The sequence below is a fragment of the Thioclava sp. JE_KL1 genome, assembly GCF_009296265.1.
Classification (GTDB): Bacteria; Pseudomonadota; Alphaproteobacteria; order Rhodobacterales; family Rhodobacteraceae; genus Thioclava.
The window spans coordinates 55900-167386 of the sequence record NZ_WBJS01000005.1 but is presented as its reverse complement, the minus strand read 5'-3'; the positions used below and the strand labels follow the sequence as shown (position 1 = coordinate 167386).

Annotated in this window: 113 protein-coding genes and 2 tRNA genes (2 of these 115 running past the window's edge); 51 read left to right on the top strand and 64 right to left on the bottom strand. The window is 62.9% G+C overall.

All coding sequences use genetic code 11. The annotated features are described in order from the left end of the window. The 3 genes in view from F8R15_RS10820 to F8R15_RS10810 are tightly spaced (each overlapping or abutting the next) and all read right to left on the bottom strand, a layout consistent with a single transcriptional unit that may run on beyond the window. Positions 1 to 1104, bottom strand: the 5' portion of a protein-coding gene (locus F8R15_RS10820) for a cyclopropane-fatty-acyl-phospholipid synthase family protein (protein ID WP_152844759.1). It extends 60 nt beyond the left edge of the window; the window shows 1104 of its 1164 coding nt (coding positions 1–1104); it begins with the start codon at positions 1102 to 1104; the stop codon falls past the left edge of the window. Continuing rightward, positions 1104 to 1856, bottom strand: a complete 753-nt coding sequence (locus F8R15_RS10815; protein WP_152844577.1) for a DUF1365 domain-containing protein — start codon at positions 1854 to 1856, stop codon at positions 1104 to 1106. Before F8R15_RS10815 ends, F8R15_RS10820 begins: the two co-directional genes overlap by 1 nt. Next, positions 1853 to 3163 carry an NAD(P)/FAD-dependent oxidoreductase gene (locus tag F8R15_RS10810; protein ID WP_152844576.1) on the bottom strand — a complete coding sequence of 437 codons (1311 nt, stop codon included), beginning with the start codon at positions 3161 to 3163 and terminating at the stop codon, positions 1853 to 1855. Before F8R15_RS10810 ends, F8R15_RS10815 begins: the two co-directional genes overlap by 4 nt. Positions 3164 to 3353: 190 nt before the next feature. Between F8R15_RS10810 and F8R15_RS10805 the strand changes: the two genes are divergently transcribed. Together F8R15_RS10805 and F8R15_RS10800 are read left to right on the top strand one after the other, a co-directional pair. Then, positions 3354 to 3941, top strand: coding sequence for a sigma-70 family RNA polymerase sigma factor (locus F8R15_RS10805; protein ID WP_253732528.1), 588 nt, complete (start codon positions 3354 to 3356; stop codon positions 3939 to 3941). Then, a complete protein-coding gene (locus tag F8R15_RS10800) occupies positions 3938 to 4576 on the top strand; it encodes a ChrR family anti-sigma-E factor (RefSeq protein WP_152844574.1) in 639 nt (212 codons plus the stop codon). Before F8R15_RS10805 ends, F8R15_RS10800 begins: the two co-directional genes overlap by 4 nt. A gap of 4 nt (positions 4577 to 4580) precedes the next feature. Here the strand turns inward: F8R15_RS10800 and F8R15_RS10795 are convergent, their stop codons facing one another. The 8 genes from F8R15_RS10795 to leuB all read right to left on the bottom strand — a co-directional run bounded on the left by F8R15_RS10795 (position 4581) and on the right by leuB (position 11236). After that, the gene (locus F8R15_RS10795; RefSeq protein WP_152844573.1) at positions 4581 to 5489 is read right to left on the bottom strand and encodes a glycosyltransferase; all 909 of its coding nucleotides are present in this window, start codon (positions 5487 to 5489) and stop codon (positions 4581 to 4583) included. A gap of 6 nt (positions 5490 to 5495) precedes the next feature. Next, on the bottom strand, positions 5496 to 6365 hold the full coding sequence (rfbA, locus tag F8R15_RS10790; RefSeq protein WP_152844572.1) for a glucose-1-phosphate thymidylyltransferase RfbA: 870 nt from the start codon (positions 6363 to 6365) through the stop codon (positions 5496 to 5498). After that, entirely contained in the window at positions 6362 to 7207 is an 846-nt protein-coding gene (gene rfbD / locus F8R15_RS10785) for a dTDP-4-dehydrorhamnose reductase (RefSeq protein WP_152844571.1), read from the bottom strand. The genes rfbA and rfbD overlap by 4 nt, the downstream gene beginning before the upstream one ends. Beyond that, positions 7204 to 8241, bottom strand: a complete 1038-nt coding sequence (gene rfbB / locus F8R15_RS10780; protein ID WP_152844570.1) for a dTDP-glucose 4,6-dehydratase — start codon at positions 8239 to 8241, stop codon at positions 7204 to 7206. Before rfbB ends, rfbD begins: the two co-directional genes overlap by 4 nt. Then, positions 8238 to 8810, bottom strand: a complete 573-nt coding sequence (gene rfbC / locus F8R15_RS10775) for a dTDP-4-dehydrorhamnose 3,5-epimerase (RefSeq protein WP_152844569.1) — start codon at positions 8808 to 8810, stop codon at positions 8238 to 8240. The genes rfbB and rfbC overlap by 4 nt, the downstream gene beginning before the upstream one ends. Before the next feature lie 99 nt (positions 8811 to 8909). Beyond that, positions 8910 to 8986 (bottom strand) — tRNA-Pro (locus tag F8R15_RS10770). A gap of 52 nt (positions 8987 to 9038) precedes the next feature. After that, positions 9039 to 10016, bottom strand: a complete 978-nt coding sequence (locus F8R15_RS10765; RefSeq protein WP_078570625.1) for a DMT family transporter — start codon at positions 10014 to 10016, stop codon at positions 9039 to 9041. A gap of 116 nt (positions 10017 to 10132) precedes the next feature. Next, the gene (gene leuB, locus F8R15_RS10760) at positions 10133 to 11236 is read right to left on the bottom strand and encodes a 3-isopropylmalate dehydrogenase (protein WP_078541515.1); all 1104 of its coding nucleotides are present in this window, start codon (positions 11234 to 11236) and stop codon (positions 10133 to 10135) included. 327 nt (positions 11237 to 11563) lie between these two features. Here leuB and F8R15_RS10755 point away from each other — a divergent pair, with 327 nt between their 5' ends. Further along, positions 11564 to 12373, top strand: coding sequence for an epimerase (locus F8R15_RS10755; protein ID WP_253732526.1), 810 nt, complete (start codon positions 11564 to 11566; stop codon positions 12371 to 12373). Here the strand turns inward: F8R15_RS10755 and F8R15_RS10750 are convergent. The 5 genes from F8R15_RS10750 to leuC all read right to left on the bottom strand — a co-directional run bounded on the left by F8R15_RS10750 (position 12337) and on the right by leuC (position 17148). After that, on the bottom strand, positions 12337 to 13359 hold the full coding sequence (locus F8R15_RS10750) for an endonuclease/exonuclease/phosphatase family protein (RefSeq protein ID WP_253732524.1): 1023 nt from the start codon (positions 13357 to 13359) through the stop codon (positions 12337 to 12339). The genes F8R15_RS10755 and F8R15_RS10750 overlap by 37 nt on opposite strands. Before the next feature lie 11 nt (positions 13360 to 13370). After that, on the bottom strand, positions 13371 to 14198 hold the full coding sequence (locus F8R15_RS10745; RefSeq protein ID WP_143594777.1) for a hypothetical protein: 828 nt from the start codon (positions 14196 to 14198) through the stop codon (positions 13371 to 13373). Positions 14199 to 14470: 272 nt separating this feature from the next. After that, on the bottom strand, positions 14471 to 14983 hold the full coding sequence (locus F8R15_RS10740) for an HdeD family acid-resistance protein (protein ID WP_078522647.1): 513 nt from the start codon (positions 14981 to 14983) through the stop codon (positions 14471 to 14473). A 125-nt stretch (positions 14984 to 15108) separates the two neighbouring features. Then, positions 15109 to 15714 carry a 3-isopropylmalate dehydratase small subunit gene (leuD, locus tag F8R15_RS10735; RefSeq protein ID WP_078522648.1) on the bottom strand — a complete coding sequence of 202 codons (606 nt, stop codon included), beginning with the start codon at positions 15712 to 15714 and terminating at the stop codon, positions 15109 to 15111. A gap of 12 nt (positions 15715 to 15726) precedes the next feature. Further along, positions 15727 to 17148, bottom strand: coding sequence for a 3-isopropylmalate dehydratase large subunit (gene leuC, locus F8R15_RS10730; protein ID WP_078541511.1), 1422 nt, complete (start codon positions 17146 to 17148; stop codon positions 15727 to 15729). A gap of 266 nt (positions 17149 to 17414) precedes the next feature. Between leuC and F8R15_RS10725 the strand changes: the two genes are divergently transcribed. The 8 genes from F8R15_RS10725 (at position 17415) to F8R15_RS10690 (ending at position 25229) form a co-directional block, all read left to right on the top strand. Next, a complete protein-coding gene (locus tag F8R15_RS10725; RefSeq protein WP_152844567.1) occupies positions 17415 to 18770 on the top strand; it encodes a mechanosensitive ion channel family protein in 1356 nt (451 codons plus the stop codon). Positions 18771 to 18902: 132 nt separating this feature from the next. After that, complete coding sequence (gene rsfS, locus F8R15_RS10720; RefSeq protein WP_075776745.1) at positions 18903 to 19265, top strand: ribosome silencing factor; 363 nt, start codon at positions 18903 to 18905, stop codon at positions 19263 to 19265. 10 nt (positions 19266 to 19275) lie between these two features. Further along, the gene (gene rlmH / locus F8R15_RS10715) at positions 19276 to 19743 is read left to right on the top strand and encodes a 23S rRNA (pseudouridine(1915)-N(3))-methyltransferase RlmH (protein ID WP_078522651.1); all 468 of its coding nucleotides are present in this window, start codon (positions 19276 to 19278) and stop codon (positions 19741 to 19743) included. A gap of 97 nt (positions 19744 to 19840) precedes the next feature. Next, the gene (locus F8R15_RS10710; protein ID WP_152844566.1) at positions 19841 to 20560 is read left to right on the top strand and encodes a class I SAM-dependent methyltransferase; all 720 of its coding nucleotides are present in this window, start codon (positions 19841 to 19843) and stop codon (positions 20558 to 20560) included. Between the two features lie 70 nt (positions 20561 to 20630). Beyond that, positions 20631 to 22154: a 2,3-bisphosphoglycerate-independent phosphoglycerate mutase gene (gene gpmI / locus F8R15_RS10705; protein ID WP_078570617.1), complete on the top strand. Its 1524-nt coding sequence runs from the start codon at positions 20631 to 20633 to the stop codon at positions 22152 to 22154. Continuing rightward, complete coding sequence (locus F8R15_RS10700) at positions 22151 to 23296, top strand: murein hydrolase activator EnvC (protein WP_078541506.1); 1146 nt, start codon at positions 22151 to 22153, stop codon at positions 23294 to 23296. Before gpmI ends, F8R15_RS10700 begins: the two co-directional genes overlap by 4 nt. A 2-nt stretch (positions 23297 to 23298) precedes the next feature. After that, a complete protein-coding gene (locus F8R15_RS10695; RefSeq protein WP_152844565.1) occupies positions 23299 to 24714 on the top strand; it encodes a S41 family peptidase in 1416 nt (471 codons plus the stop codon). Positions 24715 to 24743: 29 nt separating this feature from the next. After that, entirely contained in the window at positions 24744 to 25229 is a 486-nt protein-coding gene (locus F8R15_RS10690; protein ID WP_078605871.1) for an RNA pyrophosphohydrolase, read from the top strand. 4 nt (positions 25230 to 25233) lie between these two features. Here the strand turns inward: F8R15_RS10690 and nadC are convergent, their stop codons facing one another. The 7 genes from nadC to F8R15_RS10655 all read right to left on the bottom strand — a co-directional run bounded on the left by nadC (position 25234) and on the right by F8R15_RS10655 (position 31538). Further along, on the bottom strand, positions 25234 to 26070 hold the full coding sequence (gene nadC / locus F8R15_RS10685) for a carboxylating nicotinate-nucleotide diphosphorylase (protein ID WP_152844564.1): 837 nt from the start codon (positions 26068 to 26070) through the stop codon (positions 25234 to 25236). Between the two features lies 1 nt (position 26071). Then, complete coding sequence (locus tag F8R15_RS10680; RefSeq protein WP_368731036.1) at positions 26072 to 27622, bottom strand: L-aspartate oxidase; 1551 nt, start codon at positions 27620 to 27622, stop codon at positions 26072 to 26074. Continuing rightward, entirely contained in the window at positions 27619 to 28671 is a 1053-nt protein-coding gene (nadA, locus tag F8R15_RS10675; RefSeq protein ID WP_152844563.1) for a quinolinate synthase NadA, read from the bottom strand. Before nadA ends, F8R15_RS10680 begins: the two co-directional genes overlap by 4 nt. A gap of 102 nt (positions 28672 to 28773) precedes the next feature. Continuing rightward, positions 28774 to 29472: a DNA polymerase III subunit epsilon gene (dnaQ, locus tag F8R15_RS10670; RefSeq protein ID WP_078541749.1), complete on the bottom strand. Its 699-nt coding sequence runs from the start codon at positions 29470 to 29472 to the stop codon at positions 28774 to 28776. Continuing rightward, entirely contained in the window at positions 29465 to 30064 is a 600-nt protein-coding gene (coaE, locus tag F8R15_RS10665) for a dephospho-CoA kinase (RefSeq protein ID WP_152844562.1), read from the bottom strand. The genes dnaQ and coaE overlap by 8 nt, the downstream gene beginning before the upstream one ends. Then, positions 30061 to 30900 (bottom strand): shikimate dehydrogenase, encoded by an 840-nt coding sequence (locus F8R15_RS10660; protein WP_152844561.1) that lies wholly within the window; start codon positions 30898 to 30900, stop codon positions 30061 to 30063. Before F8R15_RS10660 ends, coaE begins: the two co-directional genes overlap by 4 nt. Beyond that, positions 30897 to 31538, bottom strand: a complete 642-nt coding sequence (locus F8R15_RS10655) for a nucleoside triphosphate pyrophosphatase (RefSeq protein WP_253732521.1) — start codon at positions 31536 to 31538, stop codon at positions 30897 to 30899. Before F8R15_RS10655 ends, F8R15_RS10660 begins: the two co-directional genes overlap by 4 nt. Before the next feature lie 356 nt (positions 31539 to 31894). On the opposite strand from F8R15_RS10655, the gene F8R15_RS10650 reads away from it, so the two are divergent. The 7 genes from F8R15_RS10650 to F8R15_RS10620 all read left to right on the top strand — a co-directional run bounded on the left by F8R15_RS10650 (position 31895) and on the right by F8R15_RS10620 (position 39273). Further along, a complete protein-coding gene (locus F8R15_RS10650; RefSeq protein ID WP_078541497.1) occupies positions 31895 to 32359 on the top strand; it encodes a CopD family protein in 465 nt (154 codons plus the stop codon). Between the two features lie 134 nt (positions 32360 to 32493). Continuing rightward, positions 32494 to 33765 carry a transcription termination factor Rho gene (rho, locus tag F8R15_RS10645; RefSeq protein WP_078522665.1) on the top strand — a complete coding sequence of 424 codons (1272 nt, stop codon included), beginning with the start codon at positions 32494 to 32496 and terminating at the stop codon, positions 33763 to 33765. Between the two features lie 34 nt (positions 33766 to 33799). Further along, a complete protein-coding gene (gene mnmE, locus F8R15_RS10640) occupies positions 33800 to 35083 on the top strand; it encodes a tRNA uridine-5-carboxymethylaminomethyl(34) synthesis GTPase MnmE (RefSeq protein WP_152844560.1) in 1284 nt (427 codons plus the stop codon). A 12-nt stretch (positions 35084 to 35095) separates the two neighbouring features. Beyond that, the gene (gene mnmG / locus F8R15_RS10635) at positions 35096 to 36958 is read left to right on the top strand and encodes a tRNA uridine-5-carboxymethylaminomethyl(34) synthesis enzyme MnmG (protein ID WP_368731035.1); all 1863 of its coding nucleotides are present in this window, start codon (positions 35096 to 35098) and stop codon (positions 36956 to 36958) included. Further along, positions 36955 to 37584 (top strand): 16S rRNA (guanine(527)-N(7))-methyltransferase RsmG, encoded by a 630-nt coding sequence (gene rsmG / locus F8R15_RS10630; protein WP_152844559.1) that lies wholly within the window; start codon positions 36955 to 36957, stop codon positions 37582 to 37584. Before mnmG ends, rsmG begins: the two co-directional genes overlap by 4 nt. Beyond that, complete coding sequence (locus tag F8R15_RS10625; RefSeq protein ID WP_368731034.1) at positions 37577 to 38389, top strand: ParA family protein; 813 nt, start codon at positions 37577 to 37579, stop codon at positions 38387 to 38389. The genes rsmG and F8R15_RS10625 overlap by 8 nt, the downstream gene beginning before the upstream one ends. A 2-nt stretch (positions 38390 to 38391) precedes the next feature. Beyond that, positions 38392 to 39273 carry a ParB/RepB/Spo0J family partition protein gene (locus F8R15_RS10620; protein WP_152844558.1) on the top strand — a complete coding sequence of 294 codons (882 nt, stop codon included), beginning with the start codon at positions 38392 to 38394 and terminating at the stop codon, positions 39271 to 39273. Here F8R15_RS10620 and F8R15_RS10615 read toward each other — a convergent pair whose 3' ends face one another. The 4 genes from F8R15_RS10615 to rph are packed head-to-tail and all read right to left on the bottom strand — an operon-like array spanning position 39274 to position 42102. Further along, complete coding sequence (locus tag F8R15_RS10615; RefSeq protein WP_078551026.1) at positions 39274 to 39627, bottom strand: YbaN family protein; 354 nt, start codon at positions 39625 to 39627, stop codon at positions 39274 to 39276. Beyond that, complete coding sequence (gene hemW / locus F8R15_RS10610) at positions 39627 to 40784, bottom strand: radical SAM family heme chaperone HemW (RefSeq protein ID WP_152844557.1); 1158 nt, start codon at positions 40782 to 40784, stop codon at positions 39627 to 39629. The genes F8R15_RS10615 and hemW overlap by 1 nt, the downstream gene beginning before the upstream one ends. Next, positions 40781 to 41392: an RdgB/HAM1 family non-canonical purine NTP pyrophosphatase gene (gene rdgB / locus F8R15_RS10605; RefSeq protein ID WP_078551028.1), complete on the bottom strand. Its 612-nt coding sequence runs from the start codon at positions 41390 to 41392 to the stop codon at positions 40781 to 40783. Before rdgB ends, hemW begins: the two co-directional genes overlap by 4 nt. Then, a complete protein-coding gene (gene rph, locus F8R15_RS10600) occupies positions 41389 to 42102 on the bottom strand; it encodes a ribonuclease PH (protein WP_152844556.1) in 714 nt (237 codons plus the stop codon). Before rph ends, rdgB begins: the two co-directional genes overlap by 4 nt. A gap of 118 nt (positions 42103 to 42220) precedes the next feature. Between rph and hrcA the strand changes: the two genes are divergently transcribed. Together hrcA and F8R15_RS10590 are read left to right on the top strand one after the other, a co-directional pair. Next, positions 42221 to 43282: a heat-inducible transcriptional repressor HrcA gene (gene hrcA / locus F8R15_RS10595; protein WP_078551030.1), complete on the top strand. Its 1062-nt coding sequence runs from the start codon at positions 42221 to 42223 to the stop codon at positions 43280 to 43282. 5 nt (positions 43283 to 43287) lie between these two features. Continuing rightward, on the top strand, positions 43288 to 43836 hold the full coding sequence (locus tag F8R15_RS10590) for a nucleotide exchange factor GrpE (protein WP_078522675.1): 549 nt from the start codon (positions 43288 to 43290) through the stop codon (positions 43834 to 43836). A 58-nt stretch (positions 43837 to 43894) separates the two neighbouring features. On the opposite strand, the gene mutS is transcribed toward F8R15_RS10590, so the two are convergent. Continuing rightward, a complete protein-coding gene (gene mutS / locus F8R15_RS10585) occupies positions 43895 to 46540 on the bottom strand; it encodes a DNA mismatch repair protein MutS (protein WP_152844555.1) in 2646 nt (881 codons plus the stop codon). A gap of 119 nt (positions 46541 to 46659) precedes the next feature. On the opposite strand from mutS, the gene F8R15_RS10580 reads away from it, so the two are divergent. Next, the gene (locus tag F8R15_RS10580) at positions 46660 to 48927 is read left to right on the top strand and encodes an NADP-dependent malic enzyme (protein ID WP_078602424.1); all 2268 of its coding nucleotides are present in this window, start codon (positions 46660 to 46662) and stop codon (positions 48925 to 48927) included. A gap of 39 nt (positions 48928 to 48966) precedes the next feature. Here the strand turns inward: F8R15_RS10580 and phoB are convergent, their stop codons facing one another. From phoB to tsaD, 11 genes are all read right to left on the bottom strand, one after another. Next, positions 48967 to 49659 carry a phosphate regulon transcriptional regulator PhoB gene (phoB, locus tag F8R15_RS10575; RefSeq protein WP_078522678.1) on the bottom strand — a complete coding sequence of 231 codons (693 nt, stop codon included), beginning with the start codon at positions 49657 to 49659 and terminating at the stop codon, positions 48967 to 48969. Between the two features lie 14 nt (positions 49660 to 49673). Continuing rightward, the gene (gene phoU, locus F8R15_RS10570) at positions 49674 to 50363 is read right to left on the bottom strand and encodes a phosphate signaling complex protein PhoU (protein ID WP_152844554.1); all 690 of its coding nucleotides are present in this window, start codon (positions 50361 to 50363) and stop codon (positions 49674 to 49676) included. Positions 50364 to 50377: 14 nt separating this feature from the next. Beyond that, positions 50378 to 51175 (bottom strand): phosphate ABC transporter ATP-binding protein PstB, encoded by a 798-nt coding sequence (gene pstB, locus F8R15_RS10565; RefSeq protein WP_078522679.1) that lies wholly within the window; start codon positions 51173 to 51175, stop codon positions 50378 to 50380. A 15-nt stretch (positions 51176 to 51190) separates the two neighbouring features. Continuing rightward, positions 51191 to 52543 (bottom strand): phosphate ABC transporter permease PstA, encoded by a 1353-nt coding sequence (gene pstA / locus F8R15_RS10560; protein WP_152844553.1) that lies wholly within the window; start codon positions 52541 to 52543, stop codon positions 51191 to 51193. After that, positions 52540 to 54021 (bottom strand): phosphate ABC transporter permease subunit PstC, encoded by a 1482-nt coding sequence (gene pstC, locus F8R15_RS10555; protein WP_152844552.1) that lies wholly within the window; start codon positions 54019 to 54021, stop codon positions 52540 to 52542. The genes pstA and pstC overlap by 4 nt, the downstream gene beginning before the upstream one ends. Positions 54022 to 54102: 81 nt before the next feature. Then, entirely contained in the window at positions 54103 to 55143 is a 1041-nt protein-coding gene (locus tag F8R15_RS10550) for a PstS family phosphate ABC transporter substrate-binding protein (RefSeq protein WP_083079467.1), read from the bottom strand. Between the two features lie 131 nt (positions 55144 to 55274). Then, entirely contained in the window at positions 55275 to 55958 is a 684-nt protein-coding gene (locus F8R15_RS10545; protein WP_152844551.1) for a sirohydrochlorin chelatase, read from the bottom strand. Between the two features lie 249 nt (positions 55959 to 56207). Then, the gene (locus tag F8R15_RS10540) at positions 56208 to 56630 is read right to left on the bottom strand and encodes an EVE domain-containing protein (RefSeq protein ID WP_078522684.1); all 423 of its coding nucleotides are present in this window, start codon (positions 56628 to 56630) and stop codon (positions 56208 to 56210) included. Next, on the bottom strand, positions 56630 to 56899 hold the full coding sequence (locus tag F8R15_RS10535) for a YciI family protein (protein WP_152844550.1): 270 nt from the start codon (positions 56897 to 56899) through the stop codon (positions 56630 to 56632). Before F8R15_RS10535 ends, F8R15_RS10540 begins: the two co-directional genes overlap by 1 nt. 1 nt (position 56900) lies before the next feature. Continuing rightward, positions 56901 to 57857, bottom strand: coding sequence for an NAD(P)H-dependent glycerol-3-phosphate dehydrogenase (locus F8R15_RS10530; protein ID WP_152844549.1), 957 nt, complete (start codon positions 57855 to 57857; stop codon positions 56901 to 56903). Beyond that, positions 57854 to 58948 (bottom strand): tRNA (adenosine(37)-N6)-threonylcarbamoyltransferase complex transferase subunit TsaD, encoded by a 1095-nt coding sequence (tsaD, locus tag F8R15_RS10525; protein ID WP_152844548.1) that lies wholly within the window; start codon positions 58946 to 58948, stop codon positions 57854 to 57856. The genes F8R15_RS10530 and tsaD overlap by 4 nt, the downstream gene beginning before the upstream one ends. A 73-nt stretch (positions 58949 to 59021) precedes the next feature. On the opposite strand from tsaD, the gene F8R15_RS10520 reads away from it, so the two are divergent. After that, entirely contained in the window at positions 59022 to 59747 is a 726-nt protein-coding gene (locus F8R15_RS10520) for a uroporphyrinogen-III synthase (protein WP_152844547.1), read from the top strand. Between the two features lie 61 nt (positions 59748 to 59808). On the opposite strand, the gene F8R15_RS10515 is transcribed toward F8R15_RS10520, so the two are convergent. After that, the gene (locus F8R15_RS10515; RefSeq protein WP_152844546.1) at positions 59809 to 60468 is read right to left on the bottom strand and encodes a hypothetical protein; all 660 of its coding nucleotides are present in this window, start codon (positions 60466 to 60468) and stop codon (positions 59809 to 59811) included. Between F8R15_RS10515 and F8R15_RS10510 the strand changes: the two genes are divergently transcribed. From F8R15_RS10510 to F8R15_RS10500, 3 genes are all read left to right on the top strand, one after another. Next, positions 60431 to 61318, top strand: coding sequence for a COG4223 family protein (locus tag F8R15_RS10510; RefSeq protein ID WP_152844545.1), 888 nt, complete (start codon positions 60431 to 60433; stop codon positions 61316 to 61318). The two genes, F8R15_RS10515 and F8R15_RS10510, sit on opposite strands and share 38 nt — an antisense overlap. 10 nt (positions 61319 to 61328) lie before the next feature. Continuing rightward, positions 61329 to 62846, top strand: coding sequence for a heme biosynthesis protein HemY (locus tag F8R15_RS10505; RefSeq protein WP_078541476.1), 1518 nt, complete (start codon positions 61329 to 61331; stop codon positions 62844 to 62846). Between the two features lie 52 nt (positions 62847 to 62898). Next, a tRNA-Thr gene (locus F8R15_RS10500) sits at positions 62899 to 62974 on the top strand. A gap of 82 nt (positions 62975 to 63056) precedes the next feature. Here the strand turns inward: F8R15_RS10500 and F8R15_RS10495 are convergent. The 5 genes from F8R15_RS10495 to F8R15_RS10475 form a co-directional block, all read right to left on the bottom strand. Then, positions 63057 to 64154 carry a flagellar basal body P-ring protein FlgI gene (locus F8R15_RS10495; protein WP_152844544.1) on the bottom strand — a complete coding sequence of 366 codons (1098 nt, stop codon included), beginning with the start codon at positions 64152 to 64154 and terminating at the stop codon, positions 63057 to 63059. After that, positions 64154 to 65155, bottom strand: coding sequence for a flagellar biosynthesis protein FlgL (locus tag F8R15_RS10490; RefSeq protein ID WP_152844543.1), 1002 nt, complete (start codon positions 65153 to 65155; stop codon positions 64154 to 64156). Before F8R15_RS10490 ends, F8R15_RS10495 begins: the two co-directional genes overlap by 1 nt. Position 65156: 1 nt before the next feature. Then, a complete protein-coding gene (gene flgK / locus F8R15_RS10485) occupies positions 65157 to 66611 on the bottom strand; it encodes a flagellar hook-associated protein FlgK (protein WP_152844542.1) in 1455 nt (484 codons plus the stop codon). Positions 66612 to 66641: 30 nt separating this feature from the next. Further along, complete coding sequence (locus F8R15_RS10480) at positions 66642 to 67976, bottom strand: flagellar hook protein FlgE (protein WP_078605845.1); 1335 nt, start codon at positions 67974 to 67976, stop codon at positions 66642 to 66644. A 119-nt stretch (positions 67977 to 68095) separates the two neighbouring features. Then, entirely contained in the window at positions 68096 to 68944 is an 849-nt protein-coding gene (locus tag F8R15_RS10475; protein WP_078570586.1) for a flagellar motor protein MotB, read from the bottom strand. Between the two features lie 144 nt (positions 68945 to 69088). Between F8R15_RS10475 and F8R15_RS10470 the strand changes: the two genes are divergently transcribed. From F8R15_RS10470 to F8R15_RS10455, 4 genes are read left to right on the top strand one after another with little or no spacing between them, the layout of a single operon-like run. Then, positions 69089 to 69703, top strand: coding sequence for a paraquat-inducible protein A (locus F8R15_RS10470; protein ID WP_244176662.1), 615 nt, complete (start codon positions 69089 to 69091; stop codon positions 69701 to 69703). Further along, the gene (locus F8R15_RS10465) at positions 69700 to 70314 is read left to right on the top strand and encodes a paraquat-inducible protein A (RefSeq protein ID WP_244176661.1); all 615 of its coding nucleotides are present in this window, start codon (positions 69700 to 69702) and stop codon (positions 70312 to 70314) included. Before F8R15_RS10470 ends, F8R15_RS10465 begins: the two co-directional genes overlap by 4 nt. Beyond that, positions 70311 to 72335 (top strand): MlaD family protein, encoded by a 2025-nt coding sequence (locus tag F8R15_RS10460; protein ID WP_078551049.1) that lies wholly within the window; start codon positions 70311 to 70313, stop codon positions 72333 to 72335. Before F8R15_RS10465 ends, F8R15_RS10460 begins: the two co-directional genes overlap by 4 nt. A gap of 12 nt (positions 72336 to 72347) precedes the next feature. After that, complete coding sequence (locus F8R15_RS10455) at positions 72348 to 72911, top strand: membrane integrity-associated transporter subunit PqiC (protein WP_168173847.1); 564 nt, start codon at positions 72348 to 72350, stop codon at positions 72909 to 72911. A gap of 16 nt (positions 72912 to 72927) precedes the next feature. Here F8R15_RS10455 and F8R15_RS10450 read toward each other — a convergent pair whose 3' ends face one another. The 5 genes from F8R15_RS10450 to F8R15_RS10430 form a co-directional block, all read right to left on the bottom strand. After that, positions 72928 to 73461 (bottom strand): flavin reductase family protein, encoded by a 534-nt coding sequence (locus F8R15_RS10450; protein WP_078541747.1) that lies wholly within the window; start codon positions 73459 to 73461, stop codon positions 72928 to 72930. 80 nt (positions 73462 to 73541) lie between these two features. Beyond that, positions 73542 to 74009 carry a DoxX family protein gene (locus F8R15_RS10445; RefSeq protein WP_152844540.1) on the bottom strand — a complete coding sequence of 156 codons (468 nt, stop codon included), beginning with the start codon at positions 74007 to 74009 and terminating at the stop codon, positions 73542 to 73544. Then, positions 74006 to 74779, bottom strand: coding sequence for a DNA-binding domain-containing protein (locus F8R15_RS10440; protein ID WP_152844539.1), 774 nt, complete (start codon positions 74777 to 74779; stop codon positions 74006 to 74008). Before F8R15_RS10440 ends, F8R15_RS10445 begins: the two co-directional genes overlap by 4 nt. Then, positions 74763 to 75605, bottom strand: coding sequence for a DUF692 family multinuclear iron-containing protein (locus F8R15_RS10435; protein WP_152844538.1), 843 nt, complete (start codon positions 75603 to 75605; stop codon positions 74763 to 74765). Before F8R15_RS10435 ends, F8R15_RS10440 begins: the two co-directional genes overlap by 17 nt. Before the next feature lie 55 nt (positions 75606 to 75660). Next, on the bottom strand, positions 75661 to 75933 hold the full coding sequence (locus tag F8R15_RS10430; RefSeq protein WP_078522705.1) for a DUF2282 domain-containing protein: 273 nt from the start codon (positions 75931 to 75933) through the stop codon (positions 75661 to 75663). 127 nt (positions 75934 to 76060) lie between these two features. On the opposite strand from F8R15_RS10430, the gene F8R15_RS10425 reads away from it, so the two are divergent. Together F8R15_RS10425 and F8R15_RS10420 are read left to right on the top strand one after the other, a co-directional pair. After that, a complete protein-coding gene (locus tag F8R15_RS10425; protein WP_253732518.1) occupies positions 76061 to 76636 on the top strand; it encodes a sigma-70 family RNA polymerase sigma factor in 576 nt (191 codons plus the stop codon). After that, on the top strand, positions 76633 to 77262 hold the full coding sequence (locus F8R15_RS10420; RefSeq protein WP_152844537.1) for an NrsF family protein: 630 nt from the start codon (positions 76633 to 76635) through the stop codon (positions 77260 to 77262). Before F8R15_RS10425 ends, F8R15_RS10420 begins: the two co-directional genes overlap by 4 nt. A gap of 3 nt (positions 77263 to 77265) precedes the next feature. Here F8R15_RS10420 and F8R15_RS10415 read toward each other — a convergent pair whose 3' ends face one another. From F8R15_RS10415 to F8R15_RS10405, 3 genes are all read right to left on the bottom strand, one after another. Beyond that, positions 77266 to 78051: a 3'(2'),5'-bisphosphate nucleotidase CysQ gene (locus F8R15_RS10415; protein ID WP_152844536.1), complete on the bottom strand. Its 786-nt coding sequence runs from the start codon at positions 78049 to 78051 to the stop codon at positions 77266 to 77268. Continuing rightward, positions 78038 to 79387, bottom strand: coding sequence for a TldD/PmbA family protein (locus F8R15_RS10410; RefSeq protein ID WP_152844535.1), 1350 nt, complete (start codon positions 79385 to 79387; stop codon positions 78038 to 78040). The genes F8R15_RS10415 and F8R15_RS10410 overlap by 14 nt, the downstream gene beginning before the upstream one ends. 69 nt (positions 79388 to 79456) lie before the next feature. Then, complete coding sequence (locus F8R15_RS10405; protein ID WP_172976208.1) at positions 79457 to 80947, bottom strand: DUF2125 domain-containing protein; 1491 nt, start codon at positions 80945 to 80947, stop codon at positions 79457 to 79459. A 118-nt stretch (positions 80948 to 81065) separates the two neighbouring features. Here F8R15_RS10405 and F8R15_RS10400 point away from each other — a divergent pair, with 118 nt between their 5' ends. Beyond that, positions 81066 to 81683 (top strand): enoyl-CoA hydratase/isomerase family protein, encoded by a 618-nt coding sequence (locus tag F8R15_RS10400; protein WP_152844533.1) that lies wholly within the window; start codon positions 81066 to 81068, stop codon positions 81681 to 81683. Between the two features lie 60 nt (positions 81684 to 81743). Here the strand turns inward: F8R15_RS10400 and F8R15_RS10395 are convergent, their stop codons facing one another. From F8R15_RS10395 to F8R15_RS10380, 4 genes are all read right to left on the bottom strand, one after another. Beyond that, positions 81744 to 82085 (bottom strand): DUF2853 family protein, encoded by a 342-nt coding sequence (locus tag F8R15_RS10395; RefSeq protein ID WP_078522711.1) that lies wholly within the window; start codon positions 82083 to 82085, stop codon positions 81744 to 81746. Positions 82086 to 82185: 100 nt separating this feature from the next. Next, positions 82186 to 82530, bottom strand: a complete 345-nt coding sequence (locus tag F8R15_RS10390) for a TraR/DksA family transcriptional regulator (RefSeq protein WP_152844532.1) — start codon at positions 82528 to 82530, stop codon at positions 82186 to 82188. A gap of 99 nt (positions 82531 to 82629) precedes the next feature. Then, on the bottom strand, positions 82630 to 84021 hold the full coding sequence (ahcY, locus tag F8R15_RS10385) for an adenosylhomocysteinase (RefSeq protein WP_152844531.1): 1392 nt from the start codon (positions 84019 to 84021) through the stop codon (positions 82630 to 82632). 73 nt (positions 84022 to 84094) lie between these two features. Next, positions 84095 to 84604 (bottom strand): hypothetical protein, encoded by a 510-nt coding sequence (locus F8R15_RS10380; protein WP_152844530.1) that lies wholly within the window; start codon positions 84602 to 84604, stop codon positions 84095 to 84097. Between the two features lie 130 nt (positions 84605 to 84734). Here F8R15_RS10380 and F8R15_RS10375 point away from each other — a divergent pair, with 130 nt between their 5' ends. After that, complete coding sequence (locus tag F8R15_RS10375) at positions 84735 to 85691, top strand: glycosyltransferase family 8 protein (RefSeq protein WP_152844529.1); 957 nt, start codon at positions 84735 to 84737, stop codon at positions 85689 to 85691. Then, positions 85688 to 86272 (top strand): hypothetical protein, encoded by a 585-nt coding sequence (locus F8R15_RS10370; protein ID WP_078541454.1) that lies wholly within the window; start codon positions 85688 to 85690, stop codon positions 86270 to 86272. The genes F8R15_RS10375 and F8R15_RS10370 overlap by 4 nt, the downstream gene beginning before the upstream one ends. 55 nt (positions 86273 to 86327) lie before the next feature. On the opposite strand, the gene F8R15_RS10365 is transcribed toward F8R15_RS10370, so the two are convergent. The 3 genes from F8R15_RS10365 to F8R15_RS10355 all read right to left on the bottom strand — a co-directional run bounded on the left by F8R15_RS10365 (position 86328) and on the right by F8R15_RS10355 (position 87989). Then, a complete protein-coding gene (locus F8R15_RS10365; protein ID WP_078541453.1) occupies positions 86328 to 86636 on the bottom strand; it encodes an H-NS family nucleoid-associated regulatory protein in 309 nt (102 codons plus the stop codon). A gap of 71 nt (positions 86637 to 86707) precedes the next feature. Next, positions 86708 to 87262 carry an ActR/PrrA/RegA family redox response regulator transcription factor gene (locus F8R15_RS10360; RefSeq protein WP_078522717.1) on the bottom strand — a complete coding sequence of 185 codons (555 nt, stop codon included), beginning with the start codon at positions 87260 to 87262 and terminating at the stop codon, positions 86708 to 86710. Positions 87263 to 87326: 64 nt separating this feature from the next. After that, complete coding sequence (locus F8R15_RS10355) at positions 87327 to 87989, bottom strand: SCO family protein (protein WP_078522718.1); 663 nt, start codon at positions 87987 to 87989, stop codon at positions 87327 to 87329. A gap of 105 nt (positions 87990 to 88094) precedes the next feature. Between F8R15_RS10355 and regB the strand changes: the two genes are divergently transcribed. From regB to trxA, 8 genes are all read left to right on the top strand, one after another. Next, a complete protein-coding gene (gene regB / locus F8R15_RS10350) occupies positions 88095 to 89477 on the top strand; it encodes a sensor histidine kinase RegB (RefSeq protein WP_152844528.1) in 1383 nt (460 codons plus the stop codon). A 100-nt stretch (positions 89478 to 89577) separates the two neighbouring features. Further along, positions 89578 to 91182, top strand: coding sequence for a PAS-domain containing protein (locus F8R15_RS10345; RefSeq protein ID WP_152844527.1), 1605 nt, complete (start codon positions 89578 to 89580; stop codon positions 91180 to 91182). A 40-nt stretch (positions 91183 to 91222) separates the two neighbouring features. Next, positions 91223 to 91717, top strand: coding sequence for a tRNA (adenosine(37)-N6)-threonylcarbamoyltransferase complex ATPase subunit type 1 TsaE (tsaE, locus tag F8R15_RS10340; protein WP_152844526.1), 495 nt, complete (start codon positions 91223 to 91225; stop codon positions 91715 to 91717). Then, a complete protein-coding gene (locus F8R15_RS10335; protein WP_152844525.1) occupies positions 91710 to 92705 on the top strand; it encodes an aminoglycoside phosphotransferase family protein in 996 nt (331 codons plus the stop codon). The genes tsaE and F8R15_RS10335 overlap by 8 nt, the downstream gene beginning before the upstream one ends. Beyond that, on the top strand, positions 92681 to 93364 hold the full coding sequence (locus F8R15_RS10330) for a nucleotidyltransferase family protein (protein ID WP_083079406.1): 684 nt from the start codon (positions 92681 to 92683) through the stop codon (positions 93362 to 93364). Before F8R15_RS10335 ends, F8R15_RS10330 begins: the two co-directional genes overlap by 25 nt. After that, a complete protein-coding gene (addB, locus tag F8R15_RS10325) occupies positions 93357 to 96308 on the top strand; it encodes a double-strand break repair protein AddB (protein WP_152844524.1) in 2952 nt (983 codons plus the stop codon). The genes F8R15_RS10330 and addB overlap by 8 nt, the downstream gene beginning before the upstream one ends. Further along, positions 96305 to 99694, top strand: a complete 3390-nt coding sequence (gene addA / locus F8R15_RS10320) for a double-strand break repair helicase AddA (RefSeq protein WP_152844523.1) — start codon at positions 96305 to 96307, stop codon at positions 99692 to 99694. The genes addB and addA overlap by 4 nt, the downstream gene beginning before the upstream one ends. A gap of 55 nt (positions 99695 to 99749) precedes the next feature. Next, positions 99750 to 100070 carry a thioredoxin gene (gene trxA, locus F8R15_RS10315; protein WP_078522726.1) on the top strand — a complete coding sequence of 107 codons (321 nt, stop codon included), beginning with the start codon at positions 99750 to 99752 and terminating at the stop codon, positions 100068 to 100070. A 47-nt stretch (positions 100071 to 100117) separates the two neighbouring features. Here the strand turns inward: trxA and F8R15_RS10310 are convergent, their stop codons facing one another. Next, complete coding sequence (locus F8R15_RS10310; protein ID WP_152844522.1) at positions 100118 to 101023, bottom strand: hypothetical protein; 906 nt, start codon at positions 101021 to 101023, stop codon at positions 100118 to 100120. 93 nt (positions 101024 to 101116) lie between these two features. Here F8R15_RS10310 and hslV point away from each other — a divergent pair, with 93 nt between their 5' ends. From hslV to F8R15_RS10290, 4 genes are all read left to right on the top strand, one after another. Then, positions 101117 to 101674, top strand: a complete 558-nt coding sequence (gene hslV, locus F8R15_RS10305; protein ID WP_078522728.1) for an ATP-dependent protease subunit HslV — start codon at positions 101117 to 101119, stop codon at positions 101672 to 101674. Then, positions 101667 to 102728, top strand: coding sequence for a hypothetical protein (locus F8R15_RS10300; RefSeq protein WP_368731033.1), 1062 nt, complete (start codon positions 101667 to 101669; stop codon positions 102726 to 102728). The genes hslV and F8R15_RS10300 overlap by 8 nt, the downstream gene beginning before the upstream one ends. 3 nt (positions 102729 to 102731) lie before the next feature. Then, positions 102732 to 104039: an ATP-dependent protease ATPase subunit HslU gene (hslU, locus tag F8R15_RS10295; RefSeq protein ID WP_078602462.1), complete on the top strand. Its 1308-nt coding sequence runs from the start codon at positions 102732 to 102734 to the stop codon at positions 104037 to 104039. A gap of 61 nt (positions 104040 to 104100) precedes the next feature. Beyond that, positions 104101 to 105192 (top strand): alpha/beta hydrolase, encoded by a 1092-nt coding sequence (locus F8R15_RS10290; RefSeq protein WP_152844521.1) that lies wholly within the window; start codon positions 104101 to 104103, stop codon positions 105190 to 105192. Here F8R15_RS10290 and F8R15_RS10285 read toward each other — a convergent pair. From F8R15_RS10285 to F8R15_RS10275, 3 genes are read right to left on the bottom strand one after another with little or no spacing between them, the layout of a single operon-like run. After that, complete coding sequence (locus tag F8R15_RS10285) at positions 105189 to 105782, bottom strand: Smr/MutS family protein (RefSeq protein WP_152844520.1); 594 nt, start codon at positions 105780 to 105782, stop codon at positions 105189 to 105191. The two genes, F8R15_RS10290 and F8R15_RS10285, sit on opposite strands and share 4 nt — an antisense overlap. Then, positions 105779 to 106666, bottom strand: coding sequence for a murein transglycosylase A (locus tag F8R15_RS10280; protein WP_368731032.1), 888 nt, complete (start codon positions 106664 to 106666; stop codon positions 105779 to 105781). The genes F8R15_RS10285 and F8R15_RS10280 overlap by 4 nt, the downstream gene beginning before the upstream one ends. A 5-nt stretch (positions 106667 to 106671) precedes the next feature. After that, a complete protein-coding gene (locus F8R15_RS10275; protein WP_078522789.1) occupies positions 106672 to 107331 on the bottom strand; it encodes a Tim44/TimA family putative adaptor protein in 660 nt (219 codons plus the stop codon). Positions 107332 to 107449: 118 nt separating this feature from the next. Here F8R15_RS10275 and F8R15_RS10270 point away from each other — a divergent pair, with 118 nt between their 5' ends. The 5 genes from F8R15_RS10270 to F8R15_RS10250 all read left to right on the top strand — a co-directional run. Beyond that, positions 107450 to 107977, top strand: a complete 528-nt coding sequence (locus F8R15_RS10270; RefSeq protein WP_078541439.1) for an FxsA family protein — start codon at positions 107450 to 107452, stop codon at positions 107975 to 107977. A gap of 59 nt (positions 107978 to 108036) precedes the next feature. Then, the gene (gene secB / locus F8R15_RS10265) at positions 108037 to 108549 is read left to right on the top strand and encodes a protein-export chaperone SecB (protein WP_078522734.1); all 513 of its coding nucleotides are present in this window, start codon (positions 108037 to 108039) and stop codon (positions 108547 to 108549) included. 136 nt (positions 108550 to 108685) lie between these two features. Further along, on the top strand, positions 108686 to 109213 hold the full coding sequence (locus F8R15_RS10260) for an isopentenyl-diphosphate Delta-isomerase (protein ID WP_368731045.1): 528 nt from the start codon (positions 108686 to 108688) through the stop codon (positions 109211 to 109213). Positions 109214 to 109326: 113 nt separating this feature from the next. Continuing rightward, positions 109327 to 111120 carry an autotransporter assembly complex family protein gene (locus tag F8R15_RS10255; protein WP_152844518.1) on the top strand — a complete coding sequence of 598 codons (1794 nt, stop codon included), beginning with the start codon at positions 109327 to 109329 and terminating at the stop codon, positions 111118 to 111120. Then, a protein-coding gene (locus F8R15_RS10250) for a translocation/assembly module TamB domain-containing protein (protein WP_152844517.1) crosses the window boundary here: on the top strand, positions 111120 to 111487 show its 5' end (the start). 3544 nt of this gene lie beyond the right edge of the window; only the first 368 of its 3912 coding nucleotides appear in the window; it begins with the start codon at positions 111120 to 111122; its stop codon lies off the right edge, out of view. The genes F8R15_RS10255 and F8R15_RS10250 overlap by 1 nt, the downstream gene beginning before the upstream one ends.

The following is a 111487-nucleotide window of genomic DNA, read 5'->3' as shown; positions in this document are numbered from 1 at the left end:
CGCCGCGCAGGCTTCGAGATAATAGGACCAGTTGCGCAGGAACTCCGGCCCGAAGCCAAGTTCGCTGGCCCGCGCGCTGCGCTCTTTCAGACGGGTGGCCCATTGCCGGCAGGTTTCGGCATAATCCTGTCCGAAGGCGAAGCTTTCCTTCACCGCCAGCCCGGCCTTCGCCGCCTGATCGCGGATCACCCCATCGGACAGAAGCATCCCGCCCGGGAAAGTGTATTGCCGGATAAAATCGGAAGTCTCGCGATATTTCGGAAAGTAGGAATCAGATACTGTAATGGCCTGAATCATCGCAGAGCCGCCCTCCGCCAGGCGATCTTTCACGGTTTGGAAATAGTTCGGCCAATAGCGCTCTCCGACCGCTTCGATCATCTCGATGGAGACGATATGATCGAATTTGCCGGGCGTGTGGCGATAGTCCTGCAACCGGATATCCGCCCGCCCATCGAGCCGCGCATCGGCGTAGCCTTTCTGGCTGGGCGAGATCGTGATGCCGGTGACATGACGCCCCTGCTCGGCCGCGCGTTCGGCGAAATGCCCCCAGCCGCAGCCGATCTCCAGCACCTGCTCCCCGCCGCCCATCTGATCGAGAATGCGGTCGAGCTTGCGGTTCTGCGCCCTGTGCAGATCGCTATCCCCCGGCGCGAAAAGAGCGGAGGAATAGCTCATCCCCTCATCCAGCCAGAGCTGGTAAAATTCGTTGCCCACGTCGTAATGCGCCCGGATGTTGCGCGATGCACCGCGCAGCGAGTTGGCCCGCATCAGCCGGTCGATCAGGCGGAACTTCAGGTTCGACCAGAAGCCCGCATAGGCGTAACCGTCGACGACATCGAGGTTCTTCAGCGCGAGCGACAGAAGCGCCTCAATCGAAGACGTCTCCCACAGCCCCGCGATATAGGCCTCGCCCAGCCCGACATCGCCGCGCGACGCCATCGCCACCACGGCCTGCCAGTCGCGGATTTCCATGTCGGCTTGCGGCTCCCCGCGACCGAAACTGCGCACGGTGCCGTCAGGCAGGCGCAGATGCAGCGTCCCCTGCTCGATCTTCTCGCAGGTCGCGAGGAATTCGCTGCGGATCCGGTTGGTCAGGAAAGGCATCATTGGCTGATCTCCTCGCTGGGGGGTGTGGGCCGCGAAAAGTAGCGGGCGCCTTTGAGCTTGAGCCGCAGGGCCTGCCAGTAGATCAGGCCGAGCGTGCGGATCGGGGTGAGCGGACGACGCAGCGCCATACCGAGAAGCGCCGCCGAAGTCAGTTTGCGGCGTTGGGTCGCGAGGGTGGCCACGACACCCTCCTCGCCATTTCGGTGATCGATGCGGATGCGGATGTGCTCGGCTCCGAGGTCGAAGCGGAACCGATATTCCCCGGCGATGGTCTGGAACGGGGAGACGTAGAAGATTTTCGCCGCGTGAAGCTCGGTTTCTGCTGAAATAGGGTCGAAATTTGGGGTAGCGCAGAGATAGGAGTGCCGATCGCCGAACGTGTTGTTCACCTCTGCGATCACGGCGCGCAGATCGTCTTGCGCATCATAGGCCAGCCAGAAATTCACCGGGTTGAACCCGGCCCCGAGGATCTTCGGCTGGGTCAGAAGCCGCAGCTGCGCGATCTCTGGCGCACCGTGACGCGAGAGCTGCTTGCGGACCCATTCGGCCCCCGCGCCGCGGCCGGGCGCCCCGCCGTAATCCTTGTCATGCACCGTCGCGAGGTTGCGTCCGCGGCGCGAGAAAATCCGCGGCCACGGGCCCGGCGCGTCGGGATCGATCATCACGTAGTCGACGTGATAGCGGAACTGGTGGGAAATCGCGCCCCGCCGCGCATGAACCGTATGACCGGGGCAGAACTCGCCGCTCATGCGGGCACCTTTTCGAAGTCGACCTGCGGCTGCGCCCCGCGATTGAGCTCGCGCGCCACCCGAACCGCCGAAGCAAACCCATCCTCGTGGAAACCATGGCGGAGCCATGCGCCCGCGAACCACGTCCGATTCAGGCCCTGTATCGACTGGATTTCGCCTTGCGCCTGTATCGCTGCGCGATCGAAGACCGGGTGCCAGAAGACCTCGTGATCGTAGATCGTCTCCTCGGCAATCGGCGCGTCGGGGTTCAGCGTGACGAAAAGCGGATCGATCTCGGGGATGTTTTGCAGCTTGTTCATCCAATAGGTCACGCCAAGCCGCGTCTCATTCGCGCGGGTCTGCGCCTGATAGACCCAGCTGGACCAGCACGCGCGTCGACGCGGCATCTGCGCCGCGTCGCGATGCAGATAGACGTCGTTGGGCTGATAGCGGACCGCCGAAAGCGCGGCCTGTTCCTCCGGGGTCGGCTTGGCCAGCAGCTTGAGCGCCTGATCGGAATGGGTGGCAATGATGACCTGATCGAACTGATCCGGGAGAGCCTTTTCCGCTGAAATAGTGACTGAATTGCGCTGCCTCTCGATCGCGGTGACCGGGGTGCCGGTGCGGAATTCGACGCCGCGAAGACGCAGGGCGGCCTCCAGCCGCTTAACATATTCGATCGATCCACCCGAGACCGTCCACCATTGATGCTGACCGGTCGCCGACAACAATGCGTGGTTCTCGAAAAAGCGCAGAAGGCTTTTCGCGGGGAACGCGCCGATCTGATCGGCAGGCGTGGACCAGATCGCCCCGCAGATCGGTAGCAGGTAATAGCGCCGGAACCATTCGCCCAAGTTCAGCTCGTTCAGCAGACCATCGATCGTCACGTCATCGCTTTGAGCGACAGAGACGGCCTTCGCGTTGAACTTCGCGATATCCGCGACCATCCGCAGAAAGCCCGGCCGGGCGAGGTTCCGCTTTTGTGCAACGAGACTGTTCAGGTCGCGCAAAGCATATTCGATCCGGCCCTGATCGATCGTCACGCCAAAGCTCATGTCGGATTTCTCGACCGGCACATCGAGCTCGGAGAACAGGCGCGTTAGATGCGGATAATTCGCGTAATTGAACACGATAAACCCGGTATCGACCGGCTGATCGCCGTTGCGCCCCGCAGTGATCGTGCGCGAATGCCCCCCAAGCCGCGTCTCCGCCTCGTAGATGGTAACGCGATTATGCGGAGCGAGTTGCCACGCCGCCGCCAGACCGGAAATCCCGGATCCGATGATCGCGATGCGTTGCGCATGTGGATGCAGGGCATCAAATGACATTCGAATTCTCCCAAGCTCTTGAAGGCGTAACGGTGCATATTACCGTTTGGATCAGAAGTTTTTTCGCATCGCATGTGAACCGCTATCTCATAAGCTGCGTATCGGTCACATGCTGAGAGATGCGACCATCAACTTCGACACCACAGGGACCCCGCCAATCGCGGCGGGTCAGGCCTTTGCCGGGAAGAGAATGGACGACAGGAAATCAGCGAAACCGACGCCCGAGGCGGCTTGCGAGCAGACCGATTGGCTCGTAGCCGTCCGTGACAAGCGTGACAAACTGGCCTTCGCGCGGCTCTATGATCACTTCTCGCCGCGACTGAAGGGGATGCTGGTACGGTCCGGCATGACGCAGGCGGCGGCGGAGGATGTGGTTCAGGACGTGATGCTCACGATCTGGCGGAAGGCACATCTTTACGACGAGACGCGGGCACGCGCCTCGGCATGGATTTACCGGATTGCGCGCAATCGACAGATTGATGTGATCCGAAGACGGCCCCGGCCCGTTCCAGACGAGCTGATCGCCGAGGCCGAGACGCGGGAAACCCGCGAGGCCGATGCGGCAATCGAGCTGGAACAGGAAGCGGCGCAGCTGCGTCAAGCGATCGAGGCACTGCCGGAAGCGCAGCGCGAGATCATCGAGCGGGCCTATGTGGGCGAACTCACACAGGCAGAAATACGCGAGGCGACGGGTCTCGCCCTTGGGACGATTAAATCGCGGATCCGGCTGGCGCTGGAGAAGCTTAGACACGAGTTAAGGGATCTGAGAGAAGAATGACCGAGATTACGCATCATTTGCCCGATTGGTTGGTACGGTCCTACGCGACCGGCTCGCTCGGTCATGCGTTTTCGCTGGTCGTGGCGGCGCATGTGAGCCAGTGCGACGAGTGTCGCGCACGGCTCGAAGCAGAGGAACTGGCGGGCGGGCTGGTTCTGGATGACCTGAAAGGCATGGCTCCCAGCGACGATTTGCGGCGACGTGTGTTTGACGGGTTGGACGACGACGATGCGATCGTCGCTGAGCAACCTGCGCGCGCCGGGATTTATCCGGGCGCCGTGGTCGAAGCGATGGGCGCCGACAGTCCGCGCTGGCGGGCCTTGGGCGGCGGCATCAAGCAAGCGATCCTGAGCGAGGATAAAGAAGGGTCGGCGCGGCTTCTCTATATTCCGCCGGGGATGGCGGTGCCGGATCACACGCATGGCGGGCTGGAATTGACGCTCGTGCTGCAGGGGTCCTTCTCGGACGAGACCGGCCGCTTTGGCGTCGGCGATGTGGAAGTGGCGGATGACGATCTCGATCACACGCCGATCGCGGGGATGGAGGATGTCTGCATCTGCCTCGCCGCCACCGATGCGCCGCTGAAGTTCAAGGGTCTTCTGCCGCGCTTGCTGCAGCCGATCTTCCGGATTTAAGACCCTAAATTCGCCGAAACACGGCCCCGATCCAAAGGGCTAGCGTAGCCGCCCGGCTTTGGCGATAGAGCCTCAGCCGGGCGAATTCTTTCAGGCGGGCCGGAAAAGTCGCGGCGCGCGCGCTTACAAATCGATCGAAGGTCACCCGGCTCTCGGGCGTGAACCGATGTGCAGATGCAGTGAGCGCTGCACATTGATCGTCGATCCAGCACCGCCAATCGCCGGACAGCATGCGCCTGAGTCGATAGACCTTGGCGGGGATTGTGGTGTTCGCCCCCTCTGCGTTGCCCCCGTGTTGGCGGTAAAGCAGCGTGGGCTCCACATCATAGGTGACCCGCGCGCCACACCCGGTGAACAGCTGATAGAGCCACCAGTCGTGACGCGGCGCGACCCGCAATTCGCGCGCCGCCGAGATGGCCAGTTCGGCCCCGGCCGGGTTCAGGAGAATGGTGTTTCCCGCCGCGATATTCTGCACCAGTGCATTACGGAAAGACGGCGGGCGAGTGTGTCGGACGGAGAGATGCTGGTCTTCCAGATTAGCGTTGCAGACCCAAGTCCGGCTGCAATAAAGCGCAGCTTCCCCCTCGCCCAATGCGGCAATCCCGCGTGCAAGCCGATCCGGCAGCCAGACATCATCCTGATCACAAAAGGCGATGCAGTCCTGTTGAGCACTGTCGATCCGCCGCAGCAGTGACAGGAAATTCCCCCCCGCGCTGATCCGTGGACCTCTCACGATCTGCACGTCATGGCTGCGCGCGAATTCCGCCAAGATGTCTTGGGCGGCGTCGGTTCGGCTGTCATCCCCGACGATCAGCCGCCAATCCCGATGCGTTTGCGCCGCGAGGCTTTCCAGTTGATCGCGCAGTTCCGGCCCCGGATCGCGTGTCGCCATCAGGATCGTGACCCGCGCCACGGTCGCTTACTCGATCAGGCGCAGCAAGTATTCGCCATAGCTGTTCTTGCCGAATTTCTTCGCGCGGTCGGCGAGTGCTTCGGCACTGATCCAGCCCTTCTCGAAAGCGATCTCGTCAGGCGAGCCGCTTTGCAGCCCCTGCCGCTCTTCCAACGTGCGCACGAAATTCCCCGCATCGAGCAGGCTGCCATGCGTTCCGGTGTCGAGCCAGGCAAAGCCCCGGCCCATCTGCGTGACCGAGAGCGCGCCGTCATGCAGGTAGGTTTCCAAAAGCGAGGTGATCTCCAACTCGCCGCGGGCGGAAGGGGTAATCGTCTTGGCGCGGTCCGGCGCAGTCTCGTCGAGAAAATAGAGCCCCGTGACCGCGAATTGCGAGGGCGGCACTTCGGGCTTCTCGATGATCGCACGCACGGTGCCGCTGTCGTCGAAATCCACCACGCCGTAGCGTTCGGGATCGCGGACGCGGTAGCCGAAGACGGTGCCGCCGCCTGTGGTCGCATTCGCCGCTTTGAGGATCTCGCCGAGACCCGCGCCGAAGAAGATGTTGTCGCCCAGAACCATCGCCGAAGGGCTGCCCGCGAGGAACTCTTCGGCCAGAAGATAGGCCTGCGCCAGACCGTCGGGCGAGGGCTGCGTGATATAGGTGAGGCTCAGCCCCCATTGGCTGCCATCGCCGAGCGTGCGGATGAACTGCTCCTGATCATGCGGCGTCGTGATCACCGCGATCTCGCGAATGCCGGCCAGCATCAGCGTGGTCAGCGGATAGTAGATCATCGGCTTGTCATAGACCGGCAGAAGCTGCTTCGAGACACCCATCGTGATCGGATAGAGCCGCGTGCCCGAGCCGCCCGCCAGAATGATCCCCTTGCGCGTCATGTCGCCCCCAATTCGGTCAAAATCTCGTCCAATCCCGCTTTCCAATCGGGTCTATTCAGGCCGAACACGGCCAGATCGCTGCAGTCGAGCCGCGAATTGAGCGGCCGTTTCGCAGGCGTCGGATAATCGGCGGTGGGGATATCCTCCACGCTCACGTCCCGCCCGGCCCGCGCGAAGATCTCCCGCGCGAAGCCCGCCCAGCTTACATCGGGAGAGCCTGAGAAATGGTAAACGCCGCTCTTCTCGGGCGCGCGCTGCAACTGCGTCGCTATCGTCAGGCAGGCCTCGGCGATGGCCCTGGCAGGTGTCGGTCCACCGATCTGGTCGGCGACGATGCTCAGGTGATCGCGGCTTTCCGACAGGCGCAGCATCGTCTTCACGAAGTTCCCGCCATGCGCCGAGAAGACCCAACTGGTGCGCAGAATCGCGAAGGGGCCACCCGTGGCGCGGATCGCTTCTTCGCCTGCCAGCTTTGTGCGGCCATAGGCGCCCAGCGGACCGGTCGGATCGGTGGGCTTGAACGGCGCGTCGCCCGAGCCGTCGAAGACGTAATCGGTGGAGATGTGAATGAGCGGGACACCGAGGTCGCAGCAGGCCTTGGCCATCGCGGCGGGCGCGTCACCGTTAACGGTTTGAGCGAGCGCCTCTTCTTCTTCAGCTTTGTCGACTGCCGTATAGGCGGCGGCGTTGATCACGGCCTCAGGCTTGGCCTCCCGGATCGCTTTCGCTGCGGCGCCGGGATCACGCAAATCGACCCTATTCCGGCCTAAAAGCGCCGCATCGGGCGCGAGGCGCTGTAGTTCCTGCGCGACTTGGCCGGTCTGTCCGAAGACGAGGATCATGCCTTGCCCAACCTTTCGCCGACGCCGTGCCGCTCCAGCAGCGGGCGCCACCAAACCTTGTTCTCGAGATACCAGCGCACGGTGCGCTCGAGCCCCTCCTCCACCGTCACGCTCGGGCGCCAGCCCAGCTCCTCACGGATGCGGGTCGGGTCGATCGCGTAGCGCGCATCGTGGCCGGGGCGGTCGGTGACGAAGGTGATCAGATCGGCATAGGGCGCGTCGCCCGGACGCAGCTTGTCGAGAATGGTGCAGATCGTCTGGACCAGTTCGAGGTTCGACCGCTCGTTCTCGCCGCCGATATTGTAGCTGCGACCCAAGGCGCCTTTCTCCAGCACCAAGAGCAGCGCATCGGCGTGATCCTCGACATAGAGCCAGTCGCGCACGTTCGAGCCGTCGCCATAGATCGGCAACGGTTTGCCCGCGAGCGCGTTCAGGATCACGACCGGGATCAGCTTTTCCGGGAAGTGATAGGGGCCGTAATTGTTCGAGCAATTGGTGAGCACGACCGGCAGGCCGTAGGTCTCGTGCCAGGCGCGCACGAGATGGTCCGAGCCCGCTTTCGAGGCGGAATAGGGACTGTTTGGCGCGTAGGGCGTCTCTTCGGTGAACTGGCCCGTGGGGCCGAGCGTGCCATAGACCTCATCGGTCGATATGTGGTGGAAGCGGAAGCTCTCGGGGCGGCCTTCACCCTCCCAGTAGGCACGCGCCGCCTGCAGCATGTTGTAGGTGCCCATCACGTTCGTCTCGATGAAGGCACCGGGGCCATCGATCGAGCGGTCGACATGGCTTTCGGCGGCGAGATGCATCACCGCGTCGGGCTTGTGGCGGGCGAAGATCGCCGTCAGCGCCTCGGGGTCGCGAATATCGGCCTTCTCGAAGGCGTAAAGCGGGCTGTCGGCGACGGGAGCGACATTCTCAAGGCAGGCGGCATAGGTCAGCGCGTCGAGGTTCACCACCTCATGGCCGCGCGAGACGGCGAGACGGACGACCGCGGACCCGATGAACCCGGCACCGCCGGTGACGAGAATCTTCATGCTGCGCCCTCCCAGGTAAAGGGACTATTGAGCGCGGAAAACAGAGGTGCCTCGGCGTCCTTGCCGGACAAAACAGGCTCTATTCCTGCGGAAAGCGGCCAGTCGATGCTCAGATCCGGGTCGTCCCAGCGGATCGCGCCTTCGCATTCGGGCGCGTAGTAATCCGAGCATTTGTAGACGATCTCTGTCCCCGGCTCGAGCGTGACGAACCCATGCGCAAAGCCCGCCGGGATCAGAAGCTGCTTGCCGTTCTCGAAGCTCAGCTCGGTTCCGAACCACTGGCCGTAGGTCGGGCTCCCTTTGCGGATATCCACCGCGACATCCCAGAGACGCCCGCGCCCGCAGCGCACGAGCTTCGCCTGCGCGTGCGGCGGGGCCTGAAAATGCAGCCCGCGCACCGTGCCCACGGCCTCCGAGACCGAATGATTGTCCTGCACAAACTCGATATCGATCCCGGCCTCGGTAAATCGCTTCGCCGAATAGCTCTCGGAGAAAAATCCGCGGTGATCGCCGAATCGCTTCGGGGTGATCAGCAGAACGCCGCTGAGGGGTGTTGGTTCGACCTGCATTCGCCTCGCCTGTGTTGCTTCGGGAAAGTTGTGCCAAAGCACGGCCCGAAAGGCCAGCGACATCGCTGGAAGCCAAGAAATCAGGGGAAATCGGGAAAATGGTCGGAGCGAGAGGATTCGAACCTCCGACCCCCTGCTCCCGAAGCAGGTGCGCTACCAGGCTGCGCTACGCTCCGACCGTGGGCGGGGAATTAGCCGCTTGTGCAGGGTTTTGCAAGGGGGTCTGAGTCAGCTTCTTGAATTGCGTGCACGAAGGCCCAAAACGCGACCCAGAAGCGACGATCGCGGGGCGGTGACGGTTTCGGACCGGCCCCTTGTGCGCAGAACCGGCTGGTTCTCGGAGACACGCGTCTCGCGGATGACGATGTAGATGCCAGACAGGATCACCACGCCCGCGCCGACGAGCGTCGGAATGTCCACGCTCTCGTGGAAGATGATCCAGCCGTAGAAGACCGCCCAGAGGATCTGCGAATATTGCATCGGCGCGACGATGGCGGCCTCGCCCGCGCGATAGGCGAGGATTTGCAGGAAGGAGGCGGTCAGGCCGAAGATCGCGATCACCGCCATGAGGCCCAGATCGCCGATCTGCAGCGGCTGCCAGACGAAGGGCAGAAGGATCGCCATGACGATCACATTGCCCAGAAGCGGCGAAAGCAGCAGCACGACGGAGCGCTCCTCGGAGCCAATCTTGCGCACGATGACCGACGCCAGCGAACCGGTGACTGCTGCCGTCATCGCCGCGAAATGGCCGGGTGCGAGATCCGCCTGACCGGGGCGCACCACGATCACCACGCCGATCAGGCCGAGGATGACAGCGGCCCAGCGGTGAATACCGACCTTCTCGCCCAAGATCGGGATCGAGAAGACGGTAACCAAGAGCGGCATTGCGAAGAGGAGCGGATAGACTTGCGCGAGCGGCAGGGTCGAGAAGGCGTAGAACGCACAAAGCCCGGTGACGACGGTGGTAAAGACCCGCCCGGCGACCCAGCCGGGATGAACCGGGCGCAGGCTTCCCCCGCGCTTGTCGTTGAGCAGGATGACCGAGAGCAGCGGGAAAGACAGGAGCGCCGCGAAGAACACGATCTGAACCGGGGAATAGGTCTGGCCCAGATGTTTGATGATGACGTCATGCGTGGCGAAAATCGCCATCGAGGTCAGGCCGAGGGACGCACCGCGTGCGTTTGATTTTCCGCCGAAATCGGGCATGGGAGGCTCCCGGTGTTATCGCTCACATCTTGAGCGGATGTTTGGGAGTTGCAAGGCCGCGGCATGAAAAAGGCGCGAGCTCGCGCCCGCGCCTTTCACAAAACTTGTCTCGTGGATCAGAGCGAGGCGTCGAGCGCTTCGATGATCTTGTCGCCCATCTCGGAGGTCGAGACCGGGGTGCCGCCTTCGGGGCCCATCAGGTCCGCGGTGCGCACGCCATCGGCCAGCACTTTCTCGATCGCGGTTTCCAGACGGGTCGCCTCGTCGCCCTGATCGAAGCTGTAGCGCAGCGCCATTGCGAAGCTGAGGATACAGGCGATCGGATTGGCCTTGCCCTGCCCCGCAATGTCGGGGGCCGAGCCATGCACGGGCTCGTACATCGCTTTCGGGCGACCATTCGCCATCGGCGCGCCGAGGCTTGCCGAGGGCAGCATCCCGAGCGAACCGGTCAGCATCGCGGCGCAGTCGGACAGGATATCGCCGAACAGGTTGTCGGTGACGATCACGTCGAACTGCTTGGGCGCGCGCACCAGCTGCATCGCGCCGTTATCCGCATACATGTGGCTCAGTTCGACTTCCGGATATTCCTCGCCGACGCGGGTCACGACCTCGCGCCAGAGGATGCCCGACTCCATCACGTTGGCTTTCTCCATCGAGCAGAGCTTCTTGTTGCGCTTCATCGCCAGCTCGAACGCGGCGCGGGCGGCGCGCTCGATTTCGGACTCGGTGTAGCGCTGGGTATTGATGCCGACGCGCTCGTTGCCTTCTTCGAAGATGCCGCGCGGTTCGCCGAAATAAACGCCCGAGGTCAACTCGCGCACGATCATGATGTCGAGGCCTGCAACCACGTCTTTCTTCAGCGAGGAGAAATCGGCCAGCGCGTCGAAGCATTGCGCGGGGCGCAGGTTGGCAAACAGGTCCATTTCCTTGCGCAGACGCAGAAGACCGCGCTCGGGCTTCACCGAGAAGTCGAGCACGTCGTATTTCGGACCGCCCACGGCGCCGAGCAGAACCGCGTCCACTTCCTGCGCCTTCGCCATCGTCTCATCGGCCAGCGGAACGCCGTGCTTGTCATAGGCCGCACCGCCCACGAGGTCTTCGCTGACATCGAAGGCGAGATCGCGCTTGGCACCGTACCAGTCGATGACTTTGCGAACCTCGGCCATGACTTCGGGGCCGATCCCGTCGCCGGGCAGGATGAGGATGGAGGGGTTGGACATGAGGATAATCTCCCAAGAAAACAGGGTCTCGAAGGGCGTATCCCCTGCCCGCCCCTTGGTCAAGCGGCACAGGTCGCGAAACCGTGTCTGGACGATCGGCAAGCGGTTGCCGAGGCTTCGGCGGGCTTTTGCGGATCGAGTGGTTGGCGAGTGGCCCCCGCACGCGTATGAGCGCATGCTAGAGTTTAGAGCAGGCAGACGATACATGAGGGCGAAATGAATCGCAGGGTATTGATCCTGGGAATGGGCGGTTTGTTCGGATCTGCTGCGGCACGGTCCTTCAGGGCCGCTGGCTGGGACGTCGATCGCTATCGCCGGGGCACCGACATGGCTATCGCAGCGCGCGGCGCGCGGTGGATCGTGAATGCGATGAACCCGCCGAACTACCACGACTGGGCGAACCAGATCCCCCAGATCACCAAGCAGGTTCTAGCCGCGTCGCGCGACAGCGGAGCCTCGGTGATGGTGCCGGGCAATGTCTATGTCTACGGGCGCGAGCCGTCTCCGTGGAGTGCTTCGACCCCGCATCACGCCTGCACCCGCAAGGGCAAGATCCGCGCCGAGATGGAGGCGCGCTACCGCGCCCATGCCGAAGAGGGCCGTTCGGTCGTGATCCTGCGCGGCGGCGATTTCCTGAATGCCGAGTCGCCCGACACGCTGATGAACCGGGTGATGTTGAAGGATTTGCGCAAGGGCAAGATCACCGCGCTCGGCAAGCCGGATGCGCAGCGCGTCTATGCCGATCTCGAGGATATGACACGGATCGCCGTGCAACTGGCCGAAACCGAAGATCACACGCCCGGTCTGCTCGACCTCGGTTTTCCCGGCACGCGGTTCTCTGCGCGCGAACTGGCCGAGGAATTCTCGAGTCAGATGGGGCGCGACATCTCGATCAAGAAATTCCCATGGACGGCGCTGCTGCTTGCCTCACCCGCATGGGAGCTGGCGCGCGAGCTGCGCGAAATGCGCTATTTGTTCGACATGAGCCACGAGATCGACGGCACCGATTTCCACGCGCGCTTCCCGGAATTCACGCCGAAGACGCTGCAGCGCGTGGTGTTCGAACATCTCTATATCCGGGGCCTCAAGGTCGTACCAGATCAGGGCAACGCGATGTCGAGCCACACCATCTTGTGACGCGAGGCGGCTGCGGCCGCCGTCGCCAAGGGCGCGCCCGGCTTCGGCCAGACGACGCCCGCCCCTGTCACTTTCAGATCGGTCGACGGCAAAACATAGTCGAGCCGCAGATTGCCCGGCCCGTCGTAATCGGCGGTATCGAGGCCCGGATCGCCTTCATGCATGGGATCGGCGGCCAGCCTCGCGCCGTTACTGCGCGGCAGCGGGTCTTGCAGATGCGGGCCGTTCAGCAGCAGATCGAGCGCATCGCGCCGTCCCTCCCCGTCTTTCGGATCGAGATTGGCGTCGCCCAGCAGGATCACCGGCCCTTCGGGCGGCAGCGCTTCGAGCTCCCCATCCAGATACCGGAGCCAAAAGGCGCTTTCGTCACGATTGCGGCGTCCGTTGCGATCTTCCGGCCCATCGAAAACCGGCGGTGTCGCGGCGAAGGCCAGAAGATGCAGCGGCTCGCCCGAAGGCAGTTGGAGCGGCACATCCCAATGCGCGGTGGAGCTGAGACGTTGAACAGACAAAGCCTCCGGCGACAGCTCCGCCCCTGCGCTTTGCCCGTCGGGCAGGTCCTTCCACAGCATCTTGGAGAAATCGCGCACCCGGTCTGCCTCGATCGGGTAGCGCGACAGAAGCGCCAGACCGCCCTGCCCCGGAAACCGCCCGTAGCCTTGGGCATCGCGCGCTTCACCAAGTTTGCCGTTTCCGTCTAGGTCGGCCCCGCTCGGCCAGCCGCTATTGGGGCGCGGCGCGAAAAGATGCGGATAGGGCTGTGCGAAAGTCTCATTCAGCGCGGCCAGCGCCTGCCCGTCATGGTCCCAGTCGATCCCGGTCAGCAAAAGCACGTCCGGCGCGATCGCATCGACGATGCGAGTCACAGCCGCGACCTGCGCCGTGTCACTGCGGATATCTTTCAGCAAAAGCCCCGGACCCCGGCGGGACAGACCGGCATCCCATGTCGCCACGCGCAGGCTCTCTGCCGCGGCGGGCAGCGCCAAGAACGCCGCGATCAGGCCGGCAAGTAGTCGCTCGCCCCGGAAGCGAGACGCTTGTTTTCGATCATTTGCGCCACCCGCGCCAGCGCGATGCCGCGCATGAACAGGCTTGCGGGAAGGAAGGCCCATGCCGTCACCATCCAGATCATCGTGTGGGGCACTTCCAGCGTCACGATCACGAAACTGACCGAGACGAGTTTGAGCACCGCTGGAATAAGGAAGGGCAAAAGGAAGCCCAGCGCAATGTTGAACCAGGAATCTCGGCGCAGACGCTCGACCACGTCGCCGCCTGCGGTCGGGTCGAAAGTCGGCAGATTGACCCAGACGTTGAATTTCGTATGCGCCTGCGGCCAGCCCATGATCCGCATGACAATGACGAAATAACCAAGGGTCAGCAGCGAGATCAGATAGGCCATCCCCGCAGCGGTGCGCACCAGCGCGACCTGATGCAGTGAGGCATCCGCCGGCAGCGCGAGTTGCAGCAGGCGAACGGGGCTGTAAGGCACATCGATGGAGCCTGCGACGGTGGTGCCCAGAACCTCGATCAACCGGGTCAGGGTCGAAGCGTGATATTGCGACTGCACCGCCAGCGAGAGCAGCAGCACCGTCAGGAACAGCGACATGAAGCGGATGCGGTTGAAGGGCGGCGCATCGCGAAACTCGATCAGACCGGGATAAACGGAAGCATATTCGAAAAGGGTCAGCGCGAAACCGAACAGCGCCATAAGCGCCACGATCTGTGCGGTGTCACTGCTGGTATCGGGCAGAATGAGCGCGGGGGTGCAGATCACCACTGCGACGAGGATCGCGCGAACAAGCGCCCCTGAGAGACGTGAGAACACAGTTACCCTACCCTTCCCTGCGGTCGGATGCGGTACATTGCCGATCCTTTTACCCGCAAGACGCGTGCCGACTGTGGCGCGCTGCCTCAAACTTGCCATGATTTTGCCCAAGTTCCCGATCCAAGCAAATAGTGTTTTCAGACTCTGTGCCGCATTAAGGCATTTTCTTGGAAGACCTGGTGCGACATTGCATCAACAAAGGTGCAAAAATGTGGCAACCTAGGAGGCGAAACCATATTTTGTGGATCAAGGGCTTAGCGCCTCAAAAACCCTCAGGAGTCGCGATTGGCAAAGCCAAGTGCGGCAAGCCCGACACCATCCGCCAGCAACTGGATTCCTAGCAATAGTCCAAGGATTTGCGTCGCGATCTGATCGAACGCAGAGAAGATCAGCACGCCGATCAGGATCGAAACCGCGCCCGACAGGACCAGCATCCACCGCAGACGCGGTCCGGCAAGGCGCAGACCGATGAGCAAGCGCAGCGCGCCCATCAGCAGGAAGAGCACGCCGACCACCGCCGCGAGCGACACCGTGCCGGACATCGGATCCGCCATCAGCCAGACGCCTACGACGATGTTGAGAAGGGCGATCAGCGCGTGCCACGCCCGATGCGCCCCGTCGCGGTCGTTGAAAGCGAGCCACGCCTGCACGACCCCGGCGATCAGGAACAAGATGCCGACGAAGGTGGTCAGGGCCAGCGAGGTCGCGAAGGGATTCGTAATGGCCGCAACGCCGAGAACGATCAGCACGAGGCCGGTCACCAGAAACAGGGTCGAAACGCGCATCGCATCATCCTCTCGATCTACGTCAAATGATGAACCCTACCATGGGCGACGGGTTCCCGCGCCCCCTCTCATGTAAAAAGCCGCCCCGGTCGGAGCGGCTTTTCACTTCGCGATGGCATCTTGGGTTACACCCAGGGACGCGCCTGATGCATCTGCGTCTCGAACGTGTCGATGGCCGCGGCCTTCTCCAGCGTCAGGCCGATATCGTCGAGACCTTCGAGCAGGCAGTGCTTCTTGAACGCATCGACGTCGAACTTGATCGTCTCGCCTTCCGAAGTCGTGATCTCCTGGTTCTCGAGATCCACGGTCATCCGTGCGTTCGAGCCCTTCTCGGCATCCTTCATCAGCATGTCGACCTGCTCCTGCGGAAGCACGATCGGCAGCATCCCGTTCTTGAACGAGTTGTTGTAGAAGATGTCGGCGAAGGAAGTCGAAACGATCACCTTGATACCGAAATCGGCCAGCGCCCACGGGGCGTGCTCACGCGAGGAGCCGCAGCCGAAGTTGTCGCCGACCACGAGGATCTGCGCTTCGCGATATTGCGGCTTGTTAAGCACGAAGTCGGGGTTCTCGTTGCCCTGACGGTCATAGCGCATCTCGTCGAACGCATGCACGCCGAGCCCGGTGCGCTTGATGGTTTTTAGGAAGCCCTTGGGGATGATCATATCGGTGTCGATATTGACCAGCGGCATGGGGGCGGCGATCCCGGTAACTTTTTCGAACTTTTCCATTCTCGTCGCTCCTTACGCGTCTTCCAGTTCCATCAGCTTGCGCACATCGGTCAGATGACCGGTGACAGCAGCTGCGGCGGCCATGGCCGGGCTCATCAGATGGGTGCGGCCCTTGTAGCCCTGACGCCCTTCGAAGTTGCGGTTCGAGGTCGACGCGCAACGCTCACCCTCGGCCAGCTGGTCGGGGTTCATCGCGAGACACATCGAGCAGCCCGCCATGCGCCATTCGAAACCGGCATCGAGGAAGATCTTGTCCAGACCTTCTTCCTCCGCCTGCGCGCGCACGAGACCCGAGCCCGGCACGACCATCGCGCGGACGCCATCGGCCAGCTTGCGGCCTTTGACGACTTCGGCGGCGGCGCGCAGATCCTCGATCCGGCCGTTGGTGCACGACCCGATGAAGACCACGTCGATCTTGATGTCGGTCAGCTTGGTGCCAGCTTCGAGGCCCATGTAATCGAGCGCACGCTTGGCCGCTTCGACCTTGCCGCCTTTGAAGTCTTCCGGCGCCGGAACGGAGCCCGAGATCGGCAGCACGTCCTCGGGCGAGGTGCCCCAGGTCACGACGGGTTCGATCTCTTCGGCCTTGATGGTGACGACCTTGTCGAAATGCGCACCCTCATCGGTGTAGAGCTGCTTCCACCAATGCAGAGCCGCTTCCCATTGCGCGCCTTTCGGAGCATGGGCCCGGCCTTTGACATACTCGAACGTCTTCTCGTCCGGGGCGATCAGGCCCGCGCGTGCGCCGCCTTCGATCGCCATGTTGCAGACGGTCATGCGGCCTTCCATCGACAGATCGCGGATCGCTTCGCCGCAATATTCGATGACGTGGCCGGTGCCGCCGGCGGTGCCGGTCGCACCGATGACCGACAGCGTGATGTCCTTGGCGGTGACGCCTGGACGCAGCTTGCCGGTGATCTCGACCTTCATGTTCTTCGACTTCGACTGGATCAGCGTCTGGGTGGCCAGAACGTGCTCAACTTCCGAGGTGCCGATGCCATGGGCGAGCGCGCCGAACGCGCCATGCGTCGCGGTGTGGCTATCGCCGCAGACGACGGTCATGCCCGGCAGGGTCCAGCCCTGTTCGGGGCCGACGATGTGGACGATGCCCTGACGCACGTCGGAGACCGGGTAATAGTTCACCCCGAAATCCTTGGCGTTCTTGTCGAGCGCGTCGACCTGAATCCGGCTTTCCTCGTTCTCGATCCCCTTGGCGCGGTCGAGCGTGGTCGGCACGTTGTGATCCGGAACGGCGATGGTTTTCTCCGGCGCACGCACCTTGCGGCCCGCGATGCGCAGCCCTTCGAAGGCTTGCGGCGAGGTCACTTCGTGGACGAGGTGACGGTCGATATAGAGCAGGCTGGTGCCGTCTTCGTCTTCGGACACGACATGCGCGTCCCAGATCTTGTCATAGAGGGTCTTCGGAGCAGACATGGCTCTCACTTTCTTTGGATGGCTGGCCTAAAAACGGCCGTTTGTCAGACATGGGACAGCAGGCGCAGATATGCGCCCGCGGGCGCAGAGCATCAAAGTCGTGCCAGCACCGAGCGGCTTTCGCCGTAGAAGCGCTCGCGGAGGCGGGCGCGGTCATCCATGTCGAAAACGAGTGTCATGGGGCGCTAAATACGGCGAATCCGTCTCTGAGGCAATCGAAGAGTCCGTGTTTGGACTGATCGCAAAACCGGGCTAACGTCATTTTCATGGATTTCGCGAATGGAGACATCGTCAAGATATTGGCTTCGATCTGGGCGCAGATCGAAATCTTCCTCAATTCGATCGTGCTGCCCTCGCGGCTTTGGCAGTTCGGGATCATCGCGGCATGTTTCGCGCTGGCCCATCTCGGGCGGATCTGGCTTGCGCCGAAAGTCGACGACTGGGGGCGAAGGCGCGAGCTTTCGACCCGCCAGCTGCGCCTGCTGATCCTGTTCCGGCAACGCGTGCGCGGCTTCCTCTTCATTCTTCTCGCCTGGGCGTCGGTCTTCGTGCTCGAGGCGACCAAGGGATTCTATTCCTGGCGCTTCCTCGTGGTTCTGGTGGCAACGCTGGTCACGGCGTGGCTGGTCGTGGGCCTCGTCGCGCGACTGATCCGCAACGCGCTTCTGCGCCGCATCGTGCGTTGGGGCGCGTGGATCTGGGTGACGCTCTATTATCTCGGGCTGTGGGACGAGACCGTGCGGCTGTTGAACGGGACGGCGGTCGAATTCGGGGATTTCCGGATCACAGCCTACGGCGTTCTCAAGGCGCTGGTGCTGACGACGATCCTTCTGTCGGTCGCGCGGATCATCTCGGGGCAGACCTCGGTGCGGCTGCGCACCAACGAGGATATCAGCCCCTCGATGTCGGAGCTGGTCATCAAGGTGATGCAGGTTCTGCTCTATGGCGCGGCGCTGTTCATCGGGATCAAGGCGGTGGGCTTCGACCTGACCGGGCTTGCCGTTCTGTCCGGTGCGATCGGCGTGGGCCTCGGCTTCGGTCTGCAGAAGGTCGTGTCGAACCTCGTCTCGGGCGTGATCATCCTGCTCGATAAATCGATCAAACCCGGCGACGTGATCAGCCTTGGCGAGACCTTCGGCTGGATCAATTCGCTGGGCGCGCGCTATGTCTCTGTCGTTACGCGCGACGGCAAGGAATACCTGATCCCGAACGAGGACCTGATCACCGGGCAGGTGGTCAACTGGTCCCATTCCAACGAATTCGTGCGGATCGACCTGCCCTTCGGCACCTCCTATCACGATGACCCGCACGTGGTGCGCAAGCTGGCGGTGGAAGCCGCGCAATCGGTGACCCGCGTTTTGAAGAACCGTCCGACCGTGTGTCACGTGACCGGGTTCGGGGACAGTTCGGTCGACTATCTCCTGCGGTTCTGGATCACGGACCCCGTCGAAGGGCTGACGAACGTGCGCGGGCAGGTCTTTCTCGCACTGTGGGATACGTTCAAGGCGAACGGCATTTCGATCCCGTTCCCGCAGCGCGAAGTGCGTTTGCTCGAAGGTTCGCAACTGGACTTGCAACCCGGGCCGGAAACGCATAGCGAAAATTCGCCGCATGAAAATTGAAATTGAACCTTCGGGATGCTATTTTCGGAGGACGTCCAGCGCCGGGGCCATTTCGGTGCGTAACATCTGGAGGACCATGTCCTGTCTCATCTTTCCATCGTGCCGAGTGATGCCGGCACAAAGGCAGCGGCCATGAATACACGGGCCGTCAATGCCGAAGCGACGAGCGAAGAAATCCTCGCGCGCGTCATCTCTTCCCTCGAAGACGACAAGGCCGAAGACATCGTGACCATCGACCTGCGCGGTCGGTCCTCGATCGGTGACTACATGGTTGTCTGTTCCGGGCGCAGCACGCGTCAGGTCAGCGCCATCGCCGAGAACCTGACCGAGCGGCTGAAGCACGAGTTCGACCGGGCTTGCAAAGTTGAGGGGAAGGATCAGGGCGACTGGGTGCTGATCGACAGCTCCGACGTCATCGTTCACGTCTTCCGCCCGGAAGTGCGCGAGTTCTATCAGCTGGAAAAGATGTGGATGCCTGCGGGCGCCCCCGTCTGAGTTCGGCTGCATGAAGATCACGATCTGCGCGGTGGGCCGCTTGCGCAAGGGGCCCGAACGCGAGCTGATCGACGACTACCTGAAACGCTTCGAGAAATCCGGGCGCGCCTTCGGGCTCGGCCCGGCTTCCGTCGTTGAAGTCGAAGACAAGAAGGGTCTGGGGCAGGGCGCGGAGGCGGATCTGCTGAGCCGCGCAATCCCCGACGGATCGGTGATCGTCACGCTCGACGAACGCGGCAGCCTGATCTCATCGCCCGAATTTGCCACGAAGCTGCAAGGCTGGCGCGATCAGGCGCGCGATGTGGCTTTCGTGATCGGCGGCGCAGATGGGATCGATCCGTCCCTGCGCAGCCGCGCCGAGTTCTCGATCTCTTTTGGCAAGATGGTCTGGCCGCATATGCTGGCCCGCGTCATGCTGACCGAGCAGATCTACCGCGCCGGACAGATCATCGCCGGCACCCCCTATCACCGCGTCTGATCAGCACATCTTTAGATTGTGCAGTTTTCAATAGCTTGCGCCGCGTCTCCGCGACGTTACGCTGCGCTCGAAAACAATGCCCAGCAGGTCAGGCTCCATGAATACACTTCGCGACATGAATATTTCCGGCGCGTCCATTTCGCGCGAGGCGATGATGCTGATGGGCTTCCAGCGCACGCGCCAGATTTCCGGCACCGCGCGCAAGGCCTGGGAAGCCGGCGACAGGGGGCCCGCGCTGGAAGAAGTCGAGGCCCGCAACGAGGAGATTTTCCGGGGGGCGCTCGCCGAGGTCTTCACCGAGTATCTTCCGCTGCGAAAGGCGCTTGAGGAAACCGGTCGCCGCCCGACTCATGTGATCGACATCGGTTGCGGGCAGGGGCTCAACGACGCGCTGCTGGTCAAGGATTTCGACTGTGCCATAACCTTGATCGATATCGAGGAAACCCCGGAGCAATACCATTTCTGGAGCGATACCGGTGCGGGCTATGCCTCGCTCGACGCCGCGGCGGCGTTTCTACGCGACAATGGCGCCCATGCGGTCGAGACGCTCAACCCGGTCAAGCAGCCTGATGCTCTGGAGGGGGTCACGGGCGATCTCGTCACCAGCCTGATTTCCTGCGGTTTCCATTACCCGATCGGCGACTATCTCGACCTTATGATGCGGGTGATCCGGGATGGCGGCGCGGTCGTGCTGGACCTGCGTCGGCGCTACATGAACAAGCCAGACGCGGCGCTCTCGTCGCTGTTCGAGGCGACGCGACAGACCGAAATCCTCAGCTACGAGAAGAAAGCCCGGCGGATCATGTTCCAGGCCTGAGCCGCAAACGCCCCCGGTTGCCGCGACGGCTTGCGAGGCGTATGAGGGAGCAACAGATTAGGAGGCCGCCATGACCCGTCCGAAACCCGTCGTCCTGTGCATTCTCGATGGCTTTGGCGAGCGAAAGGAGCGCGAAGGAAACGCGCCCCTGCTGGCCGATACCCCGAACCTCGACCGCGTTCTGTGGAACAACCCGGCGAAATCGACGCTGGTGACCTTCGGCCCCGATGTCGGGCTGCCGAGCGGTCAGATGGGCAATTCCGAGGTCGGTCACACCAATATCGGCGCAGGTCGGGTGGTGGCGATGGATCTGGGCCAGATCGATCTGGCGATCGAGGATGGTTCTTTCTTCAAGAACGAGGCGATCCTCTCCTTCATCGACACGATGAAAGAGAGCGGCGGGCGCGCGCATCTGATGGGCGTCATCTCGGACGGTGGCGTGCATGGTCATATCGAACATACGCTCGCTGCGGCGAAGATGGTCTCAGAGGCGGGAGTGCCGGTGCTGATCCACGCGATCACCGACGGGCGCGATGTGGCACCCGATAGCGCGAAGTCCTTCGTCTCCGATCTCTGCGACCGACTGCCCGAAGGCTGCACGGTCGTCACGGTAGATGGCCGCTATTACGCGATGGACCGCGACAACCGCTGGGAGCGCGTGGGCCTTGCCTATGACGCGATGATCAACGGCAAAGGGCAGGGGGCCGACACCCCTGTCGCGGCCGTCGAAGCCAGCTACGACAAGAAGGAAATGGACGAGTTCATCAAGCCCACCGTGATCGGAGATTACGATGGTGCGAAGGATGGCGACGGCTTCTTCTGTCTCAATTTCCGCGCCGACCGAGCCCGTGAAATCCTGCGCGCGATCGGCGAGCCGGACTTCTCGGAATTCGAGACCGGCCCGCGTCCGAAATGGGCGGCGATGCTGGGGATGGTCGAGTATTCCGACAAGCATAACGCCTACATGAAGACCGCCTATCCGAAGCGCGAGATCGTCAATACGCTCGGCGAATGGATTTCGAAACAAGGACTTAGCCAGTTCCACCTGGCCGAGACCGAAAAATATCCACATGTGACCTTCTTCCTCAACGGCGGCAAGGAAGAGCCGTGGGAAGGCGAAGACCGCTACATGCCGAAATCGCCCAAGGTCGCGACCTATGACCTGCAGCCCGAGATGAGCGCACCGGAAGTCACCGACAAATTCGTCGAGGCGATCGAAACCGGCTACGACCTGATCATCGTGAACTACGCCAATCCCGATATGGTCGGCCATACCGGCTCGCTGGAAGCCGCGATCGCTGCGGTGGAAGAGATCGATCACGATATCGGCCGCGTCGTCGAGGCGCTGGAGGCTGCGGGCGGCGCGATGATCATCACCGCCGATCACGGCAATTGCGAAACCATGATCGATCCGGAAACCGGCGGACCGCATACCGCGCATACCACGAACCTCGTGCCGGTCTCACTGGTCGGCGGACCCGAGGGCGCCAAGCTGCGCGAAGGAAGGCTTGCGGATCTCGCGCCGACGCTGCTGGAGCTGATGCAGATCGAGCAGCCCGAGGAAATGACCGGAAAGAGCCTGATCGTATCGTGATCCGCGCCGCACTCGCAGCTCTTCTGATCTCGGCCGGGCCGCTTTGGGCGGAAGGATCGGGCGACGCCGCTCTCAAGGCCTCGGCCGATCTGCGCAAAGCGATCACCGCGCTCGATGCTGCGCAGTCGAAATCGGATCGCATCGCGGCGCTGACGAAAACGATCCACGCCTATGAGCAAGGGCTGAGCGCGCTACGCGACGGCTTGCGCCGGGCCGCGATCCGAGAGCGCGAGATCAAGCAGGGGTTCGACGCGAAACGCGAAGAGCTTGGCGGGCTACTGGCCGTGATGTCGACGATGCAGCAATCCGACGGGCCGCTTTTGCTGCTGCATCCCTCGGGCCCCGAAGGCTCGGCCCGCTCGGGGATGGTGCTGTCTTCGGTCGCGCCGGCCTTGCAGGAAGAGGCGCAGAAGCTGAGCGTCCACCTCGAGGAGATCGCGACCCTGCGCAAGCTGCAGGAAAACGCGCGCGAGACGCTGGAAGCTGGGATGGTTTCGGTGACCAAGGCGCGCACCGCGCTGTCCGAGGCGATCTCGGAACGCCGCGAAAAACTCCCGCAGCGCTATCTCGAAGAACCCGAGGAGCTGACCGCGCTGGTGCAAAGCGCCGACACGCTCGAAGGCTTCGCGACGGGCCTGAGCGACATGGAAAACGATATCGGCCCGCCGCGCGGCGATTTCGCGGGCGCGAAAGGCACGCTGAATCTGCCGGTGATCGGCTCGGTTCTGCGGAGCTTCAACGAGCCCGATGCGGCAGGGATCAAACGTCCCGGCCTCGTGATCGCAAGTGAGCCGGGCTCTCTGGTCACAACGCCCTGGGCTGCGACAATTCGCTACCGTGGTCCGTTGCTCGACTACGGAAATGTGATGGTTCTCGAACCCGCAGATGGATATCTTCTGGTTCTTGCGGGCCTCGGAACCGTCTATGGTGAGGTCGGAGACGTGCTGCCAAAGGGCACGCCCATTGGTTTGATGGGCGGAATTCAGCCGGGAGCGAAGGAATTCGGCAAGGAATTCGTGCAGGCGGCGACAGATGGCGCTGGTGCAGATCGCAGCGAGACGCTTTATTTGGAACTGAGAGAGGGCGGTAAGCCCGTGGACCCGACGCCGTGGTTCATCCAGACAAAAGACGACAAGGGTTGAGTATGAAAAAGTTCATGATGGCAGCGGTTGGCGGCACGCTCGCGGGGGCGCTTTTGTCCACGCAAGTCGCGGCGCCGCTGATGGCCGAAGAAACGAAACGCAACGAGACCGTCTACCAGCAGCTGGACCTGTTCGGCGACATTTTCGAGAAAATTCGCCAGGACTATGTTGAGCCGGTGGATAGCAAGAAGCTGATCGAAGCCGCAATCAACGGCATGCTCAGCTCGCTCGATCCGCATTCCAGCTACCTGCCGCCCTCCGACTACAGCGACATGCGCGTGCAGACGCGCGGCTCCTTCGGCGGTCTCGGCATCGAGGTCACGCAGGAAGACGGCTTCGTGAAGGTGGTTTCGCCGATGGACGGCACGCCTGCGGCCGAGGCTGGCATCAAGTCCGGCGATTTCATCACCGCGGTCGATGGCGAATCCCTGATGGGGATCCCGCTCGATCAGGCGGTGGACAAGATGCGCGGGCCGGTCGGCTCGGACATCACCGTCACCATTGTCCGCGAAGGCGAGCAGGATCCGTTCGACGTCACGCTGACCCGCGACACGATCAAGCTGACCGCCGTGAAGGGGCGCCATGACGGCGATACCGTCATCCTGCGCATCACCACGTTCAACGATCAGACCTTCCCGAACCTCGAATCCTCGATCAAGGAGCAGGTCAAGGAAGTCGGCGGCATGGATAAGGTCGATGGCTTCATCGTCGATCTGCGCAACAACCCCGGCGGTCTGCTGACGCAGGCGATCAAGACGGCGGATGCGTTCCTCGACAAGGGCGAGATCGTCTCCACCCGCGGTCGGAACCCGCAGGATAGCGAGCGTTTCAACGCGACCGCAGGCGATATGGCCGACGGGAAGCCGATCGTCGTGCTGATCAACGGTGGCTCGGCCTCGGCGTCGGAAATCGTGACCGGTGCGCTGCAGGATCATCACCGCGCGATCGTCGTCGGCACCAAGAGCTTCGGTAAAGGCTCGGTCCAGACGGTCATGCCGATCCAGGGCGAGGGCGCGATGCGTCTGACCACCGCGCGCTACTACACGCCGTCGGGTCGCTCGATCCAGTCGCTGGGCATCGCCCCCGACGTGGTCGTGCCGCAGCCCGATCAGCCGAAATCCGAGGATAAAGCGGCTGCCGAAGGCGACAACGCCCGCAAGATGACCTCCGAGGCCGATCTGAAGGGTGCGATCACCAACGACTCGATGACCGAGGACGAGAAGCAGCAAGCCGAGGACGAGCGCGCGAAAGCCGAAGAGGCCGCGAAGCGCCGGATGGAAGATTTCCAGATGTCCTACGCGATCGACCTGATCAAAGGCCTCTCGGCCATCGCCCCCGAGACGCAGGCTGACACCGCCTCGACGCAGAAGGCCGAAGCGCCGAGCGCCGATGGCAAATCCGACACGCAGCAGAATTGAGGGAAGGGGCCTTCGGGCCCCTTTTTCATATGACCCCCGAAGAGATCGTTAAGCTTCCTTACCGCCGTAATGTCGGCGTCGTGCTGATGAACCCCGCTGGCCTCGTGTTCGCGGGCCAGCGCATCGACAATCCCGGCCCGGCCTGGCAGATGCCGCAAGGCGGGATCGACAAGGGCGAGAAACCGAAAGAAGCAGCCCTACGCGAGCTGGAAGAAGAGACCGGGGTTAACCCCGATCTCGTCGAAATCGTCGCGAAAACCTCCGATTGGGTGCGCTACGACCTGCCGCACGATCTGGTGCCGAAGATCTGGAACGGGCGCTGGCGCGGGCAGGAGCAGAAATGGTTCCTGATGCGCTTCCTCGGCTCCGACGATCAGGTGCAGATCGAGACCGACCATCCTGAATTTTCGGTCTGGCAGTGGATGCCCTTCGACGAGCTGGTCGAAAATATCGTGCCCTTCAAACGCTCGGTCTATGAGGCCGTGCGCGCCGAATTCAGAGACTATCTCGGCTGAAACCTCAGAAATCGAGGCCCAGATCGAGCGTCCGGGCCGAATGGGTGAGCGCACCGGAGGAGATATAATCCACACCGGTCGCCGCCACTTCGGCGATCCGCTCGAGCGTCATGTTCCCCGAAGCTTCCAGAACCACGCGGCCCGCATTCAACGCCACGGCTGCGCGTAGCTCCGCGCTGTCCATATTGTCGAGCAGGATGACATCGGCCCCGCCGATCTTCAGCGCTTCTTCCATCTGGCGCAGCGTGTCGACTTCCAGCTCGATCCGCATCATATGGCTGCGCGCCGCTTTCGCCGCCTCCAACACCGCACGGACGCCACCAGCCGCCGCGATATGGTTATCCTTGATCAGGATCGCGTCCGACAGTCCGTAACGATGGTTAAAACCGCCACCATGGGTCACTGCGGCCTTCTCCAGAACACGCAGACCCGGCGTCGTTTTCCGCGTGCAGGTGATACGCGCCTTCGTGCCGTCGGTTTTCGCGACAAAGCCTGCGGTTTTCGTGGCAATTCCGCTGAGGCGCCCCGCGAAATTCAGCGCTACACGCTCCGCCATCAGGATCGAGGCGGCCGATCCGTCGACCGTCAGCAAAGTCTCACCCGCTTGGCAGGGTTTGCCGTCAGCGACCAGGATCGACACGCGCAGCGTGGGATCGACCAGCCGAAACGCCATCGCCGCGACCTGCATCCCCGAAACCACGCCGTCTTCCCGCGCTTTCAGCCGCGCGGAATAGGTTTTGCCCACCGGGATCACCGCATTGGTCGTCGCGTCGCCCATGGGCGAAAGGTCTTCGAGCAGCGCGGCGCGGACAATCGGTTCGATCAGCAAATCGGGCAGCATGTCAGTCCTCCAAGGCAGCGGCGCGAATCCTCAGCGCCTCCTCCAGCGTAATTTTCGTTCTTTCCGCGAGTTTCGGGTTCATCTCCGGGAAATCCGAGCGGAAATGCCCCCCGCGGCTTTCCTCGCGTGCAAGGGCCGCCGCAGCAATCAACGTGGCCGTCGCGGTCATGTTCCGCATCGTTTCCGTGCGGGCCTCCGCTTCGATCTGCGAAATGACCCGAAGCGCGGCTTTCAAACCGTCCGCATCGCGCACGACACCGACGCCGTCGGTCATGGCTTTTCGCAGCACCTGAACCGCTGGCTCATTCACCGGGACATCGCCTTGCGGGAAATCTGGGTTAACCGTTTCGACGTCGGGGATCTCCCCAAGCTCCGCGGCGATCCCGACAGCGCAAATTCGCGCGAAGACCAAGGCTTCCAGCAATCCGTTCGAAGCCAGACGGTTCGCCCCGTGAAGACCGGTCGACGACGCCTCGCCACAGACCCAAAGCCGATCGAGCGAGCTGCGCCCTTCGAGATCCGTATCGATCCCGCCCATGTGGTAATGCGCGGCGGGCGCGACAGGGATCACACCAGAAACAGGGTCTATTCCAGCCCTTTCGCAAGCTTCGGCGACAGCCGGGAAGCGCGTCAGAACCTCGGCCCCAAGGGCTGCGCGCGTATCCAGAGCGGGCTCTCGCCCGGCTTTGCGTTCCAGATACACGGCGCGCGCCACGATGTCGCGCGGCGCAAGCTCGGCATCGGGATGAACCGAAAGCATGAAGCGTTCGCCATCCGCGTTAACGAGTGTTGCGCCTTCACCGCGCAGCGCTTCGGTCGCAAGCGGGGCAGGGTCTTCGCCACTGGCGATCGCGGTCGGATGGAACTGCACGAATTCCGGATCTGCGATCCGCGCCCCGGCGCGTGCTGCCATCCCGATGACCTGCCCACGAATGCGCGGCGGGTTCGTCGTGACGGCAAACAGCCCGCCCGACCCGCCGCCCGCCAGCAGGATCGCCGGGCTTTTGATCAGCACGGGCCCCGAGGGCTCGAACGCGCGCTCGATCCACACGCCGGTGACGCGTCCGTCTTCCGTCTCCAGATGCGTCGCCAAAACGCCCACGAGAACCTGAACCGATGGCGTTTGCCGGACCGCAGCCACGAGGGTCTGCATGATCTCGCGCCCAGCCTGATCGCCCTTCACCCGAACGACGCGCGCGTGGCTATGCGCCGCCTCGCGCGACATCACGTAATCGCCCTCCGGATCGCGATCGAACGGCGTGCCGAGTTCGGTCAATGCAAGGATGTGCTGACGCGCTTCTTCGGTCACCAAATGCGCGATTTGTGGTGAAACAGTGCCTGCTCCGGCGATCATCGTGTCGCGCGCATGGGAGGCAGGCGTATCGCCAACCGACATCGCAGCCGCGACGCCGCCCTGGGCCCAGGCCGAGGACGCGCCTTCGCCCAGAGTTTCCGGCGAGATGATGAGAACGGGGCGGGGCGCGAGGCTGAGCGCCGCATAAAGCGCTCCCAGACCTGCGCCGACGATGATGATCCGTCGCGTTTCGATCACTTCGCGAGGGTCCGGGACAGCTCGATCATCCGCTCAACCGCGACGCGCGCCTTTTCGGCGACCTGCGGATCAACGATCACTTCCTCGGTCCCGGTATGCAGCGACCACAGGATTTTTTCGAGCGTGATCTTCTTCATGTAGGGGCACATGTTGCACGGACCCACAAAATCTACTTCCGGCAACGCGTCTGCGATGTTGGACGCCATCGAGCATTCGGTGACCAACATCGCCTCTTTCGGCTTGTTGGTTTCGACGTAGTTGATGATCCCCGAGGTCGAGCCCGAGAAATCCGACGCCGCGACGACATCGGGCGGGCATTCGGGGTGCGCGATGATCCTCGTGTCGGGATGCATCGAGCGGAAGTCATTGATATCCTTGGCAGTATACTGCTCGTGGACGATGCACGAGCCCTCCCACCAGACGACATTCTTCTCGGGAACCTCGTTCGCCACGTTTTGCGCCAGATACTGGTCCGGCGTCATGATGACCGCGTCGCTCTCCATCGCGCGCACGATTTGCGCAGCGTTGGACGAGGTGCAGCAGATATCGGATGCGGCTTTCACTTCGGCGGTCGTGTTAACGTAGCTTACCACGGGCGCGCCGGGATACTTGGCACGCATCTCCGCGATACCGTCGGCGGTGATCGACTCCGCCAGAGAACAACCGGCTTTCATGTCAGGGATCAGGACAGTCTTGGCGGGGTTCAGGATCTTCGACGTCTCGGCCATGAAATGCACGCCGCATTGGACGATCGTCCCGGCCTGAACCTTCGTGGCCTCGATGGCGAGCTGCAGACTGTCACCAACAACATCTGCTACGCCGTGATAGATTTCCGGCGTCATGTAGTTGTGCGCGAGAATGACCGCGTTTTTCTCTTTTTTCAGACGATTGATCGCGCGGATATAGGGCGCGTAGCGCGCGAAATCTGGCAAGGGAATAACGCGATCCATCTTTGCGTGGATGTCCCGCATTTCCTCTGCCAACTCAATGGATGGCGCGAGATCATAAGTCTCGGCCAGCGTGGCGCGCATTTCGGTCAGGTCCAGCATGGACGGTCCTCCCGCTCTCTCCCTAAGAAGCCCCCGATTTAAGGGAGGTTGACGCTCGGTTAAATGGAAAACTTGCGTATTATGTCAGAAAACCCGACGTTTTCAGTCGTAGCGGTTCCAGATCGCGGCTTCGCCGAGCTGGGCTACGAAGGCAGCATGCGCCTCGGCCTCCTCGGCAGTCAAGCGCGGGGGCAGAGGCTCGGGGCGAGGCTTGGGACGCCAGTCTTGATTGGCTCCGGCCTGACGTTTCTGTCCCGTTTCAACGGGTTGCAGCCCGAAGCCCGGCTGCCGACCACCGATCAGCTCGAGATAAACCTCGGCCAGAATTTCACTATCGAGCAACGCGCCATGCAGCGTCCGCGATGAGTTGTCGATGCTGAAGCGGCGGCACAGCGCATCGAGCGTCGCGGGCGAGCCCGGAAATCTCCGCCGCGCCATTGCCAGCGTATCGAGCGCGCGATCATCCGGGATCAGCGGCATCCCGGCCCATCCAAGCTCGGCATTCAGGAATTTCATGTCGAACTTGGCATTGTGGATCACGAGGACCGAGTCCGTGCCGATAAAATTCAGAAAATCGAGGCCGATCTGGGCGAATTTGGGTTTGTCCGACAGGAATTCGTCGCCCAGCCCGTGCACCTGAAAGGCTTCCTGCGGCATCGACCGCTCAGGGTTAATGTACTGGTGATAGGTGTTGCCAGTCGGCATGTGGTTGAAGAGCTCAACCGCACCGATCTCGACGATCCGGTCGCCTTCTCCCGGCTCGAAACCCGTGGTTTCGGTATCGAGAACGATTTCACGCATCTTGCTCACCCCTGATCTTCGTAATCAGGTTTCGCACATCTTGGCGGGTCTGCTCAAGATCGAGGGTTTCGATCACGAAGGTAGCGCGACGTCGTTTTTCCGCATCCGGCATCTGGCGCGACAGAATGAAATCAAGCTGCGCCTCGGTCATGTCTGGCCGTTCAAGAACACGCGCGCGCTGAACCTCTGCCGGGGCGGTGACCACGAGCGTTGCATCGCAGGCAGCGTCAGCCCCGGTCTCAAACAAAAGCGGGATATCGAGAAGGATCAGATCCGCCTCCGGATGCGCGGCGATGAAGTCGCTTCGCCACGCCGTGGTGAGCGGATGAACGATCGATTCAAGGCGGGTTAGAGCCTTTTTATCGCTGGCGAGCAGCTTTTTCAGCTCGGCCCGGTCCACCGCTCCATCCTTGACCGCAGACGGGAAGGCCGCGGCAATCGGCGCAACGGCCGCACCACCCTTCGCGTAGAGATCGTGCACCGTCCGATCCGCATCCCACACGGGAATTCCCGCCTCGGCGAACATCGCAGCCGTCGTGGATTTTCCCATCCCGATGGAGCCGGTCAGCCCGAGCAGGAAAGGATTACTCATGCCCCGAGCACCGCGTTGCGGACAGTTTCTGTCACTTCCGGGCGCTGGCCGAACCAGCGCTCGAACCCGGGAACAGCTTGATGCAGAAGCATTCCGAGCCCGTCGACCACGGTGCATCCCACATCTTCAGCCTCGGCGAGGAATTTCGTCTTAAGAGGTGTGTAGACGAGATCGCAACAGGTCGCGCTTGGCCGCAACGCATCGAGCGGAACGCGGAATTCGGATTTGCCGACCATGCCGAGCGAGGTCGTGTTCACGACGGTCGCGGCATCTTCGAGCATATTGCCCGCCTGCACCCAATCGTAAACGACGAGACGCGCGCCGAATTCCTGCCGCAGCGCATCTGCGCGCGCGCGGGTGCGATTCGAGATACGAATTTCCGGCGCGCCACTTTCAAGAAGCGAGGCGACGATGGCGCGCGCAGCGCCGCCAGCGCCCAGAACTGCGGCCGGGCCAGACTTGGGATCCCAGCTCGGCGCATTTTGCCGCAGATTAGCGATGAACCCGTAACCATCTGTATTATCAGCGTAAATCTTTCCGTCTGGACGGAAGACCAAGGTGTTCGCGGCTCCGATCAGTGCCGCGCGATCGGAAATGACATCGGCAATCTCAAGCGCGCGAATCTTGTGTGGGATCGTCACATTGGTGCCGACAAACCCCGCTTTGGGCAGGCTCCGCAGCACGGTTTCCAGATCGTCTCTCGCCACATCCATCGGAATGTAGAACCCGTCGATCCCGTATTCGGCAAGCCAGGTCCGAAACAGGAGCGGCGAGCGCGAATGCGCGACCGGCGATCCGATGACGCCAGCGAGGGGAATACGCGGATGATCCGTCATGTCGTGAAGTCTCCTCGGGCGTGCAGCCAGTTCAGGAATTCGATCAGGGGAAGGCCCAGGACGGCAAAATAGTCGCCTTGGACGCGGGAGAAAAGGCGCACGCCTTCTTCCTCGAGTTTGTAGCTGCCGACCGACCAGCGGATGCTGTCCCAGTTGCGGGCGACGTAATCGTTAATGAACGGCTCCGACAGCGTGTGCATCGTGAGGCGCACTTCGCCGACATGCCGCCAAAGCGGCTCACCATCCCGGATCGCGACCATCGCGGAGAGAAGCTTGTGGGTCTGGCCGGAGAGGGCGCGTAGCTGCGATTTCGCGTCTTCCGGCGTCTCCGGTTTCGACAAAACCGCGCCTTTGAGCTCGAGAACCTGATCCGCGCCGATCACCAACTCCCCGGGGTGGCGCGCCGAGAGCTTCGCGGCCTTCATCTCGGCAAGCAGGTCCGCCACATCGCGCGGCTTCGCCTCTTCGGCCTCCAAACTCCGGCGGATCATGTCTTCATCGATGCGCGCGGGCTGCACGGTCACGGACAGGCCGGTGTTGCGCAGCAGCTGCGCGCGGATTTCTGAGGCGGAGGCGAGGAGGATGTTCATGAACTTGTGGATAAGCGGGCGCAGAAGTCTCGGGGTCGAATTGGGCATAACGCGGATCGGCAGATTACTCCACCGGATCGGCACGTTTCATGGCAGATTTCCGAAACTTGTCCACCTGTGGAATTCGGATTCGAGCCATTGGGGACATGCCGGGGATTTCACAATTTTCTCCCAAGAGTTATCCACAGGTTGACGTTGTGACTCTCTGAAAAAGAATCACGCGATATCAATATTTTACGAAACATGCTTCGGGAAAAAGATTAGTGCGCGCCTGATGTTTTCCGCCTGTGGAGAAAGTCTTGATAAAGTGTTAATCCACATCATCAACAGGCCCTACATCATCATCATCTTTTTCTTTAAAGAATCTTTTTTGAAGATGATGGCAGCTGTCAGCCGGAGGCGAGATGACCGATTTCCTGAGCACTTGGTATTTGTGGATTAAAGCACTGCATGTGATGGCGATCATCACCTGGATGGCGGCCCTGTTCTATTTGCCGCGACTTTACGTTTACCACGTCGAGGGGCTGAACAAGGCGGGCATGGAGCGCGATAGCGATCAGGAGCTTCTGTTCCGGCATCAGGAACGGCTTCTTCTCAAGGCCATCATGAACCCGGGGATGATCGCGAGCTGGCTCTTTGGACTGATGCTGGTCTTCACGCCGGGGATCGTCGATTGGTCGAGCATCTGGCCGTGGACGAAGGCTGCCGCCGTTCTCGGCATGACCTGGTTCCACATGTGGTGCGCGAAGGAACGCAAGGCGCTCGCAGAGGGCAGGGCGAACCGCAGCGGGCGTTACTACCGGATGATGAACGAGATCCCGACGATCTTCATGATCGTTATCGTCGCCTCGGTGATCGTGAAATTCTGACTTTCGTTGACTCAGTGACGATTTGCGCTTATCTGCGGGATCAAGCCACGGCCGTCCTGGTCGACCGGTTTTTCTGTTACATGACGAATTTATGCGTCCATCGTTGAGATGAGGCGCCAGCTGCAGGTAATCCGATGAGCGATGAACGCCTCAATCTCTCCGATTTGAAAGCTAAGAGCCCGAAGGAACTTCTGGCGCTGGCCGAAGAATGGGAGATCGAAAACGCCTCGACCATGCGCAAGGGCGAGATGATGTTCTCGATCCTGAAGGAGCATGCCGAGGATGACTGGGTCATCGGCGGCGATGGCGTGCTGGAAGTGCTGCAGGACGGCTTCGGCTTCCTGCGCTCGACCGAAGCGAACTATCTGCCGGGTCCCGACGATATCTACGTCTCGCCCGACATGATCCGCCAGCACAGCCTGCGCACCGGCGACACCGTCGAAGGCGTGATCCGCGCCCCCGGCGAGAACGAGCGGTATTTCGCGTTAACGAAGGTTGAGCGGATCAACTTCGAGGAGCCGGAGAAAGCGCGCCACAAGGTCGCTTTCGATAACCTCACGCCGCTCTATCCTGACGAGCGTCTGAAGATGGAAATCGAGGATCCGACGATCAAGGATCGCTCGGCCCGGATCATCGACCTCGTCGCGCCGATCGGTAAGGGTCAGCGTTCGCTGATCGTGGCGCCGCCGCGGACCGGTAAGACGGTGCTGCTGCAGAACATCGCGACCTCGATCGAGCAGAACCATCCGGAATGTTACCTGATCGTACTGCTGATCGACGAACGCCCGGAAGAAGTGACCGACATGCAGCGCTCGGTGAAGGGGGAGGTCGTGTCCTCGACTTTCGACGAACCGGCAACGCGTCACGTCGCGGTCTCCGATATGGTTATCGAAAAGGCCAAGCGCCTGGTCGAGCATAAGCGCGATGTCGTTATTTTGCTGGACTCGATCACCCGTCTGGGCCGCGCCTTCAACACCGTCGTTCCGAGCTCGGGCAAGGTGCTGACTGGTGGTGTCGACGCGAACGCGCTGCAGCGTCCGAAGCGCTTCTTCGGGGCTGCACGGAACATCGAAGAGGGCGGCTCGCTGACCATCATCGCGACTGCGCTGATCGATACCGGCTCGCGGATGGACGAGGTCATCTTCGAAGAATTCAAAGGCACCGGTAACTCGGAAATCGTGCTGGACCGCAAGGTCGCGGACAAGCGCGTCTTCCCGGCGATGGACATCCTCAAATCCGGTACACGGAAAGAAGAGTTGCTCGTCGATCAGAAGGATCTGCAGAAAACCTACCTTCTGCGCCGCATCCTGAACCCGATGGGCACGACCGATGCGATCGAGTTCCTGATTTCGAAGCTCAAGCAGACCAAGACGAACTCGGAATTCTTCGACTCGATGAACGGCTGAGGCCGTCCTATCTTCCGCTGGGAAGAGGATTGCTATGGACACGATCTATGCTCTGGCCACGGCCCGCGGAAAAGCGGGCGTGGCCGTCATTCGTATTTCAGGACCGCTGGCGTGGCAGGCGGCGCGGAACTTGGCAGGGACCCTGCCGGAGCCGCGCGTCGCCGGCCTGCGGCGGTTGCGGCTCGCGGGTGAGGAACTCGACGAGGCGGTGGTGCTGTGTTTCGAGCGCGGCGCCAGCTTCACCGGCGAAGAGGTCGCGGAGCTGCATATCCATGGCGCGATCGCGACGGTTTCTGCCGTGCTGCGCGCGCTAGGGCAGATCGACGGGTTGCGGCTTGCAGAACCTGGTGAATTCACCCGGCGCGCGTTGGAAAACGAACGGCTCGATCTGGCGCAGGTCGAAGGGCTTTCCGATCTGATCGAGGCGGAAACTGAGGCGCAGCGTAAGCAGGCATTGAAGGTTTTGTCAGGCGCAGTTGGGGCTCTGGTCGAGGATTGGCGCGCAAAGCTGATCCGGGCAGGGGCGCTGATCGAAGCCACGATCGACTTTGCGGATGAGGAAGTTCCGGTAGATGTTTCGCCCGAGGTACTGGAGCTGATCGACGCGGTCAGCTCCGGAATTCGTGATGAATTACGTCGTCTTGGTGCTGCGGAGCGTATTCGCGAAGGGTTTGAGGTCGCGATTGTCGGGCGGCCGAATGCCGGGAAATCAACCTTGCTTAACGCACTTGCAGGGCGCGAAGCGGCGATCACCTCCGAATTCGCAGGTACGACGCGCGACGTCATCGAGGTGCGGATGGAGATTGGCGGGCAGGCGGTGACCTTGCTCGATACCGCTGGGCTGCGCGAAACCGACGATGTCGTGGAAGCGATCGGGGTGGAACGGGCACTCGACCGCGCGCGACAATCCGATCTGCGTGTTTTCCTGCTCGACGGCGAGGAAGTCCCGCTGATCGCACCGGAGCCGGGCGATCTTGTGGTGCATGGCAAAGCCGATATCGCTGCGCATGATGGGTTGAACGTCTCCGGGAAAACGGGCGAAGGGCTTGGCGAATTGCTCGCTGCGATCGAAGAACGTCTGTCCGGGCTTGGCGAAGGCGCCGGCGTAATGACGCGCGAACGGCACAGGGTTGCGATGCAGCGCGCATTCGGGGCTTTGGAATCGGCGCGAGATGAGGTATTGCGCGGGTCCGACCGAAGCGAGCTGGCAGCGGAATCACTGCGCCAGGCGGCTTGGGCGCTCGAAGCGTTGCTCGGTCGGGTGGATGTCGAGAACCTGTTGGACGAAATTTTCTCGAGCTTCTGCATCGGAAAGTAAGGAGTGTTTCACGTGAAACATTACGACGTCATCGTGATCGGAGGCGGGCACGCCGGAACCGAGGCAGCCCACGCGGCGGCCCGGATGGGTGCGCAGGTGGCTTTGGTGACACTTCGCGCCGATGCGATCGGGGTGATGTCGTGCAACCCGGCGATCGGCGGGCTTGGTAAGGGCCATCTGGTCCGTGAGATCGACGCGCTGGACGGTGTGATGGGCCGTCTTGCCGACGCGGCCGGTATCCAGTTCCGCCTTCTTAACCGACGTAAAGGCCCCGCGGTGCAAGGTCCGCGGGCTCAGGCGGATCGCAAACTTTACCGGGAGGCAGCCCAGCGTATGACCGCGGCGCAGCCCAACCTCGAGGTGGTCGAGGGGGAGGTGACCGATCTTCGCGTCGAAGGCGGCCGGGTCACCGGCGTGGTGCTGGCCGACGGTGTGACGCTGAGCTGTCAGTCAGCGATCCTGACGTCTGGGACATTCCTTAACGGCGTGATCCATATCGGCGACCAGCAGCGTCCGGGCGGCCGCATCGGGGATCGGCCTTCGCGCGCATTGGCCGAGCGGCTTTACGCGATGGATCTGCCGATGGGGCGCCTTAAAACGGGCACGCCGCCGCGGCTGGATGGGAAGACGATTGCCTGGGACAAGCTGGAGAGCCAGCCCGGCGATGACGACCCGGTGATGTTTTCCTTCCTGAACCGGAGTCCCGAGGTCCGGCAGATTTCTTGCGGGATCACCCATACAAATGGGCGGACGCATGACATCATCCGGGGCAACCTTGACCGCTCCGCGATGTATGGCGGGCATATTTCCGGGGTTGGGCCCCGCTATTGCCCGTCGATCGAAGACAAGGTCGTGCGCTTCGCGGATAAGGAATCGCATCAGATTTTCCTCGAACCGGAAGGTCTGGATGACGACACGGTCTATCCCAACGGGATTTCCACCTCGCTGCCGGTGGATGTTCAGGAAGATTACGTCCATTCGATTTTCGGGTTGGAAGAGGCGAAGATCCTGCAGCCCGGTTACGCGATCGAATATGACTATGTCGATCCGCGCGCGCTGGACGCGACGCTGCAGTTACGTGCTGTGCCCGGCCTATATCTTGCGGGTCAGATCAACGGAACCACAGGATATGAGGAGGCCGCAGCTCAGGGTCTCGTCGCTGGCTTGAATGCAGCATCCTCTGCGAAGTCGGGCGCACCGGTGCATTTCAGCCGAACGTCGAGCTATATCGGCGTGATGATCGACGATCTGACCTCGCGCGGGGTAACCGAACCTTACCGCATGTTTACCTCGCGGGCCGAGTTCCGTCTGTCGCTGCGGGCCGATAATGCCGACCAGCGCCTGACGGGCATGGGGATCGAGATCGGCTGCGTCGGCGAGGCGCGCCGCGTTCTGTTCGAAGAGAAATCCGCAGATCTGACCGCAGGGCGGGCGTTGCTGCAGTCGATCTCGCTGACACCAAAGGAAGCCAAGGCGAAGGGCTTTAAGGTGAACGAGGACGGGACGCGGCGGACCGCTTTCGATTTGCTGTCTTTCCCCGATATCACGATGCCCGCGCTGCAAGAAGCGCTGCCGGAATTGCAGGATCTCTCCGATGAGACCGCGCGGCAGCTGTCGATCGATGCGCTCTATGCGAATTACGTTGCGCGTCAGGAGGTCGACGCGGCTTCCCTTAAGCGCGATGAGGGGTGGGAAATTCCCGAAGATTTCGATTTCGATTCGCTGCAGGGGCTCTCGAACGAGTTGAAGGGTAAACTTAAGTGCGCGATGCCAAAAACTTTGGGGCAGGCGGGACGAGTCGATGGCGTCACGCCCGCGGCACTTACGTTGATCTTGGCGCGTCTGCGGCAAACAAAGCGGGCACGCTCTGCATGACGACGCCTGAAGCTGAAGAGTTCGCTGAACGAGTCGATGTTTCACGTGAAACATTGGATAAGCTGTTTGCCTATGAGGCGCTGCTCAAGAAGTGGAATCCAGCGATTAACCTGGTCGCGAAGTCGACCTTGGAGGATATGTGGTCGCGCCACTTCCTCGATTCGGCCCAGATATTCGCAATGGCGCCAGAAAACGCGCGGATTTGGGCAGATTTCGGGGCAGGGGGCGGCTTTCCGGGTTTGGTGATTGCGATTCTGTCGGCGGAAAAGGCGCCAGAACGCCAAGTCATTCTCGTCGAATCGGATCTGCGAAAATCGGCCTTTCTCTCGACGGTCACACGGGAGCTGTCGCTCAATATCCGCGTTCTTGCTCAACGAATCGAAGAGATCGCCCCGCTGAAAGCCGATGTCGTCTCGGCCCGAGCCCTCGCGAATCTGCCGAAACTACTGGAATTCACCGCCCGGCACCTGAAACCCTCCGGCATCGCAATCTTCCCGAAGGGTGCGCGCTGGCAGGAAGAACTTGCGCAGGCGAAGGAAAGCTGGTCCTTTGACTACGAGGCGATCGAAAGTCTCAGCGATCCAAACAGTGTTGTCCTGAAAATCCACGGAGCCGAGCGTGTCTGATCCAATTCGCGCAAATGAACCGAAAATCATTGCGATTGCGAACCAGAAAGGCGGCGTGGGGAAGACGACGACGGCGATCAACCTTGCTGCAGGGCTGGTGGAGGCCGGGCGTAAGGTTCTTTTGATCGATCTCGATCCGCAGGGGAATGCGTCGACGGGCCTAGGAATTGAGCCCGATGATCGCGAGCTAACGACCTACGACCTGTTGATCGAAGACGCGCCGGTTTCCTCGGTTTTGCACAAGACCGAAATCGACGGTCTGTACCTCTGCCCGGCGACGACGGACCTGTCTTCGGCAGATATGGAGCTTGTCTCGACCGAAAAGCGCAGCTTCCTTCTGCATGACGCACTACGACATCCAGATGTTGATAGCTATGGCTTCGACTATATCTTGATCGATTGCCCGCCTTCGCTGAGTTTGCTGACAATCAACGCCATGGTTGCGTCGCATTCGGTTCTGGTGCCGCTGCAGGCGGAATTCTTCGCGCTCGAAGGGCTTTCTCAGCTGATGCTGACGATCCGGGAGATCCGACTGAGCGCGAATCGTAACCTGCGAATCGAGGGCGTCGTTCTCACGATGTATGACGTGCGGAACAATCTCTCGCAGCAGGTGGAGGCGGATGCGCGCGCAACTTTGGGCGAGCTGGTGTTCCGGACGATGATCCCCCGGAACGTGCGGGTGTCCGAGGCGCCATCTTACGCGATGCCGGTGCTCAGCTACGACAGCAGCTCGCGCGGGGCGTTGGCCTATCGGAATCTCGCCCGCGAATTGATGTCGCGGCATGAACTGGCAAAGGCGGTGTGAGAATGGCTAAGGAACGCGAAAAGCGTGGATTGGGGCGTGGTTTGTCGGCTTTGATGGCGGATGTTGATTTGAATCCGGCCGAGACGACGACGTCTCCGCGTCGCCCGGAGCAATATGTGCCGGTCGAGAAGATCGAGCCGAACCCCGATCAGCCGCGTCGCGATTTCGAGCCGGCAGCTTTGGAAGAACTGGCGTCATCGATCCGCGAGAAGGGTGTGATTCAGCCGCTTATCGTGCGCAAACACCCGACGAAGCCCGATCATTACGAGATCGTGGCCGGTGAACGCCGGTGGCGCGCGTCGCAGATGGCCAAGCTGCACCAGCTTCCGGTCATCATTCGCGAATTCAATGACACGGAAGTGCTGGAAGTCGCGATCATCGAGAATATTCAGCGCGCCGATCTCAACGCGCTCGAAGAGGCGCTTGCCTATAAGCAGTTGATGAGCCGCTTCGGGCATACGCAGGAAAAGTTGGCCGAGGCGCTGTCGAAAAGCCGTAGCCACATCGCGAATCTGATGCGTCTGCTTCAGCTGCCCGAAGAAGTTCAGGTTTATCTGCGCGAGGGGAAGCTGTCTGCCGGTCATGCGCGGGCGATGATCACCGCCGAAGATCCGGTCAGCCTGGCGAAACAGGCGGTTGCGAAGACGCTTTCGGTTCGCGACGTCGAGAAGTTGGCCAAGAAGCAGCAGGGCGGGGACGAGCGCAAAGCGCGCCCGAAACCGCAGAAAGACGCTGACACGCGGGCGCTCGAGGGCGATTTGTCCGCGACGATCGGGATGAAGGTTGCGATCGATCATACCAGCAGCGGCAGCGGCAAGATTACGATTGCTTACGACGATCTGGAGGAGCTCGACAAGCTTTGCCAGATGCTCAGCAACGGCTGATCAGCTATTCGGGCGCGTCCAGATGAAAATCAGGACGCCGAGCAGGGTGATCCCCTGAATTGCCAGGATTTCGACCGGTAACCGGAAGACCAAAGATAGGCCGAAAGCCGCGAAAACAGACACTGTTGCCGCGATTTTCGCGCGTTTCGCGATGGCACGCCGTTCCTGCCAGTCGATGATCTGGGGTCCGAAGCGCGGATGGGTGATGATCCAGTTGTGGAGGCGATCAGAGGACCGCGCGAAGCAAAACGTCGCCAGAAGCATCAATGGAACGGTCGGGACAAGCGGCAGAAACAGCCCGATGATCCCGATCCCGGCCGAGATGATGCCAAGCGTGAGCCAGAGGATGCGCATCAGGGGATGAGATCGCGAATAATGGCGTTCAAGACCGGGCGGCCTTGATCCGTCGCGCGCAGAAACCCCTTCTCTCTCTCAACCATGCCGATATCCTCAAGATGGCGCATTGTCGCCTCATCGAGCGGAGAACGCGAGATCTTGTTGAACCGTTCCATCTCGAGACCTTCGGACAGGCGCAGCGCGAACAAAAGATATTCGATTGCCTGCTCTTCGCGGGGCAGGGCGGCGCGTTCGTTCTCTCCGGCACCGGTTTTTTCCACCTGCGCGAGCCAGGCGCCGGGCTGTTTGAGCGTATCGGTGGCGTGGCGGACAACATTTTCGGTCAGGCGTCCATGTGCGCCAGGACCGATGCCGATGTAGTCGCCATACCGCCAATAAATCAGGTTATGGCGGCTCTCGGCGCCCGGGCGCGCGTGGTTCGAGATCTCATAGGCGGGCAGGCCGTGCTTCTCGCAGATTTCCTGCGTCGCGAAATACATCTCGGCGGAGATATCGTCCTCAGGAATACCGCGTAGCTTGCCCGCATCGTGCCGCGCGCCGAAAACCGTGCCCGGTTCGATGGTCAGCTGATAGAGCGAGAGGTGATCGACCGCCATTTCCAGCGCCTCGTCCAGCTCTGCTTTCCAGTCTTCGATCGTCTGGTGCTGGCGCGCGTAGATCAGATCGAAGCTCACGCGATCGAATTGTTGGCGCGCGATGTCGAAAGCTTTTTGGCCTTCTGCGACCGAGTGCATCCGGCCCAAACGACGGAGATCTTCGTCGTTCAGGGCCTGCATTCCCATCGAGACGCGGTTCACGCCTGCCTCGGAAAAGGCTCTAAACCGCCCGGATTCGACACTTGTGGGGTTCGCTTCGAGGGTGATCTCGAAATCGTTGCTAGTTTGCCAGTTTCTGCGGATGCGTTCGATGATCGCGGCGACGATCTCGGGATCCATCAGCGAGGGTGTGCCGCCGCCGAAGAAAACCGTGTTCAAAATCCGGCCTTCCGTCTGCGCCGCATAACGGTCGAGTTCGCTGAGATAGGCAGAGAGCCATCGTTTCTGGTCGATGGCGGTCGCGACATGGGAATTGAAGTCGCAATAGGGGCATTTGGCGGCACAGAACGGCCAGTGAAGGTAGAGGCCGAACCCTCCGTGCCGCCAATCCTCGGTCATTGTGCGTCGAAAATCGTCACGAACTTGCGGAAAGCATCCGCACGGTGCGAAATCTCGTTCTTTTGCGCGGGATCCATCTCCGCGAAGGTCAGCTCAAAGCCATCGGGCTGGAACATCGGGTCATAGCCATGCCCCAAAGCGCCGCGCATCGGCCAAACCAGCTGGCCTTCGACACGGCCGTCGAACACCTCGTCATGCCCGTCGGGCCAGGCCAGAACTAGGGTCGAGCGGAAGCGCGCGGTCCGCGGCAACTCCGCTTCGATCTCGTCGCAGGCCTTCCAGGTCTTTTCCATCGCCATGGTGAAGTCGCGCCCGTTCGGCGTGGTCGCCCAATCGGCCGTGTAAACGCCCGGCGCACCGTCGAGACAGTCGACTTCGATGCCGGAATCGTCCGCCAAGGCGGGCAGGCCGGTCGCTTTCGCCGCGGCATGGGCCTTGATCCGCGCATTGCCGACGAAAGTGCTCTCGGTTTCTTCCGGCTCGGGGAGGTTCATCTCCTTCGCGCCGACGACCTCGACGCCGAAAGGCGCGAGGATCGCTTTGATCTCCTCGAGCTTTCCGGCGTTATGGGTCGCAACCAGCAGCTTCTTTTCGGTGAAGCTTCTCATTCGACTGCGGCTTTCTGCATTTCGACAAGCTTCGCCGCGCCTTCCTCGGCCAGATCGAGAAGCCGATCCATCTGTTCGCGCGAGAAGGTCGCGCCTTCTGCCGACATCTGCACTTCGATCAGCTTACCAGCGCCAGTCATAATGAAATTCCCGTCAGTGCCCGCTTCGCTATCTTCGGCATAGTCGAGGTCGGCGACCGGCTGGCCCGCATAAATGCCGCAGGACAGGGCCGCGACATGATCGAGCAGCGGATCGGAAGTGCAGGCGCCCGATTTCAGCAGCTTGTTCGTGGCGAGACGCAGCGCGACCCAACCGCCGGTGATCGAGGCGCAGCGCGTGCCGCCATCGGCTTGGATCACATCGCAATCGACGACGATCTGACGTTCGCCAAGCGCCGAACGATCAACGCCAGCGCGCAGGGCGCGACCGATAAGCCGTTGAATTTCAACGGTTCTTCCGCCTTGCTTACCCGCCGCGGCCTCGCGACGGTTGCGCGTGTTGGTCGCGCGCGGCAGCATGCCGTATTCTGCCGTCACCCAGCCAAGGCCGGAACCTTTCAGGAAAGACGGCGCGCGGTCTTCGATCGTGGCGGTGCACAGCACATGGGTGTCGCCCATTTTGATCAGGCAAGACCCTTCTGCGTGTTTCGTAACCCCGGTCTCGATTGAAATCGGGCGAAGTTCACTTAACTCTCTGCCGGATGGGCGCATCGTGGGGACCTTTCTAATGAATTCACCCCATTTGATCGCCCATGCGCAGCGATGCAACCCCCGTGCCGTGATTGACCTTCGGCTTCGCGCGGCTTTAAGTCAGCAGGGATGAAGCGCGATGAGTGACCAGAACGATATTCTTTCCGAACTGAACGACCGCTCCCGCGAAGTGTTTCGCCGGGTGGTCGAAGGCTATCTCACGACTGGCGGTCCCGTGGGCTCGCGGAGCCTGACCCGAGAGATGAACGAGAAGCTGTCCGCGGCGACGATCCGCAACGTGATGCAGGATCTCGAATATCTCGGGCTTCTGGACAGCCCCCATGTCTCCGCCGGACGTGTTCCGACCCAGACGGGTCTGCGGCTGTTCGTCGATGGGGTGATGGAGGTGAACCATCTCGGCGACGAGGACCGTGCGGCGCTCGATGCCACGATGGGCGCGAATTCAGGCGATGTAGGGTCTTTGTTGGACCGGGTTTCGAGCGCGCTTTCGGGGATGACGCAGGGCGCGAGCCTCGTGCTGACGCCGAAACACGAAGCCCCGATCCGGCATATCGAATTCGTCTCGCTCTCGCCCGACCGGGCGCTGGTGGTGCTCGTTTTCGCTGACGGTCAGGTGGAGAACCGCGTCTTCACGCCACCGCTGGGTCAGACGCCGTCCTCGATGCGGGAGGCCGCGAATTTCCTCAACGCGATGGCGGAGGGGAAAACGCTGTCGGAACTGCGCGGTCACATTGCACGCCAGATCGCGAACCATCGCACCGAAATCGATTCGCTCGCGACTGAGCTGATCGATAGCGGGTTGGCCGCTTGGGAGAACAAGGGCGAGCGCTACGAGCGGCTGATCGTGCGTGGTCGTGCCAATCTTTTGGGCTCCGAAGATGATCTCGACCGCATCCGCTCGCTGTTCGACGATCTCGAACGGAAACGTGACATCGCCGAATTCCTCGATCTGGCCGAGGATGGCGAGGGCGTGCGTATTTTTATTGGCTCTGAGAACAAACTTTTCTCTCTTTCGGGTTCCTCTTTGGTTGTCTCTCCATATATGAACGCTGACCGAAAGATCATTGGTGCGGTGGGCGTGATTGGGCCGACCCGGCTCAACTACGGGCGCATCGTGCCGATCGTGGACTACACAGCGCAACTGGTCGGGCGGATGATCTCCGGCCAGGGCAAAGGATGAATGGCATGAGCGAGAAAAAAGACGAGATTGCCGAGGATCAGGCGCATATCGACGAGAGCTTCGAGGATGTGCTGTCCCATGAGGAAGACGAGCTCGAGGCATTGCGTGCCGAGCGCGACGATTATCGCGACCGATTCATGCGCGCGCTGGCAGATGCCGAGAATGCGCGCAAACGTGCCGACAAAGAGCGTCAGGAAGCCTCGAATTACGGTGGGACGCGTCTGGCGCGCGACATGCTGCCCGTGTTCGACGCGCTCTCGCGTGCGCTCGAAGCCGCGAATGAGGATGTTCGTTCGCAGGCCGGGCCGTTCCTTGAAGGCGTCGAGCTGACCCAGCGCGAATTGCTGAACGTGTTCGCCCGTCACGGCATCACCACGGTGGCGCCCGAGGTCGGTGAGAAATTCGACCCGCAGATGCATGAGGCGATGTTCGAAGCGCCCGCGCCCGGCACCAAGGCCGGCGACATCATTCAGGTCATGGAGAACGGCTTCATGATCCACGACCGGCTTCTGCGGCCGGCGAAAGTGGGCGTCAGCTCCACTCCGAAATCCTGATCGGCAAGGCTGGGGGCGCTGCCCCCAGACCCCCGGGATATTTCTTCCAAAACGAAGATCACTCCGTGAGAAGCGCGCGAAGCTCGTAAAGGGCGTCGAGCGCATCTTTCGGCGTCATGTCGTCTGGAATGAGGGCTTTCAGCCGCTCTTCCAATTCTGACGGACCGGCGGGCGCGGCGGCGGGTTGCGGTGTGTTAGACACTGAAAACAGCGGTAGATCGTCGATCACCGCCTGTTTCTTGCCGCCACCTTCGCGTTCGCCCTTCTCCAGCGCATCGAGCACGATCCGGGCGCGTTCCACGACGGAATGCGGAAGCCCGGCGAGGCGCGCGACTTGAACGCCGTAGGAGCGGTCGGCGGCGCCTTTGCGAACCTCGTGCAGGAAGATCACTTCGCCTTCCCACTCCTTCACCGCGACGGTCGCATTCTCGACGCCGTCCAGCTTGGCCGACAGCGCGGTCATCTCGTGGTAGTGGGTCGCGAAGAGCGCGCGGCAGCGGTTGGACGCGTGCAGGTGCTCCATGACTGCCCAAGCGATCGAGAGCCCGTCATAGGTCGCGGTGCCGCGGCCGATCTCGTCGAGGATGACCAGAGCGCGGTCATCGGCCTGATTGAGGATCGCGGCAGTTTCGACCATCTCGACCATGAAGGTCGACCGGCCCCGTGCCAGATCGTCCGCCGCACCGACACGGCTGAAGAGTTGTGACACGAGGCCGATATGGGCGGATTTCGCTGGAACAAAGCTGCCCGCCTGAGCGAGAAGCGCGATCAGCGCGTTCTGCCGCAGGAAGGTCGATTTACCGGCCATGTTCGGACCGGTGAGCAGCCAGATCGCGGGAGTCGCGCCCTCGGTCAGTTCGCAGTCATTCGCGATGAAAGGCTCGCCGGATTTCTTGAGAGAGGCTTCGACGACCGGATGTCGACCGCCCTCGATCTCGAAGGCGTGGCTGTCGTCGACGGTGGGCTCCGCCCAGTCTTCGTTGCGCGCAAGCGTCGCGAAAGCGCTGGCGAGGTCGATTTCGGCAAGTGCGCGCGAGGCCTCGTTGATCGGGCCCGCGCGGTCGAGAATTCCCTGTCTTAGGCTGGAATAGAGCCTTTTTTCGATCTCAAGCGCATGGTTTCCGGCGTTCAGAATCCGAGTTTCGATCTCGCTCAGTTCGACGGTCGTGAAACGCACCTGGTTCGCGGTGGTCTGACGGTGAATAAAGCGTTCCGACAGCGGCGGGGCGAGCATCTTCTCGGCATGGGTGGTCGTGGTTTCGATGAAATAACCCAGCACGTTGTTGTGCTTGATCTTCAGCGAATTGATCCCGGTGGCCTCGATATACTCCGCCTGCATCTTGGCGATCACGCCGCGGCCTTCGTCGCGAAGCTGGCGCGTCTGGTCGAGATCTTCGTCATAGCCTGCCGCGATGAAGCCGCCATCGCGCGCGAGAAGCGGCGGTTCCGCGATGAGTGCCGCATCCAGAAGGGCGGTGAGGTCGTCATGGCCCGTGAGGGCTTTCGCAGCCTCGGCGAGAAGCGGCGGGGCCTCGACGGCGGCCACGGCTTCGGCAATCCGCTCGGCCTGCTCCAACCCGTTGCGGATCGCGGCCATGTCGCGCGGGCCGCCGCGGTCGAGGGCGAGACGTGACAGTGCGCGATCCATATCGGGGCAACGCTTCAGATCGGCGCGGATATCTTCGGCAAATCGACCCTGTTCCAGCAGAAAACGCACGGAATCGTGCCGTGCGTGGATCTCGGTCAGGTTCCGGGACGGGGCGGAAATCCGGCGTTCGAGAAGCCGTGCCCCGCCAGCCGTCATGGTGCGGTCGATCGCGTTGAGGAGCGAGCCCTCGCGTCCGCCCGACAGAGCTTGCGTCAGCTCCAGATTGCGGCGCGTAGCGGCGTCGATCTGCATCGCTGCGCCGCTGTCTTCATGCACGGGGCGGCGCAGCAGCGGCAGTTTGCCTTTCTGCGTGATCTCGAGGTAATCGACGATGGCGCCCATCGCGGCCATTTCGGCGCGGGTGAAGCTGCCGAACGCATCCAGCGATCCGATCGAATAGAGCGACAGAAGCCGCGTCTCGGCGGCCTGACTGTCGAAGCTCGCGCGGGACAAGGGCGTCATCGCGGCCCGCATATCAGAGACTATTTCAGCGCAATCGGCCTCTTTCGCCTCGCTGACCAGCACTTCACGCGGCGCAAGTCGGGCAAGCTCGGGGCCCAGCCGCGAGAGCGGGCAGGGCGTCACGCGGAACTCGCCGGTGGAGATATCGACCCAGGCGATCGCGGCCTCGTCACGCACTTCCGCCCAGGCTGCGAGGAAATTGTGACGGCGCGCCTCCAGCAGGCTTTCCTCGGTCAGCGTGCCGGGCGTGACCAGCCGCACCACATCGCGTTTCACGACGGATTTCGAGCCGCGCTTCTTCGCCTCGGCCGGATCCTCCATCTGCTCGGCAATCGCCACGCGGAAGCCTTTTCGGATCAGCGTGAGCAAATAGCCCTCGGCCGCGTGCACGGGAACGCCGCACATCGCGATGTCCTCGCCCATGTGCTGCCCGCGCTTGGTCAGCGCGATGTCGAGCGCGGATGCGGCATCGACCGCGTCCTGAAAGAACATCTCGTAGAAATCACCCATCCGATAGAACAGGAGCGCGCCCGGATTGGCCTCCTTGATCCCCAGATACTGTTCCATCATCGGTGTGACGGTCGGCTTGGCCATGTGCCCCCCATTTGCTGGTCGCGCGACCCTACAAAACCCCGGATTCGGGCGCAATTCCGTTGAGTGGCGGATCACGGGACGTTAAACGGGTTCGGACCTGCAGGAGGAGCACCGGCCCAATGCCCAGCAAGAACCGTATCACGCCCGAGGAGGCCTTGGCCTATCACCTCGACCCGCATCCGGGGAAATACGACATCACCGCGTCGAAGCCGATGACATCGCAGCGCGATCTGTCGCTGGCCTATAGCCCCGGCGTCGCGGTTCCGGTGGAGGCGATCGCCGAGAACCCCGAACTGGCCTACGATTACACCGTGAAGGGGAACATGGTCGCCGTGATCTCGAACGGCTCGGCCATTTTGGGGCTTGGAAATCTCGGGGCGCTGGCCTCGAAACCGGTGATGGAGGGCAAGGCGGTCCTCTTCAAGCGGTTCGCCGATGTGAATGCGATCGATATCGAGCTCGATACCGAGGATGCCGACGAGATCATCAACGCGGTGAAACTGATGGGGCCGACCTTCGGGGGGATCAACCTCGAGGATATCAAGGCGCCGGAATGTTTCATCATCGAGCAGCGGCTCAAGGAGCTGATGGACATCCCGGTGTTCCACGACGATCAGCACGGCACGGCGGTGATCTGTGCGGCGGGGCTGATCAACGCGCTGGAGCTGTCGGGCAAGAAGATCGAGGACTGCAAGATCGTGCTAAACGGCGCGGGCGCTGCGGGCATCGCCTGTCTGGAACTCGTGAAAGCGATGGGTGCGAAGCACGACAATTGCATCATGTGCGACACCAAGGGCGTGATCTATCAGGGCCGCACCGAGGGCATGAACCAGTGGAAATCGGCCCATGCGGCGGTGACCGAGGCGCGCTCGCTCGAAGAGGCGATGGAAGGCGCGGATGTGTTCCTCGGCGTGTCGGCCAAGGGCGCGGTGACGCCCGAGATGGTGCAGTCGATGGCCGACAATCCGGTGATCTTCGCGATGGCGAACCCGGATCCGGAGATCACGCCGGAAGAGGCGCAATCGGTGCGCCCGGATGCGATCGTGGCGACGGGGCGGTCGGATTACCCGAACCAGGTGAACAACGTTCTTGGCTTCCCCTACCTGTTCCGTGGCGCGCTCGACATCCACGCCCGCGCGATCAATGACGAGATGAAGATCGCCTGCGCCAACGCGCTGGCGGAGCTCGCCCGCGAGGATGTACCCGACGAGGTCGCGATGGCCTATGGGCGCAAGCTCAGCTTCGGGCGCGATTACATCATTCCGACGCCCTTCGACCCGCGGCTGATCCACGTGATCCCGCCGGCGGTCGCGAAAGCCGGGATGGATACCGGCGTTGCGCGCCGTCCGATCATCGACATGGAAGGCTATGCGCAAAGCCTGAAAGCCCGGATGGACCCGACCGCGTCGATCCTGCAGGGCATCCAGAGCCGTGCGCGTCAGGCGCAGGCGAAGATGATCTTTGCCGAGGGCGATGACGAGCGGGTGCTGCGCGCCGCTGTGGCCTATCAGCGCTCCGGCATGGGCGAGGCGCTGGTCGTGGGTCGCGAGCAGGATGTGAAGGAAAAGCTGGAAACCGCAGGCTTGGGCGATGCCTATCGCGAGCTGCGCGTGGTGAATGCGGCCAATTCCAAGCATACCGAGACCTACAAGGACTTCCTGTATAAGCGCCTTCAACGGCAGGGCGTGGACCGCGAGGATGCGCATAAGCTGGCGACGCGCGACCGTCATGTCTTCGCGGCGCTGATGCTGGTGCATGGACATGGCGATGCGATGGTCACAGGCGCGACCCGGAAATCGGCGCATGTTCTGGAACTGATCAACAAGGTGATCGACGCGAAGCCTTCGGATGGGGCGGTCGGGATTACCGCCCTGCTGAACAAGGGTCGCGTGGTGCTGATCGGCGATACGCTGGTGCATGAATGGCCCGATGAGAACGATCTGGCCGATATCGCGACGGCGGGCGCGCATGTGGCGCGGGGTCTGGGCCTCGAGCCACGCGTGGCCTTCTGCTCCTTCTCGACCTTCGGCTATCCGGTCTCGGAGCGGGCCACGAAGATGCATGTCGCGCCGAAGGTGCTCGACGCGCGCGGGGCGGATTTCGAGTATGATGGCGAGATGACCGTCGATGTGGCGCTCAACATGGATCAGATGAAGAACTACCCGTTCTGCCGTCTGACCGGCCCCGCCAACATTCTCGTCGTGCCGGCACGCCATTCGGCTTCGATTTCTGTGAAACTGATGCAGGAGATGGCGGGCGCGACCGTGATCGGCCCGATCCTGACCGGGACGAGCCACGCGGTGCAGCTGTGCTCGACCACGTCGACGGTGAACGACATCCTGAACATGGCGGCGCTTGCCTCGTGCAAGCTGTGCCTGAAGGACTGAATTGAAAAGGCGCGCGGTGATCCGCGCGCCTGTTTCGCTTTATCCCAGCGCGTAGCCCGTGCCGCGCACCGTGCGCACCGGATCATCCCCGCCATTGGCCATCAGCGCCTTGCGCAGCCGCCCGACATGGACGTCGATGGTGCGGGTGTCGACATAGATGTCGCGCCCCCAGACCCGGTCGAGCAGTTGATCGCGGGTCCAGACGCGGCCCGGTTTTTCCATCATCGTCGAGAGCAGCCGGAACTCGGTCGGCCCGAGTTTCAGCGGTTGGCCGTTGCGGAAGACGCGGTGTTCCTCGGCATCGAGGATGATGTCCTCGAAGCTCAGCCGCTCGCCCATCGTCGCGGGCCGCGTGCGGCGCAGCTGGGTGCGCACGCGCGCCATCAGCTCGACGACCGAATAGGGTTTCACGACGTAGTCGTCCGCGCCGGTCTCGAGGCCCCGTACCCGGTCCACCTCTTCGGAGCGTGCCGAGAGCATGATGACAGGAATGTTGCGGGTCTCGGAATTGGCCTTCACGCGGCGACAAATCTCGATGCCGGAGACGTTGGGCAGCATCCAGTCCAGCACGATCAGATCGGGCTTCTCTTCCTTCAGGAACAAGAGGCCCTCGTCTCCGTTCTCTGCCATCACGACGCGAAACCCTTCGGCTTCGAGGTTGTAGCTGAGCACTTCGCGCTGGGCGTTTTCGTCTTCAACCACAAGGACACAGGGTTGTTGGGCTGGCGACATTTCTCAGGTCTCCGTCACATTACGCTCGAGCTTTTCGGGCGCGCGTCTTCCGGCATTTCGCCGGTCACGAGGTAGATCACCTGCTCGGCGATCGTCGTCGCATGGTCGCCCATCCGCTCGATGTTCTTCGCGATGAAATGCAGGTGCATGCAGGGCGTGATGTTGCGCGGGTCTTCCATCATGTAGGTCAGGAATTCGCGGAACAGCGCGTTATACATCTGGTCAACTTCGAGATCGCGCTCGCGCACATCGGCGGCCAGTTTCGGGTCGCGCTGGATATAGGCGTCGAGCGCGTCTTTCAGCATCGCTTCCGTCGTGCCCGCCATGCGGCGGATCGCGGTCGCGGTGCCGCTGATCTGCGGCCCGTCGGACAGAACCTGCGTGCGCTTGGCGATGTTCTTCGCGTAATCGCCGACCCGCTCGAGGCTCGCCGAGATCTTGATGACCGAGAGCGCCATGCGCAGGTCGCGCGCGGCGGGGGCGCGCAGGGCGATCAGGCGCGCGGCCTCTTCGTTGATCTTCTCTTCCAGCTCGTCGACGGCACGGTCACGGGCCCGGATCTGCTCGGCCAGTTCGAGATCGCGCACTTCGAGGGCGCGGGCGCTTTCGAGGATCTGCTCCTCGACGAGGCCGCCCATTTTGACGACCAATGCCTGCACCGCTTCGAGATCGCGGTCGAAGGCGGAAAGAATGTGCTCGCTCATGATTATTTGCCTCCTCAGCCGATACGGCCGGTAATGTAGCTTTCCGTCCGGCTGTCGGACGGGTTGGTGAAAATCTTGTCCGTGTCGTCGTATTCGACGAGGTTTCCGAGGTGGAAGAACGCAGTCTTCTGACTGACGCGTGCGGCCTGCTGCATCGAGTGCGTCACGATCACTACCGAGAAATTCGCCCGAAGCTCGTCGATCAGTTCCTCGACCTGCGCGGTCGCGATCGGGTCGAGCGCCGAGCAGGGCTCGTCCATCAGCAGCACTTCCGGCGAGGTCGCCACGGCGCGCGCGATGCACAGGCGCTGTTGCTGACCGCCCGAAAGCCCGGTGCCGGGCGCGTGCAGGCGATCTTTAACCTCGTTCCACAGCGCCGCCTTGCGCAGCGAGTCCTCGACCACCTGATCCAGCTCGGCCTTGTTCTTCGTCAGGCCGTGGATTTTCGGCCCATAGGCCACGTTGTCGTAGATCGACTTCGGGAACGGGTTCGGCTTCTGGAACACCATGCCGACCTTGGCGCGCAGCTGCACCGGGTCGACGCGCTTGTCGTAGATGTCTTCGCCGTCGAGTTTGATGTCGCCCTCGACGCGGCAGATATCGATCGTGTCGTTCATCCGGTTCAGGCAACGCAGGAAGGTCGACTTCCCGCAGCCCGACGGGCCGATGAACGCGGTGACGGTCTTGTCGAGAATATCGACATCGACGTCTTTGATCGCGTGGGTGTCGCCGTAATGGACCTGCACGTTGCGTGCGGTGATCTTGATGTCGTCAGTGGTCACGGCTCTCTCCGTCAGGCTCATGTCTTCCATATTTCTCGCGCTCCCTTACCAACGACGCTCGAATTTGCGGCGCAGGATGATGGCGATGATGTTCATGCCCAGAAGGAAGATCAGCAGAATGATGATACCTCCCCAGGCGCGTTCGTAAAATGCCGGGTCGGCGCGCTTGGCCCATTCGTAGATCTGCGCGGGCATGGCCGAGTTGGGCGAGACGAAGCCGTCGAGGAACCCGTCCGGCGAGTTGGTCGCGATATAGCCCACCATCCCGATCAGCAGGAGCGGTGCGGTCTCGCCCAGAGCCTGCGCCAGACCGATGATCGTCCCGGTCAGGATGCCGGGCATCGCCAGCGGCAACACGTGGTGGAAGACCGATTGCATCTTCGATGCGCCAACGCCGAGGGCGGCGTCGCGGATCGAGGGCGGCACGGCTTTCAGCGCGGCACGGGTCGAAATGATGATCGTCGGCAGGGTCATCAGCGTCAGCACGAGGCCACCGACCAGCGGGGCCGATTGCGGCAGATGCGCGAACTGGATGAACACCGCGAGGCCGAGGATACCGAAGACGATCGACGGCACCGCTGCGAGGTTCGAGATGTTCACCTCGATCAGGTCGGTGATGCGGTTCTTCGGTGCGAACTCTTCGAGATAAATCGAGGCAGCGACCCCGATTGGCAGGGCCAGCACCAGCACCACCAGCATCATGTAGAACGAGCCCAGCATCGAGATCCCGATCCCGGCCTGCTCGGCGCGGCTGTCGGACGCGTCGGCGCCGAAGATGAAGGCCCAGTTGAAACCTTTGTGGATGATGCCCGCGTCGCGCAGCTGATCGACGAGGTCGAGCTGCGCCACGGTGATGTTCTTGTCCTTGGCGATCTCGTCGCGATGCACCCGGCCCTTGAGGTAGCTGTCCACCCGCGACGAGGCGAGAATCTTGAAATCCACCGTCGTGCCGATGATCGACGGGTCGGCGAGGACCGCGTCGCGCACCTGGCTCGCAGCCGAGGCCGAGATCAGGTTCTTCATGTCCTTCGCCTTGGCGAGATCGGTCGTCGCGCCGGATTTCTCCACCGCGTCGAGCAGGCTTTGCTCGATCAGCGGCTTGTAGGTGAAGGTGGTGGCCTTCTTCAGATCCTCCGGATCGCGGTTGCCCTTCTTGTCGAGCTTCGCGGCGCCCAGATAGACCGGCACCTCGACAAAGGTCTGCTGAAACGCAGTCGCACCGTTGGAGACGATCGTCACCAGCAGGATCACGAGGAACGCGAGACCGATCCCGATCGCGCCGATGCCGAGCGCCTTGAATCGTTTCTCGGAGGCGTTGCGGCGTTTCGTGCGCGCATCGAGATGATGCAGCGAACGCGTCGCGGGTTGGCCTGCGCCGTGTTGGGTCGCATCACTCATTCGTATTGCTCCCGGTATTTGCGCACGATGTAGAGCGCGAAGATGTTGAGCCCGAGCGTCAGGACGAACAGCGTCATGCCGAGCGCGAAGGCGACCAGCGCCTCGGGGGAGGCGAAATCAGCGTCGCCGGTCAGCTGCGAGACAATCTTGGCGGTGACGGTGGTCATGGCGTCGAACGGGTTCATGCTGAGCCGCGCGGCGGCGCCCGCGCCCAGAACCACGATCATCGTCTCGCCAATTGCACGCGAGGTCGCCAGAAGCACGGCGCCGACGATGCCGGGCAGGGCTGCGGGCAGGATCACCTGCTTGATCGTTTCGGATTTCGTCGCGCCGAGGCCATAGGAGCCGTCGCGCAAGCTTTGCGGCACCGCGTTGATGATGTCGTCGGACAGCGAGGAGACGAAGGGGATCAGCATGATGCCCATCACCAGACCCGCGGTCATCACCGCCGTGCCCGCATGCATCCAGCCACCATCGGCCATCGCAGCGGTCGGACCATTCGCGCCGAAGATCGAGAGCAGGAACGGGCCCACCGTCAGCAGCGCGAAAAGACCGTAAACGATGGTCGGGATGCCGGCGAGCACTTCGAGAAGCGGTTTCACGATGCCGCGCACCGATTTGGTCGCGTATTCCGACAGGTAGACGGCGGCGAACAGCCCGATCGGCACTGCGACCAGAAGTGCGACCAACGAGATATAGAGCGTGCCCCACAGAAGCGGCAGGATGCCCAGATCCGACCCGCCCCCGAAGCTCGGCGACCAGGTCGTGCCGAGGAAGAAATCGGAGATCGGATAGAGGCGGAAGAACTCGATCGTGTTGAAGACTAGCGACAGAACGATGCCGATCGTCGTCAGGATCGCGATGGAGGCCGCGGCGATCAGCAGAACGCGCACGCCTTTTTCGACCGTGTTGCGGGCGCGGAAATCCTTGTTCGTGCGCAGGTAGGCGAAGGCAAAGCCCGCGATGGCTGCCAGCAGGACCAGTACCGTCATCGCGAGATCGCCCGTCGAGGTCATGCCGCGATAGGTCTGCGCCGCGTTCAGCGTCGCCGGATCGACACTGGAGCCGAGCGCGACCCCGACCGAGCCGAGAACCTCGCGCAGGTCCGTGGTCTGAAGATCGATATTCGCTGCTTGCCGTGCGCTCAGCGCGCCTTGGGCAATTGCGGTGTCGAGACCATCCGCGACGCGCCGGACATCGGACATCACGAGGCTCATGTTCGAGCCATCCAGCAGCGCATCGGGGATTTCGGCGGAGACCCGAGTATTCACGATCAGCGGCTGCGCCACCATCCAGACCAGCAGCAGGAGAAGAGCCGGCACGGCGGTGAACATCGCGACGTTGAAGCCGTAGTAATTCGGCAGGCTGTGCAGAGACCGTCGGTCTTCGCCTGCCGAATGCAGCGCACGCATTCGGCCCATCACGAAGCCGACGACTGCCAGCACGACCACGATCACAACGATCCACAAAACAGGCATTTCAGCCCCACCAGTTGAAAATAACCAAAAAGGAAAAAGGGGGCAGCGAAATAAGCCGCCCCCTGAAGATAGCGGTCTCGATTACGAGCCCGAACCCATGGTCACTTCGTTCGCCACGGCATCCTGGGTCTTGGCCAGTTCCGGGTCAGCAACGAGGCCGTACTGAGCGAGCGGGCCGTCGGGGCCAGCGATCTCGTCGGAGACGAAGAACTCAGCGTATTCTTTCAGGCCGGGGATCACGCCGATATGCGCTTTCTTGACGTAGAAGTAGAGCGGACGCGACACCGGGTACTCGCCCGAAGCGATGGTCTCGGTCGAGGGCTCGACGCCCGACATCGTCGCGACTTTCAGCTTGTCGGTGTTGTTCTCGTAGAACGCCAAACCGAAAACGCCGATGCCGTTCGGGTTGGAGCCGATGCGGGCGAGGGTTTCGGTGTAGTCGCCGTCGATGTCGACAGCCTTGCCGTCGGTGCGGACTTCCATGCAGGCCTTGCCGGCTGCTTTTTCGTCCATGCCCGAAGCGATGAAGGCTTCTTTCGCGCCGGTCGCTTCACAGCCAGCTTCCAGAACCTTCTCTTCGAAGACTTCACGGGTGCCGTGCTTGGTGCCCGGGATGAAGGCGATGATGTCGGCATCCGGCAGGTCGGAGTTGAACTCGTTCCACTTGGCGTAGCCGTTGTCGACGATTTCGCCGTCCTTCAGGACCTTCGCGCCGAGCGCGTTGAAGATGTCCGAGGGGGTGAAAGCGTTGAAGGCCGGGCCGTCTTTTTGCGACGCGAAGACGATGCCGTCATATCCGATGCGGACTTCCATGATGTCGGTGACGCCGTTGTCGGCGCAGGTCGCGACTTCTTTGTCCTTGATCTTGCGCGAAGCGTTCGCGACGTCGATCGTGTTTTCGCCAACGCCTTCGCAGAAGCGCTTCAGGCCAGCCGAGGAGCCGCCCGATTCCACGACCGGGGTCGGGTAATCGAAGTTTTCACCGAAAGCTTCGGCGACGATGGAGGCGTAGGGCAGCACGGTCGAGGAACCGGCGACCTGGATGTTGTCACGCGCGAAAGCGGCGGTGCCCGAAGCGGCAACGATCGCGATCGCGGAGGCGGCGAGGTTGAACGATTTCATAGATCACTCCCAGTGTTCTGAAATTTGGGCCGTCGAGTGGCCTCAGCGCGGTCCTAGGGGTCTTCGGTGACGCTTATGCAAACATTATGTAACAGCTATGTGACAATCTACGAGTCCGTGAAGGTTCGTGATCAGCCCCGCGAAATCGCCTGTGCAATCAGGACGGGAACCTCACGATGGGCCCCAATCTCGGGCAAAAGGCGCCCTCGATAGCTAGCTGCTTGCAAGGCCTCAGGAATATCGCCTGTCACATGTCCTGCCCGCAGCGCGAAGAAGGGCAGACACACGCCATCCGGGTGCGCGCGGGCCACGTCTTCGAGGAACGGAGGCTCTTCGATCAGGGCCACATGAATCTCCGGCATTGCGGGATTGCGGCCCAGGGTCTCGGCCATGTCGTAAACCGAATTGCGCGATTTTCGCGATATTTTCGACCCGTGCGCCACGAGAATCAGGGGCGAGTCGGCTGGGATGCCCTCCGAGGCGCGGGCCTCGAAGATCACTCTGGTCAGCAGATCGGGCAACGCAGGATCGACGCCGAACGGCTCCAACTGGCGCGCTTGCGAGCGCGCCGCCTCCAGCCGCCGCGGAAGTTCGGTCTTGGTGAACCAGCCCTGCGCCATGAAATAGGGATAGATCACCGGATCTTCGTGCCGCGCCAAGACGGCCTCCAACGATCCCGGCTTTGCGAGCGTCGCCGCGTCTATCGCGCGCCCGGGCATCTCTTCCGAGATCTTATTGGCCAAGGAAATCAGAGCCTTCTCCTGAGTTTCAGGCTCGGACGGGGATCCATGTGCGACGAGAATGACTGACTGCATGCCTCTAGATTAGCGCGGCGGCGCGCTATGGCAATCACGCGTTTTCGGCGTGAGTTTTCCGTTAACGTCCTGAATTTAAGGAATATTGTCTGTAGATGCCATTTGCGCGACCGCATCTTTGTATATACGGATAAGGCAGAGGCCAGGATGGCCAGACCCGAGATTTAGTTTCACGTGTGGTGCGTAGGGGTGCACGTGGGTGAAGGAGGGTTCTGGCTGGGGTGCCGGAACCCTCCTGTTTTATCCGGTTCAAGTCGGATCGGTCTCGCCCATTTCGCAGACGATCTTCCATTCCTCTTCGGTGACCGGCTGAACCGACAGCCGCATCGAGGTCACAAGCGACATCTCCGACAGGCGCGGCTCACCTTTCACATCGGCCAGCGTGACCGGCTTGGTAAACGGCCGCACCGCCTTGAGGTCCACGCAATCCCAGCGCGGATCGTCGGTCGTGGAATCCGGATGGCTCTCGGCCACGACCTCGCAGATGCCGACGACCTCCTTGCCGATATTCGAATGGTAGAACAGGCCGCGATCGCCGATCTTCATCTCGCGCATGTTGTTACGCGCGAGATAGTTGCGGATGCCGTCCCATTCCTCGCCCGCATCGCCCTTGGCGACCAGATCGTCCCAGGAAAACTTGTTGGGTTCCGATTTGAACAGCCAGTACCGCATCAGCCGATCACCTTTTTCCACGCCTTGACCTGCACATCCTCGAACAGCCCCGCCTTCGCGTAGGGATCGTTCGCGGCCCAGTCCTGTGCGGCCTCGAGGCTCTCGGCCTCCACGATCACGAGCGAGCCGACCATCTGGTCATTCTCGATAAACGGGCCTGCCATGAAGACCACGCCGGTTTCTTCGATATAGGCGAGGTTCTTTTCGCGGTTGTCCATCCGGGTTTGCAGAGCGCCGGGCTTGTCGCGGCAGATCACGGCAAAATACATCTCATTCCTCCTTCAAGGGGCGGGCGAGCAGAGCCTGCATCGCCTCATCCACGCTGATTGACTGTTCGGTAAGCGCCATAACCATCGCGGCCACCGGAATTTCCAGCCCGCGCGTATGGGCCAGCTTGTTCAGGGCCTGCGCGGTCGCGGCCCCCTCGACGGTGATCGAGGGATCGAAGGCTTCGCCCGCGCCGATCGCGTGGCCCAGCCGGAAATTGCGCGATTGCGCCGAGGTGCAGGTCAGCACCAGATCGCCGAAACCCGACAGGCCCGACAGCGTCTCGGGCCGGGCTCCCAGCTCCGTCGCGATCCGCAACATCTCGGCGAAACCGCGGGTCATCAGCGCGGCGCGCGCGGAATCGCCAAGACCCGCGCCGATCACGGTGCCCGCGGCGATCGCGTAGACATTCTTCAGCGCGCCGCCGAGTTCCGCCCCGGTCGTGTCGGTCGTGCGATAAAGCCGCAGCGTCGGCGTCGACAGCTCGGCCTGCAGCTCCTCGGAATGATCGGCGCAGGCAAGCGTCAGGGCGGTCGGAAGGCCGCGCGCAATATCCCCGGCAAAGCTCGGCCCGGTCAGTACCGCAGCCCGCGCGCCCGGCACTTTCGCGCGGATCAGGGCCGTCGGCCCTTGGCCGGTGGAGAGGTCGATGCCTTTCGAGCAGGAGACGAGGGTCTTACCCGCAAGCGTGTCGGAATGGGTGTCGAGAAACCCGGTCATCTTCTGCATCGGCATCGCGAGAAGCAGGGTCTCGGCTTGCAGCGCATCTGCGATTTCCGCCGAAACAGTGACGTTTTGGGGCAGTTTGACACCCGGAAGACGGCGCGCGTTCTCACCGTTCTCGCGCATGGCCTGCACATGCTCGGCATCGCGCGCCCAAAGGGTCACGGGCCCGTTTTGCGACAGTGTCACCGCCATCGCGGTGCCGAAAGCGCCCGCGCCCAGGACCGAAATACTCATGCCTTGGCCCCCTTCTTTCCCGACCCAAGAAGCGGTGCGGCGCTGCGATCCAGCGGCCAGCGGGGGCGGGCGGTCAGGTCCATCCCGTCTTGCGCGCCACTGCGGAACCGCTCGATCCCGGCCCATGCAATCATCGCCGCGTTGTCGGTGCAAAGCTTCAAAGGCGGGGCTACGAATTCGGCGCCCATTTCACGTGAAACAGTCTCTAATCCAGCCCGAATAGCCTGATTTGCCGCGACACCGCCTGCGACCGCGAAGCCGGGGTTGGCGGGTGCGAGTTTGAGGTATTCCGCCAAGGCGCGCCGCGATTTCTCGATCAGGACATCCGCAATCGCCTGCTGGAAACCCGCGCAAAGATCGGCGCGGATCTGGCGCGGGAGCCCGCCATGCTCTGCCACCACCTGATCGCGGGCGCGCAGCAGCGCGGTCTTCAGCCCGGAGAAGGACATATCGCAGCCCGGCCGATCCAGAAGAGGCCGCGGGAAGGCAAAAGCCTTGGGATCGCCCTTGCGTGCCTCGGCCTCGACCGACGGTCCGCCGGGTTGGGGCAGGGCCATCAGCTTCGCCGCCTTGTCGAACGCCTCGCCCGGCGCGTCGTCGATCGTGCCGCCGAGCCGCGAGAAATCCTCCGGCCCCTTCGCGATCAGAAACTGGCAATGCCCGCCGGAAACAAGCAGCATCAGGTACGGAAAAGTCAGCCCATCGGTCAGGCGCGGGGTCAGCGCATGGCCCGCCAAGTGGTTCACGCCGACCAGCGGCAGACCCGCCCCGGCGGCGAGGCCCTTGGCGCACATCACGCCCGACATCACCCCGCCGATCAGCCCCGGACCCGCGGTCACCGCGATGCCATCCAGCGCGTCGAGCCCAAGTCCGGCCTCTTCCAGCGCCTCTTCGACGCAGAGATCGAGCTTCTCGGCATGGGCGCGCGCCGCGATTTCGGGGACCACGCCACCGAAGGCCGCATGCAGATCGGTCTGCCCGGCGACGACGCTCGAGAGGATTTCCGGCTTGCCATCCGTCAGGCGTACGATCGCCGCTGCCGTATCGTCGCAGCTCGATTCCAGCCCGAGAAAGGTCAGCGTATCGGTCATCGGGGCGCCTGTTGCGTGGGTTATCCAACGCAGGTAACACCGGGGAAGCGTTCGCACAATCCCGGGGCGGTGGATGGACAGCCAGCCTGAGAGACCGATTCTCCTCGTCACGCGACCCGCCGTCGCGGCAGGGGGATTCGAAGAGGCATTCCGCAACAGGTTTGGGCATGATTGGCCTGTCATCGTCTCTCCGCTCACGGAGATCGAGCCTTTAGACACGCCGATACCCGAGTTTCAGACCGCAATCTTCACCTCGCAAAATGCCGTGGCCGCGTTCCGGCGACTGGCTCAGGGACAGGGCCGCCGGGCCTATTGCGTGGGGCAGCGTACGGCGCAGGCGGCACGCGAGGCCGGGTTCGATGCGATCGCCGGGCCGGGCGATGCGGAGGCGTTGAGCGAAATGATCGCGCAGCGTGAGCTCGGCGGAAAACTGCTCTTCCTTCGGGGAGAGCAGGTCGCCTTCGATCTCGAAAATCGGCTGAATTCCGCCGGAATAGAGACTGAATCTGCGATCATTTACCGCCAGGTCTCCCGCCCGTTGAGCGGTGAGGCGCAGGCGGCACTGCGCGCATCGCGCCCTGTATTGGTGCCGATTTTCTCGCCAAACGCGGCGGATCGCTTCCTAAATTCTATGCCCGATGCGCCCAAGCCGCCGCTCTTTGTCGCAGCTATGAGCGAGGCAGTGGCGTCTCGCCTCAAAAGCGCTAGCTTGTGCCATCTGGAAGTTGCCTCGCATCCCGATGCGCAAGGGATGCTCGATGCGCTTGCCGTCTTGCTGCAAAGGCAAAAGGCGGGTTGAGCAGTCGCGGACTGACTTCTAAGTTGATGTGAACGCGCAATTTGGTGCGGCAGTGGAGGGCTTAGACGATGGCGAAACGGACAACCGGGAAATCTTCCGATACGAGCAAGCCGGAAGACGCGAAATCGACGACCGAGTCCGAGACCAAATCCGACGCCACTTCTTCGCAAACCACGCCGAAGGACACGAAGGCCCCGACGACGCCCGAAGCGACGGACAAGTCGAGCGCGGCTGGGTCTAGCAAGCCCGCTGCGGCATCGAAGTCGAGCACGCCTGCGAAGTCGTCCTCCACGTCTACGCCTGCGACCAAAGCGGATACGTCCAAGAGCACGACCGGGACCGCCAAGCCGACCTCCACGCCGGCAACCAAGGCGGAGACCCCTGCGAAAGCCGATGCGGCGCCGAAGTCCGATTCTGCGACTGCGAAGGCCGAGACGACCTCGACCCCGGCCACGACCAGTGCAAAACCGGAGGCCGAGCCGAAGAAGTCGACCGCAAGCGGCGCATCGGAAGATAAAGCGCAGGCTGCGAAGCCTGCGAGCGCCGCGACGACCAGCAGCGCCACGACCACCGACAAGACTCCGCCGAAAAGCGATACGGCAAAGGCGAGCACCTCGCCCCAGCCGGTGATCGAAAAGCGCGGCGGGTTCGGGTCCGCTTTCCTGGGCGGTGTGATTGCGGCTGTGATCGGCGCGGGCGTCGCGATTTGGGCGATCCCCAATCTGCCGCCGCAACTTTCCGGATGGCTGCCGACCGCACCGGCCCCGGTGGACGAGGCGGCCATTCAAGCCAAGCTCGATGACCAATCGAAGCAAATCGGTCAACTCTCCGAAGAGATTGCGACCCTGAAGTCGTCGCAGCCGCCCGCGCCGGATCTGTCGGGCGTTCAAGGCGCGCTCGATCAGGTTAACGCGGATATCCGGGCAAACAAATCCGCGCTGGAGGATCTGAAATCGCAGATCGCGTCGCTGCAGACCGACACTGGCGGCAGCGCGGCGCAAGCCGAGATTGAAGCGGCCGCGAAAGCCGCCGAAGCCCGGATCAAAGAAGCCGAAGCGCAGGCGCAGAACCTGAAATCGCAAAGCGAGGCCGCCGCCAAGGCGGCGATGACGCAGGCTGCGGCGGCGCGCGTGAAAGCGGCGCTGGATGCGGGCACGTCGGTTGACGCGCCGCTTGCCGATCTGCGCGACGCAGGTGTGGAAATCCCGGCGGCGCTCAGTGGTGACATTCCGAGCCTGCAGTCGCTGCAATCGAGCTTCCCGGATGCCGCGCGGGCCGCACTTCAAGCGGCGCGCCGCACCGAGACAGGCGGCTCGATCAGCGATCGCGTCGGCGCCTTCCTTCTGGCTCAGACCGGGGCACGCTCGGTCGCGCCGAAAGAGGGCGATAGCGCGGATGCGGTGCTGTCGCGAGCGCAGGCTGATGTCGACCGGGGGGCCTTGTCCGAGGCGCTCGACGAGATCGCGAAACTGCCCGACCCCGCACAGGAGGCGATGTCCGACTGGGTGAACCAGGCGAAAGCACGGGTGGCTGCGCTCGACGCGGCCAACCAGCTTGGCGCGACGCAATAAGGAGACGGACATGATCTGGTCATTCATCAAAATCGCGCTGTTTCTGATTGTCGTCGCCGCGGCGACCCTGGGCCTCGCGCATCTCGCGGAGATGACGGGCGGTCTGCGGATCACGACGCTTGGCATGGAATTCACCTTGGGCCCGCTGCAGGCGGTGATCGCGGCGATCATCCTTTTCATCGCGATCTGGATTGTGATCCGGGTCGTCGGTCTGGTAGTCGCCTTCCTGCGCTTCCTTGCGGGCGACGAAACCGCGATCACCCGCTATTTCGACCGGCATCGCGAACGCAAAGGCTATCAGGCTTTGTCCGAAGGGCTGCTTGCGGCGGCGTCCGGCGAGGGCAAGCTCGCCATGTCGAAAGCGGCGAAGGCCGAGCGCTATCTGCAACGTCCGGAGCTGACCAACCTTCTCACCGCGCAGGCGGCGGAAGCCTCGGGCGACTCGAAGAAAGCGACCGAAGTTTACAAACGGCTCCTCGCGGATGACCGCACGCGGTTCGTGGGGATTCGCGGGCTGCTGCGCCAGAAGTTGGAAGAGGGCGATACCGAAACGGCGCTGAAGCTCGCGCAGAAAGCCTATGCGATCAAGCCGCGTCACCGTGAAGTTCAGGATACGCTTCTGGGGCTGCAGACTGAGACGGGCGACTGGAAAGGCGCGCGGGAGATTTTGCAGGCGAAGATGCGCCAGGGCGAACTGCCGCGTGACGTCCATAAGCGCCGCGATGCTGTCCTCGCACTGCAAGAGGCCAAGGGCGTCTGGCAGGAAGGCGCGAGCGTCGAGGCGCGTGAAGCTGCGATTTCGGCCGCCAAAGCGTCGCCCGATCTGGTGCCTGCCGTCGTGATGGCGGCCCGCGCCTATATCGACAAGGGCAAGAAAGGCGCGGCGGAGCGTATCTTGCGGAAGGCTTGGGAAGTGCGGCCGCATCCGGATCTTGCGACCGCTTTCGCGGAGATTACCCCGGATGAGACGCCGGAAGCACGGCTGAAGCGATTCTCGAAGCTGCTTTCGAGCCGTCCTGATCATGAGGAAACCCGCCTTCTGAAAGCGGAACTGAACATCGCGGCCGAAGATTTCCCTGCGGCGCGCCGGGCGCTGGGCGATCTCGTCGAGACACATCCGACGGCCCGATCGCTGACGATCATGGCGGCGGTCGAGCGCGGTGAAGGGGCGGAGGATGTCGTCGTGCGCGGGTGGTTGGCCCGGGCCCTGACTGCACCGCGCGGTCCGCAATGGTGCTGCGACAAATGTCAGAACATTCAGTCCGAATGGACGCCGATCTGTGACAATTGCGGTGGCTTCGACACGCTCAGCTGGCGCGAGCCGCAACAGGCGCAGTCGCCGCTGCCGCATGGGGCGGAGATGCTGCCCTTGATCGTGGGCAAGCCGAGTGCCGAACCCTCGCCCAAGAAAGAAGATGAAGCCGAAGACGCCCCCATTCAGGACGCGGAAATCGTCGATCCGCCGAAGGAGGAAGGCGAGGCTGCAAGTGCATCGAAGGAGACGCAAAGCGGAACTGCGACAGCTTGATCATTTTGGGGCTACACATCCCCGAAAGAGCATGGTAATCGCCCGCCACAGTGCCGGTGTAGCTCAGCTGGTAGAGCACGTCATTCGTAATGATGGGGTCGTAGGTTCGAGTCCTATCACCGGCACCACTTCCTGAAAGTTCAGGCGCAGAGGCGGAACCGCAAGGTTCCGCTTCGCTTGTTTCAGGGCAGTCGTTCTCGAGGCTTCAGGTCAATTCACGACAAATTCTGCATGCAACGCGCCCGCGGCATTGATGCTCTTGAGGATGTCGATCATGTCGCGCGGGCTAACGCCGAGCGCGTTGAGCCCCGCGACCAATTCCGCTAGCGAGCTGCCCTGTGGGACTTCGGCCATGCGAATGCCTGGCTCTTCTGTGAGAGTCGCCTGCGATCTGGGGACGACGACCGTATCTCCTTGCGAAAACGGGTTGGGTTGCACCACAAGGGGGCTATCCTCCACTTTGAGGGTCAGGTTCCCCTGGCTGACGGCAACGCGCGAAATCCGCACGTCTTCCCCCATGACGATCGTACCCGAACGCTGGTCGACCACGACCCGGGCGCGCTGTTCTGGTTCGACACTGAGATTCTCTACCCGGCCGATCGCATGCGCGACCGAGCGCGCGAGGGTCTCGCGAATGTTCAAAGCGACAGTGCCGCCGTCGAGCATTTCCGCGACGCGCCGACCGTATTCGCGGTTAATGGCGGTTTCAATTCGGCTTGCAGTGGTGAAGTCGGGCGTGCGCAGCGCGAGGCGCACCGTATTGAGGTCGTTTATCTCGAAGGCGATTTCGCGCTCGACGCGCGCGCCCGACGGAATATTTCCCGAGGTCGGAACGCCTTGAGTCACCGAAGCGGCGTTACCTTGTGCCACAGCGCCGCCGGCAATGATCGCTCCCTGCGCGACCGCATAGATTTCGCCATCTGCCGCTTTCAAAGGGGTCATCACGAGGGTGCCGCCAAGAAGGCTCTTGGCGTCACCAATCGCGGAGACGGTGATGTCGATTTGGCTTCCGGCGCGCGCGAAGGGTGGCAGGCTCGCCGTGATCATCACGGCGGCGACGTTCTTCGGTCGAAACTGTTCCCCGGTAACGTTAACGCCGAGCCGTTCGAGCATGTTCGACATGATCTCTTCGGTAAAGGGAGCGTTACGTAACCCGTCACCCGTACCGTTCAATCCAACGACCAGACCATAGCCGACGAGATCGTTCCCGCGCACTCCGTCGAATTCGACTAGATCCTTGATGCGGATCGGGGCGCAAAGAGCGATTTGCGGAAGGAAGACGAGGGCAACTAGCAACCAGCGCCACATCACATGTAATCCGTCATCGAGAGGTTGGCGAGCCGACGTGTCAGAAGATAGAGCGTCTCGATTTGGGAGCGTACCGCTTCGAGCGCGGTTGCCGAGGCGTACGGGTCGGCGCCGATGAGTTTCTTCCGTGCAATTTCAAGGCTGGCGCGTTCAGTATCGTTTCGCGTGGCTGCTGAGGCGACTTTGCCTTCGAACGAACCGACTTCCGCGGCGAGTTCGACGGCTGCGAGAGATCCCGAGTGAATTCTCGCACCCGCTTCCTTCGCAAGCGCACTTCGCTGGGCCAGGTTACCGTCGAACAAACCTCGGTCCAAAAGCGTGCCTATGGCGTAGCCCTTAATCGCGTCTTTAACGCGTGAGTCATTTGCGGTGACATTGATCGCGGCGGTTTCGCCCTCTGCGATGTGGAATTTTCCCCTGGCTTCGCCACCTTGATAGGAGGTTGCGGTGAAACCGCTTGGGTCGGCGAACCACATATCGAGGGTCGCAAGTACATCCGTCGCATTCGTCGCCCCTGAAATCTCCGCAGACAGGGACGTGATAATCGTTTCGGCATCGGGTAGCGGGGTCGTATCTCCTTGATCGCCCGCAAATATATAGCGTCCGACAGAATTCGTGTTGAGTGTTGCGATCAGCGCGTCGAACTTTTCGGCTGTCGACGCGACGGTCGCGTCGATCATGATCTTGCTGGAGGTGGTTGCGGCAGACATGAGGGCCGTACTGATGCCGTCGTCGAGGTTGCCGATCCGCGCGAGGCTGCGTTGCATCGCGTCTGCATATTGGCTCGCCTCGGTAGAGGCGAGGTCGAATGCGTCGAACAATCTCAGGCTCCGATCGATTGCGGAGAGCGCGCCGAAGTCGCCGGATACGGAGGCGCCGAGATCGGATTTTATGCCAGACGTCACTTCTTGGGTAAGGGTCGCCAATTTCGTATCCAGCGCTGCATTGTGGCGTCGCATCTGGAAATTCAGCGCCATGTCCCCAACAGAGAGATAGTTCATCTTAAATCTCCAGAAGCTGTTTGATCAGTGCATCGACGGTTTGGATGACGCGTGCATTGGCGCTGTAAAGTTCTTCAATTTGCAGAAGTTTCTGCATTTCATGATTAGTATCGACACCCTCAGCGAGGGCCTGCTCTTTCAATGTGTCGTAACGGGCCGTTGCATAGGTTTGAGTCGCCTCGTTGCTTTGACGATCGCTCGTAACTTGGGACAAGAAGCTTGCGAAAAGCTCTGCGCTTGAATGAAGCGACGGGCCAAAATTTCCGGAGGCGGGTGCGGACGCGGTTGTTAACGCTGAGGCGAGTGAGAAAAGATTTTCTGCGTTGCTCACGGGGCCAGGGGTGGATGCGCCGAAACCGTCACGCAGCAGCGAAAGCGAGCCTCCTTGTTCAGGGTCCGCGAGCGGGTTGATGACGATCCGAGCGGCGAGGCCTGTTTCGTTGAGCGGATCGAGCGGGCCTCCGCCATCTGTAAAGAGACCGGCTGCGCCGCCGCTGAGTGTTGGGTCGACCGCCGGGTCGCTGACCCTCTCGATCAGGTTGCGGGAGAGTGCGTCAATCTGAACCTGCAGGTTTGGAGCAAGTGTATCACGGATGGCGAAGAGGGCGCCAAGCGTGCCGCCGCCGAAGAACCCGTCATCGTCACTTGAGACTGCGTTTCCGTTGAGCGTCAGGCCTGAGAGAACCCCTCCGTCGTGGGTCATGTCCGGCGTTATGATTCCGCGCACCGTAAACTCGATCTCGACTGGGTTGCCTTCGAGAAGGACGGCACCGCCTGTGGTGAAGAGTGCGATTTGATCGTTTTCGCGCGGGACTTGGTGGGTGGGGACGATGCTGGAGATCCGGTCGACCAGCGTTTGACGTTGATCCTTGAGCGCATTGGTGTCATGGCCTGCGGCCTTTCCGGCCAGGATCGTTGCGTTGAGTTCATCGACCTGCGCGAGTGCGCTGTTTAGGGCGTCGACCTGCGTCGCGATTTTTCGATCTGCGTCCATCCGGCTGTCCTGCAATTCTGCGGAGAGCATATTCAGGTGCCCGGTGACCTCGCGGGCGGCGCTCAGCACTGTGGACAGGCGGGCTTCGCTTTCTGGGCGGCTGCCAGCTTCGACGAGCGAGGCTTCGAGCTCTGCGAATTTTGAGGATAAGGAGCTCGCATCCTCCGGCGTGCCGATGCGAGCTTCGAAGGTTGAAAGAAAGTCGCCGCGCAGTGAAGCGTTTTGGGCCGCAGCATCGGAGAGGCGGAGATCGCTGCGGAGGGTTTCGTTGACGATGCGGTCGACGTTGAGCACGCGAACGCCGGCGCCTTGCTGGCCGACGACGTGTGCGCCGAGTGAAATCTCGCGCCGGGCGTAGCCGTCGGTGAGCGCGTTGGCGGTATTGGAGGCCACGACCTCGGCCATGCGAGAGGCCGCGGTGAGGCCCGACAAGGCATTGGATAGCGTTTGCGAGATTCCCATTGCGACCTCCCGTCGCCGATCCGATCAGGATCAGCGTTTGATATTGGTGGTTTCCTGCAGCATCTCATCGACCGTTTGGATTACCTTGGCGTTGGACGAGTAGGCGCGCTGCGTCTGGATGAGATTGGTCAGTTCCTCTGCAACATCGACCGTCGAGCCTTCGCGAGCGTAGCCTTCGATCGACCCGGTCGGACCGTCACCGGCATTCCACAAGAAGAAAGAGCCGGAGTTCGAGGAGACTTCGAAGATCTGATTGTCGAGCGCGATCAGGCCGTTCTGATTGGGAACATCCACGAGGGGGATTTGATAGACGGTGCGGATGAACCCGGTGTCGTAGGTCGCTTTGATGTAGCCATCCTCATCGATTTCGACAGCCGTGAGATTGCCGACGGGCGAGCCGTCCTTCGTGATCGATGTCGGCGAGAAACTGTCGGAGAGCTGCGTCAAGCCGTTGGTATCGCCGATTTTGCCGATGGTGACGCTCAGCGGACCGCCGGCGACGGAGAGATCGAGCGTGCCGGTCGAGGCATCATAGGCGCCACCCGCGATAACGTTGACAGAGGCCAGCGTGCCGCCGCTGCTACGGCTGTCGTCAAAAGTCAGGACATAGCGGCCGATGACGCTTTCATCGGTCGCGGGGGTGCCCGGGTCATCCACCGTGGCGCTATCGCGAATAACCATGGCCCATTCGTTAGAGGCGCCGCTGGCCGGGACGGTCGGATAGAATGTAATGTCCAGGGTTTCGGATGTTCCGAGATTTCCGAAATACTCGACGGAAAGTGGTAGCGTATCGCCCGCAGATCCGGCTTCGGTGTCCGTCGCGGGGAGGTTGACCCCGAGATTAAGCGTCGTCGTGGGGTCGCCGGCGGTCTGGTTGGCGTTGATCACCACCGGTTCCATCCCGGACATGGTGTCGCGCGCGAAGGTCGGGATGGTGCCATCGGCACTGGCGGGCCAACCAAGCAGAACAAGCCCGGATTCGGTCATCAGTGTCCCGTCGACATCGGTACGAAACGCGCCGGTCGTGGTCATCTTCAAAGGTTCGTCGCCCGTCGAGTTATCGAGCGCCACGGCCGTCATGACGGGCAGCATACCGCGTCCGGAAACCGCGATGTCGAGCGCGTTCGAGGTGGAGACCAGCGAGCCTCTCTCTTCGATGAGGCGACTCGTGGAGGCACGGACACCGCCAGCCGAATAGGAGCCAGTCTTCGCCGCCTGATTGATCACCATGCTTTCGAATTCGGTGACGGCGCGCTTGTAGCCGTAGGTGCTCGAATTCGCGATATTGTCCGAGATCGTGGCAAGACGTGTGGCATTCGCGGCCAAGCCGGCCACGCCCGCATTGAGCGAGGAAGAAATGGACATGGATGCGCCTTTCTGCTGCTGCGTCCGAAGTTCTTCCTACCTTTGCGCCCGGGTGTTTAAGATCGCCCTAACAGGTCTGCCTTTTTCGACCCGTGGTTACCATTTCGCTAAGACGCGCCTCACCGGCCATTGCGTAGCACGATCACTTCGAGACGGTTGTTGCGCAGGTCCATCGCACGCTCGACCTTGGGCTTGCGATCGGCGAAGCCGCTGACGCGCTGCATCCGATCGGGGGGGAAGCCGGCCTCGTCCAGCAATGTCCGCATCGCTTGCGCGCGTGCGGCGGAAAGCTCCCAGACCGGGTCATGGGCCAGCATTTTCGGGTAGGATCTCGTGTAGCCGTTGATCGCGACGTTGTTTGAGACGAGCGAGAAGACCCGCGTCAGGATTTTCGCCAGATCGGGGAGAACCGGCTGCGGCTTGGCGGTGTCGCCGACGAAAAGCGGCGCGTCGGGCAGGTCGGAAATCTCGATGATCAGACCCTCGTCGGTCACGCGGGTCACGATGTGGCGTGCGAGCTGCTCGCTGATCATCGACTCGCCACCCACGCCCATCAGAGCTTGCTCGATCGCGCGCGCCATCTCTTTCAAGCTGGCCGTGTCGCTGTCCTGTGTGTCGTCCGCGGAGTTTTCGCCGCGGGCCTGACGCTCTTCGGTCGGGCGTTGCGAGACGGCACCGGTGCCGCTCTGTGCAATCTGGTCCTCTGAGAAGACGGAATCCCCGCCGAAAGCGCCTTCTCCGCCACCGGAGATGCGATTGATCGGGATCGTCGGATTGAAGTAATCCGCGATGCCCTTGCGTTGTTTCTCGGTTGTCGCGTTCAGCAACCACATCAGCATGAAGAAGGCCATCATCGCAGTGACGAAATCGGCATAGGCCACTTTCCACGCCCCACCGTGGTGCCCGTCGCCTGCGACAACCTTCTTACGCTTGATGATGATTGGCGCCGCGTTGTCGCGGTTGCTCATTCCACCACCTCTTTTCACCCGCGTCCGGTATAGTAGGCGCGTGTTAACAGGCGATTGACGGATAAAATGCGAGCCATCGGCCTCTTCCCTTGTCGTGGCGCGGGCAATCGCTAGATTTGGCAGATGAATGGGCACCCGAACACAATGACAGTTGACCCGGCCGACCTGATTGCCTGTCCGCAGTGCGACGCGCTCTATCGCGCGACGCATCTGCCCGATGGCAAGCGGGCGACCTGTGTTCGCTGTGGAACGGTGCTGATCTCGCCGCGCGAGCGGTCCTTTCTACATGTCATCGCCTTCTCCTTCACCGGGATGATCCTGATGATCGGAGCGATCTTCTTTCCCTTCCTCGAGATTTCGACGCGCGGGCTGAGCCACGAGAGCTCTATCTTCGGCGTCGCGATGGCGTTTTCCGATGGATGGATCGCGCCTCTGGCCTTCTTCGTGCTTTCGATGATCGTGGCGCTGCCGATCTTCCGCTTCGCCGCGCTGATCTACACGCTCTGGCCGCTCGCCAATGGCAAACCCGCCTGGAAACACGCCGCGACGATGTTTCGCCTCGCCGAGGAAAGCCAGCCCTGGGCGATGGCGGAGATCTTCATCATCGGCACGGCGGTGGCGCTGGTGAAACTCGGCGGTCTCGCCAAGGTGTCGCTCGGCCCTGCCTTCTGGGCTTTCTGCGTTCTCATCATCGTGATCGCGCTCAAGAACTCCTTTGTCAGCAAATGGACGATATGGGACGCGATCGAACGAAAATGAATGTGCTGACCGCCACCGATGCCGGCTTGATCGGCTGCACCCGCTGCGGCCGGGTCTGGACCCCGGATCATGCGCATTGCGAACGCTGCGGCGCGACGCTGCACAAGGTCGACAAGAGCGGGCTGCAGCGCGTCTGGGCGTGGTGGATCGCGGGGCTGATCTTCTACATTCCCGCCAATCTCTACCCAATGCTGGTCACGGCGACGCTTGGTCATGAGCAGAAAAACACCATCGTCGGCGGCGCGATGGAGCTGTGGCGGCATCACAATTACGGCGTGGCGCTGATCATCTTCGGCGCCTCGGTGATGATCCCGATCGGGAAATTCATCGCCATTGCCTATCTAGCCCTCGCGGTCGGAAACGAGCGCCGCAAAGGCGGCCCTCCGCATCTGCATCTCTACGAGGTGGTGGAATTCATCGGCCGCTGGTCGATGATCGACGTCTTCGTCGTGGCGATCCTCTCCGCACTGGTGCAGCTTGGTTTCGTGGCCTCGATTCATCCCGGCCCTGCCGCCGCGTCTTTTGCCCTCTCGGTTGCATTCACCATGCTATCCGCCCAAAGCTTCGACCCGCGCCTGATCTGGCGCGGCCCTGACAGAGTGAGTTCATGAACGACACCCCCGAGACCGGCCCGGCCGAGCTGGAAACCTCCAACGCTCCGCGCCCGATCTGGACGCGGCTTTCCGTCGTCTGGATCGTGCCGCTGATCGCCTTGCTGATCACGCTCGGCGTCGCATGGAAGACGGTCTCGGATCGCGGGATGCTCATCCATATCAACTTTAAGGATGCGACCGGGGTCGAGATCGGCACGCCGCTCAAGTTCCGCGATGTCGATGTCGGCAAGGTCGAGAGCGTCTCTTTCACCCCCGATCTGGAGCAGGTGCAGCTCGGCGTGCGCATCGACAACGAGGTTGCGCCGTTCGTCGATCAGGATGCGAAATTCTGGCTGGTGCGCCCCGAAGTGTCAGCGCGGGGTATTCAGAACCTCGGGACGGTGCTGTCGGGCACCTATATCGAGGGCTTCTGGAACAATAAGCCCAACGGGCAGCAGAGCATGTTTCAGGGTCTCGACAAGCCGCCGATCTCCCCCGATCCGACCAAGGGCACCATCATCGAGTTGCGCGCGAAGGATGCGGGCGGGATCGTCGATGGGGCGCCGGTTCTCTATCACGGGCTGACGGTGGGCCATCTGCAGAACCTGCGGCTCGACGATGACGGGTCCGGCGTGATCGTGGATGCGTTCATCGAAGCCCCGTATAATAAACAGCTGACGACCCAGACCCGGTTCTGGGACACGTCGGGCTTCTCCGTGAAATTCGACACCTCTGGTCTCAGCCTCGACGTGCGCTCGCTCGCGACGCTGGTGCAGGGCGGGGTGGAATTCGACACGTTCACCAGCGGCGGCGGGATCGTCGAGAATGAACACGCCTTCCGTCTCTACGACGGCAAGGACACGGCGGAAAACTCGGTCTTCCAGTCGGACGTGGTCGACCCGCCGAAATACACGCTGCTGTTCGATGATCCCGTGCAGGGGCTCGAAGTCGGCTCGAAAGTGCAGTTCCGGGGCGTCGAGGCGGGAGAAGTTACCGGGCTTGCGATCAAGATCCGCAAGGACAGCACCGGCCAGAGCTATGCGCAGCAACAGCTCACGATCGCCCTGTCGCCGGACCGGCTCGGCCTGTCCCGCGACGCCGGTGAAGAGGCCGTGACCCAGTTCCTTCAGGGCGAGATTCAGAGCGGCCTGCGAGCGCGGATCGCGAATATCGGGCTTCTCGGCGGAACGACGGTGATTGAACTGACCGATGTGCCCGATCTGCCAGACGCCGAGATGAATCTCGACGCCAAACCCTATCCGACGCTCCCGACCGCGCCTGCGGCCGAGAACGATCTCTCGAAATCGGCGCAGGGCGTCTTCAAGCGGATCGAAGGGCTGCCGATCGAGGAGGTGATGAGCTCCGCGATCCGCACATTGGATTCGATTTCGGCCGTGGCCGAGAGCGAGGAAACCCGAAAAGTTCCGGGCGAGTTGTCCGGCCTGCTGGAGCAGCTCAAGACCTTCACGACCGAGCTGAACAAGAAGGATGCCGCGGATAAGACCGTGGCTGCACTCGACCGTGTGACGGAGGCCGCGTCCTCCGTGCTCGAGGAAATCTCGGGTCTCGACGAGACGCTCTCTTCTGCAGATCGCGCCGCGACGGCCATCGCAGATATGCCGCTCAAGGATGTGGGCGATAAACTCGACACGATCCTCGCCAGTATCGACCAGCTTCTGAATAAGCCCGGCACGCAGGACCTGCCGCAATCGCTCAACGACACGCTCGAGCAAACCGCCGCGATCCTGACCCAGCTGAAGGAAGCGAATGCGGCCGACAAGCTGAACCAGACGCTCGATGCGGCGCAGAACGCAGCGGATTCGGTGTCGAAAGCCTCGGATCAGCTGCCGGAACTGACGCAGAAGCTGCAATCGCTCGTCGATCAGGCGGGGGCTCTGGTCGCGACCTATGGCCGTGGCTCCAACTTCTCGAACGAAACCCTTAGCACCTTGCGCGAGTTGCGTCGGGCGATCTCGAATATCGGCTCGCTCGCGCGTATGATCGAACGCAATCCGCAGTCCTTCATTCTGGGCCGCTGACAGGAGATGACGATGAAAGCTCTAAGCCTGATCCCGCTATGCCTCCTGGGCCTCGCGGCCTGTTCCGATCCCGAGAAGATCGCGCGCTATCCAATCGACCCGCCCACCGCCGAGAAGGCGCTGCCGAACCGGCTGGGCCGGGCCGAGCTGCGGGAGGTATCGCTGCCGGATTATGCGGGCGGACAGGAGATCGCCTTCCAAACTGCGGACGGGGCGCTGCGGTCGAACCCGGACAACCTCTGGGCGGATGATCCGGCGCGGTCGGTGACGCTGGCGTTGGCGCGGCAAATCTCGTCCCTCTCTGGGGCCACCGTGATTTCCGAGCCGTGGCCGCTCGCCGATCCGCCCTCCCGCAGGATCGAGGTCCGGATCGAGCAGATGCTGCCGGGCGCCGACGGGCTGCTGCATGTTGCGGGCGTCTATTTCGTCTCGGCGAATGGCTATGAGCGCAGCGGAGACACGGTGCGGCGGTTCGACTTCACGGTGCCGATCGGTTCTCAGGAACCGCAGGCCATCGCAAAAGCGAACAGCGCGGCGGTGACGGTGCTGGCGCGGCAGATCGCTCAGCTGCGCTGATCGGTTGAAGCTTTAATCAGTTGCGCTGATCGGGAAGGAAGCGCCCGAACTGGCCACCCGCGAAGAGCAGGGGGTCCGTCCCGGCGCCTTTCACGAAGCGGGTGACGCGACCGATGATGATCGTGTGATCCCCGCCATCGTGGCGCGCCTCGGTCACGCATTCGAACCGGGCGAGCGTGTCGTCGATCAGCGGAACGCCCGCCGCGTTCAGCCGGTAGGACAGACCGTCGAACCCTTCGCCGCGCTTGGTGAACCGCTTGGCCAGCGCCTCCTGATCGTAGCGCAGCACATGCACGGCAAAAGTGGGTGTCGCGGTAAAATGCGCATGTCGGAACGAAGAACGCGCCGCCGACCATAGGATCAGCGCCGGATCGAGCGATACCGAGGCGAAGCTGTTCACCGTCATCCCGACGGGCTCTGCCGCGTCTTCATGCGCGCAAGCGGTCACCACGGTCACGCCGGTCGCGAATTGCGCGAGCGCATCGCGCAAAAGCCGCGTATTCGCCGGGTCGGGCAGGTGGCCGTGGCCGTCGCTCTCGGCGCGGCCCATTGCGGCTTCGATATCGTAGCTTTCGCGCATCGGCTCTCCTTTGCGCTCACACATAATCGTGCAGGCGGGGAGAGCAAGGCTCAGCGTTCCAATCCGATGAGCTTATCGAGAGAAAGCCGCCCGGGACCCTTCATCAAGACCGTCAGAAGCGCGATTGCCCAAAGCCCATGCGTGACCCACGCGCCGGGATAGACGAAGATCTGGATCACCAGCGTCATCGCCAGAAGCGCCAGCGCCGCGAGTCGGCTGCCAAGGCCGAAGATCAGCAGCAATGGGAAGAAATGCTCCGCGAAGGTCGCGAGCACCGCCGCCCATTCATGCGGAATGACGGGCAGGTCGTATTCGTATTGAAAGAGGGTGAAGGTGGAATCCTTGATCATGAACCCCTCTACCTTGGTCCGCCCGGACATCCAGAACACCATCGCCGGAAAGAGCCGCGCTCCGATCAGAACAATCTCCTCCGGGAAGCGCTGGGCTATATCGGAAAACCGATGATACAGCCGGAATAGACCCTGTTTTGGGGTTTTCATCTCGATCGTATCGGTCATGACTCGTCTCCTCTTTCGATGCCCGCGCCAACGATCAGCGCATTTTCCACCAGCAGCAGAAGCGCTGCGTTGAGGTCAAAATCCGCTCCCGCCCGGTCTTGTGCGCGGGCGACGGTTTCGCCTGCGGAGAGGGCTGAGATGAAGCGGCCGGTCGAGCTACGCACGACGGACGTGATCACATGAGAGATCCCGCGCCGCGCAATCAGCAGCGTCTCCGGTCTCCATTCCTTCGCACGCGGTGGTGCGGGGCCGCCCGGTTGTTGCGAGGCCCAGATCGAACCGGCGGGCGTCAGCAGCTGAAGTATCTGCACCGACGGATGCAGATCGAGACACAGGTGAGTGCCCGCGCGGGTGGCGGTTTCTTGCAGAAGTTCCGGCGCAACAGGCTCTGCATCGGCTGCGTGATAGGCCCGGCTGCGCGCCCATTCGATGCGGGCGACGTCGGGCAAATAGCTCAGCGATTGCAGCGAAGGTTCATCCGCCAGATAGGCCGGAAACGCGCCGCCCCATTCGGTCAGGACGGGCGTGCGCGGCGGGTGCTCGGCGATGTAGGCCCGGGCGATCCCCCGGAAGCACTCCGCGCCAAGAAGCCGTTCGATCGCCGGGAAATGACGCGCAAGCGCCTGTGTCAGCCCATGTGCCACGTTGTTGCGATAAACGTCGAAGCGGCGCTCGATCTCTGCCGGGTCCTGGGCGGTGGCGTTTTGTGGCGCGGGCCCTCCGGCCAGGCTCTCGCGGAACCCGCGGGCGAAGTCACGATGCGAGCGCATCGTGGTCACCCGACAGGATCATCGACGCGCGCTCGGCCTCGGCCATCAAGGTGGCGAAGTCCGGCACGTCATTGTCCCATTCGATAAGGCTCGGTAGCTGCCCGGTTTTAGAGACTGTTTCGGCGTAAAGCGCCCAAACCGGCTCCGCGACTTCGCGCCCGTGGCTGTCGATCAGCAGGGGCCCGGAGGGCAGCTCTTCCTCTTCATGGCCCGCCAGATGAATCTCGCCGACACGGTTCAACGGGAACGCCTCGAGATAGGCGCGCGGATCCTGTCGGTGGTTCACGCAGGACACGAAGACATTGTTCAAATCGAGCAGCAATCCGCAGCCGGTGCGCTGACTGATCTCCGTCAGGAATTCGGTCTCGGGAATGTCGGAGTCGTCGAAGAGCACATAGGTCGCCGGATTCTCCAGCAGCATCCGGCGGCCGAGATGCTCCTGCACCTCATCGACGTGATCACAGATCAGCGACAGCGTTTCCACCGTGTAGGGCAGGGGCAGCAGATCGTGCATCCAGACACCGCCATGGCTTGCCCAGGCAAGGTGCTCCGAGAAGCTCTCGGGGTCGTATCGGTCGCACAGGAGCTTGAGCCGCGCGAGGTGGTCGCGATCCAGCGGGTCGGGCCCGCCGATCGAGAGGCCCACGCCATGCACCGAAAGCGCATAATCCGCGCGCAACCGTTCCAGCATCGCATGCGGCATCCCGCCCGCGCCCATGTAGTTTTCCGCGTGGATTTCGAAGAACCCGAGGTCTGGTTTCGTCTCTGATATGGCGGGAAAATGCTCTGGCTTGAAGCCGAGGCCCGCTTTGCGTGGCAGTGTCATGGCAGCCTCCATCGGTGAGGAAACGGGGCGTGCCGTCCGCACGCCCCGCTTGGGGTTACATCTCCTTGGGTTCGAGCGAGCCCATGCCGTGCGGCGTCTCGATCTCGGTGCAGGTGCCCGCCGGGACGAGTTTCCAGGCGTTGCCCTGATAATCCATCGTCGCGGTACCGGCGCAGGTGGTGCCGGGACCGGCGGCGCAATCGTTCTGCCCGGCCATCGCGACGCCGTAGCATTTCTCCATCGCCTGATCTTCGGCATGGGCGGCGCTGGCCAGCCCCATCGCGCAAGTCAGAGCAGTTGCAAAGCCAAGGGTGGTTTCGGTCTTCATGGTAGTCTCCCTGATTGGTTGGGACCGTTTGCGGTCCTGATCACCTTTCGCGAGAGGTCACGCTGGCGTTACGCACATCACGCCAGCGTGAACGAAAAAAGTTTTTCTATCGGGCTGTAACGAAGGCATGATCGCGAACGAAGGGATGGCGATGATGCATGATCGGCGGGCAGATTGGTCGCAGCTCCTGCGGGCTGCGAATGCGGGCGACAAGCGCGCCTACGGTCTGTTCCTGCAGGCCGTGACCCCGGTGTTGCGGTCTGTCGTGCGGGCACGCGGTGCCGGGCTGTCCGAGGCCGATTGCGAGGATGTCGTGCAGGAGGCGTTGCTCGCCATCCATCTGAAGCGTCACACGTGGCGCGAGGATGAGCCGGCGGCGCCGTGGTGCTACGCGATCGCCCGGCACAAGGTGGTTGACGCCTTTCGGAAGCGGGGGCGGCGTATCCATCTTCCGGTGGAGGATTTCGCCGAGATGCTGCCCGCCGCTCCAGAGGCCGATCCCACGGAAAAGGCCGATATAGAGACGTTTTTGACCCATCTCGAGCCCCGCGCCGCGCAGCTGGTGCGCGCTATCGGGCTCGAAGGGAAAAGCATCGCGGAAACCGGCGATGCGTTAGATATGAGTGAGGGAGCGGTGCGCGTGATGCTGCATCGTTCGTTGAAAAAACTGGCCGCGCTTCGCGAGAGGCTGATCGAGATATGAAAACCGAAGACCTGATATCCGTATTGCAACAAGACACGTTGCCCGATCCGCGCCCGAAGCAGGTGCTTGGCCGCTGGCTTGTGCCGGCGCTTCTGCTGTCGGCACTGTTCGTGATTTCGGTCTATGGCCTGCGTTTTCCGCTGGAACAGACCCTTATGACGCCGGAAATCGCTCCAAAATTCTACCTGCCGCTGGTCCTGGCCGTGCTTGTGACGCCGATGGCGGTGCGCCTCGGGCGGCCCACGGCGAAGGTATCGACGGGATGGCTCTGGATCTTCCCGGCGATCGGGGCGGCGCTTTTGGCCTATGCGTTTCTGACCACGCCCGACGGTCAGCGCATGGCGGATTTCGAGGGCGAGACGATCCTGCCCTGCCTGATCTCCGTGCCGATGCTGTCCCTCCCGGCGCTGGGCGCGCTCCTTGTCAGCCTGCGCAAAGGGGCGGTGACGCGCCCGGCTCAGGCCGGGGCGCTGGCGGGGCTTGCCGCCGGAGGCATGGGCACCGCGATCTACGCCCTGCACTGCACCGAGGATAGCCCGCTGTTCTACGTCACGTGGTACGGGCTCGGGATCGTCGTGGTGATGCTTGTGGGGGCTCTGATCGGGACGCGCGTGCTGCGCTGGTAGACCCTAATCCGGCCAAAACGCCAGATTTTCGATGAATTTCTCATGCAGGGTCGGGTTGGCGACGACCAGTCCGCTCGATTGCGGCGGCGACCGGTTGAACCGCAGCGCGCGACCGTTGCGATCCGTCGCGAGCAGCCCCGCGCGTTGCGCGATCAAGCTCGCCGCGGCGATATCCCACTCCCATGCCGGACGCAGCGAAATCGTCGCGTCGAACCGGCCTTCCGCCACCAGACACAGCCGCCAAGCCAGCGACGAGCGGAAATGGCGGTGGTAATCCGGCTGGGCGTGCCGCCAGAAGCTCGGATTGTCGGAAAGTTTCGAGGTCAGCACCGTCGCGCCCGTGAGCGCTTCTTGTGTGCCGGGCCGGAGCGGCTCCCCGTTCAGGCAGGCCGGACCGTCGATCGTCGCGGAATAGGTGAGATCGTGAACCGGCAGATGCACCACGCCGGCCACGACCGCGCCATCGCGCACCACGGCGAGCGCATGGGCGAAGCCGCCATCATGGGCAAGGAAGGCGCGCGTGCCGTCGATCGGATCGACAATGAAGGTCGAGCGCGCCTCGAGACGCGCCGGATCGTCCGTGCTTTCCTCCGACAGCCAGCCGTAATCGGGCCGGGCGCCGCGCAGACGCTCTTCCAGCAGCGCGTTCACCGCCAGATCGGCCTCCGAGACCGGACCGGCCCCGTCGCCTTTGTCCCAGGCTTCGGGCGCCTTCTTCCAGTAAGTCAGGGCGAGCGCACCGGCCTCTTTCGCGGTCTCGATGAGAAGGGGAAGATCAGTCTCCGGCAAGCGTCATCCCTTCGAGGAGAAGCGAGGGCACGATATGGCTCAGATGCATCCGCGCGTCATTCGCGGGCCGGATGCTGCGGAGCATATCGCGCAGGTTGCCCGCGATTGTGCATTCATTGACCGGATAGACCGGCTCGCCGTTTTCCACCCAATAGCCCGAGGCCCCGCGCGAATAATCGCCCGTGTTGGGGTTGATCGTGGCCCCGATGAAGGAGGTCACCAGAAGCCCGGTGCCCATCTCGGCCATCAGCTCCTCGCGCGTCTTGTCGCCCTGCGTCAGGGTCACGTTGCCGATGCCGGGCGAGGGCGGCGAGGAAGTGCCGCGGCTGGCATTCGCCGTCGATTGCAGCCCGAGCTTGCGCGCGCAGGCGAGGTCGAGGGTCCAGCTTTTCAGCACACCGTTCTCGACGATGGCGCGGCGCGCGGTGGCCAGCCCTTCCGCGTCGAAGGGGCGCGAGCCGGAAACGCGCTTGCGATGCGGCTCCTCGATCAGCGAGAGCCCTTCGGGCAGAACTTGCTCATTCAATGCGTCGCGCAGCCACGAGGCGCCGCGGCAGATCGCCTGCCCGTTCACCGCCGACAGAAGATGCCCGATCAGGCTGCCCGAGACGCGCTCGTCGATCAGCACCGGATAGGCACCGGTTTTCGGGCGGCGCGGATTGGCGCGGGCGGCGGCGCGTTCGCCGGCCAGACGTCCGATTTCTTGGGCGCTGGGCAGATCGGACTGGAAGATGCGGCTCTCGGCGGCCCAATCGCGCTCCATCCCCAGCCCCTCGCCGGAAATCGCGACGGCCGAGACGACGCGCGAGCTGCGGTCGTAACCACCCGCGAAGCCGTTGGAGGCTGCGACATGGACACGCCGATAGGAATAGGCGGCGGAGGCGGATTGCACCTGGGTGACGCCTTCGACGCCAAGCGCCGCGGCCTCGGCCTCGAGCGCGTCGGCCTGAAGCGCCTCGGCGGAGGGCTCGGCGCTCGGATCGGCCAACTCCATGCCGTCCGCATCGCGCCGGTCGGTTAGCTGCGACGGATCGGCGAGCCCGATGAACGGATCTTCCGGCGCTTCGCGGGCCATCGCGATCGCGCGCTGCGCCATTTCCTCGAAGGTGCGGGTAGAAATATCGGAGGCGGACACACAGGCCTGTTTGCCGCCGAGAAGGACACGCAGCCCGATCTCGACGCCCTCCGATCGCTCGGCCTGTTCGAGACGGCCTTCGCGGACATCGATCGCAACCGAACGCCCATCGACCGCAATGGCATCGGCGGCAGGGGCACCTGCGCGCTTTGCAGCCTCGAGCAGCGACTGGGTCAGATCGGAGAGGGAGGGCTTGGTCAATTTACACCTCGTGAGAATAACGAAAGCCGCCCGGAGACCCGGACGGCTTCTCGCCGTGGGTTTCAGTCTTTACTGGACGCGTTGGCCGTTGACGAGGATTTCCCCGCCATCCTGGAACTCGACCTGCGACTCGTAGGCATCGTCGCCCGTGGGCTTGGCGTAGAGGCCGAGCATCATCCGCCCGAACATGATCTGATCCTGCGGCACGAGCCCCATCGCAACCAGCTTGTCCATCAGCGCATTAGCTCCGGTCAGCGTCAGGTCGATCTTGCCCGTGGGCATCGGCATCGGCCCGCCATTCTTCAGCTCAAGCGCGCCCTTGCCGTTCAGATCGGCACCGACCATCGACAGCTTGATGTTGTTGATGTCGACGGTGTCGACCTGCATCGGCGGCGCGTCCATCGCGGCGGCGGCCGGGCTGAACAGGTCCTCGGAGAGCTTCATCTTGCCCGAGAGATCGACCTGCAGCGTTGCCGGGTCATGCGGAAGATCGCCGTTCGGGTCGAACATGGCCCAGATATTGTCGGAGACCGTGACGCCGTTGAAGCCAAGCTTTGCCTTGTAGTCCTGCGCCTCGTCGGCTTTCGCGACCGGCATCGCGAAATTCATGTCCGCCGACTGGATATCCGCGGTGATCGGGAAGGGCAGTTCGGGTGTCGTCATCTCGATATGGCTGGAATTGCTCTGGCCACCGAAGGACAGGCCGTCCTTCGACATCGCAATATCGAGTTTGCCGCCCTGATCGGTAGACTTCTGATCGACCTTGCCGTCGGGACCGTCGGCACTCACTGTCCAGTTCGAGCCGGCATAGGTCATCGCAAGATCGAGGTTCGCCCCGGCATTGAGCGCCTCGTCGAGCTTCTCGGAGTCGACGCCCTTGGGCATCGCGAAACTTCCCTCATAGGCGAGGTCGTTCATCTGGCCGTTCATGTTAAACGTGCCGCTGCCCTCGGGATCGGCACCCGATGCGGTCAGGTCCAGCGTTCCGATCGACATCTTGGAGTCGACCGAATGCATATCGCCATCGACGACGTGGTAATTGCCCTTGGTGTTCTCCAGCGAGAAGTACATTTTGACCGGCACGTCCTGCCCCTCGGCGGTGACGGTCTGGTCGAGATCCATCGTCATCTTCGGCGCGTCGATATCGTAGGTCAGGTCGCCCGGCGACCCGGATACGATGACCTTGCTGTCCGTCTGGGTCATCGTCATCTTCATGGCGATGTCCGAGGTGTCGGTGCCCGGCTTGCCGGTCATGTCGCCGGTCATGGTCTCGGGGAAGACGGTCTCCACCGTGCCGTCGCCAAGATCGCGCAGCTTCAGTTCCGGCACGTCGAGCGTGAGGCTCATGTTGTCGACATTGCGCACCATCTTCACGTCGGAGACGGTGAGCGTGTCGCCCTCGCGGTTCTGGCTCCCGACCATCACCTCATAGCCGTAGGTCTGGTATTCGGATTGCCACGCCTGCCAGACCTGCTCCGCGGTCACATCCGCAAAAGAGGCCGTGGTGGACAGCAGCGAAACCACAACGGCGCCGGAACCGACGGTTTTGAGCCATGCCATGAGAGGGGTACCTTTCCACTGAGAACCAAGTCGCGCCATCCTCCTTTGGGTCAGGCCGATGGTCAAGCCTTCCCGGGGCTGCTAGACGGGTTTCACGGGAGTTGTGAGGAGGCTGGGAATGATCCGCCACGAGATCGAGAACGGGCTGTGGCGTGTGACCATAGACCGGCCTGAAAAAGCCAATTCGCTGACCGGTGCGATGCTGGGAGAGATCGCCGATCTGGCCGAGCGCGCGGGACGGGAAGAGGCGCGGGCTTTCGTGCTGAGCGGGAATGGCAAGGTCTTCTCCGCCGGCGCCGATCTGGACGAGGCGAAATCCGGTACGCTCGCGACCGATCCGGTCTGGGAGCGGCTTTCGGGCGCGATCGCTTCGCTGCCCTGCCTGACGATCGCGGCGCTCAACGGCACGCTGGCCGGGGGCGCGATGGGCATGGCGCTGGCCTGCGATCTGCGCATCGCCGTGCCGGGCGCGAAGTTCTTCTATCCGGTGATGAAGCTCGGCTTCCTGCCGCAGCCCTCGGACCCTGCGCGCATGGTCGCGCTGGTGGGGCCTGCGCGGGCGAAGATGATCCTGATGGCGGGACAGAAGATCGAGGCCGAAGAGGCGCTGAGCTGGGGGCTGATCGACCGGATCGTGCCGCGCGAGGCGCTCGAAGAGACGGTCGAGACGCTGGCGGCCGACGCGCTGGGCGCGCAGGCGGCGCATGTCGCCGGGATCAAGGCGCTGATCCGCTAAAGCGAACGGCCCGGACAGGCCGGGCCGTGGGTCGTCATACGCTGCGCGAGGTGCTCGCGATCAGGCGTAGACGCTTTCTTTGCCGAAATGCTTGGTGAGCATGTAATAAATCACGGCGCGATACTTGTTGCGCTCGGACCGGCCATAGGTCTCGATCACGCTGTCGATCGCATCCATCAGCGCGGGGCTGTCCGAGAGGCCAAGCTTTTTGACGAGGAAGTTGTCCTTCACGGTCTCAAGCTCTGCCTTGTCCGTCGCCGCCACGGTCGAAGAATCCGCATTGTAGATCGAGGGCCCGCAGCCGATCGTTACCTTGGTCAGAAGATCCATGTCCGGGGTCATGCCGCATTTGGATTTCAGATCCTCGGCGTATTTCTCAATCAGCTCGTCTCTTTTACCCATGTGTCCCACCTATCAGGTTGCTTTGCCCAGAAATGAAGGCAGCCGCAGGGTAAGCCGAGATAGTGAAATTACAAAGCGTAAATCCCGGAACGCGCGTGGCTCAACCGCCGCCGCGACAGGAGACGCATTGCGTGAAGGTCGGGTCGAGTTCGAGGCGCTTCTCGGGGATCGGCTCGCCGCAGCTGTCGCAATAGCCGAATTCGTCTTCCGCGATGCGCTGGAGCGCGGCCTCTATCGCGGTGATCCGATGCTGACGGCGGCCATCGACCGCATTGGCCATCGCCTGGTTCTGCAGCGCGTCCATGCGCGACAGCCGCCCGACGCTTTGCTGATCCAGCTCGACGGGTTTGCGGGTCTGCGCGGTGTCCTGCGACGCGCTGCGCAACTCGGTCAGCTCCGCCTCCAATTGCGGTTTGAACCGCGCAGCAAGATCTTCGGGTGACATCGCTCTCCTCCTGTCCCGAGGAAAACCGATCATGGCCGGCGTTGCACGTAAAAAGGCCGCACCCTGCGGTGCGGCCTTTGAAATCGCGATGCGATCGGGTCAGTAGCGGTAATGCTCGGGCTTGAAGGGCCCTTCCACCGTGACGCCGATATAGTCGGCCTGATCGGGCTTGAGCTGGGTCAGCTTCACGCCGATCCGCTCCAGATGCAGGCGGGCGACCTTCTCGTCGAGATGCTTGGGCAGGATGTAGACGCCCGGCGCATAGTCTTCGCCCTTGGTCCACAGCTCGATCTGCGCCAGCACCTGATTGGTGAAGGAGGCGGACATCACGAAGCTCGGGTGGCCGGTCGCGTTGCCGAGGTTCAGCAGGCGGCCTTCCGACAGCAGAATGATGCGCGAGCCCGAAGGCATCTCAATCATGTCCACCTGGTCCTTGATGTTGGTCCACTTGTGGTTCTTCAGGTTCGCGACCTGAATTTCATTGTCGAAATGGCCGATGTTCCCGACGATCGCCATGTCCTTCATCTCGCGCATATGCTCGATCCGGATGACGTCCTTGTTGCCGGTGGTGGTGATGAAGATGTCGGCGCTATCGACGACGTCTTCCAGTACGACGACCTCGAACCCGTCCATCGCGGCTTGCAGCGCGCAGATCGGATCGACTTCGGTGACCTTCACGCGAGCGCCTGCGCCACGCAAGCTCGCGGCGGAGCCTTTGCCCACATCGCCATAGCCGCAGACGACAGCGACCTTGCCGGCCATCATCGTGTCGGTGGCGCGGCGGATGCCGTCCACGAGGCTCTCTTTACAGCCGTATTTGTTGTCGAATTTCGACTTGGTGACGGAGTCGTTCACGTTGATCGCCGGGAAGGGCAGCAGGCCCTTCTTGTGCAGATCGTAAAGGCGATGCACGCCGGTGGTGGTCTCTTCCGAGACGCCCTTGATCGCGTCGCGCTGCTTGGTGAACCAGCCGGGGCTCGCCGCGAGCCGCTTCTTGATCTGGGCGAACAGCGCCTCTTCCTCTTCCGAGGTGGGCACTTCGATCAGGTCGGTTTCACCGTTTTCGACGCGCGCGCCGAGGAGGATATAGAGCGTCGCATCCCCGCCATCGTCGAGGATCATGTTGCAGGTGCCTTCCTCGAACTGGAAGATCTGGTCGGTGTAGGACCAGTATTCCGCGAGCGTCTCGCCCTTGATCGCGAAAACGGGCGTGCCGCCCGCCGCGATCGCCGCGGCCGCGTGATCCTGCGTCGAGAAGATGTTGCACGAGGCCCAACGCACATCGGCGCCAAGCGCCTTGAGCGTTTCGATCAGCACCGCGGTCTGCACGGTCATGTGCAGCGACCCCGCGATGCGTGCCCCTTTCAGCGGTTTGCTCTCGCCGAATTCCACGCGGCAGGCCATCAGGCCCGGCATTTCGGTTTCGGCGATGTCGAGCTCCTTCCGGCCGTAGTCGGCCAGAGCGATATCCTTGATGACGTAATCGGCCATGTGCGGCTCCCAATCTGAATTTGGAAGCTATGTAGCACTGGGACCGTAAAGCGGCAATGAAGGCCGATCACGATCAGGTTGCGGGAAGAATCCCTTCGCGATGCAGGAGCGCCACCGGGTTGTTGCCACGCTTCCAGTCGGTGCCCGAGGACACGATGCAGGAGACGTTGTCGGCGCGGGTGTAGACCGCAGTCCAGGTGCCCATAATGCTCGAAGCGTAAAGCTCGACTTTCCGGTGATCGCCAAGCTGTTTCGTCATCGCGGGCTTTTCCGCGAAGTCGTGATTTAGCGAGTCCACGAGCTTCGCGCGATTGTCGCAATAGGGCTGATCGGGGCTTTGCGCCTCGCCGATCGCGGTGACGTCGTCGAATGCCGACAGATCGCCGTAGGGAATCTCGTACGGGATATCTTCCATCGGTTGGCCGTTGCCCTCATAGCCATCGAGCATGACCTGCCGCGCCGCTTCGGGTTGCGGGGCAGGTGTCACAGCCTCGTCGCTGCGTACGGCGGCGATGGCGATGGTAGCGGGGATCGAGATAATCGCGATCCCGGCGGCAAAGAACGTAGTTTTCGAGGTCTGCATTTTGGCGTCCCCTTTTTCTCTCCGTGTCAAGCCAAGAACACACTCCGCGCGAAAATGTTCCTCAATCTGTGGCGTTTACAGCTGCAATGGCTTTGGCTAGTCACAGATACGCGCTGCATGAGAGGGGCGAATGGAGATCAATCTGGCCTGTTCGAAACCTGCGCAGCACCGCTCTGCGATCGCGTTTTGCTGCGATGACGCTTACCTGCCTTATGCCGCGCATGCGGCGGGACAGATCGCGCAGCTTCACCCGGATCGGGATTTCGATATCTGCATCGTCAGCGCCGAGCCGGTGACGCTTCCGGCGTCGCTCGACGGTTTGAACCTGCGGCTGTGCAGTTTCGATCCCGAGCTGATATTTTCGGGTTTTTCGACGGATCGCGGGCGCAGTTCGGCCATGTATATGCGCCTCATGCTGCCGAAGATTTTCGCGGATGATTATGACCGCATTCTCTATCTCGACGCCGATATTCACGTGGAAAGCGGCGATCTCTCGCAGCTGTTGACGGTCGACCTCGGGGAGAAGCCGGTCGCCGCGGTGCGGGATAATCCGCAATGGCGGACGCCCTCGCGGATGCCGGAGGATTTCAAGGATTTCGATCTAGAGAATGCCGCCTATTTCAATTCCGGCGTGCTGCTGATCGACGTGGCGAACTGGAACGCTCAAGGCATTCTCGACGCGGCGCTGAGCTTCGGGGAAAAGAACGGCGCCCGCCTGCGCCGCAACGATCAGACGCTTCTCAATTGCGTTCTGTATCGCAACTGGGCGGAGCTCAGTCCGATGTGGAACTGGCAATATACCCCGGCCTCGCGGCTGCATGAGGCGATGGTCAGCGCGCATATCGTTCATTTCATCGGTCCGTCGAAACCGTGGAAGGCGAGACCGGAAACCCTGCCGCCGCGGTTCGGGCGGGGTTTGCGCCATTTCTGCGCCGCGCATTTCCCGGAACGGCGCTTCGATATTCCCGACGGCCCCGGGCCGGGCAGTAAGCTGATGACGAAAATGCTCATCCGGCACCTCATCAACAGAAACAAAATGGCGCGCTATCTCGCGTGCTTTCCCGACGACTATACGGTGATCACGTGAAACGCGCTTGGCAAAGGATGCTTTCGGGGCGCAGGCTCGACCTGCTGGACCCGACGCCCGTCGATATCGAGATCGAGGATATCGCGCATGGTCTGGCTTTCGTGGCGCGTTGGAACGGGCAGACTTTTGGCGATTGGCCCTATTCCGTGGCCGAACATTCGCTGCTGGTGGAGCAGATTTTCTGCCATCAGAATCCGAAGATCGCTGCGAAATGGAAATTGGCGGCGCTTTTGCACGATGCGCCGGAATATGTGCTGGGCGATATGATCAGCCCGGTGAAGGCGGCGATTGGCGAAGGGTATGGCACGCTTGATGATCGGCTGATCGCGGCGGTGCATATACGCTTTGGACTACCCGCAGCGCTCCCGGTGCGAATCAAACGCGCGATCAAAAAGGCGGATATCGTCTCGGCCCGCCTCGAAGCGGAACAGATCGCCGGGTTTTCCAAGGTTGAGGCTGACAAGGTCTTCGGAAAGCTCGCGCCCGAATATGCCGAAACCTTTAAAATCCATCTGCGGCCGCCCTCGGAAGTGCGCACGGATTATACCGCACGCCACGAAGCGCTTTTGTCAGAGCTGTAATACGAGTGCCTGCCATTTTGGCAGGCACTCGTATTCAAAAATACTTATTTGTTTCTCAGATCTTCAGATCGTCGAGAGATTTGCCATTATCAAGCGCGGCTTGCACCCAACGCGGCTTACGGCCACGACCGGTCCAGGTTTCGCTGGCATCGTCCGGATTTGCGTATTTCGGCGGCACGGTGCGGCGCGGCTTGGCCGAACCCGACCCGGTCAGTTCCGCCAGCGAATAGCCCATATCGCGGGCCGCGCGCTCAAGCTGATCGATCGCTTCTTTCTTCTTGCGATCCTCGTAGCCGGAGATCGCCTTGTCGACTTGCTTACGAAGAGCTTTCAGCTCGTCGAGGGACATATCATCTAGATTCATTTTAAAGCTCCGAATTGGATATCCGGAGCATTAAATAGAAACCTTAAATATTTAACAACCTAACCAAAACGTCAGCGAGGGCTTCTCTTAGCCAAAATCCGCTGAAGGGTCCGGCGGTGCATATTCAGGCGGCGCGCGGTTTCCGAAACATTCCGGTCGCAAAGTTCGTACACCCGTTGAATATGTTCCCAGCGCACGCGATCCGCGCTCATCGGGTTTTCCGGCGGCGGCGGGGCAACCTCGCCTTTCGCCAATAGCGCATTTGTGACGTCGGTGGCATCGGCGGGTTTCGCGATATAATCGGTCGCGCCCATTTTTACGGCGGCCACGGCGGTCGCGATGGCCCCATATCCGGTCAGCACAACGATCCGCGCGTCCGCACGCTTTTCGCGCAGCGCCTCGACCACGTCGAGCCCGTTGCCATCCTCGAGCCGCAGATCGATCACCGCATAGGCGGGCGGGTTCGATTGCACGATGGCGCGCCCTGCAGCGACCGTTTCGGCGGTCTGGGTCTCGAAGCCGCGTTTCTCCATCGCGCGGGCCAGCCGCGTGAGAAACGGGAGATCATCATCGACGATCAGAAGCGATTTGTCCGACCCGATATCGGCGCTGATGTCTTCAGCCATTATCGTAACTCCCTCTCGCCGAGTTTGACGCTTGGATTTGTTTTAAGCTGTTGCGCCTGCTCGGTCAATTTCCGGCTGCGCCGTCGGGATTGGCCTTTTTCCATGCGTCGACGAAACAGGAGACGCTGTCGGCCATCTGCTCGGGCGTGGTGTCGCGGTTGTAGTATTCCGCGAAGCCGGTGTCCGGGAAGACGAGATAGCTTTGGGTCGAGTGATCAATCAGCGTGTAGGGATCGCCCGGGTCCTGCACTTTGAAATAGGTGCGGTATTCCTGCGAGACCTTCTTGATCTGCTCCGGCGTGCCGGTCAGCCCGATCATTTTCGGATGCATGAGATCGGTGAATTCCTTCAGCAGCTCGGGCGTATCGCGCGCGGAATCGACCGAAATGAAGACCGGCGTCACCGAATAGCCGCGCTTTTCGAGAAGGCTTACGGCCTCGGCATTGCGCGCACTGTCGAGCGGGCAGACATCCGGGCAATAAGTATAGCCGAAATAGAGAATGCTCGGCTCGGTGATGACATCCGTATTTGTCACTTCCTTGCCGTTCTCATCGGTCAGAGTGAATGGACCACCGATTTCGCCTGCGCCGCCTGCGACGACGCTTTGCCGGCACTGCGCGAAAATATCGTCGTCATTGCTGCGGGTCGCGGCGAACCAGGTCACCCCGAGGCCGATAACCACGATCGCGGTCGCGGCGGCAGCGGAAATTTTCGCAATACGGTTCATATTGTCACTCCTCTCACGGCTGCATTGATCGCGCGGCGGGCGCCGATTATCAATGCTTTCATGCCGCCAATTCCGGCGATGTGCGCTTTGGACGCGGGAGACGACATGACTCAACGCCTCGAGGCCCAACCCGGCCCGGCCGAGATTCACCACGACTGGGTGCGCCTCCGGACGCTGATCTTCCTGCGCTGGACCGCGATTGTCGGTCAGCTCGGCGCAATCTTCGTCGCCTATTTCGTCTATGATATCGCGCTGGATCTGGCGCTGTGCCTTGCCACGGTCGCGGCGGCGATTGCCGCCAATCTCGTGGCGATTTTCCTGTTTCCCGACACCAAGCGCCTGACCCAGCCCGAGGCGGCGGCGACGCTGATGTTCGACATGGCGCAGCTCGCGCTGCTGCTGTCGATCACGGGTGGGATGAACAACCCCTTCGCGCTGCTCATTCTCGTGCCGGTCACGATAGCGGCCACCGCGCTGGAGCGGTCTGCGACGATCCTGCTTGGGCTTGCGACGATGGTGATGATCTCGATCGTCGCGGTGGTCTATCTGCCGCTGGTCAGCAAGACCGGCGAGGTGATCGCGGTGCCCGACGTGTTCGAATTCGGCTATTGGCTGTCGATCATCATCGGCGTCGCTTTCTTGGGTGCCTATGCGCATAAGGTCGCGAGCGAAGTGCGCTCCATGGGCGACGCGTTGCGCGCGACCCAGCTGGCCCTGACGCGCGAGCAGAAGCTGACCGATCTGGGCGGGGTCGTCGCGGCGGCGGCGCATGAGCTGGGCACGCCGCTTGCGACGATCAAGCTGGTGAGTTCGGAGCTGGCCGACGAGCTCGAAGACAGCCCCGACCTGCGCGACGATGCGCTCTTGATCCGCGAGCAGGCCAATCGGTGCCGCGACATCCTCCATTCGATGGGCCGGGTCGGGAAAGACGACCTGCATATGCGGACCGCGCCCATCGTCGCCGTTCTGCGCGAAGCGGCGGACCCGCATATGGAGCGCGGGATCGAAATTCACTTCGATGCCCATCCCATCGTCGAGGGGCTGGAGCGTCAGCCGACGATCTACCGCTATCCCGAATTGATCCACGCGCTGCGCAATTTCATCCAGAACGCCGTCGATTTCGCGCACTCCACGGTCTGGGTCGAAGCGGAATGGGACGACGAAGAGATCACCGTGCGGATCAGCGACGACGGCAAAGGCTATCCGACGAGCGTGCTCAACCGGATCGGCGATCCCTTCCTGCAGCCGCGTGCGAATGCGGCGGAGCGCAAAGGCTATGAGGGGATGGGGCTTGGCGTTTTCATCGCGAAGACCCTGATCGAGCGCACGGGCGGGCGGCTCACCTTCTCGAATGGCGACGCGCCCTTCGCGCCCGGCGCCGCGACGCCCGCGCGCTCCGGTGCGGTCGTGGAGGTTGTCTGGCCTGCGTCGCGCCTTCTGGCGCGGGACGATGCGGGGCTTGGTTTGAACCAGCCGATCGCGGTCTGATCGCCTTCACCTCTCTTGCCGCCCCCCGAGCGAAGTTAACGCTGAGTTAACGAATCTTTCGCACCCTCGGCCTGGGGACAGGTTTGAGAGGCCGAAAGACATGACGACTGCATGGCTTGAGGCGACGATGATCGCGCTTACCTCGGTGGGCGCGGCCTTGGTCGCGTTGCTGCTGACATGGCTCGCCGTGGGCCGCGCGCCGGGGCGCAGGCTGACCCCCGCCGCGCGAGAGGACATCGAAGAGGTGGCCTTCCTGTTCGATGACGAGGCGCTTGTGGATGCAACGCCCCCCGCGCGGCGCTTGCTGGAATCGATGCCCATCGGGGCGAGCGATTGGACGCGCTTCACCGCGTTCGCCGCGCCGCGCTTTCCCGAATTTCAGTCCCGCATCGGCCAGCTCGCCGATCTCGGACGGCTTGAGATGACCGAGGTTGCGAGTGCCACCGACAAGCCCCGGCTCCGCCTCACCGTCGAGAATTTCAACGGTCTGGCGCGGATCACCCTCGTCGATCCCGAAGGGGAGGGGCAGGGCCAGCGCATCGACAGTCTCTCTTTCCGGGCAATGGAAGACGAATTGGAGATGATGCGCACGACGCTTGACCGGTCGCCGGTTTTGATCTGGCGGACCGAGAAGGGGGGTGAGCTGACATGGGCAAACAGAGCCTATCTCGCGCGCGCAGGGGCTTTCGATGCGGGGGAAGAGGGGTTTGGGTGGCCGCTGCCGAGCCTGTTCACGCTGCCGCCCGACGCATTCGACGGGGGCGGGCCGCATCGTCTGGAGATTGGCCCCGCCGCACGGAGCGACACCGATGCCGCGACATGGTTCGACTGTCACTCCGTCGTTCTCGAACGCGGCACGCTGCATTTCGCCCTCCCCGCCGACGCCGCTGTGCGGGCCGAGAAGGCGTTGCGCGATTTCGTCCAAACGCTGACCAAGACCTTCGCCGACCTGCCGATCGGGCTCGCGATTTTCGACCGGGACAGGCAGCTGCGCCTGTTCAATCCCGCGCTGAGCGACCTTCTGCAGCTCGGGCCGGAATTCCTCGCCACGCGCCCGACGCTCTACGCCTTTCTCGACAGGCTGCGCGAAACCAAGATGATGCCCGAGCCGAAGGATTACCGAAGCTGGCGGCAGGAAATGACAGAGCTGGAGCAGGCCGCTGCCTCCGGGTTTCACGCCGAAACCTGGAACCTGCCGGGCGGGCAGACCTATCGCGTCACTGGACGCCCGCATCCCGACGGCGCGGTGGCGTTCCTGTTCGAGGATATTTCGTCGGAAACGTCTCTAACCCGCCAGTTTCGTGGTGAAATCGAGATGGCGCAGGAGGTGTTCGACCGGGTCGGCGACGCGATCGCGGTGTTCCGCCCCTCGGGCGAATTGGCGATGGCGAATGCCGCCTATGGCGCGCTCTGGGGGGTCGAGCCGGAGGCGACGCTGGGCCGGGTGACCCTGCTCGACGCGGTGAAGCAATGGCAGGCGCGCGCCGAACCCAGCGCCTTCTGGTCGTGGCTGCAAAATCTCGCCCGGGAAATCGGCGCGCGCGAGAACCTGACCGAAGAGATCATCCTGCTCGACGGGCGGCATGTGACCTGCCAGCTCGAGACGCTTTCGGGGGGAGCGTTCCTCCTGCGATTCAGCACCGATACGGCGTCCGACACGTCGCCGCCACGTCAGACGGGCACCACCGTCGCGCAGCAAGGCTAGCCGCTTGGCAAAGGGGCGATCGGCGCGCTAGAACCGAGCCATGCCCGCGCCGACGCACGCCCCCGTTTCCACCGAAATGCCCTGCCTCGATCTCCCCGATCCCGAGGCGACGGAGCGGCTTGGCGCGCTCTTTGCCGAATTCGCCGGGCCGGGCGATGTGCTGCTCCTCGACGGTCAGATCGGCGCCGGAAAGACCCATTTCGCGCGCGCCCTGATCCAGACGCGGCTCGGCGTGGCAGAGCATGTGCCCTCGCCGACCTTCACGCTGGTCCAGACCTACGAGGCCGATTGCGAAATCTGGCATGCCGATCTCTATCGGCTCACCGATCCCGACGAGGTTCTCGAGCTCGGGCTGGATGCGGCCTTCGACTCTGCGATTTGCCTGATCGAGTGGCCCGACCGGCTCGGGTCCGCCGCGCCGAAAGGAGCGCTGCGTCTGCGTTTCGAGCAAACCGAAGAAGGCGCGGCGCGAAGGGTCTGTTTCGAGACGAATACGCCTCTTTCGCGGCAGGTTCTGGAGGCGTGGAATGGTTGATGAAGCCGAGGTTCAAAGCTTCCTCACCGCCGCCGGATGGCACGACGCCAGCCGCCGCCCGCTCGCCGGAGATGCCTCGGCCCGCAGCTACGAACGCCTGACCCGCAGCGCAGATCGCGCCGTGCTGATGAAAGCGCCCGACGGGGCCGAGATCGCCCGCTTCACCCGCATCGGCGATTGGCTCGCCGAGGCCGGTTTTTCCACGCCGAAGGTACTCGCGCGCGACGATGCGGCGGGCCTGCTGTTGCTAGAAGATTTCGGCGATGCGCTCGCGGCTCGTCACCTCGACGCGACGCCCGAAGACGAGCCTGCGATTTATGCCCTGATCACCGAATTTCTCGCCGATCTTCCCCGCCATGCGCCGCCCGAAGATCTGTCGCTGCTGGATGGCCTCGCGCTCGCCGATCTTCTGGATTTGGTGCCGGAGTTCTACCCCTGCACGGATCGCGCCGCCGCAGATGCGCTCCAACAGGCGATTGCCGATAAATTCGACACTCTTCCCGCGTGGAGGCCGGCTCTCTGCCTGCGCGATTTCCATGCGGAGAACATCATTCTGCTGGATCGCCCGGGCCTGCGCCGCCTCGGGCTTCTCGACTATCAGGACGCGCTGCGCGCCCATCCCGCTTATGATCTGGTTTCCGCGCTGCAGGATGCGCGCCGGGACGTGAGCCCGGAGGTCGAGACAGCCGAGATCGCCCATTACTGCGTGCTGACCAAGGCCGACCCGACCACGTTCCGCCTCGCCTACGGTCTGCTTGGCCTGCAACGCGCGCTGCGGATCCTCGGTATCTTCGCACGGCTGACCATTCGAGACGGAAAGCCGCAATATCTTGAGTATATGCCCCGCGTTTACGCCTATATCTCGCGTAACCTCGCTGATCCCGCGCTTGCCGATCTGGCAGAGCTGTTCCACGCCGCCTATCCTGCTCCCGACCCGAATTTGATTGCTGATTTGAGACGAAAATGCCCGACCAGCCCGACGCCTTGATGCTCTTCGCCGCCGGTTTCGGCACGCGCATGGGCGCGCTGACGCAGACCCGGCCCAAACCGATGATCGAGGTCGCAGGGCGTCCTTTGATCGACCACGCGCTTGACCTTGCCCGGGCGGGCGGGGCGCGGCGGCTGGTGGCCAATGTGCATTACCTCGCCGATCAGGTGGTCGCGCATCTTGCCGGGCAGGACGTCGCGATCTCGGATGAGCGCGACGAAATTCTGGAAACCGGCGGCGGGCTGCGCAAGGCGCTGCCGCTGCTGGGTGAGGGGCCCGTGATGACGCTCAACACCGATGCCGTCTGGCGCGGCGCGAACCCCGTGGCCCGGCTGCGTGAAGCGTGGCGGCCCGAGGATATGTCGGCGCTTCTGATGCTGGTGCGGCCCGAAAATGCACGCGGACATGCGGGCGCGGGCGATTTCACGATGGACGAGACCGGCCGCCTGACCCGCGGGCCGGGTTTTGTCTATACCGGTGCGCAAATGCTGAATCCTGCTGGAATAGGCTCTATTTTCGAGCGGAGCTTCTCGCTGAACATCCTGTGGGATGAGATGATCGCGGCGGGGCGTGTCTTCGGCCTCGTGCATGACGGGGGGTGGTGCGACGTCGGGCGACCCGAATCCATTTCGCTGGCCGAGGCGATGCTCGATGAGTGAGGACATCGCCTCCGTCTACGCCCTCCCGCCGGGCGTCGATTTTCCCCGCGCCTTGGTTTCTGGCCTGCGCGCGCGCTTTGCCGACCAGCCGCCCGAAGCGCTGGCCCGGGTCACGCTCTATCTCAACTCCGGGCGGATGCGTCGCCGCGTGCGGGAGGTCTTTCTCGAAAGCGGCGCGCTCTATCTGCCGCGGCTCCTGCTGGTGAGCGATCTCGGGGCCGACCCGCTCGCGGGCCTTCCGCTGCCCGTGCCCCCGCTGCGCCGCAAGCTCGAACTGGCCCAGTTCGTGGAGCAACTCACCCGCGCGATGCCCGAATTCGAGGCGGGTGCGAGCCAGTTTGCGCTGGCCGAGAGCCTGTATTCCCTCCTCGCCGAGATGCAGAGCGAGGGCGTCCATATCGACGATCTCGACCAGCTGGAGCTAACCGAGACCCACGCCCGCCATTGGCAAGAGAGCCTACGCTTCATCCGCATTATCGCGCGTTATTTCGACAACGACGCCGAGCTGGACCGCGAGAGCCGCCAGCGGATGGTCGTGGAAGCGGTGATCGAACGTTGGCGCGAAAGCCCGCCCGCCGATCCGGTGATCGTCGCGGGCTCGACCGGTTCGCATGGGGCGACCTCGCTCTTCATGCAGGCGGTCGCGCGGTTGGAAAACGGTTCGATCGTTCTTCCCGGGTTTGACCGCGACATGACGCAGGCGGCGTGGGATAGTCTCTATTCCGGCCCATTTCCGCTCGAAGACCACCCGCAGTTCCGCTATCGCAGTTTGCTCGACAAGCTCGGGCTTTCGGCGGAGGACGTCGTAGATTGGGACCAAATCACCGCGCCGGACCCGGGCCGCAACCGTCTCGTTTCGCTCGCGCTGCGACCGGCGCCGGTTACCGATCAATGGCGGCGCGAAGGCGCTGGGCTGGGGCCGCTCGTTCCGGCCTGTCAGGGGCTGTCGCTGATCGAAGCGCGCGATCCGCGCCATGAGGCGCTGTCGATCGCGCTCGCGCTGCGCGACGCGGTCGAGCGGGGCGTCAGTTCGGCTCTGATCACGCCCGATCGCCTTCTGGCGCGCCGCGTGTCGGCGGCGCTCGACCGGTGGGGGATCGTGCCGGACGACAGTGCGGGCCAGCCGCTGCAGCAGACTGCGCCGGGCCGGTTCCTGCGGCAGATCGCGGCGATGCGCGCGCGTCCGGTCGGCATTGCCGATCTGATCGCGCTGCTGAAGCATCCGCTGACCGCGACCGGCGAGGAAGAGCGCGGGCCGCACCTGCGCAACACGCGCGAGCTGGAACTGCGCCTGCGCCGCTATGGGCCCGCGTTCCCGGAACGCGAGAGTCTTACGAAATGGGCTGAAAAAGATCCTGATTCACGGGAATCCTGGGCGCAGTGGCTTTGCGATGTTCTCGCGGACTTCGCGGCTCCGCCGGCGGCCGCGCTGACAGATCATGTGGAACAGCACTTCCGGCTCGCCGAACGGGTCGCCGCCGGGCCGAGTGCCGCGACCGAGACCAGCGAGCTGTGGCGCGAGGCGGCGGGCCGTGAAGCGCGTCGCCTGATGGAAGACCTGCGCAGTCAGTCCGGCTTCGGCGGGCATCTCGGCGCGCTCGATTACGCCGATCTGGTTAATCGGCACCTCCAAAGCGGGCTCGTGCGGCAGACGCTCGCCGCGCATCCGCTGATCGCGATCTGGGGGACGCTGGAAGCGCGCGCGCAGGGGGCCGAGCTGGTGATCTGTGGTGGGCTGAACGAGGGAAGTTGGCCCGAAGCCCCCGCGCCCGACCCGTGGTTCAGCCGTCAAATGCGGCTGGAATCGGGTCTATTACTGCCCGAACGGCAGGTCGGCCTCTCGGCGCATGACTTCCAGCAGGCGGTTGCCGGGCCGCAGGTGATCCTGTCGCGTTGCGCACGCGACGCGGAGGCGCAGACGATCCCGTCGCGCTGGCTCAACCGGCTCTTGAACCTCGTGGACGGACTGCCCGATCAAGGCGGCACCGAGGCGTTGGCCGAGATGCGCGGACGCGGCAAGCGCTGGCTCGATCTGGCGGACGCGCTCGAGACGCCGCGGATCACGTTGGAGCCCGCCAAGCGCCCGTCGCCGCGCCCGCCGGTCGATGTACGCCCGCGCGAATTGCCGGTCACCGCGATCGAGACCCTGATCCGCGACCCCTACGATATCTACGCGAAGCGCATTCTGAAGTTGCGCGCCCTCGATCCGCTGCGCCCCGAACCCGACGCCTTGCTGCGTGGGCAAGTGCTGCACCAGATCGTCGAAACCTTCGTGAAGACCTATGACGAGACCGCCACGATCGAGGCGGCGCAGGCACGTCTGATGGAGATCGCCGAGGAGGTGATGCTCCGTGAAATTCCGTGGCCCAGTGCGCAGCGCATCTGGCTCGCAAGGGTCCGGGGGATCGCCGAGACCTTCTGCCGGGCCGAGGCCGAGCGTCGCGCGCAGGGTGCGCCCATGGTGGTGGAGAAAAAAGGCTCTGTTTCACTGCAAAACCCGATTTTCACGCTGACTGCGAAGCCCGACCGGATCGACATTCTCGAAGACGGGCGCGCATGGATCTACGACTACAAGACCGGCACGCCTCCTTCCGAGCGGGAGGTGATGGCCTTCAACAAGCAGATGCTTCTGGAGGCCGCGATGGTCGGGCGCGGGGCCTTCGAGGCGATCGGGCCGCGCGAGGTCGCGGGCATGTCCTATGTGCGGCTGGGCGGCGACGGCGCCACCACGCAGATCAAGGGCAAATCCGGGGATCGCAGCGAGACGCCCGAGGAGAGCTGGGAGAAATTCCGCAAGCTGATCGCGCGCTATTTCGAGCCGACGCAGGGCTTCACCGCGCGGCGCGCCCCGCAGAAGGCACGCGCCCGTACGGATTACGATCAGGTCTCGCGCTTCGGGGAATGGGATGTCACCGATGAGGCCGAGGGGGAGGACGTGTCATGACCCATCCGGCCAGCCTCAGACAGCATAAGGCCTCGCAACCGGACAGCTCGGTCTGGCTCGCCGCGAATGCGGGGTCGGGCAAGACCAAGGTGCTCACCGACCGCGTCGCGCGCATGCTTTTGGCGGGAACAGAGCCTCAGCGCATCCTGTGCCTGACCTACACCAAGGCCGCCGCGGCGGAGATGCAGAACCGACTGCTCGGGCTTTTGGGCGGCTGGGCAATGATGGACGAGGCGAAGCTGCGCGAGAAGCTGCGGGCGCTCGGTGCCGATGTGGCGCTCTCTGCCGAGGACCTGGCGAAAGCGCGGCGGCTGTTCGCCAAGGCGATCGAGACGCCGGGCGGGCTGAAGATCCAGACCATCCACGCCTTCTGCGCGGGGCTGCTGCGCCGCTTCCCGCTCGAGGCTAAAGTCTCGCCGGGCTTTTCCGAGATGGACGACCGCGCAGGGGAATTGATGCGCGAGGATATTCTCGAGGAGATCGCGACTGGCCCGGATTGCGATCGGCTCGATGCGTTGCTCGGCGTTTATTCCGGTGAGGATCTGACGTCGCTCGCAGCCGATATAAGCAGGAATAGGGTCGGTTTTGTAGGCGATCTGGGCTTGCCCGATCTGCTGGAAGCCTATGATCTGCCGCGGGACATGACCGAAGAGGCGCTGCTGTCTGAGGTCTTCGACGACGGCGATCTGAAGATGCTCCGCGAGGTCGCGCCTGCGTTCCTTGCAAGCTCCAAGAACGATCAGCGCGTCGGCGCAGGGTTGGCGGCGGCGCGCACCCGCGATCTGGACGCTGTGCAGGCTCTGGAAGACGTGCTTTGCGTCAAGAAACCGAAGGACGGCCCGCCCTATCAGCCCAAGCTCGACAAGGTTGCTACCAAGGCGCTCGCCAAGGCGTTGGGCGACGGCACGATGGCCGCGCTGTCCGATCTGTCCGAGCGCGTCTCCGAGAACCGTCCCCGCCGCCTCGCCTTCGTCGCGGCCAAGCGCGCCCATGCGTTGCACGGTTTCGCGCAGGTCTTCCTGCCGCGGCTCGACTCCTATAAGGCCGCGCGCGGCTGGCTCGATTTCGACGATCTGATCGACCGCGCGGCGGCGCTCCTGGATGAGCCGTCGGTGGCGCAATGGGTGCTGTTCCGCCTCGATGGCGGGATCGACCATATTCTCGTCGACGAGGCGCAGGACACCAGCCCCCGGCAATGGCGGGTGATCGAGCGGATCGCCGAGGAATTTACCTCCGGCGAAGGCGCGCATAAGGGCGAGCGCACGCTGTTTGTAGTCGGCGACCGCAAGCAGTCGATCTATTCCTTCCAAGGGGCCGATCTTCAGCAATTCGAGGAAATGCGCGCCCATTTCGCCCGAAAATTCGCGGATATCGGTCGCGCGCTCTCTCCGCTGGAACTGGAGCATTCCTTCCGATCGTCCGCCGCCGTGCTGCGTTCCGTGGACCTCGCTTTTGCGCGCGGGGCCGAACAGGGCCTCGGCGGGGCGCCCTCGCATATTGCCTTCCACGAGGCGCTGCCGGGCCGCGTCGATCTGTGGCCCGCGATCGAGTCGGTGAAGACGGATGACGAGGACGATTGGGAGAGCCCGGTCGATCTCACGAGCGCGGAATCGGCGATTTCCCAGCTGTCGCGCATGATCGCCGCCGAGATTTCCGCGATGATCGCGCAGGGTGTGCAAATCCCCGATCACGAGGCGCCCGGTGGCGCGCGCCCGGTGCATGAGGGCGATTTCCTGATCCTTGTGCGGCGGCGGTCGGAGCTGTTTTCCGAGATCATTCGCGCCTGCAAATCGATCGGCCTTGCGGTTGCGGGGGCGGATCGCCTGAAGCTCGGGGCGGAGCTTGCGGTGCGCGACATCCGCTCGCTGCTGAGCTTCCTCGCGACGCCCGAGGACGATCTGTCGCTGGCGGAGGCGTTGCGCTCGCCGCTTCTGAACTGGTCCGAGCAGGAGCTCTATCAGCTCGCGCAGCCCCGGAAGGGCTATCTCTGGGAGGCGCTCCGCCGCGGCGAGATGCGGCCCGACACGCAGGAGATGCTGAAAGATCTGCGCGACAATTCCGATTTCCTGCGGCCATTCGAGCTGATCGAACGCCTGCTGACCCGGCATGGCGGGCGCGAGCGGCTTCTGGCGCGGCTTGGCCCCGAGGCGGAGGACGGGATCGACGAGCTGATCTCGCAGGCGCTGGCGTTCGAGCGCAATGAAGTGCCCAGCCTGACCGGGTTCCTCGGCTGGCTCGATGCGGATGACGTGCAGGTAAAACGGCAGCTGGACGGGGCAGGGCGCGCGATCCGGGTGATGACGGTCCACGGCTCGAAAGGGTTGGAAGCGCCGATCGTCATCCTGCCCGATACGGCGAAGAAAAAAGAGCCTAATCCGCCTAAAATCCTGCGTTTGGACAATGGCGTCGCGGGGCTGCGGCAACCCGCGCCGGACGCGCCGGACGCCCAGCTTTCGGCTGCGGGTAAGGAGACGACTGCCCGCACGGAAGAGGCACAGCGGCTTCTCTACGTTGCGATGACGCGGGCCGAGAAATGGCTGATCGTCGCCGCAGCCGGCGAGGTCGGCGAGGGCGATGAGACTTGGTATAGCCGGATGAAATCGGGCCTCGAAGCTGCGGGAACCGAGGACGTCACGGGGCTTTCCAAGCCGTTGCAGGAACTGGGTGCGTTCCCCCGCCACGCGACCGGCGCATGGCCGGAAAACGCGCTCGCGCCAGCGGCCGCAGAGGAGGTCACGCGACTGGATCTGCCCGCGTGGAGCCTTACGCCCGCCGCGGCCATCGACCCCCCGCCGCGTCCGCTTTCGCCCTCCGATCTGGGCGGGGCGAAGGCTCTGTTCGGTGATGGCGAGATGATGGACGAAGACGAGGCGCTGCGTCACGGGCGTAATCTCCACCGGCTTCTCGAACATCTGCCGGAACGGCCGCGCGACCAGTGGGAAGACCTTGCCGAACTGCTGCTGTCCGAGGGCGAGGATGCGCTGCTTCCGGGTGAAATAGAGCCTGTTTTGGCCGAAGCGATCCGCGTTCTCGAAGCGCCGGGCATGGCGGCCTGGCTGGGCCCGGATTGTCTGGCGGAGGTCGAGATCACCGCTGCGCTGGAGGAATTCGGCGGCCAGCGAATTCACGGCTTCATCGACCGTCTGCGGATCGATGCCGAAGGCGTTCACATCCTAGATTACAAATCCAACCGCATTGTCCCCGCGTCGCCCGATCAGGTGCCCGAAGGGATCGTGCGACAGATGGCCGCCTATCGCGCGGCATTGCGCCAAATTCACCCCGGACGCGCCATCACCTGCGCGATCCTATGGACACAGGACGGAACGATCATGCCGCTCGCAGATGCACAGCTAGACGGGAGCTTGCGCACGCCCACTGTATCTTGACGCCGACGGGGGCGGAACTTACCTTCCTTGCCGACCCAATATTCAGGAGGCTGACATGGCTACCGTTGCTGTTACCGACGCCACTTTCGACGAAGAAGTGCGCAAGTCCGACGTTCCCGTCGTGGTGGATTTCTGGGCTGAATGGTGCGGCCCCTGCCGCATGATCGGCCCGTCGCTCGAGGAGATTGCCCAGGAAATGTCGGGCAAGATCAAGGTCGTGAAAGTGAACGTCGACGAGAACCCCGACAGCCCGGCGACGCTGGGCGTGCGCGGCATCCCCGCCCTGTTCCTGTTCAAGGATGGCGAGGTCGTCTCGAACAAGATCGGCGCAGCCCCGAAAGCGGCGCTGCAAAGCTGGATCAACGAATCGATCTGATCTGCGGATCAGGTTTGACGGAAAAGGGCGCCCTCGGGCGCCTTTTTTCATATCGGCCAGCCGAAATGGCGCAGCCTTGCGCGCAACCGGTCTTCGAATTCGGGGCGGCCTGCGTTGAGCGATTGCAGCTGCAGGAACCAATAGAGGTAACGGGCGACCGGCGGGGTCTCGCGCAGTTTGGCGAAAGCGGCCTCGATCCCGTCGCGCGGCACCGATCCGGCGATGTGGTGGAAATCCGACAGGCCGAACAGGATCGCCGGTTTGCGCAGGAAGAACCCTTCGAGGGCGAGCGCACTGTTTTGCGTCGCGACGAAGCGGCAGCGGCGCAGCAGCTCGGGCGAGCCACCGGACTGGAAGCGAAAGCGCGGGTGACGGGCCGCGATCGCCTCTAGCGCCTCGATTTCGCGCGCTGTGTAATCCTCGTTCGGGTGCAGCGTCGCCACGACCGGGCCGGAATGTCGGGCCAGAACCTCTTCGATCATCTGCACCGGGCTCACCGACTGGAACGAGCGGTGATCCAGCAGTCGCCCCTGTAGCGGAACGAAGGCCAGATCCTCCTCACCGGACGGTTTTACGCCGGGATAGAGCCTGTTTCGCGTGGAAAAGAAGAACTGCGCCGCTGCGTCGCCGTCCACCTCATCAGCGTCGAAGGCTGCCTGCGCGACCGGCCAATCCCAACGCTCCGCCTCCGCCTCGACATGCCAGAACGCCCCCACATAGGTCCGTCGGCAGGTCAGCGCCTGCGCATGGGTCGGCGGCTCCATCCGGTAGAGCGCATAGCCCTCGCGCGCCGGGGCCGCCGCGCGCGCCTCCGGGCCCGTCTGATGCAGGCTGACGGTCCAATCCGCCGTCTCCACCGCTCCGATCAGCCGCTTGAAGAAATTGTGTTCACCGGCCCGGACCTGCTCCAGAATCCAGTCATCGAGATAGATCGAAAGGTGCTGCGCGCTCATGCGGTGACGCTAGCCGCAGGCTCACGCACCGGCAAGCGGGGTTGCAGCCCCGGCCTGCGGGTTACATATCTTTGGCGCAAACGGAGGACTAACATGGCCGAAGAGAAATTCCCGGGCTGGCACGGCACGACGATCATCGGCATCCGCAAGGGTGGTAAAGTGGTGGTCGCGGGCGACGGGCAGGTCAGCCTTGGCCAGACCGTCATCAAGGGCTCGGCGCGCAAGGTGCGCCGCCTGAGCCCCGGCGGTCACGACATCGTGGCGGGCTTTGCAGGCTCGACCGCGGATGCGTTCACCCTGCTGGAGCGGCTCGAGAAGAAGCTCGAAGCCTCGCCCGGTCAGCTGATGCGCGGTTGCGTGGAACTGGCGAAGGATTGGCGCATGGACAAATACCTGCGCAACCTCGAAGCGATGCTGATCGTGACCGATGGCAAGGATCTCTACGTCCTGACCGGCGCGGGCGACGTGCTGGAGCCGGAACACGGCATCGCCGCGATCGGCTCGGGCGGCAATTTCGCCCTCGCTGCGGCGCGTGGGCTGATGGAAACCGATCTCGACGCCGAGGCGGTGGCCCGCAAGGCAATGGCGATCGCGTCGGACATCTGCGTCTACACCAACGGCAACCTGACGGTGGAGAGCATCGGTGGCTGAGCTCACGCGCGACGATCTGCGTGCGGCGGTCGCGGCTGGCCATATCAACGAGGCGCAGGCCGCGTCCGTGATGGCGCTGGCGAGCAACCGTCTCGCCGGTCGCGCGGCTTTGCCCGCCGAGGACGAACCCTTCGAGCTGTTCAAAGGCTTTGCCGAGATTTTCGTGACCGTCGGCCTCGGCATCCTTATCTTCGGGTCGTTCGGCTTCCTGCTGTTCGCAGGCGGCAAGCTGGGTTACGCGATGCTGATCCCGCTGATTGCGCTGCTGGGCGAATATTTCACCCGCAAGCGCAGGATGGTGCTGCCTTCGATCCTGCTGACGCTCACGCTGGGCGGGGCGGTGCTGGCGAGCTTCCTCGGGATTCCGGTCCTCGGGATGCGCTTCATCGCCGAGGCGCCCAACTTCGATCTCGCGCTAGTCGCGACGGCCGTGGCGCTGGTCGCATGGTTCCTGCGCTACCGGGTGCCGTTCTCGATGTTCCTCGTGGGGCTGTGCGGGCTGGGCCTGCTTCTGTCCTTCGCGAAAGGCTTCGACCCTGAAGCGCCGATTTCTCAGACGGTCGATCTGTTCGATCTGTCAAACGGCTCGGCGCTGTCGCTCGCGATGCTGGTCTTCGGGCTCTTGGCGCTTGCGGGCGGCATCTGGTTCGACATGCGCGATCCGCATCGTCTGGGGCGGCAATCGGCCTCGGGCTTCTGGCTGCACGTTCTGGCAGCCCCCGCGCTGGTCAACACGCTCGCGCTGACCTTCTACAAGATGGGGCCGGGCACGGGTTATGTGCTGCTGCTCGCTACGCTTGCTGTCTTCGCCGCGCTGGCGCTGATCATCGACCGGCGCTCCTTCTTCACGGCCGGGATCGGCTACATGATCTTTCTCAGCTTCTACGCTTTCGGCGACGCCGCCGATCCGCGCAGCTGGTGGATCACGCTGATCCTGATCGGCCTCTTTCTCACCGCGCTCGGCTCCTTCTGGACCGAGCTGCGTACGCGCCTGATGCGCGCGCTTCCCAATTTTCCCGGCAAGCACCGCCTGCCGCCCTATGCCACGGAGTAATCCATGACCGATCTGACCCCCCGCGAAATCGTCTCGGAACTCGACCGTTTCATCATCGGCCAGAAGGACGCCAAGCGCGCGGTCGCCGTTGCGCTGCGCAATCGCTGGCGTCGTCAGCAACTGCCCGACGATCTGCGCGAAGAGGTCTATCCGAAGAACATCCTGATGATCGGCCCGACCGGCGTGGGCAAGACCGAGATCTCGCGCCGTCTGGCGAAACTGGCCCGCGCGCCGTTCCTGAAGGTCGAAGCCACGAAGTTCACCGAAGTCGGCTATGTCGGCCGTGACGTGGAGCAGATCATCCGCGATCTGGCCGATGTCGCGATGGTGCAGACCCGCGACTACATGCGCGAAGAGGTGAAGGCGAAGGCGCATCAGGCCGCCGAGGATCGCGTGATCGCTGCGCTCGCCGGCACCGATGCGCGCGAAAGCACCCGCGAGATGTTCCGCAAGAAGCTCCGCGATGGAGAGCTCGACGACAAGATCATCGAACTCGACGTGGCCGATCAGTCCGGCGGAATGCCGCTCGGGATGATGGGTGGTCAGCCGGGCATGGAACAGCAGATGCAGGGTCTTCAGGACCTGTTCAAAGCCTTCGGCGGCAACCGCACCACGCGGCGCAAGATGACCGTCTCGGAAAGCTACGAGACGCTGATCTCGGAAGAGGCCGATAAGCTTCTGGACGACGAGACGGTGAAGACCGCAGCCCTCGAAGCCGTGCAGCATTCCGGCATGGTCTTCATCGACGAGATCGACAAGGTCACGGCGCGCTCGGATGCGCGCGGAGCCGATGTCTCGCGCGAAGGCGTGCAGCGCGACCTCCTGCCGCTGATCGAGGGCACGACGGTCTCGACCAAGCTCGGCCCGGTGAAGACCGACCATATCCTGTTCATCGCCTCGGGCGCGTTCCACATCGCGAAACCCTCGGACCTGCTGCCTGAATTGCAGGGCCGTCTGCCGATCCGCGTGGAGCTGCAGGCACTGACCGAGCAGGACTTCACCCGCATCCTGTCGGAGACCGACAATGCGCTCACCCGGCAATATCAGGCGCTGATGAAGACCGAAGAGGTCGAGGTCGCCTTCACCGAGGACGGTATCGCGGCGCTCGCCCGGATCGCGGCAGAGGTCAACCAATCGGTCGAGAATATCGGTGCGCGACGGCTCTATACCGTCATGGAACGCGTGTTCGAGGAGCTGTCCTTCACCGCGCCCGACCGTGGCGGACAAAGCGTCACCGTCGATGCGGAATTCGTCGAGAACGAGCTGGGCGATCTGACCCGCGACACCGATCTGAGCCGCTACGTCCTCTAGGGCACTGGCACCTCGCGCGCGCTCTGTTATCCTCCTGCGGGAGGGATGCAAGGCACGGGCGATGGCGCGGTTTCTGATCGTAATCTTGATGCTGAGCTTGGCCGCCTGCGCACCGCGTGGGCGGCTTGCCTATCTCGATCACCCGGTCGCCGATGCGCGCTCGATTTTCGTGGGCTCGACCCGGGCGCCCGATCCGCAGACCGGGCAACCCTTCGGCTCCGCGCGCAGTCAGCAGCTGCGGCTCGCGCGCTTCGATGTCGCGACGCCCCCGGACCGCGAGGTGGCCGAGATCGCCTATCCGATGACCGACACCTCGCCGGTCGACCCGGACAAGCAGTTCCTCGTCTCGCAATCCGAGATCGACATGAAGCGCCCTGCGTTCCAGTCGGAGCTGCGCACGGCGCTGCGCAAGCATGACGGGCAGGCGGTGCTGTTCGTCCACGGCTTCAACAACTCCTTCGCCGAGGGGCTGTACCGGATGGCGCAGATGGGCGCGGATTTCGATCTACCCGGCGTGCTGGTGCATTATTCCTGGCCGTCGCGGGCAAATGTGCTGGGCTATGCCTATGATCGGGATTCGGTGCTCTTCGCGCGCGACGGGTTGGAGAAATTGATCGACGATCTGAACGCGGCGGGGGCGAAACGCATCCTGATCGTGGGGCATTCGCTGGGCGCGGAACTGGTGATGGAGGTGCTGCGTCAGGAGGCGATTACGCGGAAACAGGGTCGATTTTCGACGATTTCCGGGGTGGTCCTGATCTCGCCGGACATTGCGGTGGATGTGTTCAAGACGCAGGCCGACGCGATCGGCGCGCTGCCGCAGCCGTTCATTATCTTCACCTCCGCGAAGGATCGCGCGCTCCAGCTATCGGCGCGGCTGTCGGGCAAGCGCGACCGGCTGGGCAATCTGGAAGACGTCTCCAGCATCGCGCATTACAAGGTGACGCTGATCAACGTCTCGGCCTTCAACACCGGCGACGGGCATTTCAACGTCGTCACGTCGCCTGCGCTGATCCGGCTGCTCGACAGCGCGCAGAAAGTGGCCGAGGTGCTCGAGGTCGAACAGTTCGGGCGCACGGGGCTGGGCGATGCGGTGGTGCTGACGGTCGAGAATACGACGCAGATCATCCTCGCGCCGATCTCGGGCGGTTAGCGGATTCGGCGCAGATAGACGTAATAGGCGCCCGCGCCGCCATGTTTCAGATGCGCCTCGTTGATCTGCATGACAGCGGGCGCGAGCGGCATCATCCGCAGCCATTGCGGCACCTGATGGCGCAGCACGCCGACGCGGCGTGGGATCGGGCCGTCATCGTCGCCGCGCTTGCCCTTGCCTGTGATCACAAGCACCAGCCGCTTTCCGTGGCTTTGCGAATTCAGGATGAAGCGGATCAGTTCGGGATGCGCCTCGGCCAACGTCAGCCCGTGCAGATCGAGCACGCCTTCAGGCTTCAGCTTGCCGCGCGTCATCGCCTTATGCGCCTTGCGGTCCATCGTGACGGGCTGACGCGCGAGATGCTCGCCCGGCTCCGGAGCGAGATCGTGACGGCTGGACGATGGCTTCGCGTGCTGACCCATCTCGAAACTGCGCAGCCCCTCGGCCTTCGGTTTCGGCTTGGGTTTGGGCGCCAGAAAAGACTCTAATTCGGCGGGATCGGCCTTTTTCGGGCGGTAAGTCTCCGTGGTCGACGCTACGCGATCCCACAGCGCGCGTTCCTCGGGGCTGAGTTTGCGTTTGCGGCTCATGCGCGCCTCCGCAAGCCGATCATCCGGCCCTTGGCGTTGATCGCGCCCGCGATGCGCCCGGCATCCGCGCCGGTGCCGATGAAGAGATCGCCGCGTCCCGCGCCCTTGATCGCAGAGCCCACGTCCTGCGCCACCATCAGCCGCTGCCCGAAGCCGGGGCAGTCGATCCAGACCGGGCTGCCCAGCGGCACGACCTCGGGGTCCACGGCGAGGCTGCGTCCTGCGCTCACCGGACGGCCCATCGCGCCCAGGGGGCCGGTGTCGCCCGGGATATCCAGCACCCGGAAGAACACGAAAGAGGGGTTGTGATCGAGCAACCCTTGCAGCTGATCGGGGTTCTCGGCGGCCCAGCGTCGGATGAACTCGGGCGTCATCCCCTCGGCCGGGGCTGCGCCGCGCGCGATCAGCTCCTTGCCGATCGAGCGGTAGGGATGCCCGTTCTTTCCGTCGAAACCCAGCCGCAGGCTGCCGCGATCCGCAAACCGCACCCGCAGCGAGCCTTGCACCTGCGCGAGATAGGCCTCGATCGGGCTCTCCAGCCAAACCAGTTCATGCTCCGCCAGCAGATCGCCCGCCGCGATCTCGGCGCGGCAATACCACGGCGAATTAGACCCTATTTCACCCGGTTTCGCATAAAGCGGCCAGGCGAAGCGGTCGGATTTCTCGCGCGCGCCGGGCAGTTCGGGTTCGTAATATCCGGTGAAATGCGCAGCCCCCTCGGGGGCGATTTCATAGGGCTCGAAGAGCGCCTCGAAGGAGGCTTTCGGATCGTCCGTATCAGCCGCCACCATCCCATAGAGATCGGCCGTAACGCAAAACGCCGCCCAAGCGGCGGCGTGATCGTCCCGGGTCCATCCGGGAATATCGGCGAAGGACAGCGGCACCGGCTTCAGCCGCCCGTGGCGACGAGCTGCCAGTTCGGGTCATTCGCACCCATCGTGCGCGCGAAGGTCCAGATGTCACGCTGCTTGCGCGGCGATTTGGGGTCGCCCTCGACCACCTCTCCGGCGGCGTCGCGCGCGACCGAAATGATCTCGGCCCCGAAGCGCACGGTCACTTCGGCCTCTTTCGTGGAGTGGTCGAAATCGGCATTGCTCAGCACCAGCTCGCGCAGGCCGAGGAATTCCGCCTGAACGTCGAGACCCTTCTCCTTGCGCGCTTCCACGGCGCCCTCGAAGGCCTCGTAGACCTCGGCGGACAGGAAGGGGCGGACCTTTTCCAGATCGCCGGTCTCGAAAGCCATCAGAATCATCTCATAAGCGCCGCGCGCGCCTTGCAGGAATTCCGAGACCGAGAAGCTCGGCTCGACGCGTTTCATCGCGGCCAGAGCCACGGCGGCGGTCGAGCCTTCGGGCACATTGTCGATGATATCGTGGTCGGGACCGCCTTCGATCACGTCAAAATCGCGCTTCGGCGTCGGCGTGTCCGGCGTTTCGGGCGCGATCGGCTTTTCATAGCCCTCACGGGTCCCGAGCACGCTTTTCAGCTTGAAAATCAGGAAGATCGCAATCGCCGCGAGGACGATAAGCTGAATGACGGCACCGGACATCGAGACCTCTGTGTTTGGCTTCATGTTTGTTTCTAGGTCAATGGCTACTTATGTAAGGCGTCAACTAGTTCAAGTCCACCGGCGCAGCTTGCCCGGAGACGCGATAAAAGAGGATGCCATGTGGATCTTTCTGGCCTTTCTGGCCGTGCCGCTGATCGAGATCGGTCTGTTCATTCAAGTGGGCGGGCTCATCGGCCTGTGGCCGACGCTGGGGATCGTGTTGCTGACCGCGATCGTCGGCACGTCGCTGGTACGCCGGGAAGGGGCGCGTGCGCTCAACGATCTGCGCAGCTCTCTCAATGAATTGAGCGACCCGTCGCGCCCGCTGGCGCATGGCGCGATGATCCTCGTGGCCGGGGTGCTGCTGCTGACGCCGGGCTTCTTTACCGATACGGTCGGGATCCTGCTGCTGATCCCCGGAATTCGTGACTGGGTGATGAAAGCCGCAGCGAGCCGGGTGAAGGTGCAGCGATTCGAGATGGGCGGCGCATACCGGACGACGACCCAATACGATCCGCGCCGCGAGCCTCCGCACCGCCCGCGCGATCCGGAGATCCTCGATGCCGAAGAGGTCGAGGAGATGACCCATCGCGACGATCCCAACGGCAAGCCCTCCGACGGGCCCTCCGGCTGGACGCGTCATTGAGAATTGAGGCTTCTTTCAGCCGGTGCTAAACCTCGCACAATTAATTTTGGGAGAGGTCGATGACTGACGAAGCAAATGGCGAGACCAACGGCGCCGCGGATCCGCAGCAAGAGCAACAAGGGCTGCGCATGAACATCCTCGCGCAATTCACGCGCGACATGTCCTTCGAGAACAATGTCGCCACGAAAGGCGTGCAGACCAGCGACATCCAGCCCGAGATGCAGGTGCAGGTTTCGCTCGACGCCAAGAAGCGCAACGCCGAGCACCAGTACGAGGTGATCACCAAGTTCAAGATCACCGCGAACAACAAGTCGGACGGCGCGACGCTCTACCTGCTCGAGCTCGATTACGGCGGCATCTTCCACGTCGAAGGCGTGCCGGAAGATCAGCTTCATCCGTTCCTGCTGATCGAATGCCCGCGTCAGCTGTTCCCCTTCGTGCGCCGCATCGTCTCGGACGTGACCCGCGACGGTGGCTTCCCGCCCTTCAACCTCGAGATCGTCGATTTCGTCGCGCTGTACCGCAACGAACTGGCGCGTCGTCAGCAGACCGAGGCGCCCACGACGGTCTGATTCGTCAAGCTGACCTGAGGCGCGGCATCGTGCCTCAGGGACAAGCTGACACCGTGACTCTGGCCTGTCACGGACCCATTTTGAATCCGGTGATCCCGTCCGCGACCCGGACAGGATCACCGGATTCAAAAGAGGTATCATGGGCCAGATACAGGCATGGATCGAGGGCACGCTCGCCCCTGTCGACGTGATGGATGCGCATCGCGAAGGGATCCGCCACCGGGCGGTTTCTATTTTCGTCATGGATGGCGAAAAGCTCCTTTTGCAGAAGCGCTCGGAAAACTGCCTGCAATCTCCCGGTCTCTGGTCGAATACCTGCTGTAGTCACCCCGATTGGGGGGAGCGCCCCGAGACCTGCGCGCTGCGGCGGCTGCGCGAGGAGTTGGGCATCGAGGGGCTCTATCCTGCCCATGCCGACCGTATCGAATACCGGATGGATATCGGCGACGGGCTGGTCGAGCACGAAGTAACCGATATCTACATCGCCTATGCGCAGCGCGGCCTCACCGTGAATCCCGATCCCGAGTTGGTCTCGGAGACCCGCTGGATCGGTCTTTACGACCTCGGTGCCGAGGTGCGGCGCTATCCCGACCGGTTCTCGCGCTGGCTGCGGTTTTACATGCAGGAGCATATCTCCCGCATCCTGCCCGCGCTGATCTGCTGAGCGGCGGGGATTTCTGCCGATTGCCTTAAATTGCTACGCGGAATTCCGCGCTTGCCCTAGCTTTCGCATCGCTTACCTGTAACTCTGCTCTCGATTGGGCGGGGGCATGAGTAATGGGACCGAAGACCATCCGAGTTTTTCATTTGAGCGTGGCGGCGCTTGCGATCCTCGCGACCCCGGCACTCGCATATTCGTTAAAGTTTAATACCCCCGGCGCGTCGGACGATCTGCGCAATACGATCAAGGGCGCGTCGCTTCTGGTGCAATCCGCAGATGACGACAGCAAGGACGCGCAGGACGTGCTCTCCGAGGCGCGCGCCGACTATAACCGCATCGTCTCGGCGCTGTTCGCCGAGGGGCGGTATTCGGGCACCGTGTCGATCAAGCTCGACGGGCGCGAGGCCGCCTCGATTCCGCCGCTCGATGCGCCTTCCACGGTGAACAACGTCACCGTGACCGTGACGCCGGGCCCCGAGTTTACCTTCTCGCGTGCCGATATCGCGCCGGTCGCGCCGAAAACCAATCTGCCCGAGGGCTACAAGGTCGGGGCGGTCGCGAAATCGGGCGTGATCGTCGATGCGGCCAGCGCGGCGACGACCGGCTGGCGCGATGCGGGCCATGCGAAGGCCGAAGTCTCCTATCAGAACATCGTCGCGGATCACCGCGCCAATCAGCTGGCCTCCGACGTGCGTCTGGCACCGGGGCCGCTGGTGACCTTCGGGCGGCTCGAGACCTCCGGCAACAAGCGTCTCCGCACGAAGCGCCTGCGCGAGATCGCGGGTTTCCCCACGGGCGAGGTCTACGACCCGAAGAAGCTGGATCAGGTTCAGTCGCGGCTGCAGCGCACCGGGATTTTCTCCTCGGTCGCGATCACCGAGGCGAAGACGCTCAACCCCGATGACAGCCTCGATGTGAACCTCGCCGTGGTCGAGCAGAAGAAACGCAAGATCGGCCTCGGCGCGGAACTCAGCTCCAGCGACGGGCTCGGCCTGAACGGCTACTGGCTGCACCGCAACCTCTTCGGCGGCGGCGAACGCTTCCGCGTCGATGCGGGCATTTCCGGGATCGGCGGCGCGACGGGCGGCACCGATTACTCGATCGGTGCGCGGATCGACCGCCCGGCGACCTTCAACCCGGAAACCAGCGCCTATATCACGACCGAGATCAGCCAGAAGAACGAAGAGGATTACACCGAGAACGCCTTCGATATCGGCTTCGGTCTGACGCGGATCTTCAACGACAAACTGACCGGCGACGTCTCGATCAATTACGGCTGGTCCAAGGTGACGGACGACTCCGGGCAAACCTATTTCCGTCAGGTCTATCTGCCGACGAAACTCACCTGGGACGATCGCGACAACAAGCTCGATCCAACCAAGGGCTATTTCATTCAGGCGGGCGTGACGCCCTTCGTGGGGATCGGCGGCGATACCGGCACCGGGGCGCAGGTCACCGGCGATCTGCGGGCCTATCGGGGCTTCGGACAGAACGATCGCTTCGTGCTCGCGGGCCGCGTGCAGCTTGGCGGGGTCTATGGCTCCGATCTCGAGGAAACCCCGCGCGACTACCTGTTCTATTCGGGCGGCGGCGGCACCGTGCGCGGCCAGCCCTACCAGTCGCTCGGCGTCGAAGTGCTCGACGGCGGCACGCTGAAAACCGGCGGCACCGAATTCGTGGGCTTCCAGGGCGAAGCGCGCATCGGCATCACCGACAAGATCGGCGCGGTCGCCTTCTACGACTACGGCTATATCGCGGGCGGCGGGGACTCGGACTCGCAGGCGGGCGCGGGTCTCGGCCTGCGCTACAAGACGGGCATCGGCCCGATCCGCCTCGACGTCGGCTTCCCGGTCTCGGGCGGCACCGGATCGGGGGCGCAACTCTATATCGGTATCGGGCAGGCCTTCTGATGAAACGTTTCGCTATCCTTCTCGCCTTCTGCCTCACGCCGCTGGTCGCCACCGCGCAGGACAGCGCGCCGCAGACTGCGGACGGGGCAGGGGCCGCGACCGACGAACAGACACAGCGCGACCGCTCCTATCTGACCGGGTTGATCGAGGATAACCTCTCGGGCGCCGGGCGCACCGTGCGGCTCGACGGGTTCTCGGGCGCGCTGAGTTCGCGGGCGACCTTCGATCAGCTCACGATCTCCGACAAGGACGGCGCGTGGATCACGATCAAGGATGGCGCGCTCCAGTGGAACCGCACGGCGCTGCTGACCGGCAAGATCGAGATCGACGAGCTCTCCGCCGCCGAGATCGACTTGCCGCGCCTGCC

Excerpts from the sequence above, each read along its gene's own strand:
- F8R15_RS10815 (WP_152844577.1), bottom strand. The coding sequence starts at position 1,856 with ATGAGCGGCGAGTTCTGCCCCGGTCATACGGTTCATGCGCGGCGGGGC.
- F8R15_RS10810 (WP_152844576.1), bottom strand. The coding sequence starts at position 3,163 with ATGTCATTTGATGCCCTGCATCCACATGCGCAACGCATCGCGATCATC.
- F8R15_RS10805 (WP_253732528.1), top strand. The coding sequence starts at position 3,354 with ATGGACGACAGGAAATCAGCGAAACCGACGCCCGAGGCGGCTTGCGAG.
- F8R15_RS10800 (WP_152844574.1), top strand. The coding sequence starts at position 3,938 with ATGACCGAGATTACGCATCATTTGCCCGATTGGTTGGTACGGTCCTAC.
- rfbA (WP_152844572.1), bottom strand. The coding sequence starts at position 6,365 with ATGACGCGCAAGGGGATCATTCTGGCGGGCGGCTCGGGCACGCGGCTC.
- rfbD (WP_152844571.1), bottom strand. The coding sequence starts at position 7,207 with ATGATCCTCGTCTTCGGACAGACCGGCCAAGTCGCGCAGGAACTACAG.
- rfbB (WP_152844570.1), bottom strand. The coding sequence starts at position 8,241 with ATGAAGATTCTCGTCACCGGCGGTGCCGGGTTCATCGGGTCCGCGGTC.
- rfbC (WP_152844569.1), bottom strand. The coding sequence starts at position 8,810 with ATGCAGGTCGAACCAACACCCCTCAGCGGCGTTCTGCTGATCACCCCG.
- F8R15_RS10765 (WP_078570625.1), bottom strand. The coding sequence starts at position 10,016 with ATGCCCGATTTCGGCGGAAAATCAAACGCACGCGGTGCGTCCCTCGGC.
- leuB (WP_078541515.1), bottom strand. The coding sequence starts at position 11,236 with ATGTCCAACCCCTCCATCCTCATCCTGCCCGGCGACGGGATCGGCCCC.
- F8R15_RS10755 (WP_253732526.1), top strand. The coding sequence starts at position 11,564 with ATGGCTATCGCAGCGCGCGGCGCGCGGTGGATCGTGAATGCGATGAAC.
- F8R15_RS10740 (WP_078522647.1), bottom strand. The coding sequence starts at position 14,983 with ATGCGCGTTTCGACCCTGTTTCTGGTGACCGGCCTCGTGCTGATCGTT.
- leuD (WP_078522648.1), bottom strand. The coding sequence starts at position 15,714 with ATGGAAAAGTTCGAAAAAGTTACCGGGATCGCCGCCCCCATGCCGCTG.
- leuC (WP_078541511.1), bottom strand. The coding sequence starts at position 17,148 with ATGTCTGCTCCGAAGACCCTCTATGACAAGATCTGGGACGCGCATGTC.
- F8R15_RS10725 (WP_152844567.1), top strand. The coding sequence starts at position 17,415 with ATGGATTTCGCGAATGGAGACATCGTCAAGATATTGGCTTCGATCTGG.
- rsfS (WP_075776745.1), top strand. The coding sequence starts at position 18,903 with ATGAATACACGGGCCGTCAATGCCGAAGCGACGAGCGAAGAAATCCTC.
- rlmH (WP_078522651.1), top strand. The coding sequence starts at position 19,276 with ATGAAGATCACGATCTGCGCGGTGGGCCGCTTGCGCAAGGGGCCCGAA.
- F8R15_RS10710 (WP_152844566.1), top strand. The coding sequence starts at position 19,841 with ATGAATACACTTCGCGACATGAATATTTCCGGCGCGTCCATTTCGCGC.
- gpmI (WP_078570617.1), top strand. The coding sequence starts at position 20,631 with ATGACCCGTCCGAAACCCGTCGTCCTGTGCATTCTCGATGGCTTTGGC.
- F8R15_RS10695 (WP_152844565.1), top strand. The coding sequence starts at position 23,299 with ATGAAAAAGTTCATGATGGCAGCGGTTGGCGGCACGCTCGCGGGGGCG.
- F8R15_RS10690 (WP_078605871.1), top strand. The coding sequence starts at position 24,744 with ATGACCCCCGAAGAGATCGTTAAGCTTCCTTACCGCCGTAATGTCGGC.
- nadC (WP_152844564.1), bottom strand. The coding sequence starts at position 26,070 with ATGCTGCCCGATTTGCTGATCGAACCGATTGTCCGCGCCGCGCTGCTC.
- nadA (WP_152844563.1), bottom strand. The coding sequence starts at position 28,671 with ATGCTGGACCTGACCGAAATGCGCGCCACGCTGGCCGAGACTTATGAT.
- dnaQ (WP_078541749.1), bottom strand. The coding sequence starts at position 29,472 with ATGCGTGAAATCGTTCTCGATACCGAAACCACGGGTTTCGAGCCGGGA.
- coaE (WP_152844562.1), bottom strand. The coding sequence starts at position 30,064 with ATGAGTAATCCTTTCCTGCTCGGGCTGACCGGCTCCATCGGGATGGGA.
- F8R15_RS10660 (WP_152844561.1), bottom strand. The coding sequence starts at position 30,900 with ATGACGGATCATCCGCGTATTCCCCTCGCTGGCGTCATCGGATCGCCG.
- F8R15_RS10655 (WP_253732521.1), bottom strand. The coding sequence starts at position 31,538 with ATGCCCAATTCGACCCCGAGACTTCTGCGCCCGCTTATCCACAAGTTC.
- F8R15_RS10650 (WP_078541497.1), top strand. The coding sequence starts at position 31,895 with ATGACCGATTTCCTGAGCACTTGGTATTTGTGGATTAAAGCACTGCAT.
- rho (WP_078522665.1), top strand. The coding sequence starts at position 32,494 with ATGAGCGATGAACGCCTCAATCTCTCCGATTTGAAAGCTAAGAGCCCG.
- mnmE (WP_152844560.1), top strand. The coding sequence starts at position 33,800 with ATGGACACGATCTATGCTCTGGCCACGGCCCGCGGAAAAGCGGGCGTG.
- rsmG (WP_152844559.1), top strand. The coding sequence starts at position 36,955 with ATGACGACGCCTGAAGCTGAAGAGTTCGCTGAACGAGTCGATGTTTCA.
- F8R15_RS10620 (WP_152844558.1), top strand. The coding sequence starts at position 38,392 with ATGGCTAAGGAACGCGAAAAGCGTGGATTGGGGCGTGGTTTGTCGGCT.
- F8R15_RS10615 (WP_078551026.1), bottom strand. The coding sequence starts at position 39,627 with ATGCGCATCCTCTGGCTCACGCTTGGCATCATCTCGGCCGGGATCGGG.
- hemW (WP_152844557.1), bottom strand. The coding sequence starts at position 40,784 with ATGACCGAGGATTGGCGGCACGGAGGGTTCGGCCTCTACCTTCACTGG.
- rdgB (WP_078551028.1), bottom strand. The coding sequence starts at position 41,392 with ATGAGAAGCTTCACCGAAAAGAAGCTGCTGGTTGCGACCCATAACGCC.
- rph (WP_152844556.1), bottom strand. The coding sequence starts at position 42,102 with ATGCGCCCATCCGGCAGAGAGTTAAGTGAACTTCGCCCGATTTCAATC.
- hrcA (WP_078551030.1), top strand. The coding sequence starts at position 42,221 with ATGAGTGACCAGAACGATATTCTTTCCGAACTGAACGACCGCTCCCGC.
- F8R15_RS10590 (WP_078522675.1), top strand. The coding sequence starts at position 43,288 with ATGAGCGAGAAAAAAGACGAGATTGCCGAGGATCAGGCGCATATCGAC.
- mutS (WP_152844555.1), bottom strand. The coding sequence starts at position 46,540 with ATGGCCAAGCCGACCGTCACACCGATGATGGAACAGTATCTGGGGATC.
- F8R15_RS10580 (WP_078602424.1), top strand. The coding sequence starts at position 46,660 with ATGCCCAGCAAGAACCGTATCACGCCCGAGGAGGCCTTGGCCTATCAC.
- phoB (WP_078522678.1), bottom strand. The coding sequence starts at position 49,659 with ATGTCGCCAGCCCAACAACCCTGTGTCCTTGTGGTTGAAGACGAAAAC.
- phoU (WP_152844554.1), bottom strand. The coding sequence starts at position 50,363 with ATGAGCGAGCACATTCTTTCCGCCTTCGACCGCGATCTCGAAGCGGTG.
- pstB (WP_078522679.1), bottom strand. The coding sequence starts at position 51,175 with ATGGAAGACATGAGCCTGACGGAGAGAGCCGTGACCACTGACGACATC.
- pstA (WP_152844553.1), bottom strand. The coding sequence starts at position 52,543 with ATGAGTGATGCGACCCAACACGGCGCAGGCCAACCCGCGACGCGTTCG.
- pstC (WP_152844552.1), bottom strand. The coding sequence starts at position 54,021 with ATGCCTGTTTTGTGGATCGTTGTGATCGTGGTCGTGCTGGCAGTCGTC.
- F8R15_RS10550 (WP_083079467.1), bottom strand. The coding sequence starts at position 55,143 with ATGAAATCGTTCAACCTCGCCGCCTCCGCGATCGCGATCGTTGCCGCT.
- F8R15_RS10545 (WP_152844551.1), bottom strand. The coding sequence starts at position 55,958 with ATGCAGTCAGTCATTCTCGTCGCACATGGATCCCCGTCCGAGCCTGAA.
- F8R15_RS10540 (WP_078522684.1), bottom strand. The coding sequence starts at position 56,630 with ATGCGGTACTGGCTGTTCAAATCGGAACCCAACAAGTTTTCCTGGGAC.
- F8R15_RS10535 (WP_152844550.1), bottom strand. The coding sequence starts at position 56,899 with ATGTATTTTGCCGTGATCTGCCGCGACAAGCCCGGCGCTCTGCAAACC.
- F8R15_RS10530 (WP_152844549.1), bottom strand. The coding sequence starts at position 57,857 with ATGAGTATTTCGGTCCTGGGCGCGGGCGCTTTCGGCACCGCGATGGCG.
- tsaD (WP_152844548.1), bottom strand. The coding sequence starts at position 58,948 with ATGACCGATACGCTGACCTTTCTCGGGCTGGAATCGAGCTGCGACGAT.
- F8R15_RS10520 (WP_152844547.1), top strand. The coding sequence starts at position 59,022 with ATGGACAGCCAGCCTGAGAGACCGATTCTCCTCGTCACGCGACCCGCC.
- F8R15_RS10505 (WP_078541476.1), top strand. The coding sequence starts at position 61,329 with ATGATCTGGTCATTCATCAAAATCGCGCTGTTTCTGATTGTCGTCGCC.
- F8R15_RS10495 (WP_152844544.1), bottom strand. The coding sequence starts at position 64,154 with ATGTGGCGCTGGTTGCTAGTTGCCCTCGTCTTCCTTCCGCAAATCGCT.
- F8R15_RS10490 (WP_152844543.1), bottom strand. The coding sequence starts at position 65,155 with ATGAACTATCTCTCTGTTGGGGACATGGCGCTGAATTTCCAGATGCGA.
- flgK (WP_152844542.1), bottom strand. The coding sequence starts at position 66,611 with ATGGGAATCTCGCAAACGCTATCCAATGCCTTGTCGGGCCTCACCGCG.
- F8R15_RS10480 (WP_078605845.1), bottom strand. The coding sequence starts at position 67,976 with ATGTCCATTTCTTCCTCGCTCAATGCGGGCGTGGCCGGCTTGGCCGCG.
- F8R15_RS10475 (WP_078570586.1), bottom strand. The coding sequence starts at position 68,944 with ATGAGCAACCGCGACAACGCGGCGCCAATCATCATCAAGCGTAAGAAG.
- F8R15_RS10470 (WP_244176662.1), top strand. The coding sequence starts at position 69,089 with ATGACAGTTGACCCGGCCGACCTGATTGCCTGTCCGCAGTGCGACGCG.
- F8R15_RS10465 (WP_244176661.1), top strand. The coding sequence starts at position 69,700 with ATGAATGTGCTGACCGCCACCGATGCCGGCTTGATCGGCTGCACCCGC.
- F8R15_RS10460 (WP_078551049.1), top strand. The coding sequence starts at position 70,311 with ATGAACGACACCCCCGAGACCGGCCCGGCCGAGCTGGAAACCTCCAAC.
- F8R15_RS10455 (WP_168173847.1), top strand. The coding sequence starts at position 72,348 with ATGAAAGCTCTAAGCCTGATCCCGCTATGCCTCCTGGGCCTCGCGGCC.
- F8R15_RS10450 (WP_078541747.1), bottom strand. The coding sequence starts at position 73,461 with ATGGGCCGCGCCGAGAGCGACGGCCACGGCCACCTGCCCGACCCGGCG.
- F8R15_RS10445 (WP_152844540.1), bottom strand. The coding sequence starts at position 74,009 with ATGACCGATACGATCGAGATGAAAACCCCAAAACAGGGTCTATTCCGG.
- F8R15_RS10440 (WP_152844539.1), bottom strand. The coding sequence starts at position 74,779 with ATGCGCTCGCATCGTGACTTCGCCCGCGGGTTCCGCGAGAGCCTGGCC.
- F8R15_RS10435 (WP_152844538.1), bottom strand. The coding sequence starts at position 75,605 with ATGACACTGCCACGCAAAGCGGGCCTCGGCTTCAAGCCAGAGCATTTT.
- F8R15_RS10430 (WP_078522705.1), bottom strand. The coding sequence starts at position 75,933 with ATGAAGACCGAAACCACCCTTGGCTTTGCAACTGCTCTGACTTGCGCG.
- F8R15_RS10425 (WP_253732518.1), top strand. The coding sequence starts at position 76,061 with ATGATCGCGAACGAAGGGATGGCGATGATGCATGATCGGCGGGCAGAT.
- F8R15_RS10420 (WP_152844537.1), top strand. The coding sequence starts at position 76,633 with ATGAAAACCGAAGACCTGATATCCGTATTGCAACAAGACACGTTGCCC.
- F8R15_RS10405 (WP_172976208.1), bottom strand. The coding sequence starts at position 80,947 with ATGGCATGGCTCAAAACCGTCGGTTCCGGCGCCGTTGTGGTTTCGCTG.
- F8R15_RS10400 (WP_152844533.1), top strand. The coding sequence starts at position 81,066 with ATGATCCGCCACGAGATCGAGAACGGGCTGTGGCGTGTGACCATAGAC.
- F8R15_RS10395 (WP_078522711.1), bottom strand. The coding sequence starts at position 82,085 with ATGGGTAAAAGAGACGAGCTGATTGAGAAATACGCCGAGGATCTGAAA.
- F8R15_RS10390 (WP_152844532.1), bottom strand. The coding sequence starts at position 82,530 with ATGTCACCCGAAGATCTTGCTGCGCGGTTCAAACCGCAATTGGAGGCG.
- ahcY (WP_152844531.1), bottom strand. The coding sequence starts at position 84,021 with ATGGCCGATTACGTCATCAAGGATATCGCTCTGGCCGACTACGGCCGG.
- F8R15_RS10380 (WP_152844530.1), bottom strand. The coding sequence starts at position 84,604 with ATGCAGACCTCGAAAACTACGTTCTTTGCCGCCGGGATCGCGATTATC.
- F8R15_RS10375 (WP_152844529.1), top strand. The coding sequence starts at position 84,735 with ATGGAGATCAATCTGGCCTGTTCGAAACCTGCGCAGCACCGCTCTGCG.
- F8R15_RS10365 (WP_078541453.1), bottom strand. The coding sequence starts at position 86,636 with ATGAATCTAGATGATATGTCCCTCGACGAGCTGAAAGCTCTTCGTAAG.
- F8R15_RS10360 (WP_078522717.1), bottom strand. The coding sequence starts at position 87,262 with ATGGCTGAAGACATCAGCGCCGATATCGGGTCGGACAAATCGCTTCTG.
- F8R15_RS10355 (WP_078522718.1), bottom strand. The coding sequence starts at position 87,989 with ATGAACCGTATTGCGAAAATTTCCGCTGCCGCCGCGACCGCGATCGTG.
- regB (WP_152844528.1), top strand. The coding sequence starts at position 88,095 with ATGACTCAACGCCTCGAGGCCCAACCCGGCCCGGCCGAGATTCACCAC.
- F8R15_RS10345 (WP_152844527.1), top strand. The coding sequence starts at position 89,578 with ATGACGACTGCATGGCTTGAGGCGACGATGATCGCGCTTACCTCGGTG.
- tsaE (WP_152844526.1), top strand. The coding sequence starts at position 91,223 with ATGCCCGCGCCGACGCACGCCCCCGTTTCCACCGAAATGCCCTGCCTC.
- F8R15_RS10335 (WP_152844525.1), top strand. The coding sequence starts at position 91,710 with ATGGTTGATGAAGCCGAGGTTCAAAGCTTCCTCACCGCCGCCGGATGG.
- F8R15_RS10330 (WP_083079406.1), top strand. The coding sequence starts at position 92,681 with ATGCCCGACCAGCCCGACGCCTTGATGCTCTTCGCCGCCGGTTTCGGC.
- addB (WP_152844524.1), top strand. The coding sequence starts at position 93,357 with ATGAGTGAGGACATCGCCTCCGTCTACGCCCTCCCGCCGGGCGTCGAT.
- addA (WP_152844523.1), top strand. The coding sequence starts at position 96,305 with ATGACCCATCCGGCCAGCCTCAGACAGCATAAGGCCTCGCAACCGGAC.
- trxA (WP_078522726.1), top strand. The coding sequence starts at position 99,750 with ATGGCTACCGTTGCTGTTACCGACGCCACTTTCGACGAAGAAGTGCGC.
- F8R15_RS10310 (WP_152844522.1), bottom strand. The coding sequence starts at position 101,023 with ATGAGCGCGCAGCACCTTTCGATCTATCTCGATGACTGGATTCTGGAG.
- hslV (WP_078522728.1), top strand. The coding sequence starts at position 101,117 with ATGGCCGAAGAGAAATTCCCGGGCTGGCACGGCACGACGATCATCGGC.
- hslU (WP_078602462.1), top strand. The coding sequence starts at position 102,732 with ATGACCGATCTGACCCCCCGCGAAATCGTCTCGGAACTCGACCGTTTC.
- F8R15_RS10290 (WP_152844521.1), top strand. The coding sequence starts at position 104,101 with ATGGCGCGGTTTCTGATCGTAATCTTGATGCTGAGCTTGGCCGCCTGC.
- F8R15_RS10285 (WP_152844520.1), bottom strand. The coding sequence starts at position 105,782 with ATGAGCCGCAAACGCAAACTCAGCCCCGAGGAACGCGCGCTGTGGGAT.
- F8R15_RS10275 (WP_078522789.1), bottom strand. The coding sequence starts at position 107,331 with ATGTCCGGTGCCGTCATTCAGCTTATCGTCCTCGCGGCGATTGCGATC.
- F8R15_RS10270 (WP_078541439.1), top strand. The coding sequence starts at position 107,450 with ATGTGGATCTTTCTGGCCTTTCTGGCCGTGCCGCTGATCGAGATCGGT.
- secB (WP_078522734.1), top strand. The coding sequence starts at position 108,037 with ATGACTGACGAAGCAAATGGCGAGACCAACGGCGCCGCGGATCCGCAG.
- F8R15_RS10255 (WP_152844518.1), top strand. The coding sequence starts at position 109,327 with ATGGGACCGAAGACCATCCGAGTTTTTCATTTGAGCGTGGCGGCGCTT.